We start from the raw sequence: 113182 nt of genomic DNA, 5'->3' as shown, positions 1-113182 counted from the left end.
GCACCGTCCACGCGCCGGTGCCCTTGGCGCCGGCCTGGTCGAGGATCACGTCGACGAGCGGCTGGCCGGTCTCGGCATCGACCTGGCGGAGCACCTCGGCGGTGATCTCGATCAGGTACGACTCGAGCTCGCCCGTGTTCCACTCGGCGAAGATCTCGGCGATCTCGGCGGGGGACTTGCCGGTGCCGCGGCGGATGAGGTCATAGGCCTCGGCGATCAGCTGCATGTCGGCGTACTCGATGCCGTTGTGCACCATCTTCACGAAGTGGCCGGCACCGTCGTGTCCGACGTGCGTGACACAGGGCTCGCCCTCGGCGACGGCGGCGATCGACTTCAGGATCGGCCCGAGGGTGACCCACGACTCATCCGAACCGCCGGGCATGATCGACGGGCCGAGCAGTGCGCCCTCCTCGCCGCCGGAGATGCCGGCGCCGACGAAGTTGATGCCGGTCTCGCGCACGGCCTTCTCGCGACGGATCGTGTCGGGGAAGTAGGCGTTGCCGCCGTCGACGATGATGTCGCCCGGCTCGAAGACCTCGACGAGGGAGTCGATCACGGCGTCGGTCGGCCTGCCGGCCTTCACCATGATGATCGCGGTGCGCGGCTTCTGGAGGCTGTCGGCGAACTCCCGGTAAGTCGCGGCCGGCACGAACTCGGCTTCAGGATGCTCGGAGAGGAGCGTCTCGGTCTTCTCGTAGCTGCGGTTGAAGATCGCCACCGTGTTGCCCTCGCGGCTGGCGAGGTTGCGGGCGAGGTTCGACCCCATGACGGCGAGTCCGACGACTCCGATGTTCGCTGATGCTTCGGGCACAGAAGGCTCCTAGATCGAGAAGAGAGGGATGAGTCCAGATTATCGCGGCGCCGGGGGAGAGGCTCCCGTGTGTCGCCGCCCTCGCCCTCAGTCCTTGCGGTAGCCGGAGCGTCCGAGCGAGAACAGCGCGGCGAAGGTGAAGCCCGCGGCGCACACCGTCATCGCGCCGATGAGCCAGGCGATCGCGTGAGAGAAGAAGACGCCGTCGAGCATGAGTGAGACTCCGTGATCTGCAGAGGGGAAATCGGTGTTCTCAGCCTATCGGCTCATCCGGTACCATGAGAGGAGTACCTCGGCGAGGGATGCTTCTGCGCGTGCGCTGGCATCCGTTATCGACGCGGCGAAGCAAGCCGGTGGCTTTCCTCACGTGTCTGCGTTCGAGAACAATTCCAAGACCACCGCGCGGCTCTCGCTGCGTGTCCCGAAGGAGAACCCCATGTCTGAAGACACCAAGGTCGTCGCCGAGCTCCGCGAGAGCTTCGGCAAGGGCTTCGCCCGCCGTCTGCGCGCAGCCGGAAAGATCCCCGCCGTCATCTACGGTCACGGCACCGAGCCCGTGCACGTCGCACTGCCCGGCCACCAGGTCTCGCTGATCATCCGTCGCGCCAACGCGCTCCTCGAGCTCGACATCGAGGGCAAGGGCCAGCTCGCACTGGTCAAGGACGTCCAGCGCGACCCGGTGCACCAGATCATCGAGCACATCGACCTGCTCGTCGTGAAGAAGGGCGAGAAGGTCACGATCGACGTCCCGCTCGTCGTCACCGGCGAGACGTTCCCCGGCACGATCGCCAACCTCGACGCGACCACGCTGTCGATCGAGGCCGAGGCGACGCACATCCCGCAGAACGTCGAGGTCTCCGTCGAGGGACTCGAAGAGGGCGCGCACATCACCGCCGCCGACGTCAAGCTGCCCAAGGGCTCAACGCTGCTGACCGACCCCGAGACGCTCGTCGTCGCGGTCTCCGTGCCGGTGCTCGACCTCGAGACCGACACCACCGCCGAGGAGCCCGCCGAGGGCGAGACCGAGGAAGAGGCCGCGCAGGAGGACGCCGCGGAGTGATCTCCGCAGGCGCAGCCCACGGCTGACTGCTTCACAGAGGGGGCGCGAGCAGATCGCGCCCCCTCTGTCGTATCCTGACCCGGGCGCCGCACAGGGCCCACCCCCGAGAGGACGACGACATGGCATCCACCTGGCTCGTGGTGGGGCTCGGCAACCCCGGCCCGCGATACGAGGCGACCCGGCACAATGTGGGTCAGATGGTGATCGACGAGCTCGCTGCGCGGCGTGGCGAGACCTTCCGCGAGCACAAGGGCGGCGCGCGCGTCGTGGAGACGTGGCTCCGTCCGGGCGGAGACAAGCTGGTGCTCGCGAAACCGAACACGTTCATGAACGTCTCGGGCACTCCGGTCGCAGCCCTCGCGCGCTTCTACTCGGTGCCTCCCGAGCAGATCATCGTGATCCATGACGAGCTCGACATCCCGTTCGACACGGTCAAGCTCAAGACAGGCGGCGGACACGGCGGGCACAACGGCGTGCGCGACATCGCGCGAGCGATCACCACGCCCGATTTCCCGCGCGTGCGGGTGGGGATCGGTCGGCCCGTCGGACGGCAGGATCCCGCGGACTGGGTGCTCTCGCCATTCGGCAAGGATGAACGCGCGAACCTGCCGATCCTCGTCTCCGACGCGGCGGATGCCGTCGAACTCCTGGTCGCCGAGGGGCTCCTCGCCGCGCAGCAGAAGCACCACGCCCCGCGCTGAGCGCGGGTGCACGCCCGGAGGCGCACGGCGGTCAGGGCGGTCAGGGCAGGAAGCCCGCGGCGGTTCCCGTCGATACGGTCACGAGCACGACGACCCAGAAGATGATGGGGCCCAGTACGGCGACCACCAGGGCCGCGATCCCGGCGCCACGCCCCTGCTTCTTGCGGATGGCGAGGATGCCGATCACGATCGCCGCGATCCCGAGGATCGTGCCCGTCCAGAACGACACCTCCGCCCACAGCACCTGGTCGCGGGCGGGGGAGAGGACCGAGAGGAAGTCGGGCGAGGTGGTGTCCAGCCCGCCGGGGATGCGGCGGCCGATCTCGAACCCCGCGATGCCGGCCACGATGGGCGTGACGACGGCCGCCACGATCGACAGGATCAGGGCGCTGAAGCCGAGGCCCCCGGACTTCTTCGGCTCCGTGGCGGGCGGCTGGTAGGAGCCCGCGGGGGACTGGTAGCCGCCCACCGGCACCTGATAGGTGCCGGGAGGGCTGGCCTGGTAGACGGGAGCACCCGCGGGCGCCTGGTACGGCTGCGCGGTGGGGGCCGACGGTGCCGACTGCGGATACGCCGGAGGCGCGGGCGGAGCCGGCTGGTACGCGGGAGGCGCGGGTGGAGCCGGCTGATACACCGGAGGCGCGGGTGGTACGGGGGGAGGAACGGCGCCGGACGGGGGCAGCTGCGGGTCAGTCACGCCCCCATCCTATGGCGCAGCGTGTCAGATGCGACGGAGCAGTCCCACCCGGTCGTACACCGCTCCGAGAGTGGCGTCGGCGACGGCATCCGCCTTGGCGGCGTTCGCGGCGAGGATGCGGTCGAGCTCCGCGGGATCGTCGAGGAGCTCCAGCGCGCGCGTGCGCACGGGGGCGAACTCGTCGACGACGACCTCGGCCAGACCCTTCTTGAAGTCGCCGTAGCCCCGGCCCGCGTACTCGTCTTCGATCGACCCGACCTGGCGGCCGGTGAGGGCGGAGTAGATCGTCAGCAGGTTGGAGACTCCGGGCTTGTTCTCGCGGTCGAAGCGCACCGACCCCTCGGTGTCGGTCACCGCGCGCATGATCTTCTTCGCCGACTTGGCGGGGTCGTCGAGCATCCACAGCACGCCGGCGTCGCTCTCCGCCGACTTCGACATCTTCGAGGTGGGGTTCTGCAGGTCGTAGATGCGCGCCGTGTCCTTCTGGATCACCGGACGCGGCACGACGAAGGTCTTGCCGAAGCGCGAGTTGAAGCGCTCGGCGAGGTCACGGGTGAGCTCGACGTGCTGCTTCTGGTCGTCTCCGACCGGCACCACATCGGTCTGGTAGAGCAGGATGTCGGCCGCCATCAGCACGGGGTAGGTGAACAGGCCCACGCTCGTGGCGTCGGCGCCCTGACGCGCCGACTTGTCTTTGAACTGGGTCATGCGTCCGGCCTCGCCGAAGCCGGTGATGGTGGACAGGATCCACGCGAGCTCTGCGTGCGCGCGGACGTGCGACTGCACGTACAGCGTCGACAGCGACGGCTCGATGCCGGCAGCGATGTACTGCGCCGCCGTCCGACGCGTCTTCTCACGCAGCTCGGCCGGGTTCTGCGCGACGGTGATGGCGTGCAGGTCGACGACCGAGAAGAACGCGTCGTTGGTGGTCTGCAGCTCCCGCCACTGCAGGAGCGCTCCGATGTAGTTGCCGATCTGGAGGGAGTCGGCGGAGGGCTGCATTCCTGAGTACAGGCGAGGTTTCGTCACAGCATCAATCCTATGGGGATGCCGGCGTCGGCAGAGTCCGCACGCTCAGTAGGTGTAGTCGACCACGACGGGCGCATGGTCGCTCCAGCGCTGGTCGTAGGCGTCGGCCCGAGCCACGTGGTACGCGGTGACCCGCTCGGCGAGGGCCGGGGTGGCCAGGTGATAGTCGATCCGCCAGCCGGAATCGTTGTCGAAGGCCTGCCCGCGCATCGACCACCAGGTGTAGGGGCCCTCGACCTCTCCGTGGAAGGTGCGCCCGACGTCGACCCAGCCGAGGCCCTGGCCGGTGGTGCCGTCGACGCCCTCGACGGTGTCGCCCGCCGCGCCGAGGAAGCGGTCGAAGTACGCCCGCTCGCGGGGGAGGAAGCCCGCCTTCTTGCGGTTGCCTCGCCAGTTCTTGATGTCGAGCTCGCGGTGGCCGACGTTCAGATCGCCCGTCACGAGAGCGAGCGGACGGTCGCCCTCACCGAGCTCGGCGAGACGCACGCCGAAGGCGTCGAGGAACTTCCACTTCTCGTCCTGCTTCGGGGTGTCGGCCTCGCCGCTGTGGACGTAGGCGCTGACCACGGTCAGAGGGCGATCGCCGATCAGGAAGTCGGCTTCGATCCAGCGACCCTTCGAGTCGAAGTCCGCATCGCCGAAGTCCGTCCGTGTCGCGAGGGCAGGGGTGCGGCTCGCGATCGCCACACCGGCTCGGCCCTTCGCCGTCGCCTCGTCGTGCACGAACGTCCACCCGGGGAGAGCCGCCTCGAGGTGTTCGTCCTGCCCTCGGACTTCTTGCAGAGTGAGGATGTCGACGTCGGCGGTGTCGAGCCAGGAGGCCATGCCGTTGCGAGCCGCCGCTCGGATCCCGTTGACATTGACCGAGGCGATACGCAGATGAGGCATACCGACAAGCCTAACGAGGGGGTCCGACATCGGGAGACGTGCGCCCCGGCTCCGCCAGGAGGCGCTGGACGAGCGGCGATGCCGTCTCCGGCGGAGGGGGAGCGGACGCCTCGAGCGCGTGCAGATCGTCTTCGGCCGCGCGCAGTGCGCGTCGCGCCGCGAAGGCGCGGAACCAGGGCGCCTCGTCGGCGGCGGCACGGGCGTCCCGCACGCGTATACGCGCCGCGCGCAGCAGCGTCCGGTGCTCGGCCACCCGCCGCTCCGCCTCGGACTGATGCATCAGCGGCAGATCGCGATCCTGCGCGGCGACCGCGATCCACGAGGACGCCACCAGCATCACGACGCCGTTGATCCGGAACCAGAGCAGCAGGCCGATGAAGATCGCGAACGTCGCGAGGAGGGGATTCGAGGGGGTGTAGCTCAGCAGGAATCCCACCCCGAACTGCAGCACGGTCATCGCGCCTCCACCGAGCAGCGCACCGGGCCAGATCACGACCCAGTCGAGCGAGGTCCCCGTCAGGAAGCGCACCATCGCGGCGAGCGCGCTCGAGAGCAGGATGAAGGAGAAGAGGATCGTGCCGATGCGGATGCTGATCTCCCAGCCCGTCGATCCGGAATCCCAGCCGACGAGGCCGAGGATCCAGGTCAGCGCGGCCGCGCTGGCGGAGCTGAGGACGGAGCCCGCGATCAGGGCGATCCCGAAGAGCAGCGCGGCCAGCAGATCCCGTGCCTTCAGGAGGACGTAGCTGCGCAGATCCGGCGGCAGCCCGAAGATGTCCCTCGTCGCCCGTCGGGAGAAGGTGACCCAGCCGATGGCGGTCCAGATGACGGTGCCGAGGGCGATCAGACCCGTCACGCTCAGCACGCCGGTGGTGTTCGCCGCGATCTCCCGCACCTGCGCCGGGGTGAACACGCCCCCCTCGTCGCGGATCAGGTTGGGGACGTACCCGTTCACGAGGGCGATCACGCCGTCGACCGCCTCAGAGCTGCCGCCGAGCCACAGCCCGGTGACGGCGAACGCCAGGTAGATCGCCGCGAAGATCGCGAACAGTGCCTGATAGCTCACCCCTGCCGCGAGGAGGAACCCGTTGTGCTGCAGGAAGTGCCGCCACACCCGCACGGGGAACAGCGCGAGGGTGCGCTGCGTCAGGGCGGTGGCCCGCTCGACCGCAGCGTCGACACGACCGGAGCCCGTGGCACCTCGATCACGATCAGACACGTCTTCACCCTATCCACGCGACGCGTAAGGGCGGGCGCCCGACCGGGCGCCCGCCCTTTCGCTGCGTACGAGTCGCGTCAGGGACGCCCGCGCAGCACGGCCTGCTTGACCTCGGCGATGGCCTTGGTGACCTCGATGCCGCGGGGGCATGCCTCGGAGCAGTTGAAGGTGGTGCGGCAGCGCCACACGCCCTCCTTGTCGTTGAGGATGTCGAGGCGCACGGCGGCGTTATCGTCGCGCGAGTCGAAGATGAAGCGGTGCGCGTTCACGATCGCGGCGGGGCCGAAGTACTGTCCGTCGGTCCAGAACACCGGGCACGAGGACGTGCAGGCGGCGCAGAGGATGCACTTGGTCGTGTCGTCGAAGATCTCGCGGTCGGCGATGCTCTGGACGCGCTCCTTGCCTTTCTCCGGCACGGAGTTCGCCACGAGGAACGGCTGGACCTCGCGGTAGGAGGCGAAGAACGGCTCCATGTCGACGACGAGGTCCTTCTCGAGCGGCAGGCCCTTGATGGCCTCGACGTAGATCGGCTTCGAGATGTCGAGGTCCTTGATCAGCGTCTTGCAGGCCAGACGGTTGCGGCCGTTGATGCGCATGGCATCGGAGCCGCAGATGCCGTGGGCGCACGAGCGGCGGAACGTGAGCGATCCGTCGACCTCCCACTTGATCTTGTGCAGCGCGTCGAGCACGCGGTCGGTGGAGAAGAGCTCCACGTCGTAGTCGACCCAGTGCGGCTCGGAGTCGACCTCGGGGTCGAACCGGCGGATGTTGAAGGTGACGATGAAGGACTGGATCGCCGCCTCTTCGGTCGTGGCTGCGGGGGCTTCGGCGATGGCGTTCGACATGCTCAGTACTTCCTCTCCATCGGCGGGTAGTTCAACTCGCCCTGCTCGTTCTTCGTGAACACGACGGGCTTCCAGTCGAGCTTGATGTGGTCGCCCGGGTCGGACGAGTGCGCATCTCCCGTGAGGTAGGCCATGGTGTGCTGCATGTAGTTCTCGTCGTCGCGCTTCGGGAAGTCGTCGCGCATGTGTCCACCACGGCTCTCCTCGCGGTTCTGCGCGGCATAGACGACGACCTCGGCGATGTCGAGCAGGAAGCCCAGCTCGACGGCCTCGAGCAGGTCGGTGTTGAAGCGCTTGCCCTTGTCGTCGACGTGGATGTTGCGGTAGCGGTCGCGCAGATCGGCGATGACGCCGAGCACGTGCTGCAGGGACTCGTGCGTGCGGAACACCTGCGCGCCCTTGTCCATCTCGTCCTGCAGCGTCTTGCGCAGCACGGCGATGCGCTCGGTGCCCTGGTTGTTGCGCAGCCCCTCGAGCATGTCCGAGACGAAGGCGGCGGGGTTCTCGGGAAGCGGCACGAACTCGGCGGTCTTGACGTACTCGACCGCGTTGCGCCCCGAGCGCTTGCCGAACACGTTGATGTCGAGCAGCGAGTTGGTGCCGAGACGGTTGGCTCCGTGCACCGAGACGCAGGCGCACTCGCCGGCGGCGTACAGACCGGGCACGACGGTGTCGTTGTCGGCCAGGACCTCGCCGTTGTTGTTCGTCGGGATCCCGCCCATCGCGTAGTGAGCGGTCGGCATCACCGGCACGGGCTCGACGACCGGGTCGACACCAAGGTACGTGCGGGCGAACTCGGTGATGTCGGGGAGCTTGGTCTCGAGGACCTCCGCGCCCAGGTGCGTGCAGTCCAGCAGCACGTAGTCCTTGTGGGGACCCGCGCCGCGCCCCTCGGCGACCTCCTGGACCATGCAGCGGGCGACGATGTCACGCGGCGCGAGGTCCTTGATGGTCGGGGCGTAGCGCTCCATGAAGCGCTCGCCCGAGGCGTTGCGCAGGATCGCGCCCTCACCGCGGGCGCCCTCGGTGAGGAGGATGCCGAGTCCGGCGAGACCGGTCGGATGGAACTGGAAGAACTCGAGGTCCTCGAGGGGGAGGCCCTTGCGCCAGACGATGCCCACGCCGTCGCCGGTGAGGGTGTGCGCGTTCGAGGTCGTCTTGAAGATCTTGCCGAAACCGCCGGTCGCGAAGATCACGGCCTTGGCCTGGAAGACGTGCAGCTCGCCCGTGGACAGGTCGTAGGCCACGACGCCCGAGACCTGCGTCTTGCCGTCGGCATCCTTCACCGTCAGGAGGTCGAGGACGTAGAACTCGTTGAAGAAGTTGATGCCGAGCTTGACGCAGTTCTGGAAGAGCGTCTGCAGGATCATGTGACCGGTGCGGTCGGCGGCATAGCAGGCGCGACGCACCGGGGTCTTGCCGTGCTCTGCGGTGTGCCCGCCGAATCGGCGCTGATCGATCTTGCCCTCGGGGGTGCGGTTGAAGGGGAGACCCATGTTCTCGAGGTCGATGACCGCGTCGATCGCCTCCTTGGCGAGGATCTCCGCAGCATCCTGGTCGACGAGGTAGTCGCCGCCCTTGACCGTGTCGAAGGTGTGCCACTCCCAGCTGTCCTCCTCGACGTTCGCGAGGGCGGCCGCCATGCCTCCCTGTGCCGCGCCGGTGTGCGAACGCGTCGGGTAGAGCTTGGAGATGACGGCGGTGTTCGCGCCGGAGCCTGCCTCGATCGCCGCGCGCATGCCTGCGCCGCCGGCGCCCACGATCACGATGTCGAACTGGTGGTAGTGCACTCCGTCGCGCACGACGGAAGCCTGGGTCTCTGTAGTCACTTCTCGTATGCCTTCTCTTCTACTTGCCCAGGGTCTGGCACTGTTCCCACAGCGTGCTCGTCTCGGTCACACCGAGGCACGGGTCGAACGTGAAGACGACCAGCGTGCCGAGGATGATGAGCAGTGCCGCAGCCAGGCCGAGGGCCCAGGTCAGTGCCTTGCGGGCGGTGTTGTTCGTGACGTAGTCGTTGACGATCGTCCGCATGCCGTTGGCGCCGTGGATCAGGGCCAGCCACAGCATGAGGACGTCCCACCACTGCCAGAACGGCGTGGCGAACTTGCCCGCGATGAACGCGAAGTCGAGGGCGTGGATGCCCTCGCCGACCATCAGGTTGATGAACAGGTGGCCGAAGATCAGCACGACGAGGACGACGCCGGAGCCGCGCATGAACAGCCAGCCCCACTTCTCGAGGTTGAATCCGCGGCGGGTGCGTGCCGGAGCGGCGACGGTCTGAGCGGTCATCAGTGTCCTCCTCCGAAGCCGGCGAACGCGAGCATGAGGTGGCGCGGCACGAAGCCCGCCATGATGATGCCCCAGACCAGGAGCACGCCCCAGAAGAGCTGTCGCTGGTACTTGGCGCCCTTCGACCAGAAGTCGACCGCGATGATGCGCAGGCCGTTCATCGCGTGGAACACGATGCCCGCGACCAGCACGACCTCGCCGAGGGCCATGATCGGGTTCTTGTATGTGCCGATGACCGCGTTGTAGGCCTCGGGCGACACCCTGATGAGTGCTGTGTCGAGCACATGCACCAACAGGAAGAAGAAGATGGCGACTCCGGTGATGCGGTGAAGCACCCACGACCACATGCCTTCGCGACCTCGGTAGAGGGTGCCGCGGGGCGTCTTGGAAGTGGTTTCCGAAATCGACGGTGTCAAGCGAGCGCTTGTGGACACGGTCGTCCTCCCTGGATCGATGTGACTCGGTCGCGTGCGATGCGTCTGTCCAGCGTGAACGTGCTGTCGTAGGGCACGGCCGATCGGACACCATCCTATTCCCGTGAGAGGGCACCGGGCGACGAAGGGGAACCTAACTCTCTCGATGTCGAGATGTCCGCCTCCGATGTCCGGATGGCGGCCCGCGATACCCTGTCAGGGTGAGCCAACCGATTCCGAACTTCTATGCCGTCATCCCCGCCGGCGGCATCGGCAGCCGCCTGTGGCCGCTGTCGCGCGCGGACGCCCCGAAGTTCCTGCACGACCTCACCGGGTCGGGGCATTCGCTGCTCCGCGACACCTGGGACCGGCTGGAGCCGCTGGCCGGAACCGATCGCATCGCCGTCGTCACCGGCCGCGCGCATCGGGCCGCGGTCGAGGCCGAGCTCCCCGGCATCCAGGACCTCAACGTCTTCCTCGAGTCCGAGCCCAGGGAGTCGGCGGCCGCGATCGGCCTCGCCGCCGCGATCCTCCACCGCCGCGACCCCGACGTCATCATCGGCTCGTTCAGCGCCGACCACGTGATCCGCAGCACGCGAGTCTTCGAGTTCGCCGTGCGAGACGCGGTCGAGGTCGCTCGCGAGGGCTACATCTGCACGATCGGCATCGCCCCGACGGAGCCCGCCATCGGCTTCGGGTACATCAAGAAGGGTCCCGAGCTCGTCGTGGAGGGCGCGCGCGAGGCCGCACTCGTCGAGAGCTTCGTGGAGAAGCCCGACCTCGAGACGGCGAAGGCGTACTTCGCCGATCGCGACTACCTCTGGAACGCCGGCATGTTCATCGCGAAGGCGAGCGTGCTCCTCGAGGAGCTCGCCGAGAACGAGCCCGCGCTCTACTCCGGACTGCTCGAGCTCGCCGAGGCGTGGGACGACCGCGAACGTCGGGGCCCCGCGGTCGACCGCATCTGGCCGAGGCTGAAGAAGATCGCCATCGACTACGCCGTCGCCGAGCCCGCCGCCCGTCGCGGTCGCCTCGCCGTCGTGCCCGGCCATTTCGACTGGGATGACGTGGGGGACTTCGCCTCGCTCACCAAGCTCATCAACAACGGCCGCAAGAACGACCTCGCCGTGCTGGGGCCCAAGGCCCGGGTGCTCTCGGACGCGGCCAGCGGAATCCTCGTCAGCCAGACCTCGCGAGTGATCAGCCTGATCGGCGTCAAGGACATCGTGGTCGTCGACACCCCGGACGCTCTGCTGGTGACCACGGTCGAGCACGCCCAGCGCGTGAAGGGCGTCGTCGAGTCGCTCAAGCTCACCGGTCGGGGCGACGTGCTCTGATGAGCACCCGCCGGCGCTCATCGGCTGGCTTGGTTTCAGCTTTGTAACCATTCGAAGGCGGCCACGGGTCGAGCATGCACAAAAGTCGAAACAGTAGGTAACTTTGAGCGATCCGCGATGGGCGCGGGACCCTTCCAGGAGGCATGAGTTGACCATCTCCACCACCAAGAAGCTGCTGGGCGCAACCGTCGCCGCTGGCGTCATCTTCTCTCTCGCCGGCTGCGGCCAGGCTCCCACCGAATCCGGTGGTGATGCAGGCGGAGACGCAGCATCCGACTTCCTGCCCTGCCTCGTGTCCGACGCCGGCGGGTGGAACGACAAGTCGTTCAACCAGTCCGCCAAGGAGGGCATGGACAAGGCGGCCGACGAGCTCGGCGTCAAGCCGCTCGAGTTCGAGTCGGCCAACGACAACGACTACGCGCCGAACCTCGAGACCGCTGTCTCCGAGGGCTGCTCGCTCATCGTCTCGGTCGGCTTCAAGCTGTCCGCCGCGACCGTCGAGTCCGCACTGGCGAACCCGAAGATCAACTACGCGATCATCGACGACTACGCCGACACCGACTTCGACGGCACCACGGATGCTCCGAACATCAAGCCCCTCGTCTTCGACACCGCTCAGGCCGCCTACCTCGGTGGGTACGCCGCCGCTGGATGGTCCGCGCAGGCCGGTGTGAACAAGGTCGGCACCTTCGGCGGAATGCAGATCCCGTCGGTCGCCGTGTTCATGGACGGCTTCCAGCTCGGCGTCGAGAAGTACAACGAGGACAAGTCCGGCGCCGTCGAGGTCTTCGGCTGGGACAACGTGACGCAGAAGGGCTCGTTCACCGGCGGGTTCGACGCGAACGACACGGCCAAGCAGACCGCTCAGGGCGTGCTCGACCAGGGCGTCGACGTCATCCTCCCCGTCGGCGGTCCGATCTACCAGAGCGCCGCTGCGGCGATCAAGGACAGCGGCAAGGACACGCTCATGGTCGGCGTCGACAGCGACCTCGCCGTCGCCGACGAGTCGGTGGCCGACGTCACCCTCTTCTCGATCATGAAGGCGATCGACGTCGCCGTCCAGGACGCCACGATCGCCGCTTCCAAGGGCGACTTCGACCCGGCGCCGTACGTGGGAACGCTCGAGAACGAGGGCGTGAAGCTCTCGGGCTTCGGCTCGTTCGAGGGTGACCTGCCCGACGGCCTGCTCGACGAGATCGCAGCGCTGCAGGAGCAGATCATCTCCGGCGACATCACGGTGGAGTCCCCGAACTCCCCGTAAGTCATCGTGGTCCAGCACGGGGCGAGTGGTGAAAGCGGCCACTCGCCCCGTGCCGTGGGCGGACGATGATGACTGTTCACGGCGCACCAGGGCGATCCCCGGTGATTGCGCCGCAGACCCTCTGGATCACACTTCTGGATAAGGTGCAGATATGAAGCTCGAACTTCGCGGAATCACCAAGAGATTCGGCACCCTCGTGGCCAACGACCACATCGACCTGGTCGTCGAGCCCGGGCAGATCCATGCGCTGCTCGGCGAGAACGGTGCGGGCAAGTCCACGCTGATGAACGTGCTCTACGGCCTGTACCAGGCCGATGAGGGCGACATCCTCCTCGACGATGTGGTGCAGCGGTTCCGCGGCCCCGGCGATGCGATGAACGCCGGCATCGGCATGGTGCACCAGCACTTCATGCTCGTGCCCGTCTTCACCGTCGCCGAGAACGTCATGCTCGGCCACGAGCAGACCAAGGGCGTCGGCACCCTCGACATCGCCAAGGCCCGCGAGCACGTGCGCGCGGTCGCCGCCCGCTTCGGCTTCGACATCGATCCCGACGCCGTCGTCGGCGATCTCCCCGTCGGCGTGCAGCAGCGGGTCGAGATCATCAAGGCGCTCTCGCGCGACGCCAAGGTGCTCGTGTTCGACGAGCCCACCGCCGTGCTCACCCCTCAGGAGACCGACGAGCTGATGGCCATCATGCGCCAGCTCCGCGATGAGGGAACCGCGATCGTCTTCATCACCCACAAGCTCCGTGAGGTTCGCGAAGTGGCGGACACCATCACCATCGTGCGCCTCGGGCGCATCGTGGGCGAGGCATCGCCCACGGCCACCAACGGCGAGCTGGCGTCGCTCATGGTCGGCCGCGCGGTCGAGCTCACCGTGAAGAAGGATGCTCCGCGTCTCGGCGAGGGCGGTCTGGTGGTCTCCGGCCTGCGCGTTCTCACCGCCGCGGGGGCCATCGTCGTCGACGGCGTCGACTTCACCGTGCGTCCCGGCGAGGTGCTCGCCGTCGCGGGTGTGCAGGGCAACGGACAGACCGAACTCGTCGAGGCCATCGTCGGCCTCGCATCGCGCGTCGAGGGATCGATCACTCTCGACGGCACCGAACTCGTCGGCAGGAGCGTGCGGGCCATCCTCGACGCCGGTGTCGGCTTCGTCCCCGAGGACCGCACGGAAGACGGACTGGTCGCCGGCTTCACCGTCGCAGAGAACCTCATCCTCGACCGCTCGGCCGACCCCGAGTTCAGCCGCGGCGGCACCCTGCGTCGTGCGGCGCTCGACGACTTCGCCCACGCGCGCATCAAGGAGTACGACATCCGTGCTCAGGGTCCGCACACTCCGGCGGGCACGCTCTCGGGCGGAAACCAGCAGAAGGTCGTCATCGCGCGGGAGATGAGCCGCGAACTGCGTCTCCTCGTCGCCGCTCAGCCGACGCGCGGCGTCGACGTGGGGTCGATCGAGTTCATCCACAAGCGCATCATCGAGACGCGCGACGCGGGGATCCCCGTTGTCGTGGTCTCGACCGAGCTCGACGAGGTCGCAGCTCTCGCCGACCGCATCGCGGTCATGTACCGGGGGACCATCGTCGGGATCGTCCCCGGTGACACCCCCCGTGAGACCCTGGGACTGATGATGGCGGGCGCCGCCGAAGGAGAGGTGGCCGCATGAGCGGTACGACGCCGCAGGCCGGCTCGAACGAGGGGTCGGGCGATCAGCTCTCGCTGAACACGACGACCACTCTGCGCGACTCCGGAGACGTGCCGCCGCCCCCTCGGGGCAATGTCATCCTGAAGGAGATGCTGCGGGGGAGCGCCGTCACCACGATCCTCGCGATCTTCCTCGCCCTCGTCGTCGGCGGCATCCTCATCGCCCTCACCAACGAGGATGTCCTCACTGCATCCGGCTACTTCTTCCAGCGTCCGAGCGACACGATCGCCGCCGTGTGGAACGCCGTCTACAACGGCTACGAGGCCCTGTTCCGCGGAGCGATCTTCAACGCGCGCGGTGCGGACTTCGCCGCGCAGATCCGTCCTCTGACGAACACGCTCGGCTTCGCCGCCCCGCTCGTCGCAGCCGGTCTCGGCGTCGCCCTCGCGTTCCGCGTCGGCCTGTTCAACATCGGCGCCCGCGGGCAGATGCTCATCGGCGTCGCTGTCGCCGGTCTCCTGACGTTCCAGCTCGATCTGCCGTTCTGGCTGCACATCCCGGTGACGCTGATCGCCGGCATCGCCGGCGGTGCGCTGTGGGGAGCCATCGCGGGGCTGATCAAGGCCCGCACCGGGGCGCACGAGGTCATCCTCACGATCATGCTGAACTACGTGGCGTATTACCTGCTGCTGTGGATGATCCGCACCCCCGGCCTCCTCCAGAAGCCGGGCACGAACCAGGCCCTCGGCTATGCCACGCCGGAGAGCGCGCAGTTCCCCGAGCTGCTCGGGCCGCAGTTCCCCCTGCTCGACTTCGGCTTCGTCCTCGTCATCGTCGCGACGCTGTTCGTCTGGTGGCTGATCGAGCGCTCGTCCCTCGGCATGCGGATGCGCGCCGTCGGCGAGAACCCGCACGCCGCCCGCGCCGCCGGAATCAGCGTGCAGCGTGTCTACGTCTACGCCATGCTCCTCGCCGGCGCGCTCGCGGGGCTCGCGGGCATGAACCAGATCCAGGGTGCGGTCACGACCGGCCTCACCGAGACCATCGACGCGGGCATCGGCTTCGACGCCATCACCGTCGCACTGCTCGGGCGCAGCCGCGCCTGGGGCACGTTCGCCGCCGGCATCCTGTTCGGCGCCCTCAAGGCAGGGTCGTTCTCCATGCAGGCGCAGGACATCCCCGTCGACATCGTGCTCGTCGTGCAGTCGCTCGTCGTGCTGTTCATCGCCGCGCCGCCGCTGCTGCGCGCCGTGTTCTTCCTTCCCAAGACCGATGCGGAGAAGGCGGCCAAGTCGAGAGCCAAAGCCGCGAAGAAGGCGGTGACCGCATGACCTCCCTCGCCCAGACCGAAGCCGCCGACGGAACCGTGCAGCTCGCCACCGTGCGCGAGCGGCACCTCAAGGCGCCGATCGTCCTCGCCGGAGCCACCGTGCTGCTGGCCCTCCTGTTCCTGCTCGTGCCGCGCAGCGGCACCAGCAGCTTCCGGCTCAACGACCCCGCCTCGCCCTTCGCGCTGCCCGACGTGGCGCTGCCGACCGGGCCGACGAGCTGGGTCATCATCGCGATCCTCGCGGTGCTGTCGGTCCTGGCCTTCCTGCGCGCATGGTCGTACCGCACGCCCTCGATCTGGCTGGTCATCGCCTTCAGCGTGCTCGCGGTCTTCGGGTTCCTCGTGTGGGCCGGTGCCGGCGGACTCGTGCCCGTGAGCAGTCTGCTCTTCGGCGCCGTGTCGCTGTCGGTGCCGCTCGTGTTCGGTGCGCTCGGCGGAGTGATCGGCGAGCGCGCGGGTGTCGTGAACGTCGCGATCGAGGGTCAGCTGCTGCTCGGCGCCTTCTCGGCCGCCCTGCTCTCGAGCATCACGGGCAGCGCGTTCATCGGCCTGCTGGGTGCGATGGTCGGCGGCGTGCTCGTCGCCGCCGTGCTCGCGGCATTCGCCATCAAGTACCTCGTCGAGCAGGTCATCGTCGGTGTCGTGCTCAACGTCCTGGTCAGCGGTCTCACCGGGTTCCTCTACGGGGCGCTCCTCGCTCCGAACGAGGCGACGCTCAACACCCCGGTGCGGTTCAGTCGCATCGAGATCCCGCTTCTCAGCGACATCCCCATCATCGGACCGGTGCTGTTCAACCAGACCTTCATCGTCTATCTCATGTTCATCACCGTTGCCGTCGTGGCCTGGGGCCTGTACCGCACCAAGTGGGGGCTGCGGCTCCGCGCCGTCGGCGAGCACCCGCAGGCCGCCGACACCGTCGGCATCAAGGTCAACGCGACGCGCTTCTGGAACGTGCTCCTGGCCGGCGCCATCGCCGGCATCGGCGGTGCGTACTTCACGCTCGTCTCGGTGCCGCAGTTCGGCAAGGACATGACCGCGGGCCTCGGCTTCATCGCCCTCGCCGCCGTGATCTTCGGCCGCTGGGACCCGATCCGCGCCACGCTCGCCGCCCTGCTGTTCGGCTTCGCGACGAACCTGCAGAACCTGCTGTCGATCCTGAAGACCCCGATTCCCGGCGAGTTCATGCTCATGCTGCCGTACGTGGTGACGCTGCTCGCGGTGGCGGGCTTCGCCGGTCAGATCCGCGGGCCCGCTGCCAGCGGCAAGCCGTACATCAAGTCCTAGGAGAGACATGACAGACATCGACTGGGACGAACTCCGTCAGGTCGCGACCGAGGCGATGACGAAGGCGTACGCGCCGTACTCGCGCTACCGGGTGGGCGCCGCCGCCCTCGTCGGCGACGGACGCATCGTCGCCGGCTGCAACGTCGAGAACGCCTCGTACGGCGTCACGCTGTGTGCGGAGTGCGCGCTCGTCGGCGACCTGCACATGTCGGGCGGCGGGCAGCTCGTCGCCTTCGTGTGCGTCAACAACGACGGGCAGACGATCATGCCGTGCGGACGCTGCCGGCAGCTGCTCTATGAACACGCGATGCCCGGGATGCTGCTGGAGACCGTCTCCGGCATCCGGACCATCGATGAAGTACTGCCGGACGCGTTCGGCCCCCGGGCCCTTCGTCAGGCTCAGGAACCAGAAGGAGAGTGGCGATGAGCGTTGAGCCTTTCGACGCGGTGGATGTCATTCGCGCCAAGCGTGACGGAGGTGCGGTGCCCGAGAAGGCGCTGCGCTGGATGGTCGACGCGTACACGCGCGGCTACGTGTCGGATGCGCAGATGGCGTCGTTCGCGATGGCGATCTTCCAGCGCGGCATGGAGCGCGACGAGATCCGGGTGCTCACCGATGCGATGATCGCATCGGGGGAGCGGATGAGCTTCGCCACCCTGGGCAAGAAAACCGTGGACAAGCACTCCACCGGAGGTGTCGGCGACAAGATCACGCTGCCGCTCGCGCCGCTCGTCGCCGTGTTCGGCGTCGCGGTGCCGCAGCTCTCGGGTCGTGGTCTCGGGCACACCGGCGGCACGCTCGACAAGCTCGAGTCGATCCCGGGCTGGCGCGCGGCGCTCAGCAACGAGGAGATGTTCGCGCAGATGCAGGGCGACGTGGGCGCGGTGATCTGCGCCGCAGGCTCGGGCCTCGCTCCCGCCGACAAGAAGCTCTACGCACTGCGTGATGTGACCGGTACGGTCGAGGCGATCCCGCTGATCGCTTCGAGCATCATGTCGAAGAAGATCGCCGAGGGCACCGACGCGCTCGTGCTCGACGTGAAGTTCGGCTCGGGAGCGTTCATGCAGGACATCGACAGGGCGCGCGAGCTCGCCCGCACGATGGTCGCTCTCGGCACCGATTCCGGCGTCGCCACCACCGCGCTGCTGACGGACATGAACGTGCCCCTCGGCTTCGCCATCGGCAACGCCAACGAGGTGCGCGAGTCGGTCGAGATCCTCGCCGGCGGCGGACCCGCCGACGTCCGGGAGCTGACGATCGCCCTGGCTCGCGAGATGCTGGCGCTGGCCGGACAGCCGGACGCCGATGTCGAGGCGGCTCTCGACGACGGACGCGCGATGGACGGCTGGAAGGCCATGATCCGCGCCCAGGACGGCGACCCCGACGCGGCACTGCCGACGGCGCGGGAGACCCACGTGGTCACGGCACCGGCAGACGGCGTCGTCTCGCAGATGGATGCACTGCCGTTCGGCGTCGCGGCCTGGCGGCTCGGTGCAGGACGCGCGCGGGCGGAGGATCCGGTCGTCTTCGAAGCCGGCATCGATCTGCACGCGAAGCCGGGCGACCGGGTGGTGGCCGGTCAGCCGCTGTTCACCCTCTCCGCTGCAGATGAGGCGCGATTCCCGAGAGCGCTCGAGGCGCTGGAGGGCGCGTGGGCCGTCGGCGACGAGGCTCCGACCGCGGGTCCCATCGTGCGTGAGCGCATCACGGCGTGAGCGGCGACCGCTAGCCTGAACTGAGCTCAATCCGCGACCGAGAGGAATCCGATGTCGATCGACGCGAACGGTGATGTCACCATCCAGGGGGCCTCCCTGCGCAGCCTGCCCAAGGTGTCGTTGCACGACCACCTGGACGGCGCCGTGCGCCCGTCGACCATCATCGAGCTCGCGGATGCGATCGGACTCGCTCTTCCCGAGACGAACCCGAAGTCGCTCGGGCAGTGGTTCGCCACGAAGAGCGACTCGGGCTCGCTCGTCGAGTACCTGAAGACGTTCGACGTCACCACCGCCGTCATGCAGACGACGGAGGGCCTGACCCGCGTGGCCCGCGAGTTCGTGCAGGATCTGGCGGACGACGGCGTGATCTACGGCGAGGTGCGCTGGGCTCCCGAGCAGCACCTCACGCGCGGACTCTCGCTCGAGCAGGCCGTCGAGGCCGTGCAGCAGGGCATCGAAGAGGGCGAGGATGCCGCGGATCGCGCCGGTCGCAGCATCCGTGTCGGCCAGCTGCTCAGCGCCATGCGGCACACCGATCGCTCGAGGGAGATCGCGGAGCTCGCGGTCGGCTTCCGGGGCCGTGGCGTCGTCGGGTTCGACATCGCCGGTCCCGAAGACGGGTTCCCCGCCTCGGATCACCGCGCTGCATTCGACCTCCTCGCCGAGAACTTCTTCCCGGTGACGGTGCACGCCGGCGAGGCCGCAGGTCCCGGTTCCATCCGCTCCGCGCTGATCGACGGACGCGCACTGCGTCTGGGTCACGGCGTGCGGATCGCGGAGGACCTGCAGGTGATCACCCAGGAGGGCGACGAGGTGCAGGTGCAGTTCGGCGACCTCGCCCGCTGGGTGCGGGATCGCGAGATCCCGCTCGAGCTCTCGCCCTCGTCGAACCTGCAGACCGGGGCGATCACGGCATGGGGCAACACCCTCGCCGACCACCCGTTCGATCTGCTCTACCAGCTCGGATTCGCCGTCACGGTCAACGTCGACAACCGCACCATGAGCGCCACGTCGCTCACGCGGGAGCTCGCGAACCTCGTGGCGACGTTCGAGTACGACCTCGACGATCTCGAGACCTTCCAGTTCAACGCGGCGGCCGGGGCCTTCCTGCCGGTCGAGGAGCGCGAGGAACTCGTCGAGATGATCGCCGAGGGATTCGACGTCTGAGTCATGGTTTCCGGGGGGAAACGACGCCGTGCAGGCCTCGTCATCATCATCATCATCGCCGTCGTCGTCCTCGCCGGGGGAGCGGCCCTCGCGTACGCCTGGGTCACGCGTACGCCGGCGGAGGTCATTCCGCGCACGAGCACCGCGACCATCGAACGCTCTCTGACGCCCGCACAGCAGCTCCTCGCGGATGCGGACGACCCGCTGGCGTGCGCGGTGAGCTTCGTGGGCGAGGGCGCACCGCAGGACCCGATGCTCCAGCATCAGGACGCCCTGTACGTCGGTCTTCCGATCCCCGCCCAGGACGGCCGCGTGTTCGCGGGCTGGTACGCGACCGAGGCCGATGCCACGGCGATGACGGTCGCCGCCCGGGTGAACGGCGCCGACCCGGTCGTCTGCGTCGATCAGCAGGTAGCCCTGTTCGCCGCGTGGACCACGCCGGAGGCCAACGCGGCCGCCGACGTGCAGGTGTCGATCCTGATGTACCACCAGTTCACGACGAACCCCGACGGAGAGTCCGGATGGCTGCGGGGCAACTACGCGTACATCGGCGACTTCGACGCGCAGATGAACCACATCGCGAGCACCGGCTTCTACCTCCCGACGTGGGATGAGCTCAGCGCGTTCATCGACGGTCGGCTCTCACTGCCCGCGCGTTCCGTGATCATCACGGATGACGACGCGGACCAGACCTGGTTCGACCTGGCGGTGCCGGTGATCGATCGGTACGGGCTCCTCTCGACCTCGTTCATGATCACCGCAGATCGTCAGGATCCTCCGCCCTCGAAGTACGTCCTCCGGCGATCGCACACGCACGACATGCACAAGGCGGGCGACAACGGCAAGGGACGGATGGTGAACTGGACGGCCGAGCAGATCGCCGCAGACCTCAACGCCTCCGCCGACGTGCTCGGGGTGCGGGAGGTCATCGCCTACCCGTACGGTCACTACAACGACACGGCGAAGCAGGGCGTCACGATGGCCGGCTACGAGATGGCGCGCACGATCGAGCCGGGATACGTCAAGATCGGCACGGACAAGCTCGCACTCCCCGTCGTCCGCATCGACTACGGCATGGGCCTCGACTCGCTGATCAAGCGGATCGGCTGATCGCTGCTCGCTGATCGCTGACCGCTGACCGCCTCGGCAGCCGGTCAGCGCGGGGCGAGCTCCGCCATGAAGGGGCCGAGGATCTCGGCGACCAGCGCGTGCATCTCGTCGCTCGTGATCGTCGGCTCTCCGTCGCCGGACTGCGGTCCGTAGTCGCCGAACGATGCGTGGGACGCTCCGTCGATCGCGACCATCTTGGCGTCGGCCGGCAGCAGGTCGCGGGCCGCATCGATCTTCGCGGGCGTGGACAGCCCGTCTGCGGTGCCCGAGAGGCTCAGCACCGCGAGATCGGAGTCGGAGACGTCGTTCGCGCAGTAGGAGCCGAACAGCACGAGTGCCTCGGCGTCGCCGGCCAGCTGGCAGGCGCGGACGCCACCCAGCGAATGCCCGCCGACGGCCCAGTCGTCGATGTCGGGGGCGGCGGAGGTGAACGCGTCGAGTCCGCGGAGGTCGAAGAACGCGAGGTTGAGCCATGGGCGCGTGATCACGACCGTGACGCCCTCTTCGGCGAGGCTCTGCAGGATCGGGGCGTACGCCCACGGATCCACCTTCGCTCCGGGCACGAAGACCAGGCCGCGGTCGGAGGCGCCGTCGGCCGGGGTGAGGACGATTCCCTGCTCGGCGTCCTCCACCTGGATCGCGGGGTTCTCCCTGACGCTCGCCAGCGGTGCCCGCTCCGCCGGCATCACCCCGATCTGGCTCCAGGCGACGGTGCCGCCGATCCCGAGGACGAGGACGGCGACGAGTCCCCAGACGATCACCTTCAGGACGCGACGGCCACGCTTCTTCTGCACGTCTCCAGACTACGGCTCGATCGCGAGCCGCTCCCGGCGCACGGCCGTGCGGTACGCGTCCTTGTTGACGTAGTACGCCATGCGGTCCAGCCCGAGGTAGCGGTAGCCGCCGGTGACGTCCGGCCACGGTGCGGTCCTCACACGGGCGCGGAACCGCGCGGCGGCGCCGGGGTCACGCTCGGCGGCATGGAGGTAGGCGGCCAGGAGGTCGGCCTGTTCGTAGCGCCCCTGCCAGCCGATGCCGGACGCCTCGATCATGCCCATCACGTACAGACCGTTGAACGAGGACGGGAAGATGTTCAGGAACAGACGAGGGGCTGCGCCCTGCCACGACAGGTGCGCGCGGTCGACGAACGGGTAGTCCAGCCGGTATCCGGTCGCGAGCAGCACGAGGTCGTAGTCGTCGGCGGACCCGTCACGGAACCGCACGGTCGCCCCGTCGAATCGGTCGACGTCGGGGCGGATGCGCAGATCGCCCTGCCCGAGATGGTTGAGGATCATCGTGTTGACGATCGGATGGGATTCGTAGATCCGATAGTCCGGCCGGGGGAAGCCGAAGCGCACGGGGTCGCCGGTGAACGCGCGGAGCACCCGGCTGTCGACCGCCTGCTTGATGCGAGCCGGCAGCGGCCTGCCCTGGTTGAGGGTGTCGCTGGGGCGTCCGAACAGGTATCGCGGCACGAAGTAGTATCCGCGGCGCACGCTCATGTCCACGGACGCCGCTCGGTGCACGGCGTCGACGGCGATGTCGCACCCGGAGTTGCCCGCGCCGATCAGCAGCACGCGTCGTCCCTCGAGCTGGTCGGCGGATCGATAATCGCTGGTGTGCATCAGCTCACCGGTGAACGCGCCGGCGAAGGCGGGGATGCTCGGAGTCGCCAGGGTGCCGTTCGCGAGCACGACGCCCGCGTACCGCCGGGTCCGTGTGCCCTCCGCGTCCACACTCGTGAGGTCCCAGCCGCCGTCGCGCGGTTCGAGGCGGGTGACGGTCGTGTCGAAGCGGAACAGATCGACGAGGTCGAAGCGGTCCGCATACTCCTCGAAGTACTTCTTCAGCACGCGATGATCGGGATAGTCGACCGAGGACCGCATGGGGAACTCGGCGAACTCCGTCGTCGTCCTCGACGAGATGAGATGAGCCGACTCGTACATCGTGCTGCGGGGGTTGTCGATGTCCCAGAGCCCGCCGACGCCGTGCGAGGCCTCGTAGCCGTCGACGGCGACACCCCGACGCGTCAGCGCCCGCGCGGCGGCCAGTCCCGACGGACCCGCGCCGATGATGGCGTACCTGCTCATGCTGCTCCTCACACGGCATCCTGCTCACACGACATCCTGCTCCCACGACACCGTGCTCGCGCGACTGCGCCCCCTGCCGATCGTAACGGCAGGGGGCGCAGGGGCGACAGGGCGCAGGACTCAGGCGCGCAGCGCCGTCTGCCGCGACACGACCGCATCGTGGATCGCCGGGAAGAGCGGGTGCTCGGGCGCGAGCCCCGTGGTGCGGGTGGTGAACGCCGCGGCGTCCTCCGTGCGCAGAAGCTGCTGCAGCTCCACGGCCTGCTCGTCGTCCGACTCGTCGAACTCGAGGGCGGCGGTGACCGCGCCGACGAGCGCCGTCGTCGACAGCCCGCGCTCCGCGGCCATGGCCGCGGGGCCGATGAATCGCTCGTTGCGCGAGATCTTGCGCAACGGCTGACGTCCCACGCGCTGCACGGTGTCGACGAGTGCAGGGTTGCGGAAGCGCTCGAGGATCGTCGCGCGGTAGTCGGCGAGGTCGGCAGGATCGAGACCGTGCTGGGCGACGAGCACCGCCGACGTCTCCTCCAGGGCGGCGGAGACCCGAGCCGCGATCTCGGGGTCGTCGAGGGCATCCGAGATGCGCTCGATGCCGGCACGGGCGCCGAAGTACGCCGTGGCGGCGTGCCCGGTGTTCACCGTGAACAGCTTGCGCTCGATGTAGGGAGCCAGGTCGTCGACGAAGTGCGCGCCGGGGATCGTCGGCAGAGCGCCGTCGAAGGCCCCGGTCTCGATCGCCCACTCGAAATACGGTTCGACGGTCACGTCGACACCGCCGTCCGCGGGCTGTCCCGGCACGATGCGGTCCACCGCGGTGTTGGCGAACACGGCGCGCGAGAGCAGATCGCCGGCATCCGCGCCCGCCGCCTTCTCGACCTCCGCGCGCAGCGTGTCGGTCGCGCCGATCGCGTTCTCGCACGCCATGACCTGCAGCGGGGCGGCGTCGGGGGAGCGGCGGCGCAGCCCCTCGACGATCGTCGGCGCCACGAACCGCAGCACGGTCGGACCCACGGCCGTCGTGACCACGTCGGCGGAGGCGACCTCGTCGGCCACGGCATCCGGATCGGTCTTGCTGTTCACGGCGCGGAAGCCGGTGACGACGTGGTCGACGCCTCCCGGGCCGGCCTCGTGCACCGTGTACGAATCGACCGCGTTGATCGCGTCGACCAGGGCGTCGGCGACGTCGGAGAAGACGACCTCGTAGCCGCCCTCGTGCAGCAGCAGCCCGACGAAACCGCGCCCGATGTTGCCGGCTCCGAAGTGGACCGCCTTCTTCACTCGTTCACCGCCGAGAGCAGGGCGTAGAGCTCCTCCGGGGTCTGTGCGGCGTTGAGCTTCGCGACGTCATCCTCGTCGGAGAAGAGGATCGCGATCTGCGAGAGGATCTCGAGGTGCTCGTCGCCGCGGCCCGCGATGCCCACGACGAACGTGGCGGGCTCGCCGTCCCAGTCCACGCCGCCGTCGTAGCGGACCACCGAGAGCGCGGAACCGAGGATGGCATCCTTCGCGTCGTTCGTGCCGTGCGGGATCGCCAGGCCGTTGCCCATGAAGGTCGACACCGTCTGCTCGCGCTGGCGCATGGCGTCGACGTACGCGGGGGTGACGGCGCCGGCGGCCACGAGGATGTCGGTGGCCTCCTGCAGGGCGGCGTCCTGCGTGCTGGAGCCTGCGTGGATGCGGACCTGGTCGAGGGTGAGAACGCTCATGGTGTTTCCTTCTTCCTGAATGTGGAGGAGGGGCGGATGCCGAGGCACCCGCCCCTCCCGGTCTGTCACGCCTCGGTGCCGCGCTGCTCGCGCACCATCTCGACGACTTCTTCATACTTCGGGGAGTTCATGAAGTTGTCGACCGACACGTGGATCGAATCCGGCGACTGCGCCTTCGCGCGATCCGTCAGCTGCTGCTGCGTGATCACGAGGTCGGCCGTGCCGTCGAGGTTCGCGATGGCCTGGTTGGTGACGGTGACGCCGTCGACCCCCGCCTTCTTGAACCTGTTGCGCAGCACGCTCGCGCCCATCGCCGACGAGCCCATGCCGGCATCGCAGGCGAACACGACGTTCTCGATGCGGCGGTCGGTCGCGACCGCTGCCGGAGCGGCGGCGTTCGCGGCGAGTCCGCTCAGCGCGTCGGAGGACTTGCCCTTGTTGGCCTCGGTCTGCGCCACGGCTGCGGCGAAGGCGTCCTCCTTCGCGAGGTCCTTCTTGCGGCTCGCGCGAAGGATGAGCATCGAGATGATGAAGGTGACGGCCGCCGAGAGGACGACGGAGAGGATCACTCCGAGATAGTCGGTGCGGAAGGTCTGCCCGAGCACCGCGATGATGCTGCCTGGCGCAGCGGGAGCGACCAACCCGGTGCCGAACAGCATGTTCGTCGTGACACCGGTCATACCGCCGGCGATCAGCGCGACGATCAGAACGGGCTTCATCAGCGCGAACGGGAAGTAGACCTCGTGGATGCCGCCGAAGAACTGGATGACGGCGGCCCCCGGCGCCGACGCGCGGGCCGCACCGATGCCGAACAGGGTGAACGCCAGGAGCAGTCCGACGCCGGGGCCGGGGTTGGCCTCGAGCAGGAACAGGATCGACTTGCCGTCCTGCGCCGCCTGCTGCGTGCCGAGCGGGGTCAGGACGCCGTGGTTGATCGCGTTGTTCAGGAAGAACACCTTCGCGGGTTCGATGAGGATGCTCGTCAGCGGGAGCAGGTTCGTCTCCACGAGCCAGTTGACGGCGGTGGACAGGACGTTCATCAGTCCGTTGACCAGCCAGGCGATGGGGTAGAAGCCGATCACGACCATGATGAAGCCCCAGATGCCGGCCGAGAACATGTTCACGAGCATCTCGAAGCCTGACTTGATCTTGCCGTCCCACAGCGAGTCGAGCCACTTCATCGAGTAGGCGGCCAACGGCGCCATGATCATCGCACCGATGAACATGTGGATCTGGCCGAGCTGGTTGTCCGCCGGCAGGTCGGCGTTCACCTGGGCGATCAGGTAGTCGGATCCGGCGATGGCACCCATGACCGCGATCGCGGCGACGACGCCGCCTCGGGTCTTGTAGACGATCGTTCCACCCGTGTAGGCGATGATGATCGGCAGCAGGTAGTGGATGATCGGGCCGACCAGCGTCTCGAGCTGGTCGTTCGGGGTCCAGCCCTTCGGGATGAAGAACGCGGTGATGATGCCCCACGCGATGAGCGCGGGGATGTTGGGCATGATCATTCCGGACAGGAACGTGCCGAAGCGCTGCACGCCCGTTCGGAGGCCGCCTGCCTTCGTGGCGGCCGGTGACGTCGTCGTCATGATGTCGTCTCTTTCTGCTGGTGAGGGGGAAGGGTTGCTGTGGCGTCGGCCACGGCGAGGCGGGCTCCGGCGGCGTCGTCCGCCGCCAGTGCCAGTTCGGCGAGGTTGCGGGCCTCGTCGAGGGTTCGGGTGGAGAGCATGTGGCGCACGTCCGCGAGTGCGGAGGGTGCCATCGAGAGGGTCGTCGCGCCGAGGCCGACGAGCACGACCGCGAGCATCGGATCTGCGGCGGCTTCGCCGCAGATGCCGACGGGTTTGCCGAGGCGGGCACCGGCGGCGCCGACCTCGCGCACGAGGCGGAGGACCGCAGGATGCCAGGGATCCTGGAACCCTGCCACCGAGCCGAGCATCCGGTCCGCGGCCATCGTGTACTGGGTGAGGTCGTTGGTGCCGATCGAGGCGAAGTCCGCGTGGGCGAGCACCCGATCCGCCAGCAGCGCTGCCGCCGGGACCTCCACCATGACGCCCGCCGTCTTCAGCCCGTACTCACGGGCGAGGGAGGTGAAGTACTCGGTCTCCTCGACGGTCGCGACCATCGGCGCCATGACCCACAGGTCGGCCTCGGTCGCCGCATCCGCCTCGGCGAGCGCCGTCAGCTGCTCGCGCAGGATGTCCTCGCTCGCCCGCAGCGCGCGCAGACCGCGGAGCCCGAGAGCGGGGTTCTCCTCGTGCGCGTCGTTGAGGAACGCCAGGGGCTTGTCGGCGCCGGCATCGAGCATCCGCACGACGACCTTCTTGCCGGGGAAGGCCGCGAGCAGCTCCCGGTAGGACTCGCGCTGCTGCTCGACGGTCGGCGCCTGGGCCGACGAGAGGAACAGGAACTCGGTGCGGAACAGCCCGACGCCCTCAGCCCCGCGTTCGACGGCATCGGCTGCGTCTGCAGGTTTCCCCAGATTCGCCAGCAGCGGGATCAGCGTGCCGTCGGCGAGGGCGCCGGGAGTCAGGGGTGCGTCGTCCGCCGAGCGTCGAGCGGCCGCGCGCTGGTCGGCGCGGTCCTTCTCCTCGTCGGTCGGATCCACGGTCACGATCCCTGCCGCCGCGTCGACGATCACGGAGGTGCCCGTGCCGAGGTCCACAGCCGCAGATGCACCGACGATCGCGACGATGCCCTTCTCCCTGGCCAGGATCGCGGTGTGCGAGGTGGGGCCGCCGTCGAAGGTGACGAGGGCGAGCACCTGATCGAGATCGAGGAGCGCCGTGTCCGCGGGCGCGAGGTCCCTCGCGACGAGGACGAACGGATGACCCGGATCCGGCACGCCGGGAGCATCTTCGCCCCGGAGCCGGGCGAGAACGCGCTGGGCGATGTCGTCGAGGTCGGCGGCCCGCTCGCCGAGGTAGCCGCCGACGGCCTCCAGCGTCGCGCGGAAGCCGGCGAACGCGTCGTGCACGGCCCACTCGGCGGTGGCGCCGTCGTCGATCCTGGCGTCGACCTCGTCCTGCAGCGTCGGGTCCTCGGCGATCATCGCCTGGGCCTCGAGCACCTCCTGGGCCGAGCCGCCCGCGGACTCGCCGCGAGCCGTGAGCTCCGCCGCGACCGCGGTGACCGCCTCACGCGCGCGGGTGCGCTCGACGTCGGCGCCCTGCGTGCTCGGAGTGTTCTCGGGTGCGGGCGAGGCCTCGGTCATGCGCACGACGACGCCCTGGGCGACGCCCAGCCCGATGCCGACGCCGCGCACTTCGCTCATGCGCTCTCCTGGTCGTGGTCGGTGGTGAGCAGTTCGGTCAGGGTGTCGAGAACGCCCTCCGCGCCGTCGCCGTCCGCCGTCAGCGTGACGTAGTCGCCGTGCTCCACCGCGAGCGCGATGACACCGAGGATGCTGGCGGCGTTGACCGGCTTGCCGGAGTCCTTCGCGATGGTCACCGGGATACCCGACTCCTTCGCAGCCTGTGCGAACAGCTTCGCGGGGCGGGCGTGGAGTCCGTGGGAGGAGCCGATCCGAACGGTGCGGGAGACGGTCATGATGTTCCTTTCGAGGTGGTGTCGGCGAGGATCGAGCGCGCGAGCGCCAGCGTGCGGGTGCCGTCGCGGTCGGTGAAGACGTCCTCCGGGAGCACGACGACACGGGTACGCGCCACGTCACGGATGGCGTCGAGGCGATCGGCGAGGTGAGGGCCCACGAGGACGAGGTCGTGCACGCCTCCGGCGACGGAGTGCTCCATGCCGGCAGACGCGTCCCAATCGAGACCGGCGTCCGACGCCGCTCTGCGGAGCCGCTGCGCGACGAACGTGCTGGACGCGCCAGCGCCGCACACCACGAGGATCCTCATCGATGCTCACCCTTCCTGAGAACAGTCTGGGAACCGGAAGCCCCCTCTCGCCAACAGCATCCTTTCCGCCCCTGCGGAACGTCGGTTCCGGAGCGGGGTGCTCCGCTTACTGACATCATGGGAATCACGTCAGGACAGTGCAGTCGGCACGGAGGAGGGGAGGATCATGTCGCGTCAGCGTCAGGACCAGCTCCTCTCGACCCTCCTCCGCCAGGGAGACTGGGCGACGGCCGCGAGCCTCGCCGATCAGCTCGGGGTGACCCCGCGCAGCATCCGCTCGTATGTGGCCGCCGTGAACGCCCGGACCGGTGATGCGGACGCCGTGGAGTCCGGACCCGCGGGGTATCGGGCAGGTGTCGGTGCGCGTCGCGCACTGCGCACGCGGCAGAGCGGCGAGTCGGCCCCCAGAGACAGACTGCACGGGCTGGTCCGCACGCTCCTCGACGTTCCGACCGGCGTCGACGTGTTCGAGGCGGCGACCGAGCTGCACGTCAGTGAGGCGACCCTCGAGGCGGATCTCGCGCGGGTGCGCGGGCTGCTGGAGGGGACGGAGCTGACCCTGGAGCGCGACCGCGAGATCGTGCGGCTGCGCGGCACCGAAGCGGCGCAGCGGCGGCTGCTCAGCCGCCTCGCCCACGACGAGATGGACGCCGCCTCCTTCCACCCCGAGACCTTCCGGCGCGCGCTCGAGGGCGGGGCGGTCGCGGCGGGGTCGGTCGCGCCCTTCAAATCCGCGCTGGTGCGCGAGCTCGGTCAGCTCGGCTACTACGTCAACGAACTCGCGATCTCCGACGTACTGCTGCACATCGCGATCGCCGCCGAGCGGGTCGCCGCGGGACATGCCCTGGAGGCCGGTCCCACGGGGGCGCGCGAGGAGATCCCCCGGGTGGGCGCCGTGATCGCCCGTCTGGCTCGCGAGCACTTCTCGGTCACGCTGGGCGACGGCGACAGCAGTCACCTCGCCTCGCTCGTGCTCACGCGCATCGTCGCACCGGGGGAGGATGCCGCGGGCGACGTGGCACGCAGCGGTGTCGACCCCGCGGTCGAGAGCGCCGTCAGAGCCGAGATCGCCCGTGCCGCCGAGGACTTCCAGGTCGATCTGGTGGATGAGACCTTCGTGCTCCGTCTGGCGCTGCACGTGCAGAACCTGATGCGGCGTGCCGAAGAGCGGGCGCTGACCCGCAACCCGCTCACCCGCTCGCTGAAGACCTCGTATCCGATGATCTTCGAGGTGGCCGTGTCCATCGCCAGCGGGCTGCACGATCGCCTGGGCACGCCGATCCACGACGACGAGATCGCCTACGTCGCCATGCACGTGGGAGGACGCCTCGAGCGCAGCCGCAAGGCGGAGTCGATCCTCACGGCGACGATCGTCTGCCCCGGATACTACGAGCTCCACGAACTGCTGCGATCGAGCGTCGACCGGTCGCTGGGCTCGGCGATCGAGGTCACCAGCGTCATCACGAACGTCGATCCCGACTGGACGTCCTTCGACACCGACCTGGTTCTCAGCACCATCGAGCCCGGCGCGGTCGGCGATCGGTTCGTGCGCATCCAGCCCTTCCTCACCGACTCCGATGTGGATCGCATCCAGCAGGCCGCGGCCAGGGTGCGACGGGGGCGACGGCTGACCCGGCTGCGCGCCGAGCTCGCCCGCTACTTCGATGCCGACGCCTTCGTCTACCCGCTCCCCGACGAGGGCGAGGAGGCGATCATCCGACGACTCGGAGGGCTGCTCGTCACGGCCGGGCTGATCGGCGAGGACTACGTCGAGAACACCATCGTGCGCGAGCGCATGTCGTCGACCGCGTTCACCGACGCGCTCGCCGTCCCGCACGCGCTGCAGATGACGGCGACGAGGACGGCGATCGCCATCGGCGTGGCGGACGGATCCGCCGCGTGGGGCGAAGGACGGGTGCAGGTGGTCGCGCTCGCCGCCTTCAGCGAGACGGATCGTGCCGCATTCCAGACGGTCTTCGAGCAGCTCGTCGAGGTGTTCAGCGAGCGCGACAGCGTCCAGCGCATCCTCCGCCGGGGCACGAGCTTCGAGACGTTCCTCGACGAGCTCGTCGCCGTCATCGACGGCTGACGGTCAGCGGTCGCCGGCCGTCCGCCCCCGTGTCGTCAGCCGCGGGGGTCGAGGACCGCGGCGAGGGTGTCGAGGACGGAGGCGGCATCGGCCGACTCCGCGGTCTCGAGCACCACGGCGTCGCCGGGCGCGAGCGCGAGATCCATCAGCGCGAGGACGCTGCTGAGATCCACGACCGCGCCCGACGACGTGCGCAGGGTGACGGCATGCGGATGCGCCTGCACGAGCCGCACGAGCTCGGCGACGGGGCGGGCATGCACCCCGTTGTGCGCGGTGATGACGACGTGTCTTCTCGGCATCCGCGGCCTAGGAGCGTTCTTCCAGGAGCGACCGCACGGCGGCCTCGAGTCCGCGCACGGTCTCGGCCGCGCCCGCAGCCGAGTCGGCCTTCGCGTCGATGTAGACCTTGAGCTTGGGCTCGGTGCCGCTGGGGCGGACGATGATCCGGGAGCCGTCGTCGAGCCGATAGCGCAGGACGTCGCCCGAGGGCTGCCCCTGCGCCGCGTGCAGCAGGTCCTGCGCCTCGGCGACGCCGAGAGTGCCGAAGCGCGCGGGGGGCAGGGTGCGCAGTGAGAGCATCACGTCGCCGATGATCGAGAGGTCCTCGACGCGCACCGACACCTGTCCGCTCGCGTAGTGGCCGTAGGTGTCGCCGAGCTCGGTGAGCAGCTCGGAGAGCGACCCTCCGCGGGCGTGCGCCTCGGCCGCGAGACCGAGGATCGCGACCGCAGCCGAGATGCCGTCCTTGTCACGCACCGTCTCGGGGTTGACCAGGTACCCGAGCGCCTCCTCGAAGCCGAAGGCGATCCCCGGCGCACGCGAGATCCATTTGAATCCTGTGAGGGTCTCGTGGAAGTCCAGTCCGTGATGAGCGGCGACGGCGCCCAGACCGGGGGAGGAGACCAGCGAGCAGGCCAGTGACGCCCCCGGTGTGCCCGCGGCGACCCGCGCCGCCCGCGCGCCGAGCAGCAGGCCGACCTCGTTGCCGGTGAGGCGGCGCCAGCCGCTCTCCGAGGAGGCATCGGGGATCGCCACGGCGAGGCGGTCGGCATCCGGGTCGTTCGCCAGGATGAAGTCCGCCTGCACCCGCCGGGCGCGTGCGAAGGCGAGGTCCATCGCACCGGGTTCCTCCGGATTGGGGAACGACACCGTGCGGAAGGTCGCGTCTGGCGTCAACTGCTCCCCGACGACCATCGGCTGCGGATACCCCGCAGCAGCCACGATCTTCGACAGCGTCTCCCAGCCCACCCCGTGCAGCGCCGTGTACACCCAGCGCAGATCCGAAGCGCCTGCGGGGGCCGGCGCCACCGCGGCGGTCGCGGCGATGTACGCGTCGACGACATCCTCGCCCGCCGTCTCGTACGCCCGCGAGCGCGGGAGCGTCGAGATGTCGCCGTCGTCGGCGATCCGCTGGATGTGCGCGGCGATCTCCGAGTCGGCGGGGGCGACGATCTGCGACCCCTGATCCGCTCCGCCGAGGTACACCTTGTAGCCGTTGTCGTTGGGCGGGTTGTGCGAGGCGGTCACCATGACACCGGCATCCGCGCCGAGGTGCCGCACCGCGAAGGCGAGCACCGGGGTCGGCAGGAGCCGGGGGAGGAGGATCGCGCGGAGTCCCGCTCCGGCGAACAGCTCGGCCGAGTCCGTCGCGAAGACCCGCGAGTTGCGACGGCCGTCGTAGCCCACGACGACCGTGGGGGTGCCCTCACCGGCGCGCTCGCGCAGGAACGCGGCGAAACCGGCGGCGGCCTGTGCCACCAGCACCCGGTTCATGCGGTTGCTTCCGGCCCCGAGAGCTCCGCGCAGCCCCGCGGTGCCGAAGGCCAGGCGGGTGCTGAAGCGATCGTCGAGGTCGGCGACGGCGGTCTCCTCACCGCCGGCCGCGCGGGTGATCACCGCGGCGAGCTCGTCACGGGTCTCCGCGTCGGGATCCTGCCGCATCCACGCGCGGGCCTGCGCGAGACGTGCCTCGCTCACAGCGCCTCGACCACGCGGGCGAGCAGCGCCGAGATCACGGGCTCCGCCTCGCGGCCGGCCTCGATCACCTCGGCGTGGCTGAGCGGGGTCTTCTGGATGCCGGCGGCGAGGTTCGTGATGAGAGAGAAGCCCAGGATCTCCATCCCGGCCTCCCGCGCGGCGATGGCCTCGAGAGCCGTCGACATGCCGACGATGTGTCCGCCCATGTGCTTGGCCATCTGGACCTCGGCCGGTGTCTCATAGTGCGGTCCGCGGAACTGCGTGTAGACGCCCTCGTCGAGCGAGGGATCGACGCTGCGCGCGATGTCGCGCAGACGGGTGGCGTAGAGATCGGTGAGGTCGATGAACGTGGCACCCTCGAGCGGCGAGTCGGCCGTGAGGTTGATGTGGTCGCTGATCAGCACGGGCTGGCCCGGGGTCCAGGTCTCGCGCACGCCGCCTGCGCCGTTGGTGAGCACCATGATCTTTGCGCCCGTGGCCGCGGCCGTGCGCACCGAGTGCACGACACGACGGACGCCGTGGTTCTCGTAATAGTGGGTGCGGGCGCCGATGACGAGCACGTTCTTGCCGTCGGGGGTGCGGATGCTGCGGAGGGTGCCGACATGGCCCTCGAGGGCGGGCTTGGAGAAGCCGGTGACCTCGGTCGCCGGGATGGTCGCTGTGGTCTCGCCGATGATGTCGGCGGCCTTGCCCCAGCCGCTGCCGAGGGTCAGAGCGATGTCGTGCTTCTCGACTCCGGTCAGGCGCGCGATGTCTGCGGCTGCGGCTGCGGCGACCTCGAACGGGTTCGCATTCGGGTCGTCGAGGGGGTTGCTGTGTGTTTCGGACATGGATCCACTCTAGGAAGGTGCAGGCTCGGGGGCCAGGATTGCGGAAGAATGGAGACCATGTCTTCCACCCCTTTTGAGCGCACTCAGCGCGTCGCCGTCCTCGGTGGCGGTCCCGGCGGTTATGAAGCGGCCCTGGCGGCCGCTCAGCTCGGAGCCGAGGTGACCCTGGTCGAGCGCGTGGGCGTCGGAGGGGCGGCCGTGCTCACCGACGTCGTGCCGTCGAAGAGCCTGATCGCCACCGCGGATGCCGCCGTGGCGATCTCGGAGGCCTCGGATCTCGGCGTGCAGTTCTACGCCAAGGGGGAGCACGGCAAGCCGCTCAAGCCCGAGATCGCGATCAACCTGGCCGCCGTCAACAAGCGCCTCATCGCACTCGCCGGTCAGCAGTCCGAGGACATGCGCACGACACTCCTCGACGCCGGCGTGCGGATCCTCTCCGGCCATGGCCGCCTCGAGGGGCCGAATGCGATCGTCGTCTCCACCGGCCAGGACGGCACCGACTTCGACCGCATCGAAGCCGACACCATCATCGTCGCCGTCGGGGCCTCGCCCCGTGAGCTCGACTCCGCGAAGCCCGACGGCACACGCATCCTCACCTGGACGCAGCTGTACGACATGAAGGCGCTGCCCGAGCACCTCATCGTCGTCGGCTCCGGTGTGACCGGTGCCGAGTTCGCCTCGGCGTACATGAACCTCGGCGCGAAGGTGACCCTCGTCTCCAGCCGCGACCAGGTGCTGCCGGGTGAGGACCAGGATGCCGCGCACGTGCTCGAGAAGGTGTTCACACGTGGCGGCATGACGGTGCTCTCCAAGGCTCGTGCCGAGAAGGTCGAGGTCACGAAGGACGGCGTCATCGCCACCCTCTCCGACGGGCGCACGGTCGAGGGCAGCCACTGCCTGATGGCCGTCGGATCCATTCCGAACACGGCGGGCATCGGGCTCGAAGAGGCGGGCGTCGAGCTCACCGAGCAGGGCAACATCCGCGTCAACCGTGTCGCGCGCACCTCCGTGCCCAACGTCTATGCGGTCGGCGACTGCACGAACTTCTTCCCCCTGGCATCCGTCGCGTCGATGCAGGGCCGCACGGCCGTGTTCCACGCGCTGGGCGACATCGTCATCCCGTTGGAGCTGATCAAGATCACCTCGAACATCTTCACGGCGCCCGAGATCGCGACGGTCGGCTACTCCCAGAAGGACGTGGAGGAGGGCGTCGCAGACGGGCTCGTCTACAAGCTGCCTCTGGCGGCGAACCCGCGCGCCAAGATGATGGGCATCAAGGACGGCTTCGTGAAGCTGATCGCCCGCAAGGGATCCGGCACAGTGATCGGCGGCGTGATCGTGGCGCCCAAGGCCTCCGAGCTGATCTATCCGATCGCCGTCGCGGTCGAGCGCCGTCTGACCGTCGACCAGGTGTCCCGCGTCTTCGCGGCATACCCGTCGCTGTCGAGCAGCATCACCGACGCGAGTCGTGCCATGCACCTCGTCAACGCGAAGATCACCTGACCTCTGCGACATCCGCAGCGTACGAGAAGAGGCGCCCCGCATCAGCGGGGCGCCTCTTCTCTTCGACGACGTGGTCAGCTGATGGTGAGCAGCTGGTGGCCGGCCGAGACGGTCGCTCCGGCGACCGCGCCGATGTTGCCGATCGTCCCGTCCTTGTGCGCCTGCAGCGGCTGCTCCATCTTCATCGCCTCGAGGACGACGACGAGATCGCCCTTGACGACCTGCTGCCCCTCCTCGACGGCCACCTTGACGACGGTGGCCTGCATGGGCGACTTGACGGCATCGCCGGAGGCCCCGGCGCTCACCGAGGTCGAGTGGTTGCGGCGCGACGGCGGCACGGCCGCCGGGCGACCGGAGGTCCCTGCGGCGACGGCGACGCGGTCGGGGAGGCTGACCTCGAGACGCTTTCCTGCGACCTCGACGACCACCGTGTGGCGGGTCTCCGAGGGGGACGGCGTCTCCAGCTCGCCGTCCCAGGCGGGGATGTCGTTCTCGAACTCCGTCTCGATCCAGCGGGTGAAGACCCCGAACTCGCCGTTCTCCGCCGTGAAGGCGGCGTCGCGCACGACCTTGCGGTGGAAGGGCAGGACGGTGGGGAGACCGGCGACCTCGAACTCGTCGAGAGCGCGACGCGAGCGCTCGAGCGCCTCGGCGCGGTCCTTGCCCGTGACGATGATCTTCGCGAGCAGGGAGTCGAACGCGCCCGACACGGAATCACCGGCGGTGACGCCGGAGTCGAGCCGGATGCCGGGGCCCCCGAACGTCTTGAACACGTGGATGGGGCCGGGCTGCGGCAGGAAGCCGCGACCGGGGTCCTCGCCGTTGATGCGGAACTCGATGGAGTGACCGGTGGGGGCGGGGTCCTCGTAGTCGATGGTGCCGCCCGCGGCGATGCGGAACTGCTCGCGCACCAGGTCGATGCCGGTGACCTCCTCGGACACCGGGTGCTCGACCTGAAGGCGGGTGTTGACCTCAAGGAACGACACGGTGCCGTCGGCGCCGATGAGGAACTCGCAGGTTCCCGCACCCACGTAGCCGACCTCCTTGAGGATCGCCTTGGAGGCGGAGTACAGCTGCGCGTTCTGCTCGTCGGTGAGGAACGGCGCGGGCGCCTCCTCGACGAGCTTCTGGTGCCGGCGCTGCAGCGAGCAGTCGCGGGTGGAGATGACGACGACGTTGCCCTCGGCATCCGCCAGGCACTGCGTCTCGACATGGCGCGGCTTGTCGAGGTACTTCTCGACGAAGCACTCGCCGCGTCCGAAGGCGCTGACTGCCTCGCGGGTGGCCGACTCGAACAGCTCGGCGACCTCGTCGAGCTCGCGCGCGACCTTCAGGCCGCGGCCGCCGCCGCCGTAGGCCGCCTTGATCGCGATCGGGAGACCGAACTCGCGGGCGAAGGCGATGACCTCGTCGGCGCCCGAGACCGGACCCGGGGTTCCGGGGGCGAGCGGCGCGCCCACCTTCTCCGCCACGTGGCGGGCGGTGACCTTGTCACCCAGCGCCTCGATGGCCTCGGGGGACGGGCCGATCCAGGTCATCCCCGCACCGATCACGGCACGGGCGAACTCCGCGTTCTCCGCGAGGAAGCCGTAGCCGGGGTGCACGGCGTCGGCGCCGGCACGACGGGCGACCGAGAGGATCTTCTCGATCTGCAGGTAGGTCTCGGCGCTGGTGGACCCGCCGAGGGCGTAGGCCTCGTCGGCGAGACGGGTGTGCAGAGCGTCGCGGTCCTGGTCGGCGTATACGGCGACGGAGGCGATCCCGGAGTCACGAGCGGCACGGATGATTCGGACGGCGATCTCGCCGCGGTTGGCGATGAGCACCTTGGCGATATCAGGCATGGTTGCCAGCCTAGCGAGAAGGCTCCCGATCCATTTGACGACTCTCCACAAGAAAGACGCGAAAACGTCGAGCGGACTCTACGACCAGAGGTCCGTCCAGCGGACACCCAGGTCGGCGGAGAGCCGTCGCACCGTCGACAGCGACATCCCGACGACGGTCGAGGGATCGCCCTCGACGCGGGTGATGAAGGCCCCGCCGAGACTGTCCACGGTGAAGGCGCCCGCGACGAGCAGCGGCTCTCCGGAGGCGACGTACGCGGCGATCTCGGCATCGGTGACGTCCTCGGCGAAGGTCACCGCGGCTTCGGCGGTCGCCGTCGCCTCGACCGGCTCCGTCCCGGGGGAGACGCGGTAGACGGAGTGGCCGGAGTGCAGGATGCCGGTGGCGCCGCGCATCTCCCGCCACCGTCGTGTCGCCTCCTCCGCCGTATACGGCTTGCCGTACACGCGGCCGTCGAGGGCGAACATCGAGTCGCCCCCGATCACGATGCCGTCGAACTCGCCGTCGGCCGCGAGCCGGTGCGCCACGTCCGCGGCCTTGGCCCTGGCGAGCAGGAGCACGAGGTCGGCGGGAGGGAGATCCGCGCCTCTCTCCGCCGCCGCGGCGGCGGCCACGGCATCCTCATCGACGTCGGGTGACTGGGTCAGCGGCTCGATCCCGGCCTGTCGCAGCAGCATCAGACGGGCGGGGGAGGTGGAGGCGAGGCAGACGCGCATGTCCACCACCGTATCCTCGAAGGATGACTTCCTCCCCAGCCCTGCTCGATCTGGACATCACCGGCATCGCGCACGGCGGCACGTTCATCGCCCGCCACGACGGACGCGTCGTCTTCGTCTCCGACGCGATTCCGGGTGAGCGGGTGCGCGCCCGACTCACCGCCGACTCCACCGACGAGTCGAAGAGCTTCTGGCGGGCGGAGACGGTGGAGGTCCTCGAGGCCTCGCCGCACCGCCGCCCCCACATCTGGGCGGAGGCGGACGTGTCGAGGGCGCCGGAGGACCGACCGGGTGGCGCCGACCTCGGTCACATCGATCTGGCCCACCAGCGCACCCTGAAGCGCCAGGTGCTGACCGAGGCGCTCGACCGGTTCGCCGGCCCCGGACTCGAGGCCCCCGAGATCGAGGCGGTCGACTCGACAGACGGCACCGGATGGCGCACCAGGGTCACCCTGCACGTCGACGACGAGGGCCGGGTCGGGCCCTATGCCGCGCGCAGCCACCGGGTGATCCCTGTCGGCTCGCACCCCCTCGCGCGCCCGGCGATCGCGAAGGCGGCTCTGCGTCTCGAAGGCGGGGAGGCGGGCAGCGTCGATCTGGTCGAACCCGGCGACGGCACGGTCCGCGTCATCCGTCGCGAGCGGCTCGACGAGCGCCCGGCACGCGGGCAGGGTCGTCGGCCTGCGCCGGAGGTCGTGTACGAGCAGGTGGGCGACCGCCGGTTCCAGCTCGACGCCGGCGGGTTCTGGCAGGTGCACCCGCGCGCGGCGTCGGTGCTCGACGGTGCCGTCTACGGGATCCTCGACGGACACGTCGACCCCGAGGCGTCGCACCTCGACCTCTACGGCGGGGTAGGGCTGTTCGCCGCATCCCTCGCCGACCTCGGTGCCACCGACATCGTGACGGTCGAGTCGAGCAAGAGGGCGACCGCCCACGCGCAGCAGAACCTCGCGGGGATGGGTGTGAGGGCGGTGACCGCTCGAGTCGACCGCTACCTGGCCGGCCTGGCCGCGGGAACCCGCACCGGTGCCGTCGTGCTCGACCCGCCCCGGGCGGGAGCCGGGCGCGCTGTCGTCGACGCGCTGCATGCCCTCGCGCCGGACGCGATCGCGTACGTCGCCTGCGATCCCGTCGCACTGGCCCGCGACCTCGGGACCTTCCGTCAGCACGGATGGAACGTCGGCACGCTGCGAGGCTTCGACCTCTTCCCCCACTCGCACCACTTCGAGGTCGTCGCGCTGCTCACCCGGTGACCGGGCCGCCGCCGTCGCAGTCAGTAGGCTGGGGGGATGAGCAGGGTCGCACTGATCGACGATCACGAGTCCGTCCGCCTCGGTCTGGAGGCGGCATGCGCCCGTGACGGCGCGCAGACGGTGGTCTTCTCCGGGAGCACCGTCGTGTCGTATCTCGACTGGCGTTCCGCGACATCCGCGCCCTCGGCCGACGTGGTCGTCCTCGATCTCACGCTCGGTGACGGCACGACGGTGACCGAGAACGTCAGGGCCCTCGTCGACGACGGAGCGAGCGTCGTCATCCACAGCGTCGCCGACCGACCGGCCGCGGTGCGCGAGGCGCTCGCCGCGGGGGCAGCAGGCGTGGTCAGCAAGTCCTCGGCTCTGGATGACGTGCTCGACGCGATCCGGACCGTGGCCGACGGCGAGCCGCTCAACAATGTGGAGTGGGCCAGCGCCGTCGACGGGGACCGCGACTTCGCCGACGCGCAGCTGTCGGCCAGGGAACGCGATGTGCTGCGCCTGTACGCCGCCGGTCTGCCGCTGAAGGCCGTCGCCGAACGCCTCGGCGTCGCCTATTCGACGGCCAAGGAGAACATCACACGGATCCGGGTGAAGTACGTCGAGGTCGGCCGACCGGCCCCCACGAAGGTAGATCTCCTGCGCCGCGCCATGGAGGACGGGATCGTCGCCGCAGACGGGACCCCGAGTGCCCACTGACCCGCTCAGCATCCGCGAGGCCTGGTCCACGATCCCCTCGCCGGGGAGCGTGGAGACCGAGTTCGAGCGGTTCACCGGCAAGCGCATGGAGCGCATCCTCGCGACCGTGGTGGCGCTCGGCTCCGGTGTCCTCGGCACGCAGGCGCTGATCGCCGGGATCGCCACGACGGCCTGGTCGGATGCCGCGCGGGTCGCGATCCTGCTGGTGGTCTTCATCCCGCTGCTGGCGATGCTGATCGCGTGCGTCGCCGGACGCGGGGTGCGCGTCGCGGCGGGGATCTTCGCGATCCTCTACGTCCTCGCGCTGGGAGCCTGGCCGATCTTCGTCGATCCGGCGGGCAGAGCGGCGGATCAGCCGTGGATCTTCTTCCTCGTCAACGTCGGAGTCGTCGCGGCCGTTCTCGCCTTCCCGCTGTGGCTGCAACTGTCGTGGGCGGTGGCGCTGCCCTTCGTCTACGGCTACGTCCGGCTCGTCGAGGGCGACTTCTCGCGCGAGTACTGGGTGACGACGGCCTTCGACGTGTCGTTCACCCTGATCCTCGGCATCGTCATCATCGCGTTGGGATGGATGTTCCGTTCGGTCGCGGCGGGCGTCGACGACGCTCGCACCCGGGCCGTGGCCTCGTACGCCGGCGCCGCCGCCGCGGCGGCCGCCGAGGAGGAGCGTGCCGCGATGTCCGCTCTCATGCACGACAGCGTCCTCGCCGCGCTCATCGCCGCGGAGCGCGCCGACGGCGAGCGGGCGCGAGACCTCGCGGTGGGGATGGCGCGCGAAGCGCTCACCCGTCTCGCCAACACCGAGGCGGCGGTCGCGGAAGAGGGGAGCGACGAGCCGGTCGGCGCGGCGCAGATCGTGGTGGAGCTGCGGCGTGCGCTCTCCGAGCTCGGTGCAGATGCGATCGTCGAGGAGCGAGGCGGGATCGGACTCATCCCCGGGCGCGCGGCCCGTGCGCTCGTGCTCGCCGCGCGTCAGGCTCTCGGCAACGCGGTCGCGCATGCGCAGGGCAGAGGGCTGCACATCATCGCCGAGGGGCGCGGGGAGGAGGGGATCAGCGTGACGATCTCCGACTCGGGGCCGGGCTTCGACCTGCGGAAGGTCGGGGAGGATCGCCTCGGCATCAGCGCGTCGATCCTCGCCCGCATGGCCGGAGTCGCCGGAACCGCCGACATCGAATCGAGCGAGTGCGGCACGACGGTCACACTGGGGTGGGAGAGGCGATGACGTGGACGGTGCGCAGCGTCGCGACCTCGCTCGCGGTGGGATTCGCGATGTACTTCGCGGCGCGCGGCGTGTGGTGGATCGAGCAGCCCACGGCCCCCCTGCTCATGGTGGCGGCCATCGGCCTGTACCTCGTGGTCGTGAACGTCGCGATCCTGTGGGACTCCGCCGTCTCGGTGCGGATGCCGATCTGGGCAGCGCTGCTCGCACTGATCTCGAGCGCGCTCATCCCCGTGCTCGTGACGTTCTCGCTCGACCCGCTGACGCTCACCGCCCCGTTCGCCACCTGGTACATCGGCGCTCTCGGAGTGCTGGGCGTCGTCTGCATCGTGCGCCGACGGTTCGTGATCGGGTGGCTCGTCGTCCTCACCCTCCTCGCGTCGTCGTCGGTGTTCCTCGGGCCCCTCGTCGCGCTGTCCCTCGGCGTCGTCGGGTCGTTCATGTGGGGCGCGGTCGCGCACCTGCTCGTCATGTTCTGGGATCGCGCCGTGCGGGACGCAGAGCGGCTCGCCGGGATCCAGCAGGCGGTCTCCGCGTGGCACGCCACGCAGCAGGTCAGGCAGAAGGAGCGGCGGCTGCGGACGCAGTTCGCGTTGGCTGTCGCGGGGCCCGTGCTGACCCGTGCGGTGGCGACGGGCGGTGTTCTCGATGACGAGGAACGGCTCCGTGCCCGCCTCGCGGAAGGGCGCCTCCGAGACGAGCTGCGGGGTGCGGATCTGCTGAACGACGCGGTGCGGGATGCGATCGAGGATGCCCGGCGACGCGGCGCGGTCGTCACGGTCTTCGACGAGGGCGGACTGGACGACGTCGATGAGGGTCGACGCGCGGCGATCCGCGATGAACTGGCGCGGGTGCTCCGGGCAGCGGATGCCGAGCGCTGGATCATCCGCGCCGCGAGAGACGAGCGGACGGCGGTCACGGTGGTGGGCCGAGCCGGGTCGCGCGGAGCGGGCGATGACGACGCCGTCGACGTGTGGCACGAGATCGCTCGCGACGCCGCGGCGGAGTGACGCGCTCTTCATCCCTCGGCTCCGGCCGGGGGAGGGAACCGGAGACGAGGTTGGATGGAGTGGGCGAGGGGCGGCGATCACGCCAGCCCCTCGCCATGCGGACAGTTACCCGAAAACCGTCCGCTGGTGGCTGATCTGCGTCTGTCTACCCTGCGACAGAGACATCAGCCGAACGCGAAGCGTCCTCCTAATTCTGACGCGTCTGCGTATGGCTGTCTGTAGGTATTTTGGGGGACAAGACCCCGGCGATAGGAGAGGATGGGGCATGGGTACGCGCAGAGGGACCAACCTCCCCAGGATGGGGGACTTCAATCAGTCCGTGATCCTCGAGGGCATCCGTCGGTCCGTTGCGGGTCTGAGCCGAATCGAGCTCGTCGAGATCACCGGCCTGTCGGCGCAGACCGTCACGAACATCACTCGTCGACTGCTCGATGAGGGCGTCATCACCGAGGCCGGTCGCACGATCAACGGACCGGGCAAGCCCCGCGTCACGCTGCGCCTGGTCGCCGAGAGTCGCTTCTCGGTGGGAGTGCACCTCGATCCCGCCGTGATCACGATCGTGCTCCTGAATCTCGCGGGGCAGGTCATCGGCCGGCGCGCGCAGCGGACGACGGATCAGAATCCTCAGCACATCGTCGCGACCATGGCGCAGACGATCGACGCCGTGATCGACGAGGCCGGGATCGACCGCGGCCTCGTCGCCGGGGTCGGCGTCGCGGCTCCCGGACCGCTCGATGCCGAGAAGGGCACCGTGCTCGACCCGCCGAAGCTCACGGGATGGCACCGTGTGCCGCTGCGGTCGGTGCTCGCAGAGGCGACCGGCCTAGCCGTCACGATCGAGAAGGACACCACGGCGGCGGCCGTCGGAGACCTGTGGACGAGCAGATCGAAGGCGGGGGGATCCTTCGTGTTCATCTACCTCGGCACCGGGATCGGCGCGTCTCTCGTCCGCGAGGGGGAGGTCGTCGCGGGCGCCTCCCACAACTTCGGGGAGATCGGCCACATCATGGTCGATCCCGACGGGCCCGAGTGCGCCTGCGGGGGTCGGGGGTGCGTCGAGGTGGTGTGCACGCCGCAGGCGATCGTCGAGCAGGCGGTGGCGGCGGGCGTCTTCGACGACGAGGGAGCGGATGAGGCGCATGACGTGGATGTACGTCTCACCCGGCTGTGCGAGCGTGCCAAAGCAGGCGACGCCGGCGCCGCGCGCGTGCTGCGCCGTTCCGCCGGGCATCTCGCGGTGCTGATCTCCGTTCTGACGAACGTGCTCGACGTCGACCGCGTGGTTCTGGGCGGGCCGTTCTGGGCGAGGCTGTCCACGGTGTATCTGCGAGAGATCCCCGGACCCCTTCGGCTGCGCAACGCCACGAGATCGGTCCGTGAGCTGCCGGTGGAGGGGACGGTCGTGGGAGACGACGGGGGCGCCGTGGGTGCGGCGTGCGTCGTTCTCGATGCGATGCTGACACCGCGCGCGTCGGACCTGTACCTCGGCGACTGAACGGATCGTCAGTTCTTATACCGGAATACTGGTCGATCTCTCGACCGCAATAACTCCAATCGATATAATATCGAGTGGATGCGCCGACTGGGGTGATCCTGATGCGCGACGACGGTCCCGCATCGGCCGGGGGGAGACTGTCTGCGCGGCCCGTGAGCTGGGGGGCTCCGGGCCCGCAGGCGCCGCACATCTCGGGTTCAGCCCGCGAAGCGGCCCCAGGGGATGTCGCGTCGCAGCGGTGTGCGCAGCGGACGCTGTGTGCGAGACCACGCCGATACGACGGGTTCTTCTGCGACGGCGCCCGCAGCCTCCTGCGCGTAGGCGTCGCTGACCACGGCGATGAGAGCGGCGAGCTCCTCCTCCGTGGCGGCACCGCGCGTGATCTGCATCGCCGGCGTCGGCTGCGTGTCCGACCCGGCATCCGCTCCCTGCGCGTCGCTCACAGGGGGATGTTCCCGTGCTTCTTGGGCGGAAGCTCCGCTCGCTTCCCGCGCAGCGCCCGAAGCGCCTTCGCGATCGAGACGCGGGTGTTCGCCGGCTCGATGATGCCGTCGATCTCGCCGCGCTCGGCGGCGAGGAACGGCGACGTCACGCTGTACGTGTACTCGTTGGCGAGCTTGGTGCGCACCGCGGCGACGTCTTCGCCGGCTTCTTCCGCGCGCTTGATCTCACCGCGGTAGAGGATGTTGACCGCGCCCTGGCCGCCCATGACGGCGATCTCGGCCGTGGGCCATGCGAGGTTGACGTCGGCGCCGAGCTGCTTGGAGCCCATGACGATGTACGCGCCGCCGTAGGCCTTGCGCAGAATCACCGTCACCAGCGGAACGGTCGCTTCGGCGTACGCGTAGATGAGCTTCGCGCCGCGGCGGATCACGCCGGTCCACTCCTGGTCGGTGCCGGGCAGATACCCGGGAACGTCGACGAGGGTGACGATCGGGATCGAGAACGCGTCGCAGAAGCGGACGAACCGGCTGGCCTTCTCGCCGGCTTCGATGTTGAGGGTTCCCGCCATCTGCGACGGCTGGTTCGCGATGATGCCCACCGAGCGGCCTTCGACGCGTCCGAATCCGATCACGATGTTCGGGGCGAACAGCGGCTGGACCTCGATGAAGTCCCCGGCATCGACGACGTGCTCGATGACCGTGTGGATGTCGTACGGCTGATTGGGGGAGTCGGGGATGATCGTGTTCAGCGAACGATCGGCATCCGTGGTCTCCCACTCGAAGCCGCTCTCATACCCGGGGATCTCCGCCATGTTGTTGTCGGGGAGGAAGCCGAGCAGCGTCCGTGCGTAGTCGATCGCGTCGTCCTCGTCTTCCGCGAGGTAGTGCGCGACACCGGATCGGGTGTTGTGGGTGAGGGCTCCACCGAGCTCCTCCATGCCGACATCCTCGCCCGTGACCGTCTTGATCACATCGGGACCGGTGACGAACATCTGGCTGGTCTTGTCGACCATGATCACGAAGTCGGTGAGCGCGGGGCCGTACACGGCTCCACCGGCGGCCGGGCCCATGATGATGGAGATCTGCGGGATGACGCCGGAGGACCGGGTGTTCAGGCGGAAGATCTCGCCGTACTTGCTGAGGGCGAGCACGCCCTCCTGGATCCGCGCGCCGCCGGAGTCGAGGATGCCGATGATCGGCATGCCGCCGGAGAGGGCGAACTCCATGATCTTGATGATCTTGTCGCCCGACACCTCGCCGAGCGAGCCGCCGAACGTGGTGAAGTCCTGCGAGTAGACCGCGACCGTGCGTCCGTGGATCGTGCCGACGCCGGTGACGACCGAGTCGCCGTAGGGGCGGTTCTTGTCCATCCCGAAGGCCGTGGTGCGGTGGCGCACGTACTCGTCGAACTCGACGAAGCTCCCGGGGTCCACGAGCAGTTCGATGCGCTCGCGGGCGGTCATCTTGCCCTTGGCGTGCTGCTTGTCGTGCGCGATCTTCTCCGCGTCGACAACGGCTTCGTTGTAGCGAGCGCGGAGGTCTGCGATTCTGCCGGCGGTGGTCGAGAGTTCGGGCTTGTCCGTCACGGATTCCACCCTATCGTCGGCTCGGGCCGCGCCGTTGGATGCTCGCCACAACGGGTCGTCCGATCCTTTGGCGAGGATCGTGCGAGCGTGGCCGGATCGTCAGCGCACTCCTCGCTCAGCGCTGAGAGTCACCGGACCCGAGCTCGCCGGGGAGATCGTGCGTTCCCGCCTGATCGATCGCCTTCGCGCTCTTCCCGCGGCCTCGACCGACCGAGGCGATCCGGCGCCCCGCCCAGCCGACGCCGCGCGCGGCCGAGCCTGCGGCACCGGCGACGGCGCCCCCCACGAACTGCGCCCCGTGCAGCATCCGCAGCTCCAGCTTCTCCGCGCCGTCGACGGGTTCGAGCTCGAGGGGGAAGTCCATCGGCGCGTTCCCGAACGCGCGATGGGACGTGGTGAGCACCCGGCGGCCGAGGATGTGGTTGCCCGCGCCGCCCACGGCGGCCCCCACGCCGAACGGCAGCGCCTTGCCGACGAACGACGCACCTCCTCGGGTGGCGAACTGCTTGACGAACATGCTCTTGAGCCGGTCGACGAGCGGACCGACGGCCGCTTTGGGCAGCGACTTCGTGACCATCTCTCCCCAGTACGACGACCGGGTGCCGCCCTTGCCCGTGGCCTCGCCGGCGAGCTGGCCGACCAGCGCCACGCCTTCTTTGCCGAGCATCAGGGTCATGACCAGCGCTCGCGCGCGGTCGGGGTTGGAGATGGCGATGCCGTGCACCTCCGCCACGGACTGCGCGAACAGCGCCGTCGATTCGACGAAGCCGACGGTTTCGACGCCGGAGAGGGCGAGGGTGATCCCGGTTCCGATGCCGGGGACGACGGCCGTGGCTCCGACCGCTGCTCCTCCGGTGGTCACCGCCGCGAGGTATCGCCGCTCCAGGATGCGGATGATCTGCTCGGGGGATGCCTGCGGATTGCGCAGGCGGATGCTGCGGATGTGCGCGAGCACCAGAGGGCGCTGGATCGACAGCACGCGGTCGAGGCCTCGCACCATGAGCGGATGCTCGGTGGAGCCCACGGGAGGCACACCCTTGTCCCACGGGGAATCATCGGGGAGGGAATGGATCTTGTGCACCTTGGAGGCCATGCGTCGATCCTAGGAACCCCTGCCGCGAAAATGCCGAAAGCCCGGCACCCTTGACGGGGCCGGGCTTTCGTGGAAGACGATCAGACGAACAGGTTCGCCCGCTCGAGGTCTTCGGCGAAGTCGACCTCGACCGCGTACAGGTCAGAGACGTCCATAGGCTCGAGGAGCAGCCCGTCCTCGGCGATCGCGAGCTCGAGGCCGCGCTCGAAGTAGTCCTGGTCCTCGACCCGCTGCAGCTGGCGCATGAACGCCTTCTTGTTCGCGGCGGAGATGTAGTTGATTCCGACGGCCTCGCCCAGGCCGCCCTTGACGGTCTTCGACAGCTTGTCGATGAAGCCCTCGGCCGTGACCGTGTACTTCACCTCCTCGTCGCTGACCTTCGAGGTGTTGACCGTGACGAAGGACTGGTCGCGCTCGATGAAGGCCGCCGCGCGGCCGAGGATCATCGGGTCGAAGACGACGTCGCCGTTCATCCAGAGCACGCCGGCCTTGCCGGTGGCGCCGAGGGCGCGCAGCAGGCTCTTGGACGTGTTGGTCTCGTCGTAGCGCTCGTTGTGCACGTAGTTGACGGTGGGGAAGGCCTCGATGATGGTCTCGGCGCGATATCCCACGACGGACGTGATGCGGGCGTCGGAACCGAAGGCGGCGCGGATGTTGTCGTGCTGCTGGCGCATGATGGTGCGTCCGTCGCTGAGCTCGGTGAGCGGCTTGGGCAGCGCACGGCCCAGGCGCGAGCCCATTCCGGCTGCGAGGATGACGGTCTGAAGAGTCACGAGTGCTCCTAAAGGAAGTTGTGTTCACGATCGGTTCACCGATCAGACACTTCGTCGTGCCGAGAGTCATGGTATCGACCGAGCCTGGGAACCCCGGGGGCTGGAGGCCGCTGTTGCCAATTCGTGATCCAGTACACACCCCACACTCAGATTCGTAAAGGGGGTGCGCGTTTTCGGTGAACCTGCGCGTCGACCGGGTAATTGTTGCGGCGACCCGAAGAAATCGATCGCCCGTTGATACCGTAGGACGGTGACTGCTTCCCCCGACGACCCCACCGATCAGGCGGATGACGCCGCCCCCGCGCCTGAGAAGAAGACGCCGGCTCGGAGGACTCCGACGAAGAAGGCTCCGGTGAAGAAGGCCGCGACTCCGCGGACGCCGGCGAAGGCGGCCGCCGAGAAGGCCGCCGCGACCATCGAGGTCGTCGCGGAGCCCGCGCTGCGGATCAGCCCGCCCACGGGTGAGGCGGCACGCTCCGCCGCGCCCGCGAAGAAGACCGTCGCCGCCGCGCGCACCGCCGCGGCCAGGAACTCCGCGCCCAAGACCACGGCGGCCAAGACGACCGCATCCAAGACGACCGCATCCAAGACGACCGCATCCAAGACGACCGCAGCGAGGGCCACGGCAGCCAAGACGACCGCGGCGAAGACCGCAGCGGCCAAGGCGGCAGCCGAGAAGAGCGCCGCAGCGAAGGCCGAGGCCCGCACGGCGGCAGGGCGTGCGACGGCGGCCAAGACGGCCGCCGCGCGGACGGCGGCGGCCAAGGCTGCTGCGGCGAAGGCCGCCGAAGCGGAGGCGAAGGCCGCGGAGATGAAGGCCGCCGAAGCGGAGAAGGCTGCCGCTGTCGAGGCTCAGGCTGTCGAGGCTCGGGGTGGCGAAGCTCGGGATGTCGACGCTCAGGGCGGCGAGGCTCAGGGCGGCGACGCGGGCACGCTCGAGACGCACACGCTGATCGACCCCGCACATGACGAGGCGGCGTCCATCGAGTCCGCGGTGAGCGCGCCGGAGGCGCAGGAGCCCGAGATCGTCGTCGCGGAAGAGACCGATGCGCCCGTAGTGGAGGAGCCTCCCGCGGTGGAGGAGCCTCCCGCGGTGGAGGAGCCTCCCGCGGTCGAGGAAGCCCCCGTGGAAGAAGTGACCGACGATGTGGTGCGCACCGATGACGAGGTCACCGAAGCCGATGTCGAAGCCGAGGCCGAGCAGACCGTCGTCGAGGACGATGCGACCGCCGTCGTGGGCGTGGTCGCAGGCGAGCAGCCGGTCGGCGGCCCCGGAGCGGCATCCGCGAGCGAGGCGATACGCATCCGTGGGCTCGTCAAGAGCTTCGGCGACCACACGGCGGTCAACGGCATCGATCTGACCGTGCCCGCCGGATCGTTCTATGGGATCGTCGGCCCCAACGGTGCGGGCAAGACCACCACGCTGTCGATCGTCGCGGGACTGCTGCGCTCCGATCGGGGCGAGGTGGTGATCTGCGGTATCGACCAGGCGAAGAAACCGCTCGCGGCGAAGCGCATGATGGGCGTCCTCCCTGATCGCCTGCGGACCTTCGACCGACTGACGGGGCGTCAGCTCCTCTACTACTACGGTCTGCTGCGGGGCCTGCAGTCCGACGTGATCGAGAAGCGCGTGGGAGACCTCGCGCGGGCCTTCGATCTGGGCGAAGCGCTCAACCGCGTCGTCTCCGACTACTCGGCCGGTATGACGAAGAAGATCATGCTCGCCGGTGCGATGATCCACTCGCCCCGTGTGCTGGTGCTCGACGAGCCGTTCGAAGCGGTCGATCCCGTGTCTTCTGCGGTGATCCTGGACATCCTGCGTGCGTACGTGGCACACGGCGGGACGGTGATCTTGTCCAGTCACGGCATGGACCTCGTGGAGCGCGTCTGCTCCCGCGTGGCGATCATCGTCGGAGGTGAGGTGCTCGCCGAGGGCACGGTCGACGAGGTGCGGGCGGGGCAGAGCCTCGAAGCGCGGTTCGTCGAGCTCTCCGGCGGCATCGGAGAGGTGGAGGGGCTCGAGTGGCTGCACACGTTCTCCGACTGAGGGCTGCGCTCCTGATCGGATCGCTGCGCGGCGAACGTCGGGTCCGGACGCTGGTCGTGCTCGCCGTCGTCGTCGCCCTCACCGCTGTCGTCTGCGCCGCCGTGCTCAGCCTCGTCGACGCTCCCGTGGCCGTGGCACGCACCGTCATCATCCTCGGCAGCGCCGCGCTGCTCCTCGGCTTCCTCGTCGGACCGCTTCTCGTCGGATCCTCCGATCAGCTCGATCCCCGCCGCTTCGCGGTATTCGGAGTGAACGAGCGGCAGATGCCCTGGATCCTCGCGCTCGCCTCCCTGATCAGCGTCCCGAGCCTCGCGTTGATCGCGGTCAACATCAGCGTGTGCATCGTCGCGATCACGCTCGGCGCGCCCTGGGCGCTCGCCGTGCTGATGAGCGTCGTCAGTCTCCTGACCGCGACCCTCGCCGCGCGGGTGAGCATGGCCGTGAACGCCCTTCTGCTCCCCGAACGCCGCTCTCGCGAGCTCACCGCCCTCTTCGCGCTGGCCGTCGTCGTGGTCGCGTTCCCCGTCGCCGTCTTCCTCGCCTCACTGAAGTGGGACGGACAGGTGCCCGCCGCAGTGAGTGCGCTCACCGCATCCGTCGGACTCACGCCCTTCGCCGCGCCCTCGCGCGTGCTCTTCTCGTTCGCCTCCGGCGATCCGACCGGCTCATGGATCAGCGGCATCGTCACACTGATCACTGCGGCAGGACTCTGGATCCTCTGGTCCTGGCTGGTGCGACGGCTCCTCACCACCACCGCACGCCCCGTGGCCTCGCGGGAGCGCTCGGGTCTCGGCTGGTTCGGCCTGATGCCGTCGAACGCGTTCGGCGCGATCGCCTCGCGCAGCCTGGTCTACTGGCTGCGCGACCGGCGGTACATCATGAACCTCATCGTGGTGCCCGTCGCCGGCGTGCTCACCGTGCTGCCGCTCCTCGTCGCAGGCGTTCCACTCGAGATCGCCGCGCTCGTGCCGGTGCCGGTCATGGCGCTGTTCTTCGGATGGCTGCCGCACAACGACGTCGCGTACGATTCGACCGCGCTGTGGACGCACATCGCCAGCGGCGTGAGAGGACTGCCCGACCGGCTGGGGCGTCTGGTCCCGGTCGCGCTCGTCGCGATCCCCGTCCTCGCCGTGGCCGTGCCGCTCACCCTGCTCTGGATCGACGACTGGCGGCTCCTGCTCCCGCTCACCGGTCTGGGCGCCAGCCTGCTGCTGTCCGGTCTCGGCTTCTCCAGCATCGTGTCGGTCGTCGCCCCCTATGCGGTCTCGCGCCCGGGTGACAGCCCGTTCCAGCAACCGCAGCGTCCGACCTCTCGAGGCACGTACGGGCCCGCGATCGCATTCCTCGGAGCGATCGTGGTCAGCATCCCGACGATCTGGCTGCTCGTGCTCACGATCGTCGAGGGCGGGCAGTTCGCCCCCGCGACGTTCTGGGCGGGGCTCGCGACCGGAATCGTCGCGCTCGTGGCGGGAGTGGCACTGGGCGGACGCATCTTCGAGCGGCAGGGCGAGCGCCTGATGGAGTTCGTCGAGACCGCGTGACCGCTGCCCACCCCGCGTGCTCCACGGCTAGACTCTCGGAATGAGTACTCCGCTGGACAGCCCCGATCAGGGTGGCGTGGCAACGCTCGATCGCGAACTCGAAGAACTCCTCCGCGAGGAGAATCTCGAACCGGGAGACCACGAGCGCTTCTCGCACTACGTCAAGAAGGACAAGATCCTCGAGTCCGCGATCACCGGAAAGCCGGTACGCGCACTGTGCGGCAAGAAGTGGACCCCGGGCCGCGACCCCGAGAAGTTCCCGATCTGCCCCACGTGCAAGGAGATCTACGAATCGATGGTGCGCTGAGGCGCCACAGCGTCCGCGACGCTCACCCCGCGTCGACGAAGACCGTGGGGATCGCCGGGTCGGACTTGCTCAGTGCGAGCGCGCGCACGGGAAGCTCCTCCCGCACCCGCAGATGATGCGATCGGGCCGACGTCGTGCCCGCGGGGCCCTCGAACGACGGATCGATCTCACCGCGCTCGACGAACGTCGTCTGCAGCGCGCGGCCATCCGGATGCTGCGCGGGAGTGCCGAGCTCCTCGAAGCCGTCCGACACCTCCACCGTCTCCGCGGTCGCGACGCCGTCGACGAGAGTGCGGAACGCCGCCTTGCGCCCTCCGTGCGACGCCTTGTCCGTGGAGGCCTTCGCGACCCCGATCCAGGCACCGCTCGGATCCTGCCGAGCGACCAGCTTGTAGACCATGCTGGCGGTGGGGTAGCCCGATCCTGTCACCACCGAGGTGCCGACCCCGTAGGCGTCGACCGGTGACGCGGCGAGGGCCGCGATCGCGTACTCATCGAGGTCGCTCGTGACGGTGATGCGTGTGTCCGTCGCACCGAGCTCGTCGAGTTGCGCGCGCACCTCGGCCGCGACGATGGGCAGGTCGCCGGAGTCGATGCGCACGCCGCCGAGGCCGGTTCCAGCCACTCGGATCGCGGTCTCGACGCCCGTGCGGATGTCATAGGTGTCCACGAGCAGTGTCGTCGCGGTGCCGAGGCTGTCGATCTGAGAGCGGAACGCCTCCTCTTCGCTCTCGTGCAGCAGCGTCCAGGAGTGCGCGGCGGTCCCCATGGTCGGGATCCCCCAGCGCCGCCCGGCCTCGAGGTTGCTCGTCGCGCCGAAACCGGCGATGTACGCCGCCCTGGCGGCCGCGACGGCCGACTGCTCGGCGGCTCGGCGCGAGCCCATCTCCGCCAGCGGCCGCTCGCCGGCGGCGATGCTCATGCGGGACGCGGCGGTGGCGACCGCCGAGTCGTGGTTCAGGACGCTGAGCGCCAGGGTCTCGAGCACCACCGCATCGGCGAAGCTGCCCTCGACCGTCAGAATGGGCGATCCGGGGAAGTAGAGCTCGCCCTCGCGGTAGCCGCGGATGGAGCCGGTGAAGCGGTAGTCCTCGAGGTAGCGCAGCGAATCCGCGTCGACCACGTCGTTGTCGCGGAGGAACCGCAGCTCGTCGTCCTCGAATCGGAACTCGCGCAGCAGGCTGAGCAGACGCCCCGTACCGGCGACCACGCCGAAGCGGCGTCCGCCCGACAGGCGGCGGGAGAACAGCTCGAACACGCTGGGCCGTGAGGCCGTGCCGTCGCGGAGTGCGGCGGCGAGCATGGTGAGTTCGTAACGATCGGTCAGAAGCGCCGTGGACGTCGTCATCCGCTCAGCATAGTGACGAGATCCGCTCGAGTTCCTGAGCATGACCAGCGGCGCGCGCGGGTAGGCTGGGGAGTCATGAACGACGCCCCGATCGGAATCTTCGACTCCGGTGTCGGCGGACTCACGGTGGCCAGGGCCATCCGAGCCCAGCTGCCCCGGGAATCGTTCGTCTACATCGGTGACAGCGCGCACTCGCCCTACGGCCCGAAGCCCATCGCCGATGTGCGGCGCTACAGCCTCGAGGTTCTCGACACTCTCGTCGACCAGGGCGTCAAGATGCTCGTGATCGCTTGCAACACGGCATCCGCGGCCATGCTGCGGGACGCACGCGAACGCTACGACGTACCCGTCGTCGAGGTGATCGGGCCCGCCGTGCGCCGGGCCGTGTCGACCACGCGCAACGGTCGGGTCGGTGTGATCGGCACGGTCGGGACCATCGGCTCCCGCGCCTACCAGGACATGCTCGAGGTGAACGAGCGTCTCGAGGTCTTCACCGCGGCATGCCCGCGCTTCGTCGAGTTCGTCGAAGGCGGCATCACCGGGACCCCCGAGGTGCTCGCCACCGCCGAGCAGTACCTCGCACCGCTGCGCGACGCCGGGGTCGACACGCTCGTACTCGGGTGCACGCACTACCCCTTCCTGCGCGGCGCGATCAGCTACGTGATGGGGGAGGGGGTCACGCTCGTCTCCAGCGACGACGAGACGGCGGGAGACGTCTACCGTCAGCTGGTTCGCGGAGATCTGCTCGCATCCCCCGACGCCACGGCGTCGTACGTGTACGAGGCGACCGGTGATTCCGCCACCGAGTTCACCGCCCTCGCCAACCGCCTGATGGGTCGCGAGGTGCGCGACGTGCAGCTCGTGCAGACCGGCGTCATCACCCTCCCGGGGCACGCCACCGGGCTCTGACGTCGGCGCACTCCGACTCCCTCCGTCTTCGCTTCACCCACCCTCCACCCGAAGGAATCCCATGACCAGCATCGTCCGTGCCGACGGCCGTTCCACCGACCAGCTCCGCGAGATCACCATCGAGCGCGGATGGAGCGCCCACGCCGAGGGATCGGCACTGATCAGCTTCGGGGGGACGAAGGTGCTGTGCACCGCCTCGTTCACGAACGGGGTGCCGCGCTGGCTCACCGGCAAGGGCAAGGGGTGGGTCACCGCCGAGTACTCGATGCTTCCCCGCGCGACCAACAGCCGCAACGACCGGGAGAGCGTGAAGGGCCGGATCGGCGGACGCACGCACGAGATCTCGCGCCTGATCGGCCGCGCGCTGCGTGCGGTCGTCGACACCAAGGCCCTGGGGGAGAACACGATCGTCATCGACTGCGACGTGCTCCAGGCCGACGGGGGAACGCGCACCGCCGCGATCACCGGCGCCTACGTCGCTCTCGCCGATGCGATCGAGTGGGGCCGTGAGAAGAAGTTCATCGGCAAGAACTCGACGCCGCTGCTGGACTCGGTCTCCGCCGTCTCCGTCGGGATCATCGACGGAGAGCCCATGCTCGATCTGGCATACGTCGAAGACGTCCGGGCCGAGACCGACATGAACATCGTGGTCACCGGTCGTGGCCTGTTCGTCGAGGTGCAGGGCACCGCCGAGGGCGCACCCTTCGACAAGCGCGAACTGGATGCGCTGCTCGACCTGGGCGTCGCGGGTTGCGCCGACCTGGAGAGCGAGCAGCTGAAGGCGCTCGCAGGCTGATGAAGGTCGTCCTCGCCACGCACAACCCGCACAAGGTCGACGAGTTCCAGCAGATCGTCGCGGCGGCGCGCCCTGACCTGGAGGTCATCGGCTACGACGGACCGGAGCCGATCGAAGACGGTGTGACCTTCGCGGAGAACGCGCTCATCAAGGCGCGCGCCGCCTCGCTGCACACGGGCCTCGCGGCTCTGGCCGACGACTCCGGCATCTGCGTCGACGTGCTCGGCGGGTCACCCGGTGTGTTCTCCGCCTACTGGGCGGGGCAGAAGAAGGATGCCGCGGCCAACCTCGCGCTGCTCCTCGACCAGCTGCACGACATCGCGGACCCGCACCGCAGCGCCCATTTCACCTCGACCATCGCGCTGGTGACCCCGGAGGGCGCCGAGCACGTGGTGGTAGGGAACTGGCCGGGGCGCCTCGCGACCTCGGCATCCGGCGGCGGCGGGTTCGGATACGACCCGATCTTCATCCCGGACGGCCAGCCTGCGGGGGCCGAGCGCACCGTGGGAGATTTCACCGCCGACGAGAAGCAGTCGCAGTCGCATCGAGCGCGCGCATTCCGCGAGCTGGCGCCGCTCCTCGCCGACCTCTGACTCTCCACGGTAACCACTACGTTTGACGTACTTCATGCGTAGTGGTTACTGTTGTCGGCATGCGAGAACTCACCTATTACATCGGCGTGACCCTCGACGGATTCATCGCGGGGCCTGACGACGAGGTCGATTTCTATCCCGTGACCCCGGCGTTCGCCGAGATGCTGGGAACGGAGCTCGCCGACATCCAGCCTGCGCACGTCCGCGCCGGTCGGGGAGGCGCCGACCAGCCGCTCACCCGGTTCGACACGGTCGTGATGGGTCGTCGCACCTACGAGCCCGCGCTGCAGGCCGGGATCGCCGATCCGTACTCGCAGCTGCGGACCGTGGTGTTCAGCACGACAGTGGCCGACCCGGATGAGTCGAACGTCGAGATCGTGCGCACGGATCCGGTCGCCAGGGTTCGTGCCCTCAAGGCAGAGCACGGACTCGGCATCTACCTCGCGGGTGGGGCGGTGCTCGCGGGCGTGCTGCTCGACGAGATCGACAGACTCATCGTCAAGAAGTACCCGGTGATCGCGGGGTCCGGCATCCCGATGGCGAGCCACCCGTTCGCCCCGACGATGTTCGCTCTCGACCAGGTGCGCGCCTTCGACAACGGCTGCGTCGTGCTCGAGTACACCCGCGTGCACTGAGGACGCGGCTACTGAGAATCATCACCATTCCCGACTGCGCCGAGACCCGCCGAACGGCACCATGGCCGGTCTAGCCTGGAGACATGCACGATCACGCGCCCGCCGCCGGCGGCATCCGCTCTGCGAGTCATCGCCGTCTTCTGGCGATCTCGCTGAGCCTGACCGCGACCATCATGGTCGTGCAGGTCGTGGGTGCGATCTTCACCGGGTCGCTCGCGCTCCTGGCCGATGCCGCCCACATGTTCACCGACGCCTCGGCGCTCGTGATCGCTCTGATCGCCGCGGCCGTCGCCGCACGACCGGCCGACGACCGCCGGACGTTCGGATACCAGCGTGCCGAGGTGTTCGGTGCGCTGATCAACGCGATCATCCTGATCCTGCTCGCCGGATGGGTCGGGATCGAGGCCGTCGGGCGGCTGATCGACCCGGGCGAGACCGAGGTCGTCGGAGGGCTCATGCTCGTCGTCGCGATCGTCGGTCTCGTCGCGAACGCGATCTCGATGTGGTTGCTCAGCCGCGCGCAGCGCACGAGCATCAACGTCCGCGGCGCCTATCTCGAGGTGATGGGCGATCTGATCGGCTCGGCGATGGTGATCATCGCCGCGATCGTCATCGTCACGACCGGCTGGATGCCCGCCGATGCGATCGCCTCGATCATGATCGCCGTGCTGATCATCCCGCGGGCCATCGCGCTGCTGCGCGAAGTGTTCTCTGTTCTGTCCGAGTCGGCACCGAAGGGCACCGCGGTGAGCGAGATCCGACAGCACCTGCTCGACTACGACGGCGTCGTGGGAGTCCACGATGTGCACGTGTGGCAGCTGACCCGGGGTGCCCCGGTGTTCAGCGCTCACGTCAGCGTCGACCCTGCGCTGCTCGCGGGCGGACGGTCGGCGAAGCTGCTGAGCGACCTGCAGTCGTGCCTCGCTCATCACTTCGACGTCGAGCACTCGACCTTCCAGATCGAGCCGGCGGAGCAGTCGGACTGCGAGCCGCACCACGCGTGATCGTCAGCTCTCGACGACGACCTCGGCGGGGGACTTGTCGGGACGCAGCCCGCGCCAGCGGGAGTGACGGAGCACGCCGTCGGGCGTCCAGTTCGCGAACTCGACCTCGCCGACCACGTCGGGCTCCACCCACAGCGCGTCGGACGCATCGAGTGCGGGCACGCCATCGAGCGGTGCCGCATCGATGCGCAGCGGTGTGAGACGCGCGAGGAGGTCTCGCAGCATCCGGTCGGTGAAACCGGTGCCCACGCGCCCGACGTAGCGGAGGTCGCCGGCGTCGGGCACGGCGAGCAGCAGGGACCCGAAGGTCCCCTCGCGGTCACCCTTGCCGGGGCGGATGCCGACGATCACGACCTCCTGCGTCCTGGTGTGTTTGAGCTTGAGCCAGGCGGGGGAGCGCTGCCCCGGTCGGTACCGGGACGCGGGATCCTTCACGACGACGCCCTCCAGACCGAATTCTGCGCTGGCCGCCAGTGCGGCATCGACGTCGTCGAACACCGGCGGCACCTGCACGGGAGCATCGAGGTCGGCGATCACGTCGTCGAGCAGGGTGCGCCGCTGGGAAAGAGGCATCGCGCTGAGGTCATGCCCGTCGAGACGGAGCAGGTCGAAGACCATGAACACGATCGGTATGCGCACCACTTCTCGCTCGATCTCCCGGGGACGGGTGAGGTGCATCCGGTTCTGCAGCAGAGAGAAGCTGGGGCGGCCCTGCCGATCGAACGCGACGATCTCTCCGTCGACGATCGCGTCGCCGACGGGGAGGAAGGGTGCGCCGTCGGCCGTGAGCTCGGGATATCGGGCGGTGATGTCGGTGCCGCTGCGGGCGTGCAGCAGCATCCGTCCGTCGGCCCACGTGCCGATCGCCCGGATGCCGTCCCACTTCACCTCCACCCAGGAGGGTGAGCTGAGGCCGCGGGCGATCGCCGGTGTGCCGTTCTCCGCGAGCATCGGGGACGCCGAGGCCGGAGCCGCGGATGCCGGCGCGCTCGCGGCCCCGGCGAGCCTCGGGCGGTGACGGGCAGGAGCCACGCGCTCGGCGGCGTCGTCCCGATCGGATGCGGGTCTGTCCGCGGCCGAGACTCCGGAGGCCGGATCCGGGCGCAGCGCGGCGATCGGATCGAGGCCCGACTCCGCCCGCTCCATCACCGTCGCGAAGTCGAGCTGTGCCAGGTCGGGGTCTTCGAGCTCGTCCCAGGTGCGGGGCGCGGCCACCCACGGCTGTGCGCGCCCGCGCATCGAGTAGGGCGAGATGGTGGTCTTCCTGCCGTTGTTCTGGCTCCAGTCGAGGAACACCTTGCCGCCTCGGGCGGCTTTGGCCATGGTGCTCGTCGCGAGGTCGGGGTGCTCGGTCTCGATGAGGCGGGCGATCTCCTTGACGACGGAGGAGATCTCGTCGCTGGTCTGCGCGCCGGGAAGCGCGGCGTACAGATGGATGCCCTTGCTGCCGCTGGTGACGGGCAGAGGATCGAGTCCGATGTCGGCGAGCAGTGCGCGGGCGATGCGGGCCACCTCGGCGCACTGGGCCAGCCCGACGCCAGGGCCGGGGTCGAGGTCGAGAACGAGGCGGTCGGGGGTGCCGGGCGCACCGTCAGCGGCGAAGCGCCACTGCGGGACGTGCAGTTCGATCGCGGCGATCTGCGCGAGCCAGACGAGGGTCGGTACATCGTCGACCAGCGGATACTCCTTGGGACCCTCCGAGTGGCGGATCTCCCGACGCGCGATCCATTCGGGTGCCCCCGGCTCGAGCTGCTTCGTGAAGAAGGAGTCGGCGGGGTGATCCGCGGTCCCGACGCCCTCGACCCAGCGCTTGCGCGTGACCGGACGACCCTCGAGCAGAGGGAGCAGGTGCGGCGCGATCGCCGTGTAGTAGGCGATGATCTCGCCCTTGGTGGTGCCGGTCTCGGGGTACACGACCTTGTCGAGGTTGGTGACGCGCAGTCGACGCCCGTCGATCTGCACGTTCTGCGCCTCCGCAACCATGACGCCAGCGTAGTCAAGCCTCTGGCCTCCACCGCTGCTGCTGGTGTTCACTGGTGCCATGAGAACGATCTGGAAGGGTGCGCTCACCTTCGGCCTCGTCAACGTGCCGGTCAAGGTGTACTCCGCCACGGAGGACCATGACGTGCCGCTGCATCAGGTGCACGAGAAGGACGGTGGTCGCATCCGCTACCAGCGCACCTGCGAGGTGTGCGGGGAGACCGTCGCCTACGCCGACATCGACCGCGCCTACGTCGAGGAGGGGCAGACCGTCGTTCTCACGAAGGAGGATCTCGCCGCGCTGCCGTCCGAAAAGAGCCGAGAGATCGACGTCGTCGAGTTCGTGCCTTCCGAGCAGGTCGACCTGCTGACGCTCGACAAGCCCTACTACCTGGAGCCCGACTCGACGTCGCCCAAGTCCTACGTGCTGCTGCGCAAGACGCTCGAGCAGACCGACCGCACCGCGATCGTGCGGTTCACGTTGCGGCAGAAGACGCGGCTCGCCGCGCTCCGCGTTCGGGGCAAGGTGCTGGTGCTGCAGACGCTGTTGTGGGCCGACGAGGTGCGCGAAGCGGAATTCCCGTCGCTGGATGAGGATGTGCGCATCTCGAAGAAGGAGCTCGAGCTCTCGGCATCCCTCGTCGACAGCTACTCCGCCGACTTCGACCCCGCCTCGTTCGTCGATGAGTACCAGCAGGAGCTGCGCACCCTGATCGACGCCAAGATCGAGGCCGGCGACACCTTCGACGTGGCGGAGACGTTCGGCGAGGCCGAGGGCGACGCGAAGAGCGGAGAGGTCATCGACCTCATGGAGGCGCTGCGCGCGAGCGTCGCGCGGACGAAGGCCGCCAGGTCGGAACCCACCTCGAAGACCAGCACCTCGAAGACCAGCACCACGAAGAAGGCCCCGAGTAAGAAGAAGGCGGGCTGAGTCCTCAGCCAGCCTTCTGTCAGTTGATGCCGGTCAGTGCTTTCCGTCGCCGTCGAGGTCGGGAGCGCGGTCGAAGACCTCGGCGTCGAGCGTGAGGTCCTGGGCTTCGACGGCGTGTGTCTCGCCGTGGCCGGCCTCGCGCTCCTTCTTCGCCTTGTGGCGTTCGGACAGGTAGTGGTACAGCGTGATCAGCGCGGTGCCACCGACGGCGGCGAGGAGGATCAGGTCGATGTAGCTCTCGACGAACTCGGCGACCGGGGGGATGAAGCCGATCGCGTATCCGAACATCGTGAGACCGAAGCCCCAGAGGATCGCGCCGATGAGGTTGTAGAGGGTGTAGCGGCGCCACGGCATGTGACCGACGCCGGCCGCGACCGGTGCGAAGGTGCGCACGATCGGCACGAAGCGGGCGAGGATGACGGTGATGCCGCCGAACCGCTCGAAGAAGGCGTTGGTGCGCTCGACGTTCTTCTTGCTGAAGAGGCCCGATTCCTTGCGTTCGAAGACCGCAGGCCCGCCCTTGTGACCGATCAGGTAGCCGACTTCACCGCCGACGAACGCCGACAGTCCGATGAGCAGCGCGACGATCCACACGTTGAGGCCGAAGACTCCGTGCTCGGAGCCTGCGATCGGGTGCGACAGCAGCCCGGAGATCACCAGCAGCGTGTCACCCGGCAGCAGGAACCCGATGAGCAGGCCCGTCTCGGCGAAGACGATGAAGCACACGACCAGCAGAGCCCACGGGCCGGCCGAGCCGATGATCGTGGCGGGGTCGAGCCAGGGGATGAGAGCGGCGTGATGCATGGATTTCCCGTCGTAGTGCGCTGCGCGGCGGTCACGTCGTCGGCCGCACGGCATGCGACTGATCGGTGCGGAAGGTGGGACTTGAACCCACACGCCCTGGGGCACAGGAACCTAAATCCTGCGTGTCTGCCAATTCCACCACTCCCGCGCGGTGGGATCAGTCTACTGATCGAGGCATCCGCCGATGCTGGGGATCCGCCCGCAGGTACCCCGGTGTGGTTGTGGATAACTCAGACGGCCCGAGGTGGATTCTTGCGAGGATGCTCGGGTGATGCAGCCGACCGTCCTCGTCTCCGAACGCGTCCGGCAGCGCCTTCGCGCTGAGGGCACAGACCCCACTCTCGATGCGGAGACGGCACACGGCGTCGCGCTCGCCGAAGTGCGACGGTTCAACGACGCGGCCCTCGCTCGTGGCGGGACCCTGATCGACGACGAGGCGGGGTGCGTGCGCGACGTGCTCGCCGCGGTGAACGGGTTCGGAGCGCTGCAGCCTCTGCTCGACGACCCCGAGATCGAAGAGGTCTGGCTCAACGGGCCCGACAGCGTCCACGTCGCCCGACGAGGGGTGGCCCAGCGCGTCGACCTGCACCTCACCGAGTCGCAGGTGCGCGATCTCGTCGAGCGGATGCTGCAGTCCACGGGCCGCCGTGTCGACATCAGTCAGCCGTTCGTGGATGCCTCCCTGCCCGATGGGTCACGGCTGCACGTCGCGATCGCCGATGTCGTACGGGGCTCGTGGTCCGTCAACATCAGAAAGTTCCTGCCGCGATACCGCACGCTCGATGCACTCGTCTCCGACGGCGCTCTGACCGCCGATCTCGCTGACTTCCTCGGCACGTCGATGCGGGCAGGCAAGACCGTCATCGTCTCGGGCGCGACCCACGCGGGGAAGACGACGGTGCTCGGTGCGCTGCTCGCATCCTGTGTCGAGGTGCAGCGCGTGATCACCGTGGAGGAGACGTTCGAGCTCGCAGTCACGGGACCCGACGTCGTGGCGCTGCAGAGCCGGCAGGCGAGTCTCGAAGGAACGGGGGAGATCTCCCTGCGCAGGCTCGTGAAGGAAGCACTGCGGATGCGTCCGGATCGTCTCGTCGTCGGCGAAGTCAGGGATGCCGAGGCTCTCGATCTCGTGCTCGCCCTAAACACGGGTGTGCCGGGCGCCGCCACGGTGCACGCGAACTCCGCCAGAGACGCTCTCGAGAAGCTCACACTGCTGCCGCTGCTCGCCGGGCGGAACATCGAGCGCTCGTTCCTCGTCGCCGCATTGGCCGGATCGGTCGACCTCGTCGTGCACTGCGAGCGCGACGGCTCGGGATTGCGTCGCGTGCAGGAGGTCCTCGCCCCCACCGGAGAGGTGGTCGACGGGCAGATCGTCGTGCGATCGGTCTACGGGGGAGCGGATGGGGCTCGGACCGCGACATGGCGGCGAGCCGACCTGCGGCGGGTCGGTGGTGAACGGTGACGGTGCTGCTGGGCGCTCTGCTCGCTGCAGGAATCCTGTTGTGCCTCTCGCCGTGTTTCTGGCCGCCGCGCGAACCGGATGAGGTGGGGCGGCGAGGCGGTCGCTCACTCCGCCTGCTCGAGGAGGCGGGTCTGGGCGGAACCACGGCCCGCGCGTTGCTGGCGGTCTCCGCGCTCATCGCACTCGCCGCCGCATCCGCGGCATGGCTGGCGACGGCGATACCGGTTCTGGCAGTTCTCGCGGGCCTGACAGGGGCGCTGGCGCCGATCGTCTTCCTCAGGTCGCGGAGGATGCGGTTGCGCAGGCTGCGGCGTCAGCTCTGGCCCGACGTCTGCGATCTGCTGATCGCATCGATCCGGGTCGGGCTGCCGCTGCCGGACGCGGTCGCGGGGCTTGCGGAGTCGGCGCCGGTGACGATGAGGCCGGCCTTCGCCGTGTTCGCGAGGGACATGCGGGCGACCGGGCGCTTCGACACCAGCCTCGATCGCCTCAAGAGCGCGCTGGCGGATCCGATCGCGGATCGCATCATCGAGACTCTGCGCATGGCGAGGCAGGTGGGAGGCACCGAACTCGGCGGGGTGCTGCGTTCGCTCTCGTCATCGGTACGGGTGGATGCGGCACTGCGCGGCGAAGTCGAAGCCCGGCAGTCGTGGATTCGTGGGGCCGCCGTGCTCGGAACCGTGGCGCCGTGGGTGATCCTCGCGCTGCTGGTACTGCGGCCTGAGGGCGCGGCCGCGTACGCCACCACCGAGGGCATGATCGTGATCTGTCTCGGGGCGGCCGTGTCGGCGATCGCCTTCCGCATCATGATCAGAATCGGTCGGTTGCCCGAGTCGAGGCGGTGGTTCGGATGAGTGCGCTCTCCGCTCTCGCGGTCGCCGTCCTCGGCGGCGGTGTCCTCGCCACGGGGGTGCTGTGCGTGCTCGCAGCGGTGCCGCGATGGTCGGCATCGCCGCTCACGCTGCGCATCGCGCCCTACGTGCGCGATGTCGTCGCGGATGACGATCTGCCCGCGATCGTCCTTCCCCGGGTCGGGGTGCTGCCGGCGAGCGACCGCCGAGTCTGGATCCGCGCGCTGACGACGTTCGAGCGGATGCTCGGCGGGACCGATGCGCTGCGGCGTCGGCTCGTTCAGGCCGGGTCGACGCTGGAACCCGTGACCTTCCGTGGGCGACAGCTCGGCTGGGTCCTCGCGGGCCTCGCCGTGGGCGCGGTCTGCCTGATCGCGGTCGCCCTGTCCGCTCGCATGAGTCCTCCACTCGTGGCGCTGCCCGCACTCACCGCGGCGGCGGGCGGGATCGGCTACGACGTGCTGCTCAGCACGCGGGTGACCGCGCGGCGCGCTCGGCTCACCGACGAGCTGCCGACCGTGTTGGAGTTCCTCGCCCTGTGTCTCGCGGCAGGGGAGGGGCTTTTGGACTCGGTGCGGCGGGTCGCGGCGATCGGCTCCGGGGAGCTTCCTGCGGAACTGCGCCGTGTGGTGCTTGCGGTGGGGACGGGATCGCCACTCGCCGATGCACTGGTGGAGATGGGCGCGCGCGTACAGATGCCGGCGCTCACTCGGGCGATCGATCAGGTCGTCGCCGCCCTCGAACACGGCGCGCCTCTCTCGGCGGTGCTGCACGCTCAGGCCGGGGATGCCCGAGGTGATGCGAAACGAGTGCTCATCGAGCAAGCGGGTCGCAAAGAGATCCTGATGCTCCTGCCGCTGGTGTTCCTGATTCTGCCACTCTCCGTGCTCTTCGCGATCTACCCGGGACTCTTCATCCTCCGGCTCGGCATCGGCTGAGCGCACACGACGAAAGGACGTCATGAACATCACACGAGACGAATCAGGCATCGCAGACGCCGCATTTCCGACGCTGCTGCAGGACGAGCGCGGGGACGTGCCGGGTTGGGTGCTGGTCACCCTGATGACCGCCGGTCTGGTGGTTCTCATCTGGGCGGTCGCCGGGCCGGCATTGAGCGCGCTTTTCGAACAGGCCATTCAGAGGGTGTCGGGGATCTGAGGTGGTCCGGGTGGCCGTCGCCCCGCGCCGCACCGGGGATGACAGGGGCTCGAGTCCCGTCGAGTTCGTGCTGGTGGGCACACTTCTCACCGCGCTGACGCTCGCTGTGCTGCAGCTGGCGCTCGCCGTGTACGTCCGCAACGTGGTGCACGACGCTGCGGTTGAAGGCGCCTACTATGCCGCCCTCGCCGATACGACCCTGGAGGACGGTGCGCAACGCGCACGCGACGGCATCGCCCGAGCGGTCGGCGATGGATACGTCGGTGAGGTGACCGTCGAGCGTTCCACCGCGCACGGGTACCCGACGGTCGATCTGCGGATCCGCACGACCCTGCCCGTCATCGGTCTCCTCGGCATCCCGCTGGCTCTGGAGGTGGAATCCCATGCGCCGGAGGAGTCGTTCGATGAGCGATGACGACGGCTCGGCAGCACTGGAGTTCATCACGGTCGGGGTGCTCCTCCTCGTGCCGCTCGTGTACCTGATCCTCGCGCTCGGGGCCATCCAGGAGCAGTCGATGGGGGTCGAGGCGGCCGCGCGACATACGGCTCGGATCATCGCGGACGCGCCCGACGCGGCGGCGGCCGGGGCGCGAGGCGATCAGGCGATCGCGAACATCTCGGCGCAATACGGCATGGATGCGGATGCGATCTCGGTGGCGATGACATGCGAGCCGGAAGGCGTCGCATGCCCCTCCGCGGGAGCGACGATCACGGTCACCGTCGTCACCGAGGTGAGGCTGCCGCTGGTGCCGGAGGTTCTCGGTCTTCACGAGGCGGCGTCCGTGCGGGTGGAAGGCGTCGCGGTGCAGAAGCTCTCACGGCTGTGGGGTGCCGGGTGATCCGCACCCGCGAGGACGGCAGCGTACTTCTGCTCACTCTCGGGTACGCGTTGCTCGCCCTCGCTCTCATCTTCGCCACGGTCTGCGCCACCGATCTCTACCTCGCGCAGAAGCGCCTCGACGCGCTCGCGGACTCCGCCGCGCTCGCCGGAGCCGATGGCTTCACCCTGGTTGTCCAGGGCGAGAGCGCACAAGCGGTGCTCACAGACGAGGGCGTCCGCGAGCAGGTCGACGCGCTGCTGTCCGCGATGCCCGGAGGTGCGGTGCGGGAATCCGCGACGACACCGGACGGCATCTCGGCGCGCGTGACGATCACGATCGACTGGCATCCACCGCTCATCTCCGCTTTCGTCCCCGACGGCGTGCGCCTTGAATCGACGGGCACGAGCCGGACGGCGCTGCGGTGAACTCAGCCAGCCCAGGCGATCGCGCAGGCCATCGAAATCGAAATACCGAGATGGAGCAGCGGATGTCCACGTCACACACAAGAGGTTCGTCCTTGATCGGCGATCCTGGGCTTGGGTGAAAGTGAGCCGCCCCCTGGTGAGGAACGCAAAATGAATCCAAACACATCGCGCCACAGCGTGAGACCGAGGAGCAACCGTGCGCCGCTTCTACGCACCCGGGTGCCCGGAATTCTGATTGTCGCTTCGGTCGTACTCGCGCTCGTGACACCCATTGATCCGTGGATCATCGGCGCGTGCACCGGGGTGCTCATCGTGATCGTCCTCGTCGCGGACAGGGCGATCCGCAGAAGAACGCGCACACTCGATCTGGACGGGACTCCCACACGCTAGTCCTGCACGCACGCCTGGAATCGACGGGCACGAGCCGGACGGCGCTGCGGTGAGCTCAGCCAGCCAGGCGATCGCGCAGGCGGAGCACGCGCTGCTCGAAACCGTGCGGAACGTCGGCCGGCAGTGCGTCCAGCGCCCACCAGCGCACATCCTCGGACTCGTCGCTCAGCCGGAGCGGCGCGCCATCTGGCACCACGACGGCGACACCGATGTCGAGATGCGAGGCGCAACGACCGAACGCCGACGACAGCGCGTGGTGGTCGAGGTCGTAGACGAACCGATCGCCGAACCGATCACCGAGCGGAGCAGGGTCGGCTCCCGTCTCCTCCCGCAGCTCGCGCAGCGCGGCGTGCGTGATCGATGCGTCACCTCGCTCGAGATGACCGCCGGGCTGCACCCAGAACCGCCCCTTGCCGTGGAACACGAGCAGCGTGCGCGCGAGCGTCGGGTCGAAGGCGAACGCGGAGGCCGTCGCGTGACGCGGGCCATCGTCGCGCGACACCGGCCCGTCATCGTCGGCGAAGAACGTCGCGAAGTCCTCTCGGGCAGCGCGCTCCCGCTCGGACGACACGGCTGCGCCGTCCACCAGGCGACGCGCGTCGGCACCCAGCACGCTCACGAGCGCTCCTCCTTCGCGCGCGGCACGAATCGGGGGATCCAGCGGATGAACCCACCGGCGCCGACCAGTCCGATCACGCCGACGACGGCAGCCGCGATCGGCAGCGAGGCGAGCGCGGTGACCGCCGAGACCATGAGAGGCGCGACCGCGCCTCCGGCATCCGTCAGAGTGCGCCACGACCCGAGGAACGCGGCCGGCTCGCTCTTCGGTGCGACATCGGCCCCGAGGGTCAGCAGAATGCCGCTGGAGAGCCCGTTGCCCACCCCGAGCACCGCGGCGAACATGCCGAACCACAGCACGGACGAGTCGAGATCGTGAGTCAGCGACAGCGCGAGGAACCCCGAGCCCATCAACACCATCGCGGGCATGGCCGCCCACAGCCTGCCGAAGCGGTCCATCACCTGGCCGCTCGCGTAGAAGAGGGCGAAGTCGATGGCGCCCGAGATGCCGACGACCAGCGCGATGGTCGAGGCGTCGAGTCCGAGGGAGAGACCCCACAGCGGCAGCACGACCTGTCGTGCGGACCGGACGGCCGACAGCGACGCCGCCGCGAGTCCGAGACGCCCGAGCACACTGCGCTGCTGCCACATCGTGCGGAAGATCCCCGCCCGCTCCGCCGTGGGGATCGCTCCGCTCACAGCCTCGCCGGAGTCCGTCGCGAGGGGAGCTGTGCGCAGGGCGGTCGTCACCGGGATCGTCTTCTCGGGATCCGGGCCGAGCAGCACGAGCAGCACCATGACGACGAGACAACCGAGGAAGAACCAGATCGCGGCGGACTCGGCACCGAACAGCTGCAGCAGCCCGGCCGCGACGAACGGGCCGATGAAGACGCCGAGACGGAAGCTCCCGCCCAGCAGCGAGAGCGCACGGGCGCGGAAGGCGATCGGCACCCTCGTCGTCATGAACGCGTGCCGTGCGAGGCCGAACGCCGCGGCGCAGAAGCCGAGAAGGAAGACGGATACCGCCAGCACGCCGAGCGAGGGAGCGAAGACCATGCCCACGCCCGAGCCGATCGCGATCACTCCCGCGATGACCATCGTCAACCGTTCTCCGATGCGCGACACCGCCCATCCTGCAGGCAGATTGCCGCACAGCTGTCCCACCACGAGCGCCGAGGCGACCAGCGCGGCGAAAGCGACATCCGCCCCCATGCGCGAGGCGATCACGGGGATCAGCGGGATCACCGCCCCCTCACCGAGGGAGAAGAGCACCGTGGGGAGGTACACCATCGGCCCGAATCGTCTCAGAACCGTCGATGCGCTGCTCACTCGTTTCACGCTACTCCCGTTCGACGCCGTCCCCGCCTGCGCAGGCGGCACGTTAGGCTGGTCCCGACATGCTCGAACTCGATCTCTCCGCCGACATCCAGGCCCTGCGACTCACCTACGGTGACATTCGCGAGGTCCTCGACGTCGAGGCCATCCGCTCCGACATCGCCCGCCTCAGTGAGGAGGCCGGTGCGCCGGACCTCTGGGACGACCCCGAACGCGCACAGAAGGTGACCAGTGCGCTGAGCCACCGGCAGTCCGCGCTCGCCAGGGTCGAGGGGATCGGCCAGCGGCTCGACGACCTCGAGGTGCTGGTCGGACTCGCGAACGAGATGGGCGACGAGGAGTCGGCCGTCGAGGCGCGCGCCGAGCTCAGCGCTCTCACCGAGATGATCAACCAGCTCGAGGTCCAGACGCTCATGGACGGCGAGTACGACGAGCGATCAGCGATCATCACGATCCGCTCCGGCGCCGGCGGCGATGACGCCACCGACTTCGCCGAGATGCTCATGCGCATGTACCTGCGCTGGGCCGAGCGCCACAAGTACCCCGTCAAGGTCATGGACACCTCGTACGCCGAGGGCGCGGGCATCAAGTCGGCGACGTTCGAGATCGACGCCCCGTACGCGTTCGGCACGGTGTCGGTCGAAGCCGGCACGCACCGCCTCGCGCGCATCAGCCCCTTCGGCTCCGCCGACAAGCGGCAGACGTCGTTCGCGGCGGTCGAGGTCATCCCGCTCATGGAAGAGGCGACCGAGGTCGACATCCCCGAGAGCGACATCCGCGTCGACGTGTTCCGCTCATCGGGCCCCGGCGGTCAGTCCGTCAACACCACCGACTCCGCTGTGCGACTCACGCACCTTCCGACCGGCATCGTCGTCTCGATGCAGAACGAGAAGTCGCAGATCCAGAACCGTGCGGCCGCTATGCGCGTGCTCCAGACGAGGCTCCTGCTGCAGCAGAAGGAGCAGGAGGCTGCGAAGAAGAAGGAACTCGCCGGCACCATCACGGCCAGCTGGGGCGACCAGATGCGCTCGTACTTCCTCTACGGCCAGCAGCTCGTCAAGGATCTGCGCACCGGACACGAGTCGGGCAACCCCGCCGCCGTGTTCGACGGCGACCTCGACGGGTTCATCTCGGCCGGAATCCGCTGGCGCAAGCGCAAGGACGAAGACTGACCGCTCCCGGCGACGAGGACTGACCTCGTCCGGCACGGAGTCCCGCATACACGAGACGCCCGGCGATCACGATGATCGCCGGGCGTCTCGTATGTCGGTCAGCCCTCGGACGGGGTGAACGCGATGCTCGCGACGTCCTGCAGCAGTTCGTCGGTGAAGGTGATCCGGTACGCGGTGCTCTTGGCGACGTCGAAGGTGATCTTGCCCGAGACGGTGTCGCCTTCAGCGAGCTCCTCTGCCACGATGCCGTCGACGTAGTAGTCGTACGTGCCCTCGGTACCCTCGGCGGTCGTGAGCGCGAAGTAGAACGGGTTGACGTAGCTCGTGCCCGATACGCCCGTGAAGGTCACGTCGAGGATCACGTACCCGCCGTTGGTCGAGGGGATGCTCGAACCGTCGTCGGTCGCCCAGGTCGCGGAGTTGACCGTGACCTCGCTCGTGCCCGACATCTGCGTGATCGTGAGGGGAGACCCGATCTCGCCCTGGACCACGTCGATGGGGCCGGTGCCTCCGTCGGTACCGGGATCCGTACCCTCGTCGGTGCCGGTGTCGGAGTCACTCGAGGGCGGTGCGGTCGGCAGGTCGCGCACGACCTGAGCGACGCTCGACGTCACTAACACGATGGCCACGACGACCGCGAGGATCGTGCCGACGACCGACAGGATGAGACCGGCGATGCCCGGCCACTTCTTGCCCTTGAGGAAGATCGAGATCAGCGACACGATGAAGCCGGCGGCCAGCAGGATCCAGCCGAAGACGAAGGTCGCCGGGATGCAGGAGAGGATCGTGCCGAGGCCGGCGATCGCGAGTCCGACGACGCCCACGATGGAGAGGCGCGGCGGTTCGACGGGAGCAGGGCTGCCGTACGGGGCCGGGTAGCCGCCGCCTGCGCCGTATGCCTGGCCGGGCGGAGCGTACGCGGATGCGCCGGGGTACCCGGGCGTCGTCTGGGTGTAGCCGGGGGTCGTCTGGGGGTATCCGGGTGCGCTCTGGTACTGCTGCGGCTGTTCGGGAGCGGCCGCTCCCGGGTAGGAGGCTCCGGCGCCCGGGTACGAGGGGGCGGGGTGTCCGTAGGGCGACCCGGTGTCGCTCAGGGGAGTGGTGGCAGCGGTGGCGCCCGGAGCGGCGAAGCCCTGGTCCGGCCACTGGGGTGCGTTCTCGCTCGGGGCCTCGACGCCGTTGTTGGCGGCGTTGTCGCTGGTGTCGGTGTCGGTGGGCGGCCACGTCGCGGCCGGCTCGCCCGCGTCGGATCCGTACGCGGGGGAGGCATACGCGGAGCCCGCATCGGCGGACGCGGAGTCGGCATCGGCAGCGCTGGCCGTGCCGGCGTCAGCGCCGTCGTTCGGGGCAGGGGTGTTCCAGGACTGGCTCTCGACGGCGGCCACCGAGCCGATCGCGTCTGCGGTCTCGGCGGCGGCAGCGTCATGCGGAGCCTCGTCGCGCGCGGCCGCAGCGGTCTCGACGGCTCCGGCGTCGGTACCCGTGACATCGGTTCCGGTGACATCGCCACCGGTGACATCCGTTCCGGTCGTGTCGCTTCCGCTCGTGTCAGCGGCGGGCGCTTCGGCGGCCAGGGGAGCGAAGTGCTCGGTCCACTGCGTCCCGTCCCACCAGCGCTGTCGGCCGGATCCGTCGTCGTACCAGCCAGCAGGCGTCGTCATGGTTCCCCCTCGGAGTCGCGTCCACGCGGACGGCATGGATCAGCATCTTCATGTATAGCAGTGCCCGTCGACACTCCGGGGTCGAGCGGGGTGTCGCTCGCGGACTCGATGGACAGCGCGCTTAGGCTCGAAACGCCATGATTCGGTTCGAGAACGTCACGAAGCGCTATCGCGGGACCCTGCGTCCCGCGCTGTCCGAGGTCGACTTCGAAGTCCAACGCGGGGAGTTCGTCTTCCTCGTCGGAGCATCGGGTTCGGGCAAGTCCTCCTGTCTGCGGCTCATCCTGCGCGAAGACGTGCCGACGACCGGCCGCGTCGCCGTGCTCGGGCGCGATCTGAGATCGCTCGCCAACCGCAAGGTCCCCTACTTCCGCCGCCACATCGGATCCGTGTTCCAGGACTTCCGGCTGCTGCCGTCGAAGACCGTCTATCAGAACGTCGCGTTCACGCTCCAGGTGACCGGCTCCTCGAGGGGCTTCATCCAGCAGGCCGTGCCCGAGGCGCTCGCACTGGTGGGACTCGACGGCAAGCAGAAGCGGATGCCGCATGAGCTCTCCGGCGGTGAGCAGCAGCGCGTCGCGATCGCGAGGGCGCTCGTCAACCGCCCACAGGTGCTGCTCGCCGACGAGCCGACCGGAAACCTCGACCCCGCCACGTCGGTCGACATCATGCAGCTGCTCGCGCGTATCAACGCGGGAGGTACGACCGTGCTCATGGCCACGCACGAGGCGGCGTTCGTCGATCAGATGCAGCGCCGGGTCATCGAGCTCCGCGACGGAGTGATGGTCAGGGACGAGGTGCACGGCGGATACGGCGACACCTCGAACATCCCGCGGCTCGTGCCCGAGGAGGTGCGTGGGGCGGCAGCGGCTGCCGCACTCACCGCGGTGCAGGAGGTCCAGCGGCAGACGGCCGACCTCTCCGTCGTGCGCGCGGCCCTCAGCGAGGAGCTCAGCGCTCAGCGACGCGCCGCGGCGACGTCGTCGGACGCCGTGCCGAGCGCCTCGGAGACGCCCGAGGCCCAGGCCGCCCCCTCCGATGCGCCCGCTCCGGAGGACACGACGCTCCAGGTGTCGGCCGCGGTGGGCCCGCGCACGCATCCGATCGTGCTGCCCGCCGTGGACGTCGCAGAACTCGGAGTCGCCGATCGCCTCGGCCTGTCCGACGACGGCGCAGATGAAGTGGGGCCGACCTCATGAGAATCGGACTGATCCTCGCCGAGGCTCTCGGTGGCCTTCGTCGCAACATCTCGATGGTGATCTCGGTGGTGCTCGTCACCTTCGTCTCGCTCACCTTCGTCGGCGCGGCGATCCTCATGCAGGGCCAGATCGGCACCATGCGGGGGTACTGGACGGAGCGGGCCCAGGTCGCGGTCTACATGTGCTCGGACATCTCCGAGAAGGACACCTGCGTCGACGGCGGGGCCTCCGAGGAGCAGGTCGACGCGGTGCGCGCGCAACTCGAGGGCGAAGCGCTGTCCCCGCTCATCAGCGAGGTGACGTTCGACTCGAAGGAAGACACCTACGCGAAGCTGGTGGATCAGCTCGGCGAGGACCAGGCCAGCGTCATCACGCCCGACCAGGCCTTCGAGGTCTTCTTCGTCACCATGAAAGACCCGGGGCAGTCGCAGGTGATCGCGGAGGCGTTCAACGGCGTCGCCGGTGTGGAGCAGGTGCAGGACCAGCTGCAGTACCTGGAGCCGCTGTTCTCGGCACTCACGGTCGCCACCTACATCGCGGTGGGCATAGCCGTGCTCATGCTCATCGCGGCGATCCTGCTGATCGGCACGACCATCAGGCTGTCCGCCTATGCCAGACGTAAAGAGATCGGCATCATGCGCCTCGTGGGCGCGTCGAACCGGTTCATCCAGACGCCGTTCGTGCTCGAGGGGGTGTTCGCCGCGTTCCTCGGCTCCGTCCTGGCCAGCGCGGCGGTGGTCGCCGGAGTGCACTTCGGCGTCAACGGCTACCTCCGCGGGCGCGTGCCGTTCATCACCACCTGGATCGGGATGCAGGATGCCGCGGTCGTGGTCCCCGTGCTCATCGGCATCGGCGTGCTCCTGGCCGCGCTGTCGGCGGGATTCGCGATCCGCAGATGGCTGCGTACCTGAGGCCGCGGCCGGTATAGACTGACAGGCTGTCGTGTGCTCCGGACGGGGCTCGAGAACCACTGCACGGCACGGATCAGGAGAGAATCATGCCCAGGGAACGCGGGGAGAAGGTCATCGCGACCAATCGTCGCGCACGTCACGACTACACGATCGAGAAGTCGTACGAGGCGGGGATGGTGCTCACCGGCACCGAGGTCAAGTCGCTGCGTCAGGGGCGCGCGAACCTGAGCGACGGCTACGCCTTCGTGAAGGGCAACGAGGTCTTCCTCGACTCCGTGCACATTCCGGAGTACTCGCAGGGGCACTGGACGAACCACGCGTCGAAGCGCGTGCGCAAGCTGCTGCTGCACCGCGAGGAGATCGCGAAGCTCGCCCATGCCGTCTCGGCCGGCGGCTACACGCTGATCCCGCTCAAGCTCTACTTCTCGGACGGACGCGCCAAGGTCGAGATCGCTCTCGCGAAGGGCAAGCGCGAGTACGACAAGCGTCAGACCCTGCGCGAACGCCAGGACACCCGCGAGGCCGACCGGGCCATGCGGCTGCGCAACCGCGTCGGGGAATGATCAATCCGCGGGGCTGAACCCGAACACGCGCCCGAGGAAGCGCAGTTCGCGCTCGAGTGCGTCGACGATCGTCTCGGAAGAGCGGAATCCGTGCCCCTCGCCCGGGTACAGCACGTACTCGTGGTCGACGCCGCGCTCCGCCAGTGCATCGCGGATGGCCTCGGACTGGGCGGGTGGGACGACGCGGTCGTCCGCCCCCTGCATGAGGAGCACCGGCACATCGATGCGATCGACGTGGGTCAGGGGAGACCTCTCGATGTAGAGGTCCTCCGCCTCGGGCAGCGGTCCGACGAGCCCCTCGATGTATGGAGCCTCGAAGTCGTGCGAGTGCGCGCTGAGCATCCGCAGATCGGTCACCCCGTAGCGGCTGATGCCTGCGGCGAAGGTTCCCCCGCGCACGAGCGCCGAGAGCACCGTCCACCCTCCGGCGGAGCTCCCGCGGATCGCGATGCGCGCGGGATCGGCGAGACCCGCATCAGCCAGTCCTCGCGCCGCGGCGATCACGTCGTCGACGTCGACGACGCCCCATCCGCCGTCGAGACGCTCGCGGTAGGCGCGCCCGTAGCCGCTCGATCCGCCGTAGTTCACGTCGAGCACGCCGATCCCGCGGCTCGTGTAGAACGCGATGGCCGCGGACGCAGCACCCGTCACGTGCGCGGTGGGTCCGCCGTGCACGAGGACGAGATAGGGAGGCAGCTCGCCCTCGGGAGCCGAGACGTCGGGGTGGGAGGGCGGATAGGCGAAGGCGTGCACGGGGCCATGCGCGCCGTCGACCGCGATCTGAGATGCCGGCGGCATCCAGGCGCGATCGACAGGCCGGCCGCCCGCGACGGTCGTCACGACGCCGCTGTCCACATCGACGCACCAGACACCGGATGCGGCACGGGAGCTGTCGCCGGTGAGCAGCACACGCGAGCCGCTGACGTCGTCGACGCTGACATGGCCGTCCGCAGGGATGTCCAGGCGCCGCATCCGTCCGTCGTGTTCGAGAACGACCACCTCGTCGCGTCCGTCCGTGCGCACGAGCACGATGCGCCCGTCATCCAACGGCTGATACCAGCGGTTGCCCAGCACCCAGAGGCCGTAGCCCGTGTCGGCGTCGTCCCCCGCGTCGCCGACGGGGACGCGAGAGCCCTCGGGGTCGAGGTGGTGCAGGCGCTGACGGTGCAGGGCCCAGCGACCGCTGGGGTCGTCCGCGTACAGGAGGGCGTCGTCACCGTCCCACTCCGGCTGCAGCGCGGCCAGGGTCGGGAGCGTCGTGCGTCGTGTTCCGTCGGACACGACGAGCGACGCCTGCTGCCACGGCATCCGCTGACCGGACCATTCGACCCATGCGATGCGCGTGCCGTCGGGGGAGAGCGCGGGATGCGCGTGGAACGAGGGCCCCTCCGTGATGATCGAGAGTCTCGATGCGTCCTCCGCAGCAGACCCGTCGGTCGGGATCTCGATGATCGCCCGACGGTGAGGTTCGGATGACAGGTCCTCGCGCACCGCGAACAGCCGCCCCTGCTGCACGCGAAGGCCGCCGTGGGCGGGGCCCTGCGGGGTGAGTGGCGCAGGGGCGTCGCCCGGACTCATCCGGTGCACGCGCTGCGTGTCGGCGTCGACGAAGTACAGCGTGCCCGAGGAGTCGGCCGTCCAGGCGCCGCCGCCGTATTCGTGCACGCGGGAGCGGGCGCTCCACGGCGCCGGCAGGATCTCTGCGCCTGTGGTGCTGCGCACGGTGCGTCGACCGCCCTCGGCGGGGACGCTCTCGCCCCACCAGATCTCGGCTCCGACGAACACGGCGCCGTCGAATCGTGGCGAGGACTCCGCGACGGCCGACGGGGAGAAGGGTGATGGCCAGGTACCGAACGGCGACGACATGGGACGAGCCTACGGCGCGTCCGGGGAGGCCGTCGTCACACTGCGCGGAGCACGGCGACGACCTTGCCGAGCACGACCGACTCGTCGCCGAGGATCGGCTCGAAGGCGGAGTTGCGGGGCAGCAGCCACGTGTGGCCGTCGCGGCGGCGCAGCACCTTGACGGTGGCCTCGCCGTCGAGCATGGCGGCGACGATCTCGCCGTTCTCGGCGCTGTTCTGCGATCGGATGACCACCCAGTCCCCGTCGCAGATGGCGGCGTCGATCATCGATTCGCCCGAGACCTTGAGCATGAACAGATCGCCCTTGCCCACGAGCTGACGGGGCAGGGGGAAGATCTCCTCGACCTGCTGGTCGGCGGTGATGGGGACGCCCGCGGCGATCCGCCCCACGAGCGGCACGAGTGCGGCGTCGCCGACGGGTGTGGCGACGTCATCCGGATTCTCGGCACTCGAACCCGGGAGGTCGATGAGGACCTCCATTGCGCGTGTCTTGCCGGGGTCGCGGCGGAGGTAGCCGCTGAGCTCGAGCTGGCCGAGCTGGTGCGTGACGCTCGAGAGCGACTTCAGCCCGACGGCGTCACCGATCTCCCGCATGCTCGGCGGGTAGCCGTAACGGCTGATCGATGTCTGGATGACCTCGAGGATCGCCATCTGCTTCGGGCTCAGGCTCTTCCGGCGACGCGTGCGGGGGGCGTCGGACTCGGGGGCGGCGATGTCGCTCATGGTGCTCCTCAGGTGTGCGATCCGGCGTCTCAGTTCGAATGTCGGAGGCCCGTGGTGGGGTGTTCGTATCGAAACCGTATCCGAGAATCACCTCGATCTGGAAGATCTGTTCGAGCGTGTCGAGGTATTCACTGCCCGGTTTTTCGAAGAACGCTTGACAGATGTTCGAATTCGAAGATAACTTCGGAACGTAGCTTCGCATTCACGGCTCCCGGCCGAGACGCGAATGCGAACGCTACGCCAACTTCACCGCTCACGCGGTAGATGCAGAGGAGCACGACATGAGCACCATCACCTTCAGCAACGCAGCCATCGTCTCGCCCCGTTCGGCGACGAAGCTCCGGCTGACGGCACGTGGCCGCCGGGTCGTGCTCGCCCTGGCCGCAGTGCCACTCGCGGTGGGCATCGGATTCGCCGCATTGAGTGGCGGCAGCGCGATGGCCTCGGGCGAGCAGGTCGCCACCGCGTCCTTCGCCTCGGTCACCGTGATGCCGGGAGACACCCTCTGGTCGATCGCCGAGTCGGTGGCACCCGGTGCCGACCCGCGCGAGGTCATCGGCGACATCACGCGCCTGAACGCCCTCCGCGGCGGGGCACTGCAGATCGGCCAGGAGCTGGCGATCCCCGCACAGTACTCGGAGTGAATCGCAGCGGCCCCTCGGTCGCTCATTCACCGTCACCTCGGAGTGAAGCGGTCGTGCGCGGCCTACCATGGGAAGGGTGACTGCTTCACTCGACGACCTCCCGCTCCGTGACGATCTCCGAGGGCTCACGCCCTACGGTGCCCCGCAGGCTCCGCTGCCGGTGGCGCTGAACGTGAACGAGAACACGCATCCGGTTCCCGACCTCGTGGCGAGCGACATCCTCGACGACATCGCGGTCGCGCTCCGTGACGTCAACCGATACCCGGACCGCGAGTTCACGACACTGCGCGACGGCTTCGCGGACTACCTCGGTCACGGCCTGCAGGCTGAGCAGATCTGGGCCGGAAACGGATCGAACGAAGTGCTGCAGCACATCCTGCAGGCCTTCGGGGGGCCCGGCCGCACGGCGTTCAGCTTCGCACCGACCTACTCGATGTACCCGCTGATCGCGCAGGGGACCGGTGCCCGGTGGATCGCGGGGACCCGCCAGCCCGACTACACGATCACCTCCGAGGAGGCGGCAGTCCAGGTGGCCGACGCCGACCCGGATGTGATCCTGCTGTGCTCGCCGAACAACCCGACCGGCACCCCGCTCGGGCTCGATGTGATCGAGGCGGTGTATGAGGCGTCCCGGGGCGTCGTGGTGGTCGACGAGGCGTACCAGGAATTCGCCCCGCGAGAGGCTCCCTCCGCGCTGACCCTGCTCGAGGGGCGCCCCCGTCTGGCGGTCTCCCGCACCATGAGCAAGGCCTTCGCGTTCGCGGGTGCCCGCGTCGGATATCTCGCCGCCGACCCCGCGTTCATCGATGCGCTGCGGCTCGTGCGCCTTCCGTATCACCTGAGCGCCCTGACGCAGGCTGCTGCCGTCGCGGCCTTGCGCAACTCCGAAGTGATGCTCGGTATGGTCGCCGAGATCGTCGAGCAGCGCGACCGCATCTCGGCGACGCTCGAAGCGCTCGGCTACACGCCCCATGAGTCCTGGTCGAACTTCGTCCTGTTCGGCGGCGTCGCGGATCCGCACAGGGTGTGGCAGCAGCTGTACGACCGCGGCGTGCTCGTGCGCGATGTCGGCATCCCCGGACACCTGCGTGTCACCGCGGGAACAGAGGCCGAGACCACGGCATTCCTCGATGCCCTCGCCTCGATAGGATCGGACTCATGAGCACCCCTGCCCCGACACCCCGCACCGCGACGCGCGTGCGCAGCACGTCGGAGTCCACCGTCGAGCTCGAGCTGAACCTCGACGGCACCGGATCCAGCCGCATCGACACCTCGGTGCCGTTCTTCGACCACATGCTGACGGCGTTCGCGAAGCACTCGCTCACCGACCTCACGGTCCGCGCCTCTGGTGACACCCAGATCGACGCCCACCACACGGTCGAAGACATCTCGATCGTGCTCGGACAGGCCATCCGCGAAGCTCTCGGCGACAAGTCGGGGATCTCGCGATACGGAGACGCCCTCGTTCCGCTCGATGAGGCTCTCGCCCAGGCTGTGGTCGACATCTCCGGGCGTCCGTACCTCGTGCACACCGGCGAGCCTGTCGGGTTCGAGCACCACCTCATCGGGGGCCACTTCACCGGCTCGCTCGTGCGGCACACGTTCGAGGCGATCGCGTTCAACGCCGGACTGACCGTGCACGTGCGAGTCCTCGGCGGCCGCGACCCGCATCACATCGCCGAGGCCGAGTACAAGGCGTTCGCTCGGGCCTTCCGCCAGGCCAAGGCCCTCGACCCCCTGGTCGACGGGGTGCCGTCGACCAAGGGAGCGCTGTGAGCGGCGCGCCCAGGGTCGCCGTCTTCGACTACGAATCAGGCAACGTCCATTCTGCGGTGAAGGCTCTCGTCGCCGCGGGCGCCGATGCCGTCCTCACGCGCGATCGCAAGGAGGCGACCGAGGCCGACGGTCTGCTCGTCCCCGGCGTAGGGGCGTTCCAGGCCGTCCGTGAGGCGCTCCACGCCCACGGCGGCGATGAGATCATCGATCGGCGCCTGGCCGGCGGACGCCCCGTGCTCGGCATCTGCGTCGGGATGCAGGTGCTCTTCGCTCACGGCGTCGAGCGTGGACACGATGCGGAAGGGCTCGGCGAATGGCCGGGAGCGGTCACCGAGCTCAACGCGCCGGTGCTGCCGCACATGGGATGGAACACGGTCGAGCCCGGCGCCGACTCGGTGCTGTTCCGGGGCATCGAGCAGGAGCGCTTCTACTTCGTGCACTCCTACGCCGCTCAGTCCTGGGAGCTCGACGTGATCCCGCCGTTCCCGCAGCCGGTTCTCACCTGGTCGACGTACGGCGATCCGTTCCTCGCGGCTGTGGAGAACGGCCCGCTCTCCGCGACGCAGTTCCACCCGGAGAAGTCCGGCGAGGCGGGGATCCAGCTGCTCCGCAACTGGGTCGGCAGCCTGCGCGGCTGAGTCTTCCCGCGCTCGACATCCGCCTGTCGCGAGTGTCGCAGAATAGGCGAAGGTCTCGCGTGTCGTGCGTGACTCAGAAGCCTCGCGCGACCGCGGCCGCGGCGGAGAGCCAGGCGCGCTGAGTGGGTGCAGCCAGCGCACGGAGCCGCAGGTGCCCGTCGACCATCTCGCGGTCGAACGGGATGTCGACGACCTCTCGCGCGAGCGAACGGTAGCCGGCGACGACCTCGGAGACGTCCGCAGCGGATGCTTTCGGGTCCGCTTGGCTGACGACGACGACGGACTCGCGCGCGAGCCGGGCCGAGCGTTCGTCGCGGTCCTCCAGGGCTTCGAGCAGGAGCGCGCCGGCCTCGGCGTGGTCGTCCCGAGTGGTGGTGGCGACGACGATCTGGTCGGCGAGATCGATCATCCGCAACCACATCGGGTCGGATTCGTCGTTGCCGGAGTCGATGATGATCAGGCGGTAGAACTTCGCGGCGACCGCATGGATGGCATCGACGTCGGTGGGGCTCAGCCGATTCTCGTGCGCGAGGCGGATCGGCTTCGACCGGAGCACGTCGTACTTCTCCTGCGGCTGGTGGTGCACGAAGTGCGCCAGGTCGGCGGACTGCCCCTGTGCGCCGAGCAGCCGCTGCGTCTGCGGCAGCAGTTCGAGCAGGGTCCTGTCGTGCGCACCGGTCTCGGTGCGCCAGCCGAGCGTGCCGCGGGTCTGGTTGTTGTCCCAGGCGAGCACTCCCGCACCGCCGTACTGGGCGAAGACCGCCGAGAGCAGGACGGTTGCGGGGGTCTTGCCCGCGCCTCCCTTGCCGTTGACGATCGCGACGGTGCGAGGACCAGGCCAATGCCGACTGACGGCATGCTCGTCGTCACGCACCGCGCGTTCGCGGGAATCGGGACCGAGGGAGAAGCCGACGCGGTTCAGGAGGCCCCGCGCACCCCGACGGGCGGGTTCCTCGCGTCGCTCGTCCTGCAGGAAGGAACGGCGCTCGACACCCTGCTCGCGCTGCTGGCGTCTCGATGACGAGGATGCGTGCGGTGCGGCCGCGGAATCGGCGGGCGCGGCGCGGGGCGCCGGGGGTGCGGGCGGCGCGACGATGTCGTCCCGGGACGGGATCCGCGCGGGGGCGGGTGCCGGTGTCGCTGCCTCTCGCTGCGCCTGCGCCGGTGCTGGCGCCGGAGCCAGAGTCGGAGCCGGAGTCGGTGCCAGCGCCAGAGTCGGGGACGGGGAGGGAGTCGGGGAGGGAGCCGAGGTGTCGGCGGAGGACGGCGACACGGATGCCGCCGGAGACACGGATGCCTCCGGAGTTGGAGCCGGAGTCGGAGTCGGTGCGGAGGTTGCGGCCGGTGCCGGTGCCGGTGCCTGTGTCGGAGCCGGGGAGGAGAGCGGGGGTGAGGCCGGAGGTGCGGACGGCACCGGGGGAGTGGGCGGAGTCATCGCCGCGGCCGGCGTGGGAGGCGCCGACCGCCCGGGCGCGGGCGGAGTCGGCACCGGGGGGAGGGCGATCGCCGGGGTCGGCCGATCGGCGGACCCGGACGCCGGAGCCTGCGCGCGCGACCAGGCCGCGGCTGCGGCCGCCGCTGCTCGCGTCCCCGGCACGGGGGGACGGTCGGATGCGGCTGTGCGCAGGGGGCGCGTCTGCTCGATGTCGTCGGGGAGCGGTGGCACCACGGAGGGGGCGACGATCTTCTGCGGCTCACCGGCCGCAGGGGTCGCACCGGTATCGGGCGTCTCGGGGTTGCCGCGCCGCAGGGGGCCGACTCCACGCGCATCCGCATCGCGCACCATGGAACATCTCCTCACCGACCGAACAGGGGCGTGATCGAGGCTACCGCGTGCCGCCTCCGTTCTCTGCCGTCATCGTTTTGGAGCGGGAGGATGCGCGGGATAGTGTCGATTCTCGTGCCGACGAATCGGCCCTCCCATCTCACCTGAGGACGTCATGAACGACTTCGCGCAGTCCCCATCGCTCACCCTGCTCCCCGCGGTCGATGTCGCCGGAGGCAAGGCCGTCCGTCTCACCCAGGGCGAGGCGGGCACCGAGACCAGCTACGGCGACCCGTTGGACGCCGCAGGCGAGTGGGTCGCGCAGGGCGCCAAGTGGATCCACCTCGTCGACCTCGATGCGGCCTTCGGGCGCGGCACCAACGCTCCGATCCTGCGCAAGGTCATCAAGCAGTTCAAGAACGTCAACGTCGAGCTCTCTGGCGGCATCCGCGATGACGCCACGCTCGAGGCGGCGCTGGAGAGCGGTGCGACGCGCATCAACCTCGGCACCGCGGCCCTGGAGAACCCCGAGTGGGCCGCCGATGTGATCAGCCGCTACGGCGAGGCGATCGCCGTCGGCCTGGACGTTCGCGGCACCACTCTCGCGGCGCGCGGCTGGACGAAGGAGGGCGGCGACCTCTGGGAGGTCCTCGAGCGCCTCGAAGACGCGGGCTGCAGCCGCTACGTCGTCACCGACGTCACGAAGGACGGCACCCTGAAGGGACCGAACCTCGAGCTGCTGCGCGAGGTCACGGCACGCACCCCCAAGCCCGTGGTCGCCTCGGGCGGCATCTCGAACCTCGACGACATCGCCGCTCTTCGCGAACTCGTCCCGCTCGGCGTCGAGGGCGCCATCGTCGGAAAGGCCCTGTACGCGGGAGCGTTCACGCTGGCCGAGGCGCTGGATGTCGCCGGCGACGACTGACGGGCCGAGCGGCCACGGCGACCAGGATCACGCGGCCGGTCACGGCGATTCCGCGGGTGTCCCCTGGGAGGGGCGCAGCTTCGAGTCGAACCCGCATGCCGCCGACGACGGGTCTGCCGACCCCGCCTTGCTGGCGGCACTGCTGCGGTTCCGCGCCGGTGAGGGCAGTCAGGTCGAGGTCGTCGACGCCTTCCGCAACGCGAGGATCCTGATCCCTCTGATCGCCGAGAAGGGCGACGAGGGCGTTGCGCCCAGCGGTCTCGCCGTGGACAAGACGCAGGAGCTGTCGATCGTGACGGTGGCCGCACCCGACGGACGTCGCGTGCAGCCGGTGTTCTCGTCCGTCGAGGCGATGCGCACGTGGGATGCCACGGCGCGGCCGATCCCGGTCGAGGCCGTGCGTGCGGCGCTTGCGGCCTCGGCCGAGGACACCGATCTCATCGTGCTCGACCCGACGTCGGACACCGAGTTCATCCTCCGCCGCCCCGCGGTCTGGGCTGTGGCACAGGGACACGCCTGGGAGCCGAGCTTCCTGTCGCCCGAGGTGTTCGGGGCGCTGCAGGAGAGCGTCGCGCACGAGCTGGCCGTGATCGACGTCGCGGTCGCGCCCGGTGATCCCGATGCCCGCCTGCGTGGGCCCGAGCTCGTCGTGGTGCTCGAGCTCGTCGACGGCCTCGAGCGCGAGGTCCTCGATGCCGTGCTGTCGCGCCTCGCGCAGCGCTGGGCGGGCGATGACCGCATCGCCGTCCTCGCCGACTCCCTCACCGTCAAGCTGCGCCGCTCGATCTGATCGGGCCCGCGGTCTGATCGGGCCCGCGGTCTGATGCTGCCCGCAGCCCGGTCAGGATGCAGGACCGATGCACGGATGCAGGGACGGATCGGGTGATCCGTCCCTGCATCCGTGCCGTGATCCTGCATCCGTCCCGTCGAACGCCGCGGAGCCCGGAATCAGGACCTAGTTGACCGGCCCGGTCCACTTCTCGCCCGGGCCCTTGCCGATCGGGTCGGGGATGGGGGACGCCTCGCGGAACGCGAGCTGCAGGGAACGCAGACCGTCGCGCAGCGATCGGGCGTGCATGTCGCTGATCTCGGGCGCTCCCGCGGTGATCAGCCCGGCCAGGGCGTTGATCAGCTTGCGCGCCTCGTCGAGGTCGAGCTGAGCGGCCGCGTCGGGGTCGTCGGCGAGGCCCAGCTTGACGGCCGCCGCGCTCATCAGGTGCACGGCCGCAGTGGTGATCACCTCGACCGCGGGGACGTCGGCGATGTCCCGCGTGGCCGAAGACGCCGCCTCCTCTTGCCGGGCCCAGCGCTCTTCGCGCTCGCGTGCAGCCTCGTCCGATGCCTGGTTCGTCACTTCGCCTTGCCTTCTGTTAGACTGTGTCGGGCTCCGGAGCGTCATGCTCCGGCACGAAAGAGGATTCACTTCCCACCCGCGCTTGCCGTTCCAGGCTACCGGGTCTTGCACTCCACCGGATCTCGTCGTCAGACGGAATCCGGCAGATCGGGTGCGGAGCCGGCGTCTGAATGCCGGTGGGTGGGACGATTCTGACTTCGCCCGGGATGCTGACAGCATCCTGGTGGCCGAATCCACTCGTCTAAGGAGTTCCGCATCAGCGATCCCCGCACCAATGAGCGCATCCGCGTCCCCGAGGTCCGCCTCGTCGGCCCCGCGGGTGAGCAGATCGGCGTCGTCCGCATCGAGGCGGCGCTGCGCCTTGCGCAGGAAGCCGACCTCGACCTCGTCGAGGTCGCACCCAACTCGAAGCCGCCCGTGGTCAAGATCATGGACTACGGCAAGTTCAAGTACGAAGCTGCCCAGAAGGAGAAGGAAGCTCGCCGCAACCAGGCGAACACCATCCTGAAGGAGGTGCGCTTCCGTCTGAAGATCGAGGCGCACGACTACACGACCAAGCTCAAGCGCGCCGAGGGGTTCCTCAAGGCCGGAGACAAGGTCAAGGCGATGATCCTCTTCCGCGGTCGCGAGCAGTCGCGCCCCGAGCAGGGCGTTCGTCTGCTCCGCAAGTTCGCGGAGGATGTCGCCGAACTCGGAACGGTCGAGTCCAACCCGACCATCGACGGTCGCAACATGGTGATGATCGTCGCTCCGATGAAGAGCAAGTCCGAGGCCAAGCAGGAGCAGAACGCCGTTCGCGACGCACAGCGCGCCGACAAGAAGCAGGCCGCTCGCGATGCCAAGACCGAGGCGGATGCACCCGCCAAGGCCACCGCGGAGTAACTCCCGCCCCCAGACTCCCGCACCGCGGGTTGACACCGTCGCCTGAGAAGGCGCCATACGAAGGAAGAGAAGATGCCGAAGCAGAAGACCCACTCGGGTGCTAAGAAGCGCTTCAAGATCACCGGCAGCGGCAAGCTGAAGAAGCAGCAGGCCGGGATGCGCCACAACCTCGAGCACAAGTCGAGCCGTCGCACCCGCCGCCTCAACCAGGACCAGGTGCTGTCGAAGGCTGACACCAAGGTCGCCAAGAAGCTTCTCGGTCGCTGAGCGCCCGAACGCACGAATAGGAACACAGGAAAATGGCAAGAGTCAAGCGGGCGGTAAACGCCCACAAGAAGCGTCGGGTCATCCTCGAGCGCGCCTCCGGCTACCGCGGTCAGCGTTCGCGCCTCTACCGCAAGGCCAAAGAGCAGGTCATCCACTCCCTGGTCTACTCGTACCGTGACCGTCGCAAGCGCAAGGGCGACTTCCGTCGTCTGTGGATCCAGCGCATCAACGCTGCGGCCCGTCAGAACGGCATCACGTACAACCGCTTCATCCAGGGCCTCGGCCTCGCGGGTGTCACGGTCGACCGCCGCATGCTCGCCGACCTCGCGGTCAATGACGCAGCGACGTTCACGACCCTGGTCGAGACGGCGAAGAAGGCACTGCCCTCCGACGTCAACGCACCGAAGTCGGCCGCGTAAGCAGCTCTTCACCACAGTGGGCGCTCTCCTTCGGGAGGGCGCCCTCTGTCGTTCCCGTCGCCGTGCACGGCAAGGGCGTCGTCGTTCTCTAGACTGAGATCGTGCTGGAGAACCCGCGTTCGCCCCGAGTCCGAGCTGTCGCGAAGCTCACCAAGCGCAGCGCCCGCAGCGAGACCGGCCTGTTCCTCCTCGAGGGGCCGCAGGCCGTGCGCGAGGCGCTGACCTACAGCCCTGAGGCGATCGTCGAGCTGTTCGCGACGCCGGCCGGCTGGGACAAGCATCCCGACATCCGGGTGAAGGCCGCGTCGGCCGACGTCGAGGTCGAGCACGTCACCGAGTACGTCCTGAACGCGATGGCCGACACGGTCACGCCGCAGGGACTCGTCGCGGTCGTTCGGCAGACGCCCACCTCGGTGCGCGACATCTTCGCGGCCTCGCCGCGCCTCGTCGCGATCTGTGAGGAGATCAGGGACCCCGGCAATCTCGGCACGATCATCCGCGCCGCCGACGCGGCGGGTGCGGATGCCGTCGTGCTGACCGGCCGTACGGTCGACCCGTACAACCCGAAGGTCGTGCGCGCCACGACGGGTTCGCTCTTCCACCTGCCCGTGTCGGTGGGGGCGGAGCTCGAGGACGTCGTCGAGAAGGCTCACGCCGCGGGGCTGCGGGTGCTCGCCGCCGATGTGAAGGGCGATGATCTGCTGCGTGCCCGCGCGGATGGCGTCCTCGCAGAGCCCACGGCCTGGCTGTTCGGAAACGAGGCCAGGGGACTCGAGGATGAGGCGCTGGCTCAGGCCGATCAGGTGCTGAAGCTCCCGATCTTCGGTCGTGCGGAGTCGCTGAATCTGGCGACTGCGGCCAGTGTCTGCCTGTATGAGAGCGCCTTCGCGCAGCGCGCAGGCTCCGTCGACTGACCTCCGGCGGGCTGAGGTCCCCGTACGAAGCCGCATGTCGGCGCCCCGTCGCCGGGTGAGCTGCCGTGTGTGCGCCCGCACGGCTGATAGATTGAGGCCTGCTCGAGCGGAGAAGGGGCCCCGGAGTCGATGCAGATTCTGATCGTGGAGGACGACGACCGTGTCTCGGCCGCCCTCGAGGCTTTTCTCGCGCGATCCGGCTACGTCACGGTGCGCGCCTCGGACGGTTCCGCCGCGCTCGAGCTCCTGGGCGCGGACACCGAGGTCGTCCTGCTCGATCTCGGGCTGCCCGACATCGACGGCGTCGATCTGTGTCGGCGTATCCGTGGCCGTTCGGAGGTGCCCATCATCATCGTGACGGCGCGCAGCCAGGTGGCGGAGCGCATCAGGGGTCTGCGAGCCGGAGCAGACGACTTCGTCGTCAAGCCCTACGACGTGCACGAGCTCCTGGCTCGCATCGAGGCGGTCACCCGACGGTCGCGCCCGATCCGCCCCGAGTCCGAGGCGGCGGTGCTCCTGCAGGACGGTGCCGTGCAGATCGATCTCGTGGGCAGGCAGGTGCTCATCGACAGCACCGCGATCGAGCTCACCCGCAAGGAGTTCGACATCGTCGCGGTGCTGGCCAGGTATCCGGGAGTCGCCGTGCCGAAGGAGCGGCTGATCCGCGAAGTGTGGAACACCGACTGGCGCGGCTTCGGGCACTCCCTCGAGGTGCACGTGGGTGCGATCCGCCGCAAGTCCGGCGCGCACCGTCTCATCGAGACCGTGCGCGGCGTGGGCTACCGGCTGGCGGGGTGACGGGCGATGCTGCGCCGTCTCGTCGTGGTGTTCCTCGTGCCGCTGCTGGCCGTCCTGCTGCTGCTCGGCAGCGCGACGGCGTGGAGTGCGACCCGTGGCATCCAACAGGCGTTCTCTGCCGAGCAGCTCGGTGACCTCGGGTACTTCGCCGCGAGTGCGCGTCAGGCGCTGCGGTCGGGGAGCACCACGGTGATCGATGCGGAGGTGCAGCGTTTCCATGAGGTCTACGGGACGGAGGTGATGGTCTTCGATCTCGCGGGCGGCATCTGGGCGGCCGGGGGAGCGGCCGACCGGGTCCTCGCGGATGACGAGGCCGCCCGCGTGCGCCTCGCGCTCTCCGGCCGTCGCGCAGACGCTCCGGAACCGGTCTTCCCCTGGATGCTCGCCGAGTCGTCCCTCGCCGAGCCGGTGTTCGACGACGGCGATGTGATCGGGGCCGTGATGGTGTCCGCGGATGTCGATGCGCCCCGTACGCAGATCCTTCAGCAGATCCTCCTTCTCAGCATCGTGTCGATCCTCGCTGTCGGGCTGGGGGTGCTCCTGGTGTTCCAGATGGCACGGTGGGTGCTGTCACCGGTCAGACGCCTCGACGAGGCGATGGTCGCGATCGAGCGCGGGGCGATGGACGCCCGCGTGTCGGAGGACACCGGACCGCCGGAGCTGCGCCGCATGACGCGGGTGTTCAACGGCATGGCGGACGAGATCGAACGGGTGATGACGCGGCAGCAGGAGTTCGCGCTCAACGCCTCGCACGAACTGCGCAACCCGCTGAACGCCCTGCTGCTGCGCGTCGAGCACCTCTCGACCGGACTCGGGAAGGAGTGGCAGGGCGATATCGAGGAGACCCGCGAGGAGGGGCGACGGATGGTGCGGATCCTCGAGACGCTGCTGGGCCTTGCGCGCGGCGGACGCGCCGACACCGCCGTCTCGGCCGTCGATCTGAGCGTGCTGGCGGCTCGCCGGGCGGACGCCTGGCGGGATGTCGCCGCGCAGCGCGGGGTCCGGATGCAGGCCGGCGCCGAGGCATCCGTGATGAGTGTGACCGACCGCACGATCGTCGAGAGCGCCCTCGACGCGGTGATCGACAACGCGGTGAAGTTCTCGCCCGCCGACTCGGTCGTGGTGGTCGAGGCATCGAGGGAGGGCGATCTGTGTCGGCTCACGGTGCGCGATCACGGTCCTGGCCTCACGATCGCCGAAGCGGCCTCGGCGGCCGACCGGTTCTGGCGCAGCGAGGACAGCGGCGAGACGCCGGGAACGGGATTGGGGCTGGCGATCGCGACCGACCTGCTGGAGTCGATCGGCGGCGCGCTCGCGGTCTCCTCCGCCGACGGCGGTGGCCTCGTCGTGGCCCTGGTGCTGCCGGACGGAGCGGACGGATGAGCGGTGCCCGAGGGCCGCGTGGGCGGAGGGGATCACGGTGGGGGCGGATCACGGCGGCCGTCCTGGTGCTCGTGATGGCCGGCGCGTCGACCGCCTGCACCGGACGGTCGGAGCACTGGGGCTCGGCGCGGTATGTGATCGCCGGCGGAGGGTCGAACGGACTCTACTTCGCGTACGGCAGCGAGCTCGCGACGGAGCTGTCGTCCTCACTGGACGTGCGGATGGAGGCCGCCGAGACCGCGGGATCGGTCGACAACCTCCTCCGTGTGAGCTCGGGTGAGGCGCTCCTCGGATTCGCGCAGGGCGACGCGGCGGCGGATGCCGTCGCCGGAGCCGGTCCGTTCGCCGAGCCGATGCCCGTGCAGGCGGTCGCCCGGTTGTACGACGAGTACCTGCACGTCGTCGTCCGCGCGGACTCGCCGATCGACTCGCTCGACGATCTGGCCGGACGGCGGGTCTCCCTCGGGGCCGAGAACTCCGGAGTCAACGTCATCGCCTCACGCGTGCTCGACGCCGCCGGCGTGGACGTGGCCACCATCGAGGATCCGGAGCTGGATCTGGGCGAGTCGATCAGTGCGCTGGAGCGCTCGGGCATAGACGGGTTCTTCTGGGTCGGCGGCATCCCGACCCCCGGGATCGCCCAGCTCGCCGAGACCGCTCCCGTGCGGCTGCTGCCCATCGAGCAGAGCTGGGTCAACACGGTCAATGCGCGTTACTCCGACGCCTACCGTCCTTCCGACTTCCCGATCGGGCTCTACGGGCTCGATGCGTCCCAGCCGACGATGGCGGTCCCGAACTACCTGGTGACGTCGTCCGAGACCCCGGACGGCATGGTGCGCGACGTCCTCGAGGGCCTCTTCGACGCCAGGACCCGCATCGCCCGGAACGTTCCTGCCGCGGCACTCCTGGACCTGAGGCAGGCCATCTTCTCGGGACCGGTGGACCTGCATCCCGGCGCGATCGCCTATTACCGGAGCCAGCGGGACTGACCCCTCAAGAAATCCTCAAGAAGTCCTCCCACCGACGGGCCGCTCTGCCACTCTGAGGATCGATCGCGCTCGATTCGACGGAGAATTCAGATGCCACAGTGCCCACGCCCCTCGCAGAGGCGCGCACTCAGCGACCGTCTCGCCCCGTCGCACGATCGCATCCGGCCGGAGGCCTGCCGCCGCGTTCTCCTCGGGGGAGGGGCGCAGCGGCAGGGACGCCTCCGCGGCTCGCGGGGGCGGGCCGCGGGGCGCTCCGCGTCCGGGGCGCGGTCCGATGCCTCGCGCGGTTACGAACGTGTAAATGTCGCCGCGCCCGTGTGGAGCCACGTGTTCGACCTGGCTAGTTTGGAGAAATGATGACCTCTGGTAAGCCTCTCGTCGTTGTCGACAACGTTCAGAAGCACTACGGCGACTTCCAGGCACTGACCGATATCGATCTCACGGTCAACGCCGGCGAGGTCGTCGTCGTGATCGGCCCGTCGGGTTCCGGCAAGTCGACGCTGTGCCGCACCATCAACCGCCTCGAGACGATCACGAGCGGGTCGATCAGCATCGACGGCAAGGAGCTGCCGGCCGAGGGCAAGGGGCTCGCGAACCTGCGCGCCGACGTCGGCATGGTGTTCCAGTCGTTCAACCTGTTCGCGCATCTCACGATCCTCGAGAACGTGACGCTCGGTCCCATCAAGGTCCGTGGTCTCAAGAAGGCCGCCGCCGAGAAGGAGGCCATGCAGCTCCTCGAGCGCGTCGGCATCGCGAAGCAGGCATCGAAGCTCCCCGCGCAGCTCTCGGGCGGACAGCAGCAGCGCGTGGCGATCGCCCGTGCGCTCGCGATGCACCCCAAGGTGATGCTGTTCGACGAGCCGACCAGCGCACTCGACCCCGAGATGATCAACGAGGTGCTCGATGTCATGGTCGACCTCGCGCACGAGGGGATGACGATGATCGTCGTCACCCATGAGATGGGCTTCGCCCGCAAGGCCGCCGACCGGGTGGTCTTCATGGCCGACGGCCGGATCGTGGAGGAGGCGACTCCCGAGGAGTTCTTCACGAACCCGAAGAGCGACCGTGCCAAGGACTTCCTCTCGAAGCTCCTCACGCACTGACGCGCAGCACGACGCACTTCCGCACCCACGCACTTCACAGACCCTGCACACACAGCACACGAAGGAGACGCACATGCGACGCACACGGACACTGGCAGGCATCGGGATCGCCGCGGCAGCGCTGCTCGCGCTCACCGCCTGCAACAGCGGCACGCCGTCCAGCACGGGAGCCCCGGAGGGGGGCGACGAGGGTGACACCTCCAGCAGCACTCCGTGGACCGTTCTGACCGATGTCAGCATCGATGGCAGCCCCACGTTCGACCGGATCGAGTCCGCCGGCACGATCAAGGTCGGAGTCAAGGAAGACCAGCCCGGTCTGGGCTACCTGGACCCGGTGACGAACGAACGCACGGGATTCGACGTCGACATCGCCCGCTGGATGGCGGCATCGCTCGGAGTCGACCCGGAGAAGATCGAGTTCCAGGCGATCGCTTCCGCGAACCGCGAGCAGGCGATCGTGAACGGCGACATCGACTACTACGTCGGCACGTACTCGATCACCGACAAGCGCAAGGAGCAGATCTCCTTCGCCGGTCCGTACTTCGTCACAGGTCAGGGACTGCTCGTCGGCGCAGACAGCGACATCAAGAGCGTGGACGACCTGAGCGCGGACACGACCGTGTGCTCGGCGACGGGATCGACTCCGATCCAGAACATCAAGACGAACTACCCCGACGTGCCCACCAAGGAATACGACACGTACTCCAAGTGCGTCGAGGACCTCAAGAACGGCCAGGTCGATGCCGTCACCACCGATGAGGCGATCCTCATCGGCTACGCGGCTCAGGACCCGGACAAGCTCAAGGTCGTCGGGGAGCCGTTCAGCGAGGAGCGCTACGGCATCGGACTCGCCAAGGGCGATGACGCGCTGGCCGAGTACTTCAACACGCAGCTGACCGACGGCGGCGAGATCTGGCAGCAGATCTTCGACAACAACCTCGGCGCCTCCGGCGTCAAGGCGACCCAGCCCGAGGTCGATCCGATCGGCTGATTCCCGCGGGGCGGTCGACTCGCTCGACCGCCCCGCTCACCGGCAGCAACCATCCGAGAATTCGAATCGACAGGAGCACCAGTGGGAGTCATCACCGACCACCTCGATCTCTGGGGAGAGGCGCTGTGGGGAACCATCGTGCTGTTTCTGGGCGGTGGCATCATCGCGCTGGTCCTCGGACTGATCGTCGGGGCAGCGCGCGTGTCCCCGGTTCCGATCGCCCGCGCCGTCGGAGGCGTGTACGTCAACTGGATCCGCAACACACCGCTGACGCTCGTCATGTTCTTCTTCGCGTTCTGCCTCCCGATCCTGCTGGGGGAGCGCGTGAACTCACTGCTCCTGGCCGTGATCGCGCTCGGGCTCTACACCGCGACCTACGTCGCCGAGGCGTTGCGCGCCGGCATCAACACCGTGCCGGTCGGCCAGGCCGAAGCGGCGCGTGCGATCGGCCTGAACTTCGGACAGGTCATGCGCTACGTCGTGCTGCCGCAGGCGACGCGCTCCGTTGTCCCGCCGATGATGAGCGTCCTGATCGCTCTCATGAAGAACACCACGGTGGCCGCCGGCTTCTCCGTCGTCAACCTCGGCACGATCCGCGCGGCGCTCAGCGAGCGCGGTGAGAGCGCGCTCGTCGTGCTGCTGTGGGTCATGGTCCTGTTCGTGGTGCTGGTGCTGCTGCTCGCCTGGGTGCAGCGCGTTCTCGAGAACAAGTGGAGGATCGCGCGATGAGTTCCGTCCTTTTCGACGTCCCCGGCCCTCGGGCCATCGCTCGCAACCGACTCATCGGAGTCGCCACCATCCTCGTCGTCCTCGCCGTGCTCGGTTGGGTCGTGTGGAGGCTGATCGCCACCGGTCAGTTCTCAGCCGAGAAGTGGAACATCTTCACGTTCTCGGCCGTCTGGGTCCGCTTCGGCGAAGGGCTGCTGTCGACGCTGGCCGCGTTCGTCGTCGCCGGTGTCGGGGCCATCGCCCTCGGCTTCCTGCTCGGCATCGGACGCCTGTCGGAGCACGCCTGGGTGCGTGAGCCGGTCCGGTGGATCATCGAGGTGCTGCGAGCGGTTCCGGTGCTCATCCTGATGATGCTGCTGTACTACGGCCTCCCCGTGATCGGCGTGAAGATGCCGCCCTATTGGGCCGTCGTGATCGCCCTGATCGTGTACAACGGATCGGTGCTCGCCGAGGTCCTCCGAGCCGGCATCGAGTCCCTGCCCCGTGGGCAGAAGGAAGCCGGTTACGCGATCGGACTGCGAAAGACCGGGGTGATGTACTTCATCCTCATCCCGCAGGCCGTGCGCGCCATGATGCCGGTGATCATCGCGCAGCTCGTCGTGGCGCTCAAGGACACCGCGCTCGGGTTCATCATCACCTACCAGGAGCTGCTGTACGTCATCAACCAGATCGGCAACCAGGCGCCGTACGGATCTCCGCTGATCCCCGCTGCACTCGTCGGCGGGTCCATGTACGTCGCGGTCTGCCTCCTGCTCTCGTACGTCGCATTCCGTCTGCAGAAGCGCGCGCGCCGTTCGCCGGCTCAGACCGCGGCCGCCGGAAACGTCGCGGCCGACGACGAGTCGACTCTGACCCAGGTGATCGCGCTGCAGAAGGGCGCGGGCGCGTCTGGTCTGGACGGCGGTTCGGGCAGGGGCTGACGGTCTGGCGGCGCGGGGTGACCACCGCGCGCCGGTAGACTCCTGTCTCGTGTCTGAGTCTCCCGAAATCACCCCGGAAGCCGTCGAGGCCGCTGTCGCAGCCGCCCTCGAAGCGATCGCCGCAGCCGCCGATACGGCCGAGCTGAAGACGGCCCGCGCCGCCCATGTGGCCGACGGTTCGCCGCTCGCCGTGCTGAACGCCTCGATGCGTCAGGTCGCACCCGAGAACAAGGCCGCGTTCGGCAAGCTCGTCGGCCAGGGTCGCGGTCAGGTGACGAAGGCGCTCGCCGCCAAGGAGGCTGAACTCGCCGCCGCCGAGGTGGCAGCCCGCCTCGAGGCCGAGCGCGTCGACATCACGGCCGTGCCGTCGCGCACGCGCGTCGGCGCTCGGCATCCGCTCACCCTGCTCAGCGAGCAGATCTCCGACATCTTCGTCGGCATGGGATGGGAGATCGCGGAGGGACCGGAGCTCGAGCACGAGTGGTTCAACTTCGACGCCCTGAACTTCGACGTCGACCACCCGGCCCGCCAGGAGCAGGACACGTTCTACGTCGACCCGACGTCGCGTCATCTGGTGATGCGCACGCACACGAGTCCCGTGCAGGTGCGCTCGATGCTCGACCGCGAGGTGCCGATCTACGTGCTGTGCCCCGGCCGGGTCTACCGCACCGACGAGTTCGACGCGACCCACCTGCCGGTGTTCACACAGTTCGAGGGCCTGGTCATCGACAAGGGCATCTCGATGGCGCACCTCAAGGGCACGCTCGACCATGTCGCGCGTCAGCTCTTCGGCCCCGAGGCGAAGACGCGCTTCCGCACCAACTTCTTCCCCTTCACCGAGCCCTCCGCCGAACTCGACCTGTGGCACCCGACCTTCAAGGGCGGTGCGCGCTGGATCGAATGGGGCGGCTGCGGCATGGTGAACCCGAACGTGCTGCGCGCGGCGGGCATCGATCCCGATGTCTACAGCGGCTTCGCCTTCGGCATGGGCGTCGAGCGGGCACTGATGTTCCGCAGCGATGTGCAGGACATGAGGGACATGGCAGAGGGCGATGTCCGATTCAGCGAGCAGTACGGGATGGTGGTGTGATGCGCGTCCCGCTTTCGTGGTTGCGTGAGTACGTCGATCTGGCAGCGGATGCGACGCCCGAGGACGTCCTCGCGGCGATGGTCACCGTGGGCTTCGAAGAGGAGGACGTGCACCGCTTCGACATCTCCGGCCCGGTCGTCGTCGGTCAGGTCGTGTCGCTCGAGGCGGAACCGCAGTCCAACGGCAAGACGATCAACTGGTGCCAGGTCGACGTCGGCCCGGAGAACGGCGGCGTCCGCGGCATCGTCTGCGGCGCGCACAACTTCGTCGCCGGCGACAAGGTCGTCGTGACGCTTCCCGGCGCCGTGCTGCCCGGCCCGTTCCCGATCGCGGCACGCAAGACCTACGGGCACGTGTCGGACGGCATGATCGCGTCGGCGCGCGAGCTCGGCCTCGGCGACGAGCACAACGGCATCCTCGTGCTCGCGGACCTCGGAATCGACGCGCCCGTCGGCACCGACGCCATCGGCCTGCTCGGGCTCGACGACGTCGCGGTCGAGATCAACGTCACCCCCGACCGCGGGTACGCGTTCTCGCTGCGCGGAGTCGCCCGCGAGTACTCCCACGCCACGGGGTCCTCCTTCCGCGACCCCGCCGAGCGCGACGTCGCCGAGCTGCAGCCCGGCACCGGTCACACGGCGATCGTCGACGACGCGGCGCCCATCCGCGGCAGCGTCGGTGCGAGCGAGTTCGTCACCCGAGTGGTGCGCGACGTCGACCCGTCACGGCCGACCCCGCCGTGGATGATCGCCCGGCTCTCGCTCGCCGGCATGCGCTCGCTCGGCATCCTCATCGACATCACGAACTATGTGATGCTCGAGCTCGGCCAGCCGCTGCACGGATACGACCTCGACCGTCTCACCGGCGGCATCACGGTGCGCCGTGCGGCGCACGGCGAGAAGATGACGACCCTCGACGGCCAGGAGCGCACGCTCCACGGCGAGGATCTGCTGATCACGGACGAGTCGGGACCGATCGGCCTCGCGGGGGTCATGGGCGGCGGCACGACCGAGATGAGCGAGTCGACGCGGAACGTCCTCATCGAGGCCGCGACCTTCGACCCGATCACCATCGCCCGCACCGCCCGTCGCCACAAGCTCCCCAGCGAGGCGTCCAAGCGGTTCGAGCGCGGCGTCGACCCGCTGGTGCCGTTCGTGGCGGCGCGCCGGGCCGCGGATCTCATGGTGGAGCTCGCCGGAGGATCGCTCACCGACGAGGGTGGAGCGCTGTTCGCGGAGGTCTTCGTCGGCGACATCCACCTGCCCGAGGGCTTCGTGCAGGCGCTGATCGGCGTCGACTACACGGATGCCGAGATCACCGACGCTCTGACGATGATCGGCGCCGAGGTCACCGAGGCCGAGGGCGGCTGGCTCGTCATCCCGCCGACCTGGCGTCCCGACATCACCGACAAGTGGTCCCTCGCCGAGGAGGTCGCCCGCATCCACGGTCTCGACCGCATCCCCTCGGTGCTTCCGACGCCGCCTTCCGGTCGTGGTCTGACCGCGCACCAGCAGGGGCGCCGGCGGGTGGCCGACGCCCTCGCCGCGGCGGGACTCGTCGAGACGCCGTCGTTCCCGTTCACCACGGCGGCCGAGAACGACCTGCACGGCTCCGCATCGGGAGAGCACCTGCCCAGCATCCGGCTCGCGAACCCCCTCGACGGATCCGCGCCGTTCCTGCGCCGCTCGCTCATCCCGGGCCTGCTGCAGATCGCACATCGGAACATCTCGCGCGGCCTCACGGATCTCTCGCTGTTCGAGACCGGTGTCGTCTTCCTGCCCGAGCCCGGTGTCGAGTACGGCACCGACGAGGTCCCGCCGCTCGGTGAGCGCCCGTCGGACGAGACGTTGGCAGCGCTGAACGCCTCGATCCCGCCGCAGCATCGTCACGTCGCCGTGCTGCTCACCGGGAACGTCGTCGTGCGCCAGCCCGGCCGCACCGCCGAGGTCGCGGGTCTCTCCGAGGCTCTCGACGCGGTCCGTGTGATCGGCGCCGCCGCCGGGGTCGACATCGATGTCGCGCAGGGGCGTCGCGCCGCTCTGCACCCCGGGCGTACCGGCGTGCTGTCGGTCGCGGGCGTCGAGGTCGGATACATCGGCGAGCTGCACCCCGACGTCTCGGCCGCGGCCGACCTGCCGGGGCGAGCCACGGTGCTCGAACTCGATCTCGACGGCATCCTCACGCTCGCGACGCCTCGTGCCGTGGCGGCATCGTTGTCGACGTTCCCTGCCGCCACCCAGGACGTGTCCCTGGTGATCGACGCGGGCGTTGCCGCCGGCGAGGTGCGCGAGGCGCTGGCCGAGGGGGCAGGATCGCTGCTCGAGGGCATCCGCCTCGTCGACGACTACCGCGGCGACGGCCTCCCGGCCGGGCAGAAGAGCCTCACGTTCGCGCTGCGCTTTCGTGCCGATGACCGCACGCTGACCGCCGCGGAGGCGACCGAGGCGAAGCTCGCCGGTGTCGCCGTCGCGTCCGAGCGTTTCGGTGCGACCCTGCGCGACTGATCCTCAGCGCTCACGGCACGAGGCCCGCCTCCTCTCGGGGATGCGGGCCTCGTGCACGCTCAGCCTCTCGGAACGGGCGGCGATAGCGTGTGCTGATGAGCATCCTCCCTCACAGCACTCCCGCGGCGGTGCCCGACGGTGCGCGGCCGATGGGCGAGGGGCCGTTCCTCCGGCCCGGAGACCAGATCGACTGGCACTATCGCCCGCCCGGCTGGCAGCCGGGCGACGCGTCGACGATCGCGCCCATGCGCGTGGTGCGCGACGACGAGCGCGGGCTGGTGGCCTGGCTCGCACCCGGGACGCTCCAGGAGGCGCAGGGGACGACCGAGGGGGAGCGCATCCGCACCGTGCCACTGGACCGCCGCTGGCTCGACCCTCGTACGCGCATCGTGGAGGAGTGGTGGGGCAACGGGATCCTGCGCATCGCACCCGCCGGCGCCGCCTGGTCGGTGTGGCTGTTCTGGAGCGCGGCGGAGGGGTCGCACTGGCGCTTCGCGGGCTGGTACGTGAACCTCGAGAACGCGCATCTGCGCACCGATCGAGACACGTACTCGTCGGATCACATCCTCGACGTGCAGATCGACGCCGAGGGGAGCGTGCGCCTCAAGGACGAGGACGAGCTGGCGGCCGCCATCGAGCAGGGCCGGCTCACGGGTGAGCAGGCCGCGCAGATCGAGCGCCATGCATCCGCTGCGATCGAGTCGTTCCGGGCGGGCGACTGGCCCTTCGATCCCGAGTGGCAGCTGTGGCGCCCCGACACCTCGTGGACGGTCCCCGAGCTCTCCGGCATCGGAGAGCTGCGCAGAAGGTGAGCGCGGCATCCGCCCTGAGCGGACGCCCCTTCCCCTGCGCGGCGGATGCTGGTGGCATGGGCGCATGACAGATGTGCTGATCCTCGGAGGAACGGGCTGGCTGTCGGGCCGCATCGCCCGACGGATGCTGATGAACGGGGCGACCGTGATGTGCCTCGCGCGGGGTGGGCGGCCGTCGCCCGACGGGGCGAGCCTCGTGCTGGCCGACCGCGACGACCCCGCGGCGTACGACGCCGTGTCGGCTCGCGACTGGGATCACGTGATCGACGTCTCCTCGCGTGCGGAGCACGTCTACCGGGCCGTGGCCGCGCTGGGCGACAAGGCGGCCCGGTGGACCTACATCTCGTCGGTGTCGGTGTACGCCGACGACGAGACGGTCGGTGCGGACGAGTCGGCTCCGCTGCACGCCCCGGCGCAAACCGGTGACGACGAGTACGGCGCGCAGAAGGTTGCGGCCGAGAACGCCGTGCGCGCCCTGGGAGAGCGTGCGCTGATCGTGCGGCCCGGTCTCATCGTGGGCGAGGGCGACCCGAGCGATCGCTTCGGCTACTGGGCCGCGGCGTTCCTCCGCTCGCAGGACGGACCCGTGCTGGTGCCGAGCTCCGAGGCACGCCACGCGCAGGTGATCGATGTCGACGACCTGGCGGAGTTCGTCGCGACGGCATCGGCGACCGGGATCGTCGACGCCGTGGGCGACCCTCATCCGCTCGCCGAGGTCCTCTCCTCCTTCCGCCGCGCTGCGGACCACCGTGGCGAGATCGTGACGGTCGACGACGAGCGGCTGATCGAGAAGGGCGTCGCGTACTGGGCGGGGGAGCGATCGCTTCCGCTCTGGCTGCCGACCGACATGACCGGTTTCATGACCCGGGCGAACACGCGGTACCGCGCCGCGGGCGGTGGGCTGCGGCCCCTCGCCGAGACGATCGCGACCGTCGTCGCCGACGAGCAGGAGCGAGGAACCGATCGCGACAGGCGCGCCGGGCTCACCCGTGTCGACGAGATCGAGCTGCTGCAGCGACGAGGGTGATCGCCGGGCGTCGCTAGACTTCGAGCAGTGACACGGGGTGCCGCATCCGCGGCTGAGAACAGACCCGTCGAACCTGATCTAGTTCGTACTAGCGAAGGGATGTCGCAGTGAGCGATCGTCTGCGTCCGGAATCCGAATCGACCCTGGCGGCCTCGGCCGCCGAACTGCTGTCCACGCTGCGTGGGTCACCACCGCTGACCCACTGCATCACCAACACCGTCGTCACCGGGTTCACGGCCAACGTGCTGCTGGCTCTCGGGGCGGCACCCGCGATGGTCGACATCGTCGACGAGGCGGGGCTCTTCGCGGGAGTCGCGTCCGGGACGCTGATCAACCTCGGAACCCCGACTCCCGAGCAACGTGCCGCGAGTCTCGAAGCCGTCGCCGGTGCTGTCGCCGCGGGCACACCCTGGGTTCTCGATCCGGTCGCGATCGGTTCGCTGCCCGTGCGCACGGCGCTCGCGCACGACCTCGTCGTCTCGCGGCCCACGGCGATCCGCGGGAACGCCTCCGAGATCCTCGCACTCGCAGGGCTCACCGCCGGGGGTCGAGGCGTCGATGCCACCGACACCACCGATGCCGCCTCCGACGCCGCCCTCGCCCTCGCCGCCCGTCACGGTTCGGTCGTCGCCGTCTCGGGCCCCGTCGACCTGATCACCGACGGGCGGCGCATCGTGCGGATCGCGAACGGCGACGAGCTGCTCACCAGGGTCACCGGTGGCGGGTGCGCACTGGGTGCCGTGATGGCCGCCTTCCTGGGGACTGCCCGCACGGTCGGGATCGATCCGCTGACCGCCGTCGCGTCGGCGAGCCTGGTGTACACGGTCGCGGCGGAGCGCGCCGCCGCACGGGCCTCGGGCCCCGGCAGCTTCGCGGTCGAGATGCTCGACGCGCTCGCGTCGGTGGGGCCGCGTGACATCGCTGACGCGGCACGGGTCGAGGAGCGTGCGCTGTGATCGCGGACCTCTCGCTGTACCTGGTCACGGACCCGGATCTCTGCGGGGAACGCGGTGTCGTCGAGACTGTCCGCCGTGCCGTCGACGGGGGTGTGCGGATCGTGCAGCTGCGGGACAAGACGGCGACGGATGCCGAGACCACGGCGCAGCTCGTCGAGCTCTCGCGCGTGATCGACGGTCGGGCACTTCTTGTCGTGAACGACCGCCTGGATGCCGCCATCGCCGCGCGGGAGCAGGGCGCGCGGGTCGACGGCATCCATCTCGGGCAGGGCGATGCATCGGTGCTGCGCGCGAGAGAAGCTCTGGGCGCCGAGGCGCTCATCGGCCTCACGGCGAACAGTCGGGAGCACTTCGAGGCTGTGCGCGCGCTGCCGCCCGGCACGATCGACTACCTGGGCGTCGGCGTCATCCGCCCCACCGCCACCAAGCCCGACCATCCGCCGGCCCTCGGCGTCGAGGGCTTCCGTGCCCTCGTCGAGACGACCGTGCTCCCGTGCGTGGCGATAGGAGGGGTGGGCATCGACGACACCGAGCGCCTGCGGAGCGCGGGGGCGGTCGGCCTCGCCGTGGTCTCGGCGCTGTGCGCGGCTGCGGATCCGGCCGAGACCGCTGAGGCGTTCGTGCGTCGTTGGCGCGCGGCGGGCACGCCGCGCGTGCTCAGCATCGCCGGGAGCGACCCGTCCGGCGGAGCCGGGATCCAGGCGGACCTCAAGTCGATCGCCGCGAACGGCGGTTACGGCATGGCGGCGCTCACTGCGCTGACCGCTCAGAACACCACCGGTGTGCGGGGCGTTCATGTGCCGCCCGCTGCATTCCTGCGCGAGCAGCTCGACGCGATCTCCGACGACATCGTCATCGACGCGGTCAAGGTCGGGATGCTCGCGAACGCCGACGTCATCCGCACGGTCGCCGACTGGCTCGATGTCGTTCGGCCGCCGATCGTCGTCCTCGATCCGGTGATGGTCGCCACCAGTGGCGACAGGCTGCTCGACCGGGATGCCGAGGCGGCATTGCGCGAGCTCCTCCGGCGTGCACACGTCGTCACCCCCAATCTCGGCGAGCTCGCCGTGCTGGCCGGGCGGACGATCTCGGGATGGGACGACGCGCTCGCGGCCGCGGAGGAGCTGTCGACGGCGATCGGGGCGGCCGTCCTGGTCAAGGGCGGGCACCTCGACGGGGACGACGTCCCCGACGCGCTCGTGGACAGCGGAGCGGGAGTGCGATGCGAGTTCCCGGGCCGTCGGATCCGCACCGCGAACACCCACGGCACGGGGTGCTCGCTCTCGTCCGCGCTGGCCACACGTCTGGCTCGCGGCGAGTCGGCCGTCGACGCCGTCGCCGCGACCCGGGCGTGGCTGCGCGAGGCGCTGCGCGAGAGCGAGGCGCTGAACGTCGGTCGTGGTCACGGACCGGTCAGCCACTTCGCGGGGCTGTGGGAGCGCGGCGGGCTCGAGACGAGACCGACGCCGGAGCAGATCCGCGCCGAGTGGTGGACGCTCACGGCCGATGTGAGGGCGAGGATCGACGAGCTCCCCTTCATCCGCGGCCTGGCCGACGGCACTCTCGCTCGGGAGCCGTTCGTGTTCTACCTCGCGCAGGACGCGCTGTACCTTCGCGAGTACGCCCGCGTGCTCGCCGAAGCCTCCCGCCTCGCTCCCACTCCGCACGAGCAGGCGTTCTGGGCGCGTTCCGCCGAGGGGGCGATCATCGGAGAGCTCGAGCTGCACGCGTCGTGGCTGACCCCGGGTGAGGGTGTGGATGCGGCGATGTTCTCGGTCGCTCCCGCTCCCGCGACCGTGGCGTACCTCGACCATCTGCGCTCCGTGGCGTTCGGCGGTGACTACGCCGAGCTCGTCGCCGCGATCCTGCCGTGCTTCTGGCTCTACACCGACCTCGGCCGGCGCCTGCACGCGGGGGAGTTCGGCGAGTCCGCGCAGGATCCCCGGCACCCGTACGCCTCCTGGCTCGCGACCTACGCGGACCCGGCGTTCGAGGATGCGACGGCTGAGGCGATCGCCCTCGTCTCGGCCGCAGCGGCGACCGCCGCGCCGGCCACCCGGGACCGGATGCTCCGCGCGTTCGAGCTGTCGAGCGCCCACGAGCTCGCCTTCTTCGCCGCACCGTCCGCCACTGCCGTCTCTCCGTGACGGAGCGGATTTGCGCATGCCGCGACGAGCGCGCTATCGTCGCGGCATGTCCTCGGCCGCCGCCTTCGCTCCCGCCACGCGGTTCCTGAGCGCGCGCAGCGAGTCGAAGAGCGTTCCGAGCGTCATCGCCGTGCGCCGACGCCGCAGCGGCCGCCGACTCTAGGCGACCCTGCGCTTCTGCCTGCACGTGCACGGCGGTCGAGTGCCGGTGTCGCCGCCCCGGTCCCCGACACCGCTCCCTCGAATTCCCCGAGGGGTCCGACCGTTAAGGTAGAAGCATGACGTACTCCGTCGCCGTCTCCGGCGCATCCGGCTACGCGGGCGGCGAGATCCTGCGCCTCCTCGCGTCCCATCCCGACATCGAGATCCGCACGGTCACCGCGCATTCGAATGCCGGACAGCCGTTGGTCGAGCATCAGCCGCACCTGCGCTCGCTCGCCCACCTCACCCTTCAGGAGACGACCCCCGAGATCCTCGCGGGGCACGACGTCGTCTTCCTCGCTCTGCCGCACGGGCAGTCCGGTCAGTACACCGACGCGCTCGGCGCCACGCCGCTGGTGATCGACGCCGGAGCCGACCACCGCCTGACCTCGCGCGCGTCATGGGATGCGTTCTACGGCGGCGACTTCCACGAGCCGTGGGCGTACGGCGTCCCCGAACTGCTCGTCGACGGCGCCAAGCAGCGCGAGACCCTGCGCACGGCGACGCGCATCGCAGCCCCCGGCTGCAACGCGTCGACCGTGAGCCTGAGCCTCGCACCGGGCGTCGCGGCGGGAGTGATCGACCCCGGCGACATCGTGTCGGTGCTCGCCGTCGGTCCGTCGGGGGCGGGGAAGAGCCTCAAGACCACTCTGCTCGGCAGCGAGATCCTCGGCACGGCCAATCCCTACGCCGTCGGCGGCACTCACCGGCACATCCCCGAGATCAGGCAGGCGCTCGCCGCCGCGTCCGGGGCGGCCCCCGAGGGCATCCGCATCTCTTTCACCCCCGTGATCGTCCCGATGGCGCGAGGGATCCTGGCGACCTCGACCGCGCCGATCGTCGACGGCGTCAGCGATGCCGAGATCCGGGCGGCGTGGGAGCAGGCATACGGCGACGAGACCTTCGTGCAGCTGCTGTCCGAAGGGCACTTCCCGCGCACCGCCGACGTCCTCGGCGCGAACACCGCGCTCATCGGACTCGCGATCGATCGCGCGGCGAACCGCGTGACCGTGGTCACGGCGGTCGACAATCTCGTCAAGGGCACCGCAGGCGCTGCCATCCAATCCATGAACCTCGCGCTGGGACTGCCCGAGTCCCGCGCCCTCTCAGTGAACGGAGTCGCGCCGTGAGCGTCACCGCCCCCGCAGGATTCGAGGCGGCCGGAGTCGCCGCCGGTCTGAAGTCGACCGGCAAGCCCGATGTCGCCGTGGTCGTCAATCGAGGTCCCCGCAAGGTCGGCGCCGCCGTCTTCACGAGCAACCGCGCCAAGGCCAACCCGATCATCTGGTCGCAGCAGGCCGTCGCCGACCGGATCGTCGAGGCCGTCGTGCTGAACTCGGGCGGAGCGAACTGCTTCACCGGCAGCTTCGGCTTCCAGACGACGCATCAGACCGCCGAGAAGGCGGCGGAGCTCCTGGGCGTCAGCGCCGGCGACGTGCTCGTCTGCTCGACCGGTCTCATCGGCGTCGGCGACGAGGTCTTCCGCGGCAAGGTCCTCGCCGGCACAGAGCAGGCCATCGCCGAGCTCTCGACCGAGGGCGGCGAGGTCGCGGCCGAGGCGATCATGACCACCGACAGTGTGGCGAAGACCGCCGTCGTGAGTCGTGACGGCTGGACCATCGGCGGGATGGCGAAGGGGGCGGGCATGCTGGCTCCGGGCCTCGCCACCATGCTGGTCGTCATCACCACGGATGCCGTGCTCGAACCGCTCGACGCGGATGCCGCGCTGCGTGCCGCGACCGGAACCACGTTCGACCGGCTCGACTCCGACGGGTGCATGTCGACCAACGACCAGGTCACGCTGCTCGCCAACGGCGCGTCGGGGATCGTCCCCGACGTCGAGGAGTTCTCGGCGGCCCTCGCCGAGCTGTGCCTGCAGCTCGCGGTCAAGCTGCAGGGCGACGCCGAGGGCGCGAGCCATGACATCACCATCGAGGTGCAGCACGCGATGTCCGAGGGGGAGGCCGTCGAGGTCGGTCGCTCGGTCGCGCGGAACAACCTCTTCAAAGCAGCCATCTTCGGCAACGACCCCAACTGGGGCCGGGTGCTCGCGGCCATCGGCACGACGAACGCGCAGTTCGACCCCTACGACGTGGACGTGTGGATGAACGGCGTCCGGGTGTGCAGCGAGGGCGGTCCCGATCGCCCACGCGAGGAGGTCGACCTGACCCCGCGCGCGACCCACCTGGTCATCGATCTGAAGATGGGCGAGGCCACGGCGACGATCCTCACGAACGACCTCACCCACGACTACGTCCACGAGAACAGCGCCTACGCCTCATGACCGACATCCAGGACGTCGCCCCGGACGTCGCCGCCGTGAAGGCTGCGACACTCATCGAGTCGCTCCCGTGGCTGAAGAGGTTCCGCGACCAGATCGTCGTCGTCAAGTACGGCGGCAATGCGATGGTCTCCGACGAGCTGCAGGAGGCGTTCGCACAGGACATCGCCTACCTCCGCTACGTGGGCGTGCTGCCGGTCGTCGTGCACGGCGGCGGTCCGCAGATCTCGAACATGCTGCAGCGACTCGAGATCCCCAGCGAGTTCAAGGGCGGCTACCGGGTCACCAACACCGAGGCGATCAGCGTCGTGCGCATGGTGCTCACCGGCCAGGTCAACCCGCAGCTCGTCTCCAAGATCAACTCGCACGGCCCCATCGCGACCGGTCTCAGCGGGGAGGACGCCGGACTCTTCGGCGGACGCCGTCGCGGTGTCGTCATCGACGGGGAGGAGATCGACCTCGGCCGCGTCGGTGACGTCGTGGAGGTCGACCCGACGCCCGTGCTCGATCATCTCGCCGCCGGTCGCGTGCCCGTGGTCTCCAGCATCGCGCCTGACCTCGATCACCCCGGCCAGTCGCTGAACGTGAACGCGGACGCCGCGGCCGCCGCGCTCGCGGTGGCGCTCAAGGCGCGCAAGCTCGTCATCCTCACGGATGTGCCCGGTCTCTACGCGGATTGGCCCCATCGGGACTCCCTCGTATCGCACATCACCTCGGACGCTCTCATCGAGATGCTCCCGAGCCTCGAATCCGGCATGATCCCGAAGATGAAGGCATGCCTGGATGCGATCGAGGGCGGCGTGGACGCCGCCGCCATCATCGACGGGCGGGTGCCGCATTCGGTTCTCGTCGAACTCTTCACCAGCAAGGGAATCGGAACAGAAGTGGTCTTGGGAACGACAGGGACGAACGCATGAGCAACTGGCAGGACGACGCAGCGAGCGATCTGGTCCTCAACGCAGGACCACGCCTGGCGATGCTCACCCGAGGGGAGGGTTCGTACCTCTGGGACTCCGAGGGACGTCGTCATCTGGACTTCCTCGCAGGAATCGCGGTGACCTCCCTCGGTCACGCGCATCCGGTGTTCGTCGAGGCCGTCTCGAGGCAGGCCGCCACACTCGCCCATGTCTCCAACTACTTCGCCACGCCGTCGCAGCTGGCACTCGCCGCGCGACTGAAGCGCCTGGCCGGTGCGGGTCTCGACGGACGCGTGTTCTTCTCGAACTCGGGGGCTGAGGCCAACGAGGCCGCCTTCAAGCTCGCGCGACTGCACGGCGGTGCGGAGAAGCCGCGCATCCTCGCCCTGCAGAACGGGTTCCACGGTCGAACCATGGGCTCGCTCGCGCTGACCGCCAAGGAATCCATGCGGGCGCCGTTCGAGCCGATGCCCGGGGGAGTCGAGCACATCCCCGCGACCGTCGAGGCGCTCGAGGCGGCGATGGACGACCGCGTCGCCGCGGTGATCGTCGAGCCCATCCAGGGCGAGGCCGGGGTCGTCGAGCTTCCCGAGGGGTACCTCCAGGCTGCCCGCTCCCTGACGTTGGCGCACGGCGCGCTGCTCATCGTCGATGAGATCCAGACGGGGGCGGGGCGCACCGGAGCCTGGTTCGGCTTCAGTCATGAGGGCATCACCCCCGACGCCATCACCCTCGCGAAGGGGATCGGCGGCGGCTTCCCCATCGGCGCGCTCGTCACCTTCGGAGCGGCGAGCTCGCTGTTCACGCCCGGCTCCCACGGGTCCACCTTCGGCGGAAACCCGTTGGCGACCGCGGTGGCCGATGCGGTGCTCGCCGAGATCGAGAGCGCGGGACTCGTCGAGAACGCCGCGCGCCGCGGGGAGGAGCTCCGCGACATCATCACGGCGATCGATTCGCCCCTCATCACCGGCATCCGCGGTCGCGGCCTCCTGATCGGCGTGGCGCTCAGCCACCCCGTCGCGAACGAGGTCGTCGCCGCCGCCCAGGAGCGCGGTCTCATCGTGAACGCCGCGAACCCCGAGACGGTGCGCATCGGGCCCGCCCTCACGATCGGAGACGCCGAACTCACCGAGTTCCGCGAACTCTTCGCCGCATCGCTCGCCGATGTCCAGGCATCCCTCACCGACTCCGGAAAGGCCCCCGTATGACCCGCCACCTGCTGCGTGACGACGATCTGACCCCCGCAGAGCAGGCGGAGATCCTCGATCTCGCCCTCGAGCTGAAGAAGGATCGCTGGGCGAACAAGGCCCTCGCGGGTCCCCAGACGGTCGCGGTGATCTTCGACAAGTCGTCGACCCGCACCAGGGTCTCGTTCGCGGTCGGCATCGCCGACCTCGGAGGCTCGCCCCTGATCATCTCGACCGCGAGCAGCCAGCTGGGCGGCAAGGAGACCCCGTCCGACACCGCGCGGGTGCTCGAGCGTCAGGTCGCGGCCATCGTGTGGCGCACCTACGCGCAGGCGGGCCTCGAGGAGATGGCCGCCGGAACCAGCGTCCCCGTCGTCAACGCCCTCTCCGACGACTTCCACCCGTGCCAGCTGCTCGCCGACCTGCTCACGATCCGTGAGCACAAGGGCGAACTGAAGGGGCTCACCCTGACCTTCTTCGGCGACGGGCGGAGCAACATGGCCCATTCGTACGCGCTCGCCGGGGTCACGGCGGGGATGCACGTGCGCATCGCCTCGCCGGCGGACTACGCGCCCCGTGCCGACATCGTCGAGGCGGCGGATCGTCGTGCGGCCGAGACCGGCGGTTCGATCACCCTCCTCACCGACGCCGTGGAGGCGGCGGCCGGCGCCGACGTCATCGTCACCGACACCTGGGTGTCGATGGGCAAGGAGGAGGAGAAGCTCGCCAGGATCCGCGACCTCGGGGGATACAAGGTGACGCCGGAGACGATGGAACTCGCCGATTCCGACGCGATCTTCATCCACTGCCTTCCCGCCGACCGGGGGTACGAGGTCGACTCCGACGTGATCGACGGCCCGCAGAGCGTCGTGTGGGATGAGGCGGAGAACCGTCTGCATGCGCAGAAGGCGCTGCTGGTGTGGCTGCTCGAGCGGAAGGGCGCCTGATGGTCGACGCGAAGAACGAAGGCACCAACGAGGGCGCCCTCTGGGGCGCGCGGTTCGCGACCGGACCGTCGCCCGAGCTGGTGGAGCTCAGCCGGTCGACCCACTTCGACTGGATCCTCGCGCCGTACGACATCGCGGGGTCGCACGCCCACGCCACGGCGCTCGCCGCGGCCGGGTACCTCGAGCCCGATGAGGCGACGAGGATGCACGAGGGACTGGATGCCGTCGCGCGCAAGGTCGCCGACGGGACTCTGCGGCCCGCGCCCTCGGACGAGGATGTGCACGGAGCGCTCGAGCAGGCGCTGATCGCCGAGCTCGGCCCCGAGCTGGGCGGACGCCTGCGCGCCGGACGCAGCCGCAACGACCAGATCGCCACGCTCGTGCGGATGTACCTGATCGACCACGCCAAGGTGATCGCACGCGACCTGCTGCGTGTCATCGACGCGCTCGTCGCACAGGCCGAGGCGCATCCCGATGCGATCCTGCCCGGACGCACCCACCTGCAGCACGCGCAGCCCGTGCTGCTCGCCCATCACCTGCAGGCGCACGGCTGGCCGCTCGTCCGGGAGCTCGAGCGTCTCGTCGACTGGCGGCGTCGGGCCGGCGTCTCGCCCTACGGCGGGGGAGCGCTCGCGGGATCGACCCTCGGACTCGACCCCGCGCTCGTGGCCACGGAACTCGGCCTCGATCGTCCGGCCGAGAACTCGCTCGACGGCACCGCGGCACGCGATGTGGTCGCCGAGTTCGCCTTCATCACGGCGATGACCGGTGTCGACATCTCTCGGCTGAGCGAGGAGATCATCCTCTGGAACACGCGCGAGTTCGGGTTCGTCACGCTGCACGACGGGTACTCGACCGGGTCGAGCATCATGCCGCAGAAGAAGAACCCCGACATCGCCGAGCTCGCGCGCGGCAAGTCCGGGCGCCTGATCGGCAACCTGTCCGGCCTGATGGCGACGCTGAAAGGACTCCCGCTCGCCTACAACCGCGATCTGCAGGAGGACAAGGAGCCGGTCTTCGACTCCGTGCAGACGCTCGAGGTCGTGCTGCCCGCGTTCGCCGGCATGATCGCGACCCTCCGCTTCGACACCGAGCGGATGGCGGCTCTCGCTCCTGAGGGCTTCTCGCTCGCGACCGATGTCGCCGAGTGGCTCGTGAAGCGCCGGGTGCCGTTCCGCGACGCGCACGAGATCTCCGGAGCCCTGGTCCGTGCCTGCGAGGAGCAGGGCATCGGGCTGGAGGACGCCTCCGACGAACTGCTGCTCTCCGTCTCGCCGCACCTGGTGTCCGAGGTGCGCGAGGTGCTCACGATCGAGGGTTCGGTGGCGTCGCGCACCGGTGTCGGCGGCACCGCTCCCGTGCGTGTGGCCGAGCAGCGGGCCGAGCTCGTGGCCCGCGCCCAGGCGGCCGCACACGCACTCGGACTCTGACGGTCCCGACCGCCGGCCGTCGAGCGTTCGACGGCCGGCGGGACGATCAGTGCAGCTCGGCGTCGGCGGACGACATCGTCCAGCGGGTGAAGCGCACGACGAGACCCGCACGGGTGGGACCCGCGAGGAACGGTCCGGCCGTGGCGGCGGACTCGCCGTCGAACGGTGCCACGCGCACCAGGCGCCAGTCGCCGTCATTTGCACGCGCGCGCACGATCACGGCATCCTTCCAGCGGCTCACCCGCACCGTGATCTCGCTGTCGTGCCAGTCGTCGACGTAGCCGACGGACCAGTCCGATCGCCCGTCGGTGACCACGGCGCCCAGGCCGAGGTGGTCGTCGGCGAACTCCACGCCCGCCTTGATCCAGTGCTCGTCGTCGCGGCGGACGAAGACGCCCGCCTGGTCGAACTGGCCGTTCCAGGGAGCGCGGAACGAGACGTCCATCGCCTCGCCCACCGCCAGCGGGGCGAGCAGCGCATGCTCGGTGTCGTGCACGAAGCCGTAGGCCGTGTGGCGCCAGGCATCGCTGCCTTCGACCGCGGTCACGAGCAGATGGTCGCCGTCGACCGTGACGTCGGCGGGTTCGTGTGTCCAGGAGGCGTCGCCCCAGGGGATGATGTGCGATTCAGGCATGTTCCGAGGCTATAACCGAATAGAGCATAAAGCAAAGTTATTCGTGATATGGTTATGCCGTGGTCATCGCCGTACTAGCCGACATCGTGGGGTCTCGCAGGCTCGACGACCGCACGGCCGCGCAGCGGATCCTCGACGACACCATCGCCAGGGTCGAGAAGGACCTTCCGCTCGCGCAGCATCCGCTGGTCCCCACCGTCGGCGACGAGCAGCAGGGGATCTACCGCGACCTGGAGAGCGCGATGGTGTCGCTGCTGATGATCCAGCTCGCGCTGCCGGACGGACTCGCGTTCCGCTTCGGGATCGGGGTCGGTGAGGTGCGCGCGGTCGATTCCGTGCACGGTGAGCTCGCCGACGGACCGGGGTGGTATGCCGCGCGTGCCGCGATCGAGACCGTGCATGCGAGAGAAGGTCGCGCCGTGCCGCGCACGCGCACCTGGATTGTCGGAGCCCCCGGGCAGGATGAGGTCATGGAGAGCACGATCGCGGCGTCGAACGCCTACCTCCTCGTCCGTGACGAGCTGGTCGGGGTGATGAACGAGCGGGAGCGACGGCTGACCTACGGACGTCTGTTGGGCCGTTCGCAGCACGACCTCGCCGCCGAGGAGGGCATCTCGCAGCCCAGCGTCTCCAAGTCGCTGCGCAATGCCGGAAGCGCTGCACTCCTCGAGGGGCTGGTCGCGCTGCAGGGAGCGAGCGCATGATCCTCGCCGGATTCGTCCTGCTCGCCGTGGGTGCCGCCGATCTCGTGCGGCAGTTCGCCCCCCGCCGGTGGATCGGCTACCTCGCGGCCGGCATCATCCTGCTGCTGCTCGGCAGCGTGAGCGACGCGCTGCTGCCGATGATCGCCGGGCTCGTGATCGGCGCCCTGTGGGTCTGGAGCATGCCGTCCGAGCGGCCCGCCCCTCTCGGTTTCTGGCCCGCCGTCCTGCTCGCGCTCGTCGCGGTCGGGTCCGTGGTGTGGTTCCCGGCGCGCGTCGACGCCGGGATGATCGGAGCCGTCTGGAGCCTGCGTTCGCCGTTCGGCGACATCCCCTTCGATCTCGCGATCCTCGCCCTCGGAGCGGGCGTGTTCCTTCTCGAATCCTCGAACCTCGTCGTGCGCGCCGCGCTCGACGGTGAGCACACGTGGCGCCCCATCGACCGCGGTGCGGGCACCGAGCCGACCGCCGCGGGCGGCGACGGCGAGGCCGCGGACGACGCTCGACCCGACACGGCCACGCCGCTGGCCGTCCCCGTCCTGGGTGCCGTGGCCGAGGCGACGCCGACCCGCGACCCGCGCGCGGGGTTCCAGGGCGGGCGGCTGATCGGCCCGCTCGAGCGCATCCTGGTGATGATCCTCACTCTGGCGGCCGCCTATCCGATCCTCGCCGCGATGCTCGCGGCCAAGGGCATCGTCCGATTCCCCGAGATATCCCGCGACGGCGAGACCGGAGCGCGGGCGGAGTACTTCCTCGTCGGCAGCCTCGTGAGCTGGGTCATCGGGCTGAGCGCCGCCTTCCTGGTGTGGTGGGCTGCGCACAGCTGACGCAGCGCGATCCGTCCGTGGGGCGGCGAAGTGACGGCATCCGCCGCTGATAGCCTGGTGCGCGTGTCGAATACCGATCTGACGACCGCCCCACCGGCGATCGACCCCACGTTCGAGAACGTGTGGGACGAACTGCTGTGGCGCGGGCTCGTCCATGTGTCCACTGACCAGGAGGCGCTGCGCGCCCTTCTCGCCGGGGACCCGATCACGTATTACTGCGGCTTCGATCCGACCGCTCCCAGCCTGCACCTCGGCAACCTGGTGCAGCTGCTGACGCTGCGGCGCATCCAGCTCGCCGGGCACCGGCCGCTCGGACTCGTCGGCGGTTCGACCGGTCTGATCGGCGACCCCCGGCCCACGGCGGAGCGCACGCTCAACACGCGCGAGACCGTCGAGGAGTGGGTGGGGCGACTGCGCGCGCAGGTCGAGCGCTACCTCAGCTTCGAGGGCGACAACGCCGCGCGTATCGTCAACAACCTCGACTGGACGGCGCCGCTGTCGGCCATCGACTTCCTGCGTGAGATCGGCAAGCACTACCGTGTGGGCACGATGCTCAAGAAGGATGCGGTCGCGGCGCGACTGAGCTCGGACGAGGGCATCAGCTACACCGAGTTCAGCTACCAGATCCTGCAGGGGATGGACTTCCTCGAGCTGTACCGCCAGTACGACTGCGTCCTGCAGACGGGTGGATCCGATCAGTGGGGCAACCTGACCAGCGGCACCGACCTCATCCGTCGGTCCGAGGGCGTGGCCGCACATGCGATCGGCACGCCGCTGATCACCAACAGCGACGGCACCAAGTTCGGCAAGAGCGAGGGCAATGCCATCTGGCTCGACCCGGAGATGTGCAGTCCGTACCGGATGTACCAGTTCTGGCTCAGTACGGCGGATGCCGATGTGATCGAGCGCCTGAAGGTGTTCACGTTCCTCAGCCGCGCGGAGATCGAGGAGTACGAGGCCCTCGTCGAATCGGAGCCGTTCCGGAGGGCGGCGCAGAAGCGTCTGGCGCTCGAGGTCGTCGCCATCGTGCACGGCATCGAGGCGACGGCGGCGGTGATCGCGGCATCCGAGGCGCTGTTCGGCCAGGGCGACCTGACCGCGCTCGATGCCTCGACGCTGCGCACCGCGCTCGAGGAGCTTCCGAACGCCACGGCCGCCGCCGGCTCTCCCGTCGTCGACGCGCTCGTCGCGACGGGGCTGGTCTCGAGCACGTCCGAGGCGCGACGCGCGATCGCTCAGGGAGGAGTCTCCCTCGACGGCGAACGTGTGCAGGATGACACGGCCACGGTGCGAGGAACCCTCCCGGGCGGGGTGTCGGTGCTCCGTCGGGGCAAGAAGACCCTCGCCGGTGTCTTCCTCGCCTGAGGACCGACCGATCGTCTGACGGCGACCGACCGAGCATCTTCGGTCGGTCGCCGTCGTGCATCATTCCGCCGACTCGACAGGAGACACAGTCGATGCCGTTCACCCCGAGTCACGCGGTGGTCGCCCTGCCGTTCGTCCGCACACCGCTCGTGCCCGCGGCGATCGCGATCGGTGCGATGACGCCGGATCTGCCGCTGTTCCTGCGGGGAGTGGGCCTGCGATACTCGTTCACCCACACCTTCGGGAACGTGCTGTGGACCGCGTTGGTCGCCTTCGTCCTGTTCCTCCTGTGGCGGGTCGTGCTTCGTCCGGCGGTCGGCGAGCTCTCGCCCCTGGCTCTGGCGCGACGGCTGCCGGCGGAGTGGCAGCAGGTCGGTGTCTCGGCCGCGGGATCGGCGGTCGGCATCGGAGCGTCGCGTCGCGCGTACCCGGTGCTGCTCGCGGTGTCGCTGATCCTGGGAGTCCTGAGCCACATCGTCTGGGATCTGTTCACGCACGAAGGACGGTGGGGTGTCGAGACCTTTCCCGCGCTGGGCATGATGTGGGGGCCGCTGACGGGGTTCAAGTGGCTGCAGCACGGGTCCAGCGTGACGGGTCTCGCGATCCTCGGCGTCTGGGCGTGGCGACGACTGCGCGACACCGAGCCCCGCGTCATCTCCGAGCGAGCAGTGCCCGCGGGCGTGCGCATCGCGTGGTGGTCGTCGTTGCCGGTGATCCTTCTCGCCGCGGTCGCCATCGGCTACTTCGCCTACGGGCCGTTGACCGCGGAGTTCACCGCCCAGCATCTCGCCTATCGGATGCTGCCACCGGCCTGTGCACTGTGGGGTGCGCTGACTCTGGTGCTGTGCCTGACGATCCCGCTGCTCCGACGCCGTCACCAGACGGGCTGATCGGAACCCCAGAGATGCGGGGCGGCGAACTCCACGCCGGGAAGAGCGGGTCGTGCCGTCGAGACCCGATGTCCGCCGACCTCGAATGTGGCGGTGTGTGCAGAGAGATCGATCTCCCGCTCCACCTCGGGGTGTCGGTTCCGCGGCATCCCGAGAAGCTCGGCCGCGATGCGCCGCAGGGATGTGCGCACGACCCACGAGTCGCCGTCCCTGCGGTGCCGTTCGAGCACGTCGATCACCGCCGCGGCGAGAAGGTAGCCGGCGCTGTGATCCAGAGCCTGAGCCGGTAGCGCGCCGGGGCGCTCGCCATCGGCTGACTCGACCATCGAGATGCCGGACTCGGCCTGCACCAGACTGTCGAACCCCGCCCGATGCGGCTCATCGTCGCCCCAGGCGCTGAGCTGGGCGATGACGAGCCCCGGATGACGAGCCGCCAGGTCTGACGGCGAGAGACCGAGCCGGTCGAGTGCGGCGGGTCGGTATCCCAGAACCACGACGTCTGCCGCGGCGAGCAGCTCCTCGAATCGTCCGCTGCGTGCATCGAGCACCGCGGACCGCTTGCCGTGACCGGTGTCCAGGTGCTGCCACTCGGGTTCGGCGAGTCGGGGTGTGTCTATGCGCAGCACGTCCGCGCCCAGGAGTGCGAGGGTCCGTGTGCACACCGGCCCGGCGATCACACGGGTGAGATCCAGCACGCGGACGCCGGCGAGCGGCACCGAAGGGATGCTGCCGCGGGCGTCGTGGCGGCGGGTGTCGGGGCGTGAGCGGGGAGCGGGGGAGGGCGCGCGGTCGACGGCGAGCAGGGGAGTGGTGCGCCGTCGCTCGTCATCGCGCGGATCCTCCTGTCGTACGGGAACGGCGAGACCGCGCGCGGCGGTGATCCTGTCGACGGCTTCGCGGGAGGTGAGTGCGAGGAGGGCGGTGCGCACGCCGCGCGCATCGGCGTCCGCCCCGAGTCCGAGTCCGTCGCGCAGTCGACGAGCGTGATGCGGGTAGTTGCCGTGTGTGCGGACCCAGCCGTCCGCGGTGCGCCAGAAGCCGGAATACACGGACCACACGTCGGGCGGCGTGCCATCGACCGTGAGCACGCGATCGCTCCGGTACGCGACGGCGACCCGATCGGGATCCGGCAGGCCGTCGAGACCCGCGATCAGACTGCAGGCGCGCACGCTGGCCCAGGCGAGATCTCCTACGGCGAGACGCGAAGGGAGAGGGACGGCCCCCGCGGGGATGTCGCCGTGATCACCCGCATCCGCGACGATGCCGAGGTCCGCTCGTACACGACGAAGGATCGAGGCTGCGGGGGAGAGCGAGGGCGGTCGGATCACGGTGAGATCGTACCCGTGGGGGTGCGTTTCGGGAATAAGAGCCGCTGGCCTGGGCAAAGCACGCGCGGGAGGGTGGACGACACGCCCGGCGGGCAGCCATGATTTGCCGGAACCCCGGAATCCACGTAACTTATTACTTGTTCGCCCCACAGGGAAGCGGAGAGGCCGAGAGCTTCACCCCCCTCAAGCGGAGAACCACCTCCCACATCCTCTCACTTGTGAGAACAGACGCATGCGTCTAGGATGGGAGATCCACCCCTTCTGCGGCTGTCGACAGCTGCGCAGCGGATCTGAGATCCGCACGGCGCGCTGATTTGACAAGCGGGATCGGGTGGCTAAGATAGAGAAGTTGCCCTTCGGGCCTGGTTGTGATGACTGGGTCGTGGGAGCATCCGATCCTTGAGAACTCAACAGCGTGCACTTGTCAAATGCCAAATTATCCTCGTCTAGCTTCGGCTGGGTG

At 69.2% G+C, this 113182-nt stretch carries 110 protein-coding genes, 1 tRNA gene and 1 riboswitch (1 of these 112 cut by a window edge); of the genes, 71 read left to right on the top strand and 40 right to left on the bottom strand.

Going from position 1 to position 113182, the window contains the following annotated elements; translation table 11 throughout:
- A protein-coding gene (gndA, locus tag FQ142_RS16755) for an NADP-dependent phosphogluconate dehydrogenase (protein ID WP_149424236.1) crosses the window boundary here: on the bottom strand, positions 1 to 811 show its 5' portion. Its footprint begins 638 nt before the window's first position; only the first 811 of its 1449 coding nucleotides appear in the window; it begins with the start codon at positions 809 to 811; its stop codon lies beyond the left edge, outside the window.
- An 87-nt stretch (positions 812 to 898) separates the two neighbouring features.
- Positions 899 to 1024 carry a hypothetical protein gene (locus FQ142_RS17705; RefSeq protein ID WP_256381367.1) on the bottom strand — a complete coding sequence of 42 codons (126 nt, stop codon included), beginning with the start codon at positions 1022 to 1024 and terminating at the stop codon, positions 899 to 901.
- Positions 1025 to 1247: 223 nt separating this feature from the next.
- Here FQ142_RS17705 and FQ142_RS16750 point away from each other — a divergent pair, with 223 nt between their 5' ends.
- Together FQ142_RS16750 and pth are read left to right on the top strand one after the other, a co-directional pair.
- Positions 1248 to 1871, top strand: coding sequence for a 50S ribosomal protein L25/general stress protein Ctc (locus tag FQ142_RS16750; protein ID WP_056421182.1), 624 nt, complete (start codon positions 1248 to 1250; stop codon positions 1869 to 1871).
- 119 nt (positions 1872 to 1990) lie between these two features.
- The gene (gene pth, locus FQ142_RS16745; protein WP_056420867.1) at positions 1991 to 2572 is read left to right on the top strand and encodes an aminoacyl-tRNA hydrolase; all 582 of its coding nucleotides are present in this window, start codon (positions 1991 to 1993) and stop codon (positions 2570 to 2572) included.
- Positions 2573 to 2612: 40 nt separating this feature from the next.
- On the opposite strand, the gene FQ142_RS16740 is transcribed toward pth, so the two are convergent.
- The 8 genes from FQ142_RS16740 to sdhC all read right to left on the bottom strand — a co-directional run bounded on the left by FQ142_RS16740 (position 2613) and on the right by sdhC (position 9976).
- Positions 2613 to 3269, bottom strand: coding sequence for a hypothetical protein (locus FQ142_RS16740; RefSeq protein WP_262492187.1), 657 nt, complete (start codon positions 3267 to 3269; stop codon positions 2613 to 2615).
- Positions 3270 to 3293: 24 nt separating this feature from the next.
- Complete coding sequence (gene trpS, locus FQ142_RS16730) at positions 3294 to 4298, bottom strand: tryptophan--tRNA ligase (protein WP_082539507.1); 1005 nt, start codon at positions 4296 to 4298, stop codon at positions 3294 to 3296.
- 45 nt (positions 4299 to 4343) lie between these two features.
- Positions 4344 to 5186, bottom strand: a complete 843-nt coding sequence (locus tag FQ142_RS16725) for an exodeoxyribonuclease III (protein WP_188042461.1) — start codon at positions 5184 to 5186, stop codon at positions 4344 to 4346.
- A gap of 10 nt (positions 5187 to 5196) precedes the next feature.
- Entirely contained in the window at positions 5197 to 6405 is a 1209-nt protein-coding gene (locus tag FQ142_RS16720) for a YihY/virulence factor BrkB family protein (protein ID WP_149424234.1), read from the bottom strand.
- A gap of 77 nt (positions 6406 to 6482) precedes the next feature.
- Positions 6483 to 7250: a succinate dehydrogenase iron-sulfur subunit gene (locus FQ142_RS16715; RefSeq protein ID WP_045253530.1), complete on the bottom strand. Its 768-nt coding sequence runs from the start codon at positions 7248 to 7250 to the stop codon at positions 6483 to 6485.
- Between the two features lie 2 nt (positions 7251 to 7252).
- Positions 7253 to 9079 carry a succinate dehydrogenase flavoprotein subunit gene (sdhA, locus tag FQ142_RS16710; RefSeq protein WP_056420882.1) on the bottom strand — a complete coding sequence of 609 codons (1827 nt, stop codon included), beginning with the start codon at positions 9077 to 9079 and terminating at the stop codon, positions 7253 to 7255.
- A 19-nt stretch (positions 9080 to 9098) separates the two neighbouring features.
- The gene (locus FQ142_RS16705; RefSeq protein ID WP_056420888.1) at positions 9099 to 9542 is read right to left on the bottom strand and encodes a succinate dehydrogenase hydrophobic membrane anchor subunit; all 444 of its coding nucleotides are present in this window, start codon (positions 9540 to 9542) and stop codon (positions 9099 to 9101) included.
- Positions 9542 to 9976: a succinate dehydrogenase, cytochrome b556 subunit gene (sdhC, locus tag FQ142_RS16700; RefSeq protein ID WP_072591539.1), complete on the bottom strand. Its 435-nt coding sequence runs from the start codon at positions 9974 to 9976 to the stop codon at positions 9542 to 9544. The genes FQ142_RS16705 and sdhC overlap by 1 nt, the downstream gene beginning before the upstream one ends.
- A gap of 200 nt (positions 9977 to 10176) precedes the next feature.
- On the opposite strand from sdhC, the gene FQ142_RS16695 reads away from it, so the two are divergent.
- The 9 genes from FQ142_RS16695 (at position 10177) to FQ142_RS16655 (ending at position 20805) form a co-directional block, all read left to right on the top strand.
- On the top strand, positions 10177 to 11292 hold the full coding sequence (locus tag FQ142_RS16695; protein ID WP_056420891.1) for a mannose-1-phosphate guanylyltransferase: 1116 nt from the start codon (positions 10177 to 10179) through the stop codon (positions 11290 to 11292).
- A gap of 148 nt (positions 11293 to 11440) precedes the next feature.
- Positions 11441 to 12553: a BMP family protein gene (locus FQ142_RS16690; RefSeq protein ID WP_149424233.1), complete on the top strand. Its 1113-nt coding sequence runs from the start codon at positions 11441 to 11443 to the stop codon at positions 12551 to 12553.
- 151 nt (positions 12554 to 12704) lie between these two features.
- Positions 12705 to 14219, top strand: coding sequence for an ABC transporter ATP-binding protein (locus tag FQ142_RS16685; RefSeq protein ID WP_056420897.1), 1515 nt, complete (start codon positions 12705 to 12707; stop codon positions 14217 to 14219).
- The gene (locus FQ142_RS16680; protein ID WP_149424232.1) at positions 14216 to 15529 is read left to right on the top strand and encodes an ABC transporter permease; all 1314 of its coding nucleotides are present in this window, start codon (positions 14216 to 14218) and stop codon (positions 15527 to 15529) included. The genes FQ142_RS16685 and FQ142_RS16680 overlap by 4 nt, the downstream gene beginning before the upstream one ends.
- A complete protein-coding gene (locus tag FQ142_RS16675) occupies positions 15526 to 16812 on the top strand; it encodes an ABC transporter permease (RefSeq protein WP_056420901.1) in 1287 nt (428 codons plus the stop codon). The genes FQ142_RS16680 and FQ142_RS16675 overlap by 4 nt, the downstream gene beginning before the upstream one ends.
- Before the next feature lie 7 nt (positions 16813 to 16819).
- Positions 16820 to 17239 (top strand): cytidine deaminase, encoded by a 420-nt coding sequence (locus FQ142_RS16670; RefSeq protein ID WP_045253522.1) that lies wholly within the window; start codon positions 16820 to 16822, stop codon positions 17237 to 17239.
- Positions 17236 to 18528, top strand: a complete 1293-nt coding sequence (locus FQ142_RS16665; RefSeq protein ID WP_045253521.1) for a thymidine phosphorylase — start codon at positions 17236 to 17238, stop codon at positions 18526 to 18528. The genes FQ142_RS16670 and FQ142_RS16665 overlap by 4 nt, the downstream gene beginning before the upstream one ends.
- A gap of 51 nt (positions 18529 to 18579) precedes the next feature.
- Positions 18580 to 19695, top strand: a complete 1116-nt coding sequence (locus FQ142_RS16660) for an adenosine deaminase (protein WP_149424231.1) — start codon at positions 18580 to 18582, stop codon at positions 19693 to 19695.
- A 3-nt stretch (positions 19696 to 19698) separates the two neighbouring features.
- A complete protein-coding gene (locus FQ142_RS16655) occupies positions 19699 to 20805 on the top strand; it encodes a polysaccharide deacetylase family protein (RefSeq protein ID WP_149424230.1) in 1107 nt (368 codons plus the stop codon).
- Positions 20806 to 20849: 44 nt separating this feature from the next.
- Here the strand turns inward: FQ142_RS16655 and FQ142_RS16650 are convergent, their stop codons facing one another.
- The 8 genes from FQ142_RS16650 to FQ142_RS16615 form a co-directional block, all read right to left on the bottom strand.
- On the bottom strand, positions 20850 to 21599 hold the full coding sequence (locus FQ142_RS16650) for an alpha/beta hydrolase (protein ID WP_149424229.1): 750 nt from the start codon (positions 21597 to 21599) through the stop codon (positions 20850 to 20852).
- A 9-nt stretch (positions 21600 to 21608) separates the two neighbouring features.
- Positions 21609 to 22895, bottom strand: coding sequence for a flavin-containing monooxygenase (locus tag FQ142_RS16645; RefSeq protein WP_149424228.1), 1287 nt, complete (start codon positions 22893 to 22895; stop codon positions 21609 to 21611).
- 120 nt (positions 22896 to 23015) lie between these two features.
- Complete coding sequence (locus tag FQ142_RS16640; RefSeq protein ID WP_149424227.1) at positions 23016 to 24173, bottom strand: mannitol-1-phosphate 5-dehydrogenase; 1158 nt, start codon at positions 24171 to 24173, stop codon at positions 23016 to 23018.
- Positions 24170 to 24601: a PTS sugar transporter subunit IIA gene (locus FQ142_RS16635; RefSeq protein WP_056420925.1), complete on the bottom strand. Its 432-nt coding sequence runs from the start codon at positions 24599 to 24601 to the stop codon at positions 24170 to 24172. The genes FQ142_RS16640 and FQ142_RS16635 overlap by 4 nt, the downstream gene beginning before the upstream one ends.
- Positions 24602 to 24666: 65 nt before the next feature.
- Positions 24667 to 26193, bottom strand: coding sequence for a PTS mannitol transporter subunit IICB (locus FQ142_RS16630; protein ID WP_149424226.1), 1527 nt, complete (start codon positions 26191 to 26193; stop codon positions 24667 to 24669).
- Positions 26190 to 27878: a phosphoenolpyruvate--protein phosphotransferase gene (gene ptsP / locus FQ142_RS16625; protein WP_149424225.1), complete on the bottom strand. Its 1689-nt coding sequence runs from the start codon at positions 27876 to 27878 to the stop codon at positions 26190 to 26192. The genes FQ142_RS16630 and ptsP overlap by 4 nt, the downstream gene beginning before the upstream one ends.
- On the bottom strand, positions 27875 to 28153 hold the full coding sequence (locus FQ142_RS16620) for an HPr family phosphocarrier protein (protein WP_045253512.1): 279 nt from the start codon (positions 28151 to 28153) through the stop codon (positions 27875 to 27877). The genes ptsP and FQ142_RS16620 overlap by 4 nt, the downstream gene beginning before the upstream one ends.
- On the bottom strand, positions 28150 to 28461 hold the full coding sequence (locus FQ142_RS16615) for a PTS sugar transporter subunit IIB (protein WP_056420935.1): 312 nt from the start codon (positions 28459 to 28461) through the stop codon (positions 28150 to 28152). Before FQ142_RS16615 ends, FQ142_RS16620 begins: the two co-directional genes overlap by 4 nt.
- 166 nt (positions 28462 to 28627) lie before the next feature.
- Here FQ142_RS16615 and FQ142_RS16610 point away from each other — a divergent pair, with 166 nt between their 5' ends.
- On the top strand, positions 28628 to 30550 hold the full coding sequence (locus FQ142_RS16610; RefSeq protein ID WP_149424224.1) for a BglG family transcription antiterminator: 1923 nt from the start codon (positions 28628 to 28630) through the stop codon (positions 30548 to 30550).
- Between the two features lie 35 nt (positions 30551 to 30585).
- Here FQ142_RS16610 and FQ142_RS16605 read toward each other — a convergent pair whose 3' ends face one another.
- The 3 genes from FQ142_RS16605 to FQ142_RS16595 are packed head-to-tail and all read right to left on the bottom strand — an operon-like array spanning position 30586 to position 33357.
- Positions 30586 to 30849, bottom strand: coding sequence for an HPr family phosphocarrier protein (locus tag FQ142_RS16605; RefSeq protein ID WP_149424223.1), 264 nt, complete (start codon positions 30847 to 30849; stop codon positions 30586 to 30588).
- Between the two features lie 7 nt (positions 30850 to 30856).
- Positions 30857 to 32527, bottom strand: a complete 1671-nt coding sequence (locus tag FQ142_RS16600; protein WP_188042460.1) for a phospho-sugar mutase — start codon at positions 32525 to 32527, stop codon at positions 30857 to 30859.
- Entirely contained in the window at positions 32524 to 33357 is an 834-nt protein-coding gene (locus tag FQ142_RS16595) for a purine-nucleoside phosphorylase (protein WP_045253507.1), read from the bottom strand. The genes FQ142_RS16600 and FQ142_RS16595 overlap by 4 nt, the downstream gene beginning before the upstream one ends.
- A gap of 48 nt (positions 33358 to 33405) precedes the next feature.
- Between FQ142_RS16595 and FQ142_RS16590 the strand changes: the two genes are divergently transcribed.
- A complete protein-coding gene (locus FQ142_RS16590) occupies positions 33406 to 34860 on the top strand; it encodes an NAD(P)H-quinone dehydrogenase (RefSeq protein ID WP_188042459.1) in 1455 nt (484 codons plus the stop codon).
- Positions 34861 to 34934: 74 nt separating this feature from the next.
- Here FQ142_RS16590 and FQ142_RS16585 read toward each other — a convergent pair whose 3' ends face one another.
- Both FQ142_RS16585 and FQ142_RS16580 read right to left on the bottom strand, forming a co-directional pair.
- Complete coding sequence (locus tag FQ142_RS16585; RefSeq protein WP_149424222.1) at positions 34935 to 36701, bottom strand: acetyl/propionyl/methylcrotonyl-CoA carboxylase subunit alpha; 1767 nt, start codon at positions 36699 to 36701, stop codon at positions 34935 to 34937.
- Positions 36702 to 36779: 78 nt separating this feature from the next.
- Positions 36780 to 37418 carry a Maf family protein gene (locus tag FQ142_RS16580; protein WP_149424331.1) on the bottom strand — a complete coding sequence of 213 codons (639 nt, stop codon included), beginning with the start codon at positions 37416 to 37418 and terminating at the stop codon, positions 36780 to 36782.
- 23 nt (positions 37419 to 37441) lie between these two features.
- On the opposite strand from FQ142_RS16580, the gene FQ142_RS16575 reads away from it, so the two are divergent.
- The 5 genes from FQ142_RS16575 to FQ142_RS16555 all read left to right on the top strand — a co-directional run bounded on the left by FQ142_RS16575 (position 37442) and on the right by FQ142_RS16555 (position 43094).
- On the top strand, positions 37442 to 38671 hold the full coding sequence (locus FQ142_RS16575; protein ID WP_149424221.1) for a class I SAM-dependent RNA methyltransferase: 1230 nt from the start codon (positions 37442 to 37444) through the stop codon (positions 38669 to 38671).
- 36 nt (positions 38672 to 38707) lie between these two features.
- Positions 38708 to 39370 (top strand): response regulator transcription factor, encoded by a 663-nt coding sequence (locus FQ142_RS16570; RefSeq protein WP_056420950.1) that lies wholly within the window; start codon positions 38708 to 38710, stop codon positions 39368 to 39370.
- Positions 39360 to 40592, top strand: a complete 1233-nt coding sequence (locus FQ142_RS16565; protein ID WP_262492186.1) for an ATP-binding protein — start codon at positions 39360 to 39362, stop codon at positions 40590 to 40592. Before FQ142_RS16570 ends, FQ142_RS16565 begins: the two co-directional genes overlap by 11 nt.
- Positions 40589 to 41599 (top strand): hypothetical protein, encoded by a 1011-nt coding sequence (locus FQ142_RS16560; protein ID WP_149424220.1) that lies wholly within the window; start codon positions 40589 to 40591, stop codon positions 41597 to 41599. The genes FQ142_RS16565 and FQ142_RS16560 overlap by 4 nt, the downstream gene beginning before the upstream one ends.
- Positions 41600 to 41864: 265 nt before the next feature.
- Positions 41865 to 43094, top strand: a complete 1230-nt coding sequence (locus tag FQ142_RS16555) for an ROK family transcriptional regulator (protein WP_262492185.1) — start codon at positions 41865 to 41867, stop codon at positions 43092 to 43094.
- 197 nt (positions 43095 to 43291) lie between these two features.
- Here FQ142_RS16555 and FQ142_RS16550 read toward each other — a convergent pair whose 3' ends face one another.
- From FQ142_RS16550 to FQ142_RS16535, 4 genes are all read right to left on the bottom strand, one after another.
- Positions 43292 to 43537, bottom strand: a complete 246-nt coding sequence (locus FQ142_RS16550; RefSeq protein WP_374612834.1) for an acyl-CoA carboxylase subunit epsilon — start codon at positions 43535 to 43537, stop codon at positions 43292 to 43294.
- The gene (locus FQ142_RS16545) at positions 43534 to 45123 is read right to left on the bottom strand and encodes an acyl-CoA carboxylase subunit beta (RefSeq protein WP_374612831.1); all 1590 of its coding nucleotides are present in this window, start codon (positions 45121 to 45123) and stop codon (positions 43534 to 43536) included. The genes FQ142_RS16550 and FQ142_RS16545 overlap by 4 nt, the downstream gene beginning before the upstream one ends.
- A gap of 115 nt (positions 45124 to 45238) precedes the next feature.
- Complete coding sequence (locus FQ142_RS16540) at positions 45239 to 46216, bottom strand: hypothetical protein (RefSeq protein WP_056420960.1); 978 nt, start codon at positions 46214 to 46216, stop codon at positions 45239 to 45241.
- An 80-nt stretch (positions 46217 to 46296) separates the two neighbouring features.
- Positions 46297 to 46989, bottom strand: a complete 693-nt coding sequence (locus FQ142_RS16535) for an NTP transferase domain-containing protein (RefSeq protein WP_149424218.1) — start codon at positions 46987 to 46989, stop codon at positions 46297 to 46299.
- Positions 46990 to 47239: 250 nt separating this feature from the next.
- On the opposite strand from FQ142_RS16535, the gene FQ142_RS17725 reads away from it, so the two are divergent.
- Genes FQ142_RS17725 through FQ142_RS16520 form a run of 3 tightly spaced genes read left to right on the top strand, consistent with a single transcriptional unit; the run spans position 47240 to position 50884 of the window.
- Positions 47240 to 49036: an ABC transporter ATP-binding protein gene (locus FQ142_RS17725; protein WP_316502329.1), complete on the top strand. Its 1797-nt coding sequence runs from the start codon at positions 47240 to 47242 to the stop codon at positions 49034 to 49036.
- Entirely contained in the window at positions 49012 to 50577 is a 1566-nt protein-coding gene (locus FQ142_RS16525) for a hypothetical protein (protein ID WP_056420977.1), read from the top strand. The genes FQ142_RS17725 and FQ142_RS16525 overlap by 25 nt, the downstream gene beginning before the upstream one ends.
- A gap of 40 nt (positions 50578 to 50617) precedes the next feature.
- Positions 50618 to 50884: a DUF3039 domain-containing protein gene (locus FQ142_RS16520; protein WP_045253497.1), complete on the top strand. Its 267-nt coding sequence runs from the start codon at positions 50618 to 50620 to the stop codon at positions 50882 to 50884.
- 22 nt (positions 50885 to 50906) lie between these two features.
- On the opposite strand, the gene FQ142_RS16515 is transcribed toward FQ142_RS16520, so the two are convergent.
- The gene (locus FQ142_RS16515; RefSeq protein ID WP_149424217.1) at positions 50907 to 52232 is read right to left on the bottom strand and encodes a nicotinate phosphoribosyltransferase; all 1326 of its coding nucleotides are present in this window, start codon (positions 52230 to 52232) and stop codon (positions 50907 to 50909) included.
- A 75-nt stretch (positions 52233 to 52307) separates the two neighbouring features.
- Here FQ142_RS16515 and murI point away from each other — a divergent pair, with 75 nt between their 5' ends.
- The 5 genes from murI to FQ142_RS16490 all read left to right on the top strand — a co-directional run bounded on the left by murI (position 52308) and on the right by FQ142_RS16490 (position 56169).
- Positions 52308 to 53141 carry a glutamate racemase gene (gene murI / locus FQ142_RS16510; RefSeq protein WP_149424216.1) on the top strand — a complete coding sequence of 278 codons (834 nt, stop codon included), beginning with the start codon at positions 52308 to 52310 and terminating at the stop codon, positions 53139 to 53141.
- 61 nt (positions 53142 to 53202) lie between these two features.
- On the top strand, positions 53203 to 53937 hold the full coding sequence (gene rph / locus FQ142_RS16505; protein WP_149424215.1) for a ribonuclease PH: 735 nt from the start codon (positions 53203 to 53205) through the stop codon (positions 53935 to 53937).
- Positions 53937 to 54530, top strand: coding sequence for an RdgB/HAM1 family non-canonical purine NTP pyrophosphatase (gene rdgB / locus FQ142_RS16500; protein WP_149424214.1), 594 nt, complete (start codon positions 53937 to 53939; stop codon positions 54528 to 54530). The genes rph and rdgB overlap by 1 nt, the downstream gene beginning before the upstream one ends.
- 59 nt (positions 54531 to 54589) lie before the next feature.
- Entirely contained in the window at positions 54590 to 55165 is a 576-nt protein-coding gene (locus tag FQ142_RS16495; protein WP_149424213.1) for a dihydrofolate reductase family protein, read from the top strand.
- Between the two features lie 83 nt (positions 55166 to 55248).
- The gene (locus FQ142_RS16490; RefSeq protein ID WP_056420990.1) at positions 55249 to 56169 is read left to right on the top strand and encodes a cation diffusion facilitator family transporter; all 921 of its coding nucleotides are present in this window, start codon (positions 55249 to 55251) and stop codon (positions 56167 to 56169) included.
- A 3-nt stretch (positions 56170 to 56172) separates the two neighbouring features.
- Here the strand turns inward: FQ142_RS16490 and ligD are convergent, their stop codons facing one another.
- Complete coding sequence (gene ligD / locus FQ142_RS16485) at positions 56173 to 58152, bottom strand: non-homologous end-joining DNA ligase (RefSeq protein WP_149424212.1); 1980 nt, start codon at positions 58150 to 58152, stop codon at positions 56173 to 56175.
- Between the two features lie 58 nt (positions 58153 to 58210).
- Here ligD and FQ142_RS16480 point away from each other — a divergent pair, with 58 nt between their 5' ends.
- Entirely contained in the window at positions 58211 to 59080 is an 870-nt protein-coding gene (locus tag FQ142_RS16480) for a Ku protein (protein ID WP_149424211.1), read from the top strand.
- A gap of 33 nt (positions 59081 to 59113) precedes the next feature.
- Here FQ142_RS16480 and FQ142_RS16475 read toward each other — a convergent pair whose 3' ends face one another.
- Together FQ142_RS16475 and FQ142_RS16470 are read right to left on the bottom strand one after the other, a co-directional pair.
- Complete coding sequence (locus FQ142_RS16475; protein ID WP_149424210.1) at positions 59114 to 59884, bottom strand: DedA family protein; 771 nt, start codon at positions 59882 to 59884, stop codon at positions 59114 to 59116.
- 66 nt (positions 59885 to 59950) lie between these two features.
- Positions 59951 to 60032 (bottom strand) — tRNA-Leu (locus FQ142_RS16470).
- Between the two features lie 123 nt (positions 60033 to 60155).
- Between FQ142_RS16470 and FQ142_RS16465 the strand changes: the two genes are divergently transcribed.
- Genes FQ142_RS16465 through FQ142_RS16435 form a run of 7 tightly spaced genes read left to right on the top strand, consistent with a single transcriptional unit; the run spans position 60156 to position 64601 of the window.
- Positions 60156 to 61346 (top strand): CpaF family protein, encoded by a 1191-nt coding sequence (locus tag FQ142_RS16465; RefSeq protein ID WP_149424327.1) that lies wholly within the window; start codon positions 60156 to 60158, stop codon positions 61344 to 61346.
- Positions 61343 to 62200: a type II secretion system F family protein gene (locus FQ142_RS16460; RefSeq protein WP_149424209.1), complete on the top strand. Its 858-nt coding sequence runs from the start codon at positions 61343 to 61345 to the stop codon at positions 62198 to 62200. Before FQ142_RS16465 ends, FQ142_RS16460 begins: the two co-directional genes overlap by 4 nt.
- Entirely contained in the window at positions 62197 to 63135 is a 939-nt protein-coding gene (locus tag FQ142_RS16455; protein WP_149424208.1) for a type II secretion system F family protein, read from the top strand. Before FQ142_RS16460 ends, FQ142_RS16455 begins: the two co-directional genes overlap by 4 nt.
- A 22-nt stretch (positions 63136 to 63157) precedes the next feature.
- Entirely contained in the window at positions 63158 to 63355 is a 198-nt protein-coding gene (locus FQ142_RS16450; protein WP_149424207.1) for a hypothetical protein, read from the top strand.
- 10 nt (positions 63356 to 63365) lie between these two features.
- Positions 63366 to 63770, top strand: a complete 405-nt coding sequence (locus FQ142_RS16445; protein ID WP_149424206.1) for a TadE/TadG family type IV pilus assembly protein — start codon at positions 63366 to 63368, stop codon at positions 63768 to 63770.
- Positions 63760 to 64194, top strand: a complete 435-nt coding sequence (locus FQ142_RS16440) for a TadE family protein (protein ID WP_262492184.1) — start codon at positions 63760 to 63762, stop codon at positions 64192 to 64194. The genes FQ142_RS16445 and FQ142_RS16440 overlap by 11 nt, the downstream gene beginning before the upstream one ends.
- On the top strand, positions 64191 to 64601 hold the full coding sequence (locus FQ142_RS16435; protein WP_149424204.1) for a pilus assembly protein TadG-related protein: 411 nt from the start codon (positions 64191 to 64193) through the stop codon (positions 64599 to 64601). Before FQ142_RS16440 ends, FQ142_RS16435 begins: the two co-directional genes overlap by 4 nt.
- 445 nt (positions 64602 to 65046) lie before the next feature.
- Here FQ142_RS16435 and FQ142_RS16430 read toward each other — a convergent pair whose 3' ends face one another.
- Together FQ142_RS16430 and FQ142_RS16425 are read right to left on the bottom strand one after the other, a co-directional pair.
- Complete coding sequence (locus FQ142_RS16430; RefSeq protein WP_188042458.1) at positions 65047 to 65610, bottom strand: NUDIX hydrolase; 564 nt, start codon at positions 65608 to 65610, stop codon at positions 65047 to 65049.
- Positions 65607 to 66839, bottom strand: a complete 1233-nt coding sequence (locus FQ142_RS16425) for an MFS transporter (RefSeq protein WP_149424326.1) — start codon at positions 66837 to 66839, stop codon at positions 65607 to 65609. The genes FQ142_RS16430 and FQ142_RS16425 overlap by 4 nt, the downstream gene beginning before the upstream one ends.
- Positions 66840 to 66946: 107 nt before the next feature.
- Between FQ142_RS16425 and prfB the strand changes: the two genes are divergently transcribed.
- Positions 66947 to 68056 (top strand): peptide chain release factor 2, encoded by a 1110-nt coding sequence (gene prfB / locus FQ142_RS16420; protein ID WP_149424202.1) that lies wholly within the window; start codon positions 66947 to 66949, stop codon positions 68054 to 68056.
- Between the two features lie 98 nt (positions 68057 to 68154).
- Here prfB and FQ142_RS16415 read toward each other — a convergent pair whose 3' ends face one another.
- Complete coding sequence (locus FQ142_RS16415; protein WP_149424201.1) at positions 68155 to 69717, bottom strand: DUF2510 domain-containing protein; 1563 nt, start codon at positions 69715 to 69717, stop codon at positions 68155 to 68157.
- A gap of 137 nt (positions 69718 to 69854) precedes the next feature.
- On the opposite strand from FQ142_RS16415, the gene ftsE reads away from it, so the two are divergent.
- From ftsE to smpB, 3 genes are all read left to right on the top strand, one after another.
- A complete protein-coding gene (gene ftsE / locus FQ142_RS16410; protein WP_149424200.1) occupies positions 69855 to 70916 on the top strand; it encodes a cell division ATP-binding protein FtsE in 1062 nt (353 codons plus the stop codon).
- The gene (ftsX, locus tag FQ142_RS16405) at positions 70913 to 71827 is read left to right on the top strand and encodes a permease-like cell division protein FtsX (RefSeq protein WP_056421072.1); all 915 of its coding nucleotides are present in this window, start codon (positions 70913 to 70915) and stop codon (positions 71825 to 71827) included. Before ftsE ends, ftsX begins: the two co-directional genes overlap by 4 nt.
- Positions 71828 to 71913: 86 nt before the next feature.
- Positions 71914 to 72390 carry an SsrA-binding protein SmpB gene (smpB, locus tag FQ142_RS16400; RefSeq protein WP_056421074.1) on the top strand — a complete coding sequence of 159 codons (477 nt, stop codon included), beginning with the start codon at positions 71914 to 71916 and terminating at the stop codon, positions 72388 to 72390.
- Here smpB and FQ142_RS16395 read toward each other — a convergent pair whose 3' ends face one another.
- Positions 72391 to 74256 carry a prolyl oligopeptidase family serine peptidase gene (locus tag FQ142_RS16395; RefSeq protein ID WP_149424199.1) on the bottom strand — a complete coding sequence of 622 codons (1866 nt, stop codon included), beginning with the start codon at positions 74254 to 74256 and terminating at the stop codon, positions 72391 to 72393.
- Between the two features lie 35 nt (positions 74257 to 74291).
- Complete coding sequence (gene lexA, locus FQ142_RS16390) at positions 74292 to 74978, bottom strand: transcriptional repressor LexA (RefSeq protein WP_056421078.1); 687 nt, start codon at positions 74976 to 74978, stop codon at positions 74292 to 74294.
- Between the two features lie 281 nt (positions 74979 to 75259).
- Between lexA and FQ142_RS16385 the strand changes: the two genes are divergently transcribed.
- From FQ142_RS16385 to hisH, 4 genes are all read left to right on the top strand, one after another.
- On the top strand, positions 75260 to 75622 hold the full coding sequence (locus tag FQ142_RS16385) for a LysM peptidoglycan-binding domain-containing protein (RefSeq protein WP_056421080.1): 363 nt from the start codon (positions 75260 to 75262) through the stop codon (positions 75620 to 75622).
- Between the two features lie 67 nt (positions 75623 to 75689).
- Entirely contained in the window at positions 75690 to 76784 is a 1095-nt protein-coding gene (locus FQ142_RS16380) for a histidinol-phosphate transaminase (RefSeq protein WP_188042457.1), read from the top strand.
- On the top strand, positions 76781 to 77398 hold the full coding sequence (gene hisB / locus FQ142_RS16375) for an imidazoleglycerol-phosphate dehydratase HisB (protein WP_056421084.1): 618 nt from the start codon (positions 76781 to 76783) through the stop codon (positions 77396 to 77398). Before FQ142_RS16380 ends, hisB begins: the two co-directional genes overlap by 4 nt.
- Positions 77395 to 78036, top strand: a complete 642-nt coding sequence (hisH, locus tag FQ142_RS16370; RefSeq protein WP_056421087.1) for an imidazole glycerol phosphate synthase subunit HisH — start codon at positions 77395 to 77397, stop codon at positions 78034 to 78036. Before hisB ends, hisH begins: the two co-directional genes overlap by 4 nt.
- A gap of 73 nt (positions 78037 to 78109) precedes the next feature.
- Here hisH and FQ142_RS16365 read toward each other — a convergent pair whose 3' ends face one another.
- Positions 78110 to 79822, bottom strand: coding sequence for a MinD/ParA family protein (locus FQ142_RS16365; protein WP_188042456.1), 1713 nt, complete (start codon positions 79820 to 79822; stop codon positions 78110 to 78112).
- A gap of 154 nt (positions 79823 to 79976) precedes the next feature.
- On the opposite strand from FQ142_RS16365, the gene priA reads away from it, so the two are divergent.
- Both priA and FQ142_RS16355 read left to right on the top strand, forming a co-directional pair.
- Positions 79977 to 80726: a bifunctional 1-(5-phosphoribosyl)-5-((5-phosphoribosylamino)methylideneamino)imidazole-4-carboxamide isomerase/phosphoribosylanthranilate isomerase PriA gene (gene priA / locus FQ142_RS16360; RefSeq protein WP_056421092.1), complete on the top strand. Its 750-nt coding sequence runs from the start codon at positions 79977 to 79979 to the stop codon at positions 80724 to 80726.
- A complete protein-coding gene (locus tag FQ142_RS16355) occupies positions 80707 to 81516 on the top strand; it encodes an SseB family protein (protein WP_149424197.1) in 810 nt (269 codons plus the stop codon). The genes priA and FQ142_RS16355 overlap by 20 nt, the downstream gene beginning before the upstream one ends.
- Before the next feature lie 165 nt (positions 81517 to 81681).
- Here FQ142_RS16355 and FQ142_RS16350 read toward each other — a convergent pair whose 3' ends face one another.
- Positions 81682 to 82080 (bottom strand): DUF1844 domain-containing protein, encoded by a 399-nt coding sequence (locus FQ142_RS16350; protein WP_045252679.1) that lies wholly within the window; start codon positions 82078 to 82080, stop codon positions 81682 to 81684.
- Positions 82081 to 82311: 231 nt separating this feature from the next.
- Here FQ142_RS16350 and infC point away from each other — a divergent pair, with 231 nt between their 5' ends.
- The 23 genes from infC to argH all read left to right on the top strand — a co-directional run bounded on the left by infC (position 82312) and on the right by argH (position 106974).
- Positions 82312 to 82962, top strand: a complete 651-nt coding sequence (gene infC / locus FQ142_RS16345; protein ID WP_082539511.1) for a translation initiation factor IF-3 — start codon at positions 82312 to 82314, stop codon at positions 82960 to 82962.
- A 72-nt stretch (positions 82963 to 83034) separates the two neighbouring features.
- Positions 83035 to 83229, top strand: coding sequence for a 50S ribosomal protein L35 (gene rpmI / locus FQ142_RS16340; RefSeq protein WP_017828564.1), 195 nt, complete (start codon positions 83035 to 83037; stop codon positions 83227 to 83229).
- A 32-nt stretch (positions 83230 to 83261) separates the two neighbouring features.
- A complete protein-coding gene (gene rplT, locus FQ142_RS16335) occupies positions 83262 to 83648 on the top strand; it encodes a 50S ribosomal protein L20 (RefSeq protein ID WP_045252681.1) in 387 nt (128 codons plus the stop codon).
- A 101-nt stretch (positions 83649 to 83749) separates the two neighbouring features.
- Positions 83750 to 84562: a TrmH family RNA methyltransferase gene (locus FQ142_RS16330; protein ID WP_149424195.1), complete on the top strand. Its 813-nt coding sequence runs from the start codon at positions 83750 to 83752 to the stop codon at positions 84560 to 84562.
- 129 nt (positions 84563 to 84691) lie between these two features.
- Positions 84692 to 85360 (top strand): response regulator transcription factor, encoded by a 669-nt coding sequence (locus FQ142_RS16325; RefSeq protein ID WP_149424194.1) that lies wholly within the window; start codon positions 84692 to 84694, stop codon positions 85358 to 85360.
- A gap of 6 nt (positions 85361 to 85366) precedes the next feature.
- On the top strand, positions 85367 to 86743 hold the full coding sequence (locus tag FQ142_RS16320; protein WP_149424193.1) for a sensor histidine kinase: 1377 nt from the start codon (positions 85367 to 85369) through the stop codon (positions 86741 to 86743).
- Positions 86740 to 87732 (top strand): TAXI family TRAP transporter solute-binding subunit, encoded by a 993-nt coding sequence (locus FQ142_RS16315; RefSeq protein WP_149424192.1) that lies wholly within the window; start codon positions 86740 to 86742, stop codon positions 87730 to 87732. The genes FQ142_RS16320 and FQ142_RS16315 overlap by 4 nt, the downstream gene beginning before the upstream one ends.
- Before the next feature lie 353 nt (positions 87733 to 88085).
- On the top strand, positions 88086 to 88835 hold the full coding sequence (locus tag FQ142_RS16310; protein WP_374612801.1) for an amino acid ABC transporter ATP-binding protein: 750 nt from the start codon (positions 88086 to 88088) through the stop codon (positions 88833 to 88835).
- Between the two features lie 73 nt (positions 88836 to 88908).
- Positions 88909 to 89826 (top strand): glutamate ABC transporter substrate-binding protein, encoded by a 918-nt coding sequence (locus tag FQ142_RS16305; protein ID WP_056421112.1) that lies wholly within the window; start codon positions 88909 to 88911, stop codon positions 89824 to 89826.
- A gap of 81 nt (positions 89827 to 89907) precedes the next feature.
- A complete protein-coding gene (locus FQ142_RS16300; RefSeq protein ID WP_045252686.1) occupies positions 89908 to 90555 on the top strand; it encodes an amino acid ABC transporter permease in 648 nt (215 codons plus the stop codon).
- Complete coding sequence (locus FQ142_RS16295) at positions 90552 to 91475, top strand: amino acid ABC transporter permease (RefSeq protein WP_056421115.1); 924 nt, start codon at positions 90552 to 90554, stop codon at positions 91473 to 91475. The genes FQ142_RS16300 and FQ142_RS16295 overlap by 4 nt, the downstream gene beginning before the upstream one ends.
- Positions 91476 to 91524: 49 nt before the next feature.
- Positions 91525 to 92565, top strand: coding sequence for a phenylalanine--tRNA ligase subunit alpha (gene pheS, locus FQ142_RS16290; protein WP_056421116.1), 1041 nt, complete (start codon positions 91525 to 91527; stop codon positions 92563 to 92565).
- A complete protein-coding gene (pheT, locus tag FQ142_RS16285; protein WP_149424191.1) occupies positions 92565 to 95069 on the top strand; it encodes a phenylalanine--tRNA ligase subunit beta in 2505 nt (834 codons plus the stop codon). The genes pheS and pheT overlap by 1 nt, the downstream gene beginning before the upstream one ends.
- Positions 95070 to 95164: 95 nt before the next feature.
- Positions 95165 to 95881 carry a DUF402 domain-containing protein gene (locus tag FQ142_RS16280; protein WP_149424190.1) on the top strand — a complete coding sequence of 239 codons (717 nt, stop codon included), beginning with the start codon at positions 95165 to 95167 and terminating at the stop codon, positions 95879 to 95881.
- Between the two features lie 64 nt (positions 95882 to 95945).
- Positions 95946 to 96908 (top strand): NAD-dependent epimerase/dehydratase family protein, encoded by a 963-nt coding sequence (locus tag FQ142_RS16275; protein ID WP_149424189.1) that lies wholly within the window; start codon positions 95946 to 95948, stop codon positions 96906 to 96908.
- A 23-nt stretch (positions 96909 to 96931) separates the two neighbouring features.
- Positions 96932 to 97025: riboswitch (TPP riboswitch) on the top strand.
- A complete protein-coding gene (gene thiM, locus FQ142_RS16270; RefSeq protein ID WP_149424188.1) occupies positions 97016 to 97864 on the top strand; it encodes a hydroxyethylthiazole kinase in 849 nt (282 codons plus the stop codon). Its footprint overlaps the riboswitch before it by 10 nt.
- Positions 97861 to 100011: a bifunctional hydroxymethylpyrimidine kinase/phosphomethylpyrimidine kinase gene (locus FQ142_RS16265; protein WP_149424187.1), complete on the top strand. Its 2151-nt coding sequence runs from the start codon at positions 97861 to 97863 to the stop codon at positions 100009 to 100011. The genes thiM and FQ142_RS16265 overlap by 4 nt, the downstream gene beginning before the upstream one ends.
- Positions 100012 to 100289: 278 nt before the next feature.
- Entirely contained in the window at positions 100290 to 101342 is a 1053-nt protein-coding gene (gene argC, locus FQ142_RS16260) for an N-acetyl-gamma-glutamyl-phosphate reductase (protein ID WP_149424186.1), read from the top strand.
- The gene (gene argJ / locus FQ142_RS16255) at positions 101339 to 102496 is read left to right on the top strand and encodes a bifunctional glutamate N-acetyltransferase/amino-acid acetyltransferase ArgJ (RefSeq protein ID WP_149424185.1); all 1158 of its coding nucleotides are present in this window, start codon (positions 101339 to 101341) and stop codon (positions 102494 to 102496) included. Before argC ends, argJ begins: the two co-directional genes overlap by 4 nt.
- Entirely contained in the window at positions 102493 to 103410 is a 918-nt protein-coding gene (argB, locus tag FQ142_RS16250) for an acetylglutamate kinase (RefSeq protein ID WP_149424184.1), read from the top strand. The genes argJ and argB overlap by 4 nt, the downstream gene beginning before the upstream one ends.
- A complete protein-coding gene (locus tag FQ142_RS16245) occupies positions 103407 to 104618 on the top strand; it encodes an acetylornithine transaminase (RefSeq protein WP_149424183.1) in 1212 nt (403 codons plus the stop codon). The genes argB and FQ142_RS16245 overlap by 4 nt, the downstream gene beginning before the upstream one ends.
- A complete protein-coding gene (gene argF, locus FQ142_RS16240) occupies positions 104615 to 105544 on the top strand; it encodes an ornithine carbamoyltransferase (RefSeq protein ID WP_149424182.1) in 930 nt (309 codons plus the stop codon). The genes FQ142_RS16245 and argF overlap by 4 nt, the downstream gene beginning before the upstream one ends.
- The gene (argH, locus tag FQ142_RS16235) at positions 105544 to 106974 is read left to right on the top strand and encodes an argininosuccinate lyase (protein ID WP_149424324.1); all 1431 of its coding nucleotides are present in this window, start codon (positions 105544 to 105546) and stop codon (positions 106972 to 106974) included. Before argF ends, argH begins: the two co-directional genes overlap by 1 nt.
- A gap of 46 nt (positions 106975 to 107020) precedes the next feature.
- Here the strand turns inward: argH and FQ142_RS16230 are convergent, their stop codons facing one another.
- On the bottom strand, positions 107021 to 107608 hold the full coding sequence (locus FQ142_RS16230; protein ID WP_149424181.1) for a DUF1349 domain-containing protein: 588 nt from the start codon (positions 107606 to 107608) through the stop codon (positions 107021 to 107023).
- Positions 107609 to 107667: 59 nt separating this feature from the next.
- Between FQ142_RS16230 and FQ142_RS16225 the strand changes: the two genes are divergently transcribed.
- From FQ142_RS16225 to FQ142_RS16210, 4 genes are all read left to right on the top strand, one after another.
- Positions 107668 to 108312, top strand: coding sequence for a SatD family protein (locus tag FQ142_RS16225; protein ID WP_149424180.1), 645 nt, complete (start codon positions 107668 to 107670; stop codon positions 108310 to 108312).
- Positions 108309 to 109136, top strand: a complete 828-nt coding sequence (locus FQ142_RS16220; RefSeq protein WP_149424179.1) for a hypothetical protein — start codon at positions 108309 to 108311, stop codon at positions 109134 to 109136. The genes FQ142_RS16225 and FQ142_RS16220 overlap by 4 nt, the downstream gene beginning before the upstream one ends.
- Before the next feature lie 63 nt (positions 109137 to 109199).
- Entirely contained in the window at positions 109200 to 110501 is a 1302-nt protein-coding gene (gene tyrS, locus FQ142_RS16215) for a tyrosine--tRNA ligase (RefSeq protein WP_149424178.1), read from the top strand.
- Between the two features lie 92 nt (positions 110502 to 110593).
- Entirely contained in the window at positions 110594 to 111391 is a 798-nt protein-coding gene (locus FQ142_RS16210) for a DUF4184 family protein (RefSeq protein WP_149424177.1), read from the top strand.
- On the opposite strand, the gene FQ142_RS16205 is transcribed toward FQ142_RS16210, so the two are convergent.
- Complete coding sequence (locus FQ142_RS16205; protein WP_262492183.1) at positions 111376 to 112719, bottom strand: CoA transferase; 1344 nt, start codon at positions 112717 to 112719, stop codon at positions 111376 to 111378. The two genes, FQ142_RS16210 and FQ142_RS16205, sit on opposite strands and share 16 nt — an antisense overlap.
- Between the last annotated feature and the right edge of the window lie 463 nt (positions 112720 to 113182).

The organism is Microbacterium sp. ANT_H45B (assembly GCF_008369345.1).
In the GTDB taxonomy this organism is placed as follows: Bacteria; Actinomycetota; Actinomycetes; order Actinomycetales; family Microbacteriaceae; genus Microbacterium.
Note: the sequence above shows the minus strand (reverse complement) of the source record. Positions and strands in the feature narration are given on the sequence as shown.

Bases quoted from the DNA above. Each gene is read 5' to 3' on its own strand.
- FQ142_RS17705 (WP_256381367.1), bottom strand. From the start codon at position 1,024: ATGCTCGACGGCGTCTTCTTCTCTCACGCGATCGCCTGGCTCATCGGC.
- FQ142_RS16750 (WP_056421182.1), top strand. From the start codon at position 1,248: ATGTCTGAAGACACCAAGGTCGTCGCCGAGCTCCGCGAGAGCTTCGGC.
- pth (WP_056420867.1), top strand. From the start codon at position 1,991: ATGGCATCCACCTGGCTCGTGGTGGGGCTCGGCAACCCCGGCCCGCGA.
- FQ142_RS16725 (WP_188042461.1), bottom strand. From the start codon at position 5,186: ATGCCTCATCTGCGTATCGCCTCGGTCAATGTCAACGGGATCCGAGCG.
- FQ142_RS16715 (WP_045253530.1), bottom strand. From the start codon at position 7,250: ATGTCGAACGCCATCGCCGAAGCCCCCGCAGCCACGACCGAAGAGGCG.
- FQ142_RS16705 (WP_056420888.1), bottom strand. From the start codon at position 9,542: ATGACCGCTCAGACCGTCGCCGCTCCGGCACGCACCCGCCGCGGATTC.
- FQ142_RS16685 (WP_056420897.1), top strand. From the start codon at position 12,705: ATGAAGCTCGAACTTCGCGGAATCACCAAGAGATTCGGCACCCTCGTG.
- FQ142_RS16680 (WP_149424232.1), top strand. From the start codon at position 14,216: ATGAGCGGTACGACGCCGCAGGCCGGCTCGAACGAGGGGTCGGGCGAT.
- FQ142_RS16675 (WP_056420901.1), top strand. From the start codon at position 15,526: ATGACCTCCCTCGCCCAGACCGAAGCCGCCGACGGAACCGTGCAGCTC.
- FQ142_RS16670 (WP_045253522.1), top strand. From the start codon at position 16,820: ATGACAGACATCGACTGGGACGAACTCCGTCAGGTCGCGACCGAGGCG.
- FQ142_RS16665 (WP_045253521.1), top strand. From the start codon at position 17,236: ATGAGCGTTGAGCCTTTCGACGCGGTGGATGTCATTCGCGCCAAGCGT.
- FQ142_RS16660 (WP_149424231.1), top strand. From the start codon at position 18,580: ATGTCGATCGACGCGAACGGTGATGTCACCATCCAGGGGGCCTCCCTG.
- FQ142_RS16655 (WP_149424230.1), top strand. From the start codon at position 19,699: ATGGTTTCCGGGGGGAAACGACGCCGTGCAGGCCTCGTCATCATCATC.
- FQ142_RS16645 (WP_149424228.1), bottom strand. From the start codon at position 22,895: ATGAGCAGGTACGCCATCATCGGCGCGGGTCCGTCGGGACTGGCCGCC.
- FQ142_RS16635 (WP_056420925.1), bottom strand. From the start codon at position 24,601: ATGAGCGTTCTCACCCTCGACCAGGTCCGCATCCACGCAGGCTCCAGC.
- FQ142_RS16630 (WP_149424226.1), bottom strand. From the start codon at position 26,193: ATGACGACGACGTCACCGGCCGCCACGAAGGCAGGCGGCCTCCGAACG.
- ptsP (WP_149424225.1), bottom strand. From the start codon at position 27,878: ATGAGCGAAGTGCGCGGCGTCGGCATCGGGCTGGGCGTCGCCCAGGGC.
- FQ142_RS16620 (WP_045253512.1), bottom strand. From the start codon at position 28,153: ATGACCGTCTCCCGCACCGTTCGGATCGGCTCCTCCCACGGACTCCAC.
- FQ142_RS16615 (WP_056420935.1), bottom strand. From the start codon at position 28,461: ATGAGGATCCTCGTGGTGTGCGGCGCTGGCGCGTCCAGCACGTTCGTC.
- FQ142_RS16610 (WP_149424224.1), top strand. From the start codon at position 28,628: ATGTCGCGTCAGCGTCAGGACCAGCTCCTCTCGACCCTCCTCCGCCAG.
- FQ142_RS16605 (WP_149424223.1), bottom strand. From the start codon at position 30,849: ATGCCGAGAAGACACGTCGTCATCACCGCGCACAACGGGGTGCATGCC.
- FQ142_RS16595 (WP_045253507.1), bottom strand. From the start codon at position 33,357: ATGTCCGAAACACACAGCAACCCCCTCGACGACCCGAATGCGAACCCG.
- FQ142_RS16590 (WP_188042459.1), top strand. From the start codon at position 33,406: ATGGAGACCATGTCTTCCACCCCTTTTGAGCGCACTCAGCGCGTCGCC.
- FQ142_RS16585 (WP_149424222.1), bottom strand. From the start codon at position 36,701: ATGCCTGATATCGCCAAGGTGCTCATCGCCAACCGCGGCGAGATCGCC.
- FQ142_RS16580 (WP_149424331.1), bottom strand. From the start codon at position 37,418: ATGCGCGTCTGCCTCGCCTCCACCTCCCCCGCCCGTCTGATGCTGCTG.
- FQ142_RS16575 (WP_149424221.1), top strand. From the start codon at position 37,442: ATGACTTCCTCCCCAGCCCTGCTCGATCTGGACATCACCGGCATCGCG.
- FQ142_RS16570 (WP_056420950.1), top strand. From the start codon at position 38,708: ATGAGCAGGGTCGCACTGATCGACGATCACGAGTCCGTCCGCCTCGGT.
- FQ142_RS16560 (WP_149424220.1), top strand. From the start codon at position 40,589: ATGACGTGGACGGTGCGCAGCGTCGCGACCTCGCTCGCGGTGGGATTC.
- FQ142_RS16555 (WP_262492185.1), top strand. From the start codon at position 41,865: ATGGGTACGCGCAGAGGGACCAACCTCCCCAGGATGGGGGACTTCAAT.
- FQ142_RS16540 (WP_056420960.1), bottom strand. From the start codon at position 46,216: ATGGCCTCCAAGGTGCACAAGATCCATTCCCTCCCCGATGATTCCCCG.
- FQ142_RS16520 (WP_045253497.1), top strand. From the start codon at position 50,618: ATGAGTACTCCGCTGGACAGCCCCGATCAGGGTGGCGTGGCAACGCTC.
- FQ142_RS16515 (WP_149424217.1), bottom strand. From the start codon at position 52,232: ATGACGACGTCCACGGCGCTTCTGACCGATCGTTACGAACTCACCATG.
- murI (WP_149424216.1), top strand. From the start codon at position 52,308: ATGAACGACGCCCCGATCGGAATCTTCGACTCCGGTGTCGGCGGACTC.
- rph (WP_149424215.1), top strand. From the start codon at position 53,203: ATGACCAGCATCGTCCGTGCCGACGGCCGTTCCACCGACCAGCTCCGC.
- rdgB (WP_149424214.1), top strand. From the start codon at position 53,937: ATGAAGGTCGTCCTCGCCACGCACAACCCGCACAAGGTCGACGAGTTC.
- FQ142_RS16495 (WP_149424213.1), top strand. From the start codon at position 54,590: ATGCGAGAACTCACCTATTACATCGGCGTGACCCTCGACGGATTCATC.
- FQ142_RS16490 (WP_056420990.1), top strand. From the start codon at position 55,249: ATGCACGATCACGCGCCCGCCGCCGGCGGCATCCGCTCTGCGAGTCAT.
- ligD (WP_149424212.1), bottom strand. From the start codon at position 58,152: ATGGTTGCGGAGGCGCAGAACGTGCAGATCGACGGGCGTCGACTGCGC.
- FQ142_RS16480 (WP_149424211.1), top strand. From the start codon at position 58,211: ATGAGAACGATCTGGAAGGGTGCGCTCACCTTCGGCCTCGTCAACGTG.
- FQ142_RS16475 (WP_149424210.1), bottom strand. From the start codon at position 59,884: ATGCATCACGCCGCTCTCATCCCCTGGCTCGACCCCGCCACGATCATC.
- FQ142_RS16465 (WP_149424327.1), top strand. From the start codon at position 60,156: ATGCAGCCGACCGTCCTCGTCTCCGAACGCGTCCGGCAGCGCCTTCGC.
- FQ142_RS16455 (WP_149424208.1), top strand. From the start codon at position 62,197: ATGAGTGCGCTCTCCGCTCTCGCGGTCGCCGTCCTCGGCGGCGGTGTC.
- FQ142_RS16450 (WP_149424207.1), top strand. From the start codon at position 63,158: ATGAACATCACACGAGACGAATCAGGCATCGCAGACGCCGCATTTCCG.
- FQ142_RS16440 (WP_262492184.1), top strand. From the start codon at position 63,760: ATGAGCGATGACGACGGCTCGGCAGCACTGGAGTTCATCACGGTCGGG.
- FQ142_RS16425 (WP_149424326.1), bottom strand. From the start codon at position 66,839: ATGGTGTACCTCCCCACGGTGCTCTTCTCCCTCGGTGAGGGGGCGGTG.
- prfB (WP_149424202.1), top strand. From the start codon at position 66,947: ATGCTCGAACTCGATCTCTCCGCCGACATCCAGGCCCTGCGACTCACC.
- FQ142_RS16415 (WP_149424201.1), bottom strand. From the start codon at position 69,717: ATGACGACGCCTGCTGGCTGGTACGACGACGGATCCGGCCGACAGCGC.
- ftsE (WP_149424200.1), top strand. From the start codon at position 69,855: ATGATTCGGTTCGAGAACGTCACGAAGCGCTATCGCGGGACCCTGCGT.
- ftsX (WP_056421072.1), top strand. From the start codon at position 70,913: ATGAGAATCGGACTGATCCTCGCCGAGGCTCTCGGTGGCCTTCGTCGC.
- smpB (WP_056421074.1), top strand. From the start codon at position 71,914: ATGCCCAGGGAACGCGGGGAGAAGGTCATCGCGACCAATCGTCGCGCA.
- FQ142_RS16395 (WP_149424199.1), bottom strand. From the start codon at position 74,256: ATGTCGTCGCCGTTCGGTACCTGGCCATCACCCTTCTCCCCGTCGGCC.
- lexA (WP_056421078.1), bottom strand. From the start codon at position 74,978: ATGAGCGACATCGCCGCCCCCGAGTCCGACGCCCCCCGCACGCGTCGC.
- FQ142_RS16385 (WP_056421080.1), top strand. From the start codon at position 75,260: ATGAGCACCATCACCTTCAGCAACGCAGCCATCGTCTCGCCCCGTTCG.
- FQ142_RS16380 (WP_188042457.1), top strand. From the start codon at position 75,690: ATGGGAAGGGTGACTGCTTCACTCGACGACCTCCCGCTCCGTGACGAT.
- hisB (WP_056421084.1), top strand. From the start codon at position 76,781: ATGAGCACCCCTGCCCCGACACCCCGCACCGCGACGCGCGTGCGCAGC.
- FQ142_RS16365 (WP_188042456.1), bottom strand. From the start codon at position 79,822: ATGGTGCGCGATGCGGATGCGCGTGGAGTCGGCCCCCTGCGGCGCGGC.
- priA (WP_056421092.1), top strand. From the start codon at position 79,977: ATGAACGACTTCGCGCAGTCCCCATCGCTCACCCTGCTCCCCGCGGTC.
- FQ142_RS16355 (WP_149424197.1), top strand. From the start codon at position 80,707: ATGTCGCCGGCGACGACTGACGGGCCGAGCGGCCACGGCGACCAGGAT.
- rpmI (WP_017828564.1), top strand. From the start codon at position 83,035: ATGCCGAAGCAGAAGACCCACTCGGGTGCTAAGAAGCGCTTCAAGATC.
- rplT (WP_045252681.1), top strand. From the start codon at position 83,262: ATGGCAAGAGTCAAGCGGGCGGTAAACGCCCACAAGAAGCGTCGGGTC.
- FQ142_RS16325 (WP_149424194.1), top strand. From the start codon at position 84,692: ATGCAGATTCTGATCGTGGAGGACGACGACCGTGTCTCGGCCGCCCTC.
- FQ142_RS16320 (WP_149424193.1), top strand. From the start codon at position 85,367: ATGCTGCGCCGTCTCGTCGTGGTGTTCCTCGTGCCGCTGCTGGCCGTC.
- FQ142_RS16315 (WP_149424192.1), top strand. From the start codon at position 86,740: ATGAGCGGTGCCCGAGGGCCGCGTGGGCGGAGGGGATCACGGTGGGGG.
- FQ142_RS16310 (WP_374612801.1), top strand. From the start codon at position 88,086: ATGATGACCTCTGGTAAGCCTCTCGTCGTTGTCGACAACGTTCAGAAG.
- FQ142_RS16305 (WP_056421112.1), top strand. From the start codon at position 88,909: ATGCGACGCACACGGACACTGGCAGGCATCGGGATCGCCGCGGCAGCG.
- FQ142_RS16295 (WP_056421115.1), top strand. From the start codon at position 90,552: ATGAGTTCCGTCCTTTTCGACGTCCCCGGCCCTCGGGCCATCGCTCGC.
- pheT (WP_149424191.1), top strand. From the start codon at position 92,565: ATGCGCGTCCCGCTTTCGTGGTTGCGTGAGTACGTCGATCTGGCAGCG.
- FQ142_RS16280 (WP_149424190.1), top strand. From the start codon at position 95,165: ATGAGCATCCTCCCTCACAGCACTCCCGCGGCGGTGCCCGACGGTGCG.
- FQ142_RS16275 (WP_149424189.1), top strand. From the start codon at position 95,946: ATGACAGATGTGCTGATCCTCGGAGGAACGGGCTGGCTGTCGGGCCGC.
- argC (WP_149424186.1), top strand. From the start codon at position 100,290: ATGACGTACTCCGTCGCCGTCTCCGGCGCATCCGGCTACGCGGGCGGC.
- argB (WP_149424184.1), top strand. From the start codon at position 102,493: ATGACCGACATCCAGGACGTCGCCCCGGACGTCGCCGCCGTGAAGGCT.
- FQ142_RS16245 (WP_149424183.1), top strand. From the start codon at position 103,407: ATGAGCAACTGGCAGGACGACGCAGCGAGCGATCTGGTCCTCAACGCA.
- argF (WP_149424182.1), top strand. From the start codon at position 104,615: ATGACCCGCCACCTGCTGCGTGACGACGATCTGACCCCCGCAGAGCAG.
- argH (WP_149424324.1), top strand. From the start codon at position 105,544: ATGGTCGACGCGAAGAACGAAGGCACCAACGAGGGCGCCCTCTGGGGC.
- FQ142_RS16230 (WP_149424181.1), bottom strand. From the start codon at position 107,608: ATGCCTGAATCGCACATCATCCCCTGGGGCGACGCCTCCTGGACACAC.
- FQ142_RS16220 (WP_149424179.1), top strand. From the start codon at position 108,309: ATGATCCTCGCCGGATTCGTCCTGCTCGCCGTGGGTGCCGCCGATCTC.
- FQ142_RS16210 (WP_149424177.1), top strand. From the start codon at position 110,594: ATGCCGTTCACCCCGAGTCACGCGGTGGTCGCCCTGCCGTTCGTCCGC.